An 89,734-nucleotide genomic window follows, 5' to 3' on the forward strand; every position below is an offset into this window, starting at 1 on the left:
ATCGGCACCTATTAAAATATCAGCACGTTCTTCCCGTATTTTTTCGTTGGTGTCTTTATCTATAAAATGAGCAATTACTTCGCTATCGGTTTGTTCAAAATGACTTAAATGGTGATTTTTCAGAATGGCATCTTTGCCCAAAACCGCCACAACCTCATCAAAAAGCAACATTTGCAAAACCCCACGATGCACCGAAAATTGTGGCCATTTGTAACCAGCAAAACGTCCACGTGGTTCTGTCCAGAATTGCTGACCGAATTTATTAAAATAGACTAAATCACTCGTTTCGATGGCATTTTTAGCGATTTTTTCTTGTAAACCCAGATTTGTTAATACTCGAACACTATGCGGAAGTGTATTGATACCTACGCCCAAAGGCTTTATTTCTTTGACCGATTCAAAAACCTTAACCTCGAATCCAGCTTGATGAAGGCTCAATGCGGCGGTCAAACCACCAATCCCACCACCGATAATAATAATCTTCATTAAATATAATTATAATTTTCCAACAAAATTCTGCATTATACCGTGATTATACTATGCAAAATAAGAGAATAAATATGCAAAAACAATCAGAAAGCGATAGTTTAATTGTGTTTTCTACACTTTTACTTTAATCCGAGCATTCTGATAGCATTTTCTTTCAGAATCAATGGCTTTACTTCTTCTTTGAAACCTGCTTCTTCAAAATCTTTCATCCATCTTTCGGGAGTAATTAATGGAAAATCAGTGCCGAAAAGGACTCTATTTTTGAGCATTGTATTGGCATATTGAATGAGTTGTTTCGGAAAATATTTGGGTGACCAGCCACTCAAATCAATGTAAACATTGGGCTTGTGCATCGCTACGCTCAAGGCTTCATCTTGCCACGGCCAACTTGGGTGAGCAATAATAATTGGGCAGTCGGGGAAATCAATCGCCACATCATCAAGGTGCATCGGATTTGAATATTCTAAACGCAAACCACCTCCGCCACGCACACCCGAGCCAAAACCCGAATGCCCCGAATGAAACAACATCGGTAATTTGTATTCGGCTATAACTTCGTAAAGATGATAAGCCATTTTATCGTAAGGATAAAAACCTTGCACCGTTGGATGAAATTTAAAGCCTTTTACACCATAATTTTCTATCAAATCACGGGCTTCTCTTGCTCCCATTCGACCTTTGTGCGGGTCGATGCTAGCAAATGCAATCATCACATCATCGTTTTTGAGAGCTGCTTCAGCAACTTCAATATTCGGGATGCGACGTTTACCAACATTATGTTCCGAATCAACGGTAAACATTATAAATGCTAAATTATTATCACGATAGAAATCGGCCGTTTCTTGAATTGTCGGGCGTTTATCTGATTTGAAATATTTGGCAAATGCTTCGTCTAACTCTGGACGATAATCATCATGTGGTTGGCAACACGACACTTCGGCATGCGTGTGTACGTCTATGGCAATTACTTTATTTATATCTATCATATTTTTGATGTTTGATGTTGAATGATGAACGCTTGATTCAACATCAAACATTCATCATCTAACATTATTTAGCTCCCATTCTTATCGCTCCATCAAGACGGATTACTTCGCCGTTGAGCATGGTGTTTTCGATGATGTGTTTTACTAAATTGGCAAACTCTGCTGGTCGGCCTAAGCGTGGTGGAAATGGCACTTGTTTTCCCAGCGAATCTTGAGCTTCTTGTGGTAGTGATGCTAATAAAGGCGTTTCAAAAATACCTGGAGCAATAGCCATTACTCTGATGCCCATTCGAGCAAATTCACGAGCAATTGGCAAGGTCATGGCTACAATTCCACCTTTCGATGCCGAGTAAGCTGCTTGTCCGATTTGCCCATCAAAAGCTGCAACTGAGGCGGTGTTTATAATAATTCCTCTTTCGCCTTCGGTATTTGGTTCATTGTTTTGCATTTTATCGGCTACTAATCTAAGGGTATTGAAAGTGCCGATTAGGTTTATATTGATTACTTTCTGAAAGAAGTCCAGCGGATGTGGACCATCTTTACCAACTACTCTTTTCGCTGGGCCTACTCCTGCACAATTGATGATTCCTTCGACACTTCCATAAGCTTCAATCGACTGACTAACAGCACTTTGCACTTGCACTTCGTTGGTTACATCAGTTTTTATGAATTTCGATTTTGTACCTAAATTGCTTTGTGCGGTCGTTCCTGCTTCTTCGTTTACGTCGAGTAAAACAGCATTTCCGCCATTTTCTACAATCATTTTTGCAGTTGCGAAACCTAATCCCGAAGCTCCGCCCGTGATTAAGAATGTATTGTTTTCTATTTTCATTTCTCGTTAAATTTTGGCACGCTGATAACGCCGATACTACGTAACGCTGATTTATACTGATTTTTTGCTACACATTAATATTTTAATTTCTTTCGTGAATTTTCAAATATCTTACGTCTAAATTCAGGTTTTAAACCAAAATTTAAAAGTAAACCAACTTCTTTATCTGTTCCTCGAAGATAATTTATTAATTGATGTTCAAACTCAGGAACAATTGCTTCTGTTGCCTTTAATTCGAGAATAATTGTATTATTTACCAACAAATCAGCATAGTACTCTCCAACTTCAAAGCCCTTAAAATGAACCTTTATTTGTTTCTGAGCCTCAACATCAAACCCTCTTGCCTTTAACTCTAAATAAAGAGAGTTTTGATAAACTTTTTCTAAAAACCAAAGCCAAGTTCATTGTAAACATCGTAAAATGCCTTGATAATTGCCTCCGTTAATTCTTTATGCAATAATTCCATTTTTAAAATCAGTTTTTATCAGCGTTGGCACATCCGTCAAATCAGCGTGCCATTTAGGGATACATTTCATTTACCAAATCAAATCTATGTTTCAAAACTGCTCTTTGATTCAATGAACCTTTATCGGTTATTTCGCCTAAATCAATCGACGGTGGTTCGATAGCAATTACATATTTTTTGATGACAGTCGAGCTTCCTGTTGAGGTTTTATTGAACTCTGCCAGCCAATTATTGATAAATTTTTCTACTTCTACATTCAAATATGCTTCTTTATTTGAAATTTCGGGACTTAAATTAGCTAATTTTCGGCAAGCGTCAGCATTTAAAAATAAAATTGCCCCAATATACTCTTTGTCCAAACCAGCAAGCACCACATCTTGAATAATTGGTGAGCCAGTTGAAATCACTTTTGCTTTCAAAACACCCACATTTACCCAAGTTCCTGTTGAAAGTTTAAAATCTTCAGCAATTCTTCCATCAAAAACCAAACCTTTATCGGGGTTATTCTCATCTAAGAATTTTACGGCATCACCAGTTTTATAATAACCATCTTCATCAAAAGCCGCTGCCGTTGCTTCAGAGTTTCTCCAATAACCTTTTGTTACGTTGGGGGCTTTATAGCGAGCCTCCATTTTATCACCATCGGGTACGAGTTTCACATCCATCCCTGCCACTGGCACACCCAAAAGTCCAGAAAATGCTCCACCCCAATTGGCAAACATCGCCGAAGGTCCCGACTCAGTACAACCCAAACCCGTGATAATCGGAATTTTTACACCAATAGTTTCTACCGCCAATTCTTCCAAGCGATTCCAAACTGGTTGAGCCAAACTCGCCCCTGCATAAAACAAAATATTAAGATTTTTGAAGAAATTTTCACGCAAAGCAGGTTCTTTTTCAAGATATGGAATCAGCATTTCAAAACCTTTTGGCACATTAAAATAGGCCGTCGGAGAAATTTCTCGGAGATTCTGAACGGTTTCTTCGATACCTTTGGGTGTTGGCTTTCCATCATCAATCAAAATTGTTCCGCCATTATAAAGAGCCAATCCAAAGTTATGATTGCTACCAAAAGTATGATTCCACGGAAGCCAATCAATGAAAATGGGCGGTTGTTGCTGCATAAACGGAAAAACCTGCGTAATCTGCTGTAAATTAGCACACCACATGCCCTGATGATTCATTACGCCTTTGGGCAAGCCAGTCGAGCCAGAGGTAAACAACACCTTGGCTATCGTATCAGCGTTCACTTTTGTTGCGGCAGTTTCAACATCGGTCGTAGGTTTTGTAAGCAACATTTCTTGAAAATGCCCACCATTTTCTCCATCTGCGGTAATGACAATGGCTTCTGGGAAAATTGTTTTTGATAGTTCGAGAGCTTTTTGATAAACTTTTCCACTTTGAGCAAAAATGACTTTCGGAGTCATTAATTCAAGACAATGTTTGAGTTTGCCGAAATCATCAGAAACCAAAGAATACGGTGGAGAAATCGGCGTATAAGTAATGCCAATATGTACTGATGCTAAAACCAAAAGTGCGTGTTCAAGGCTATTCTCTGAGAGAATTACGACAGTTTCACCAGATGTAAATTCCAGATTTATCAAATACTGGGCGATATTTCTTACCTTTTCGAAGGTTTCGGCATAAGATAATTTCTCCCAATCCTTCGTGACGAGATTTCTTCTACTGATAAACGTATGCTCAGGTTTTATTTTTGCCCAATGTTCTAATTTATCAGTAATTTTTATAGGAAAATCGGCCAATGCTTGCTCATTTTTGAAATGAACAATGCCATTTTCAAACTGTCTTTTATGAGTTTTAGTTGGGCCGAATGGCGTGTTTTTATACATTCTTTCTAAATGTTGAATGTTTGATGCTTAATGTTTGATAGTCCATAGCTCTAAATCTGCTTATTCTCCCACTTTCTTGGCTCTTCCTTCCAGAAAATCAGTTAATCTTTTTTTAGCTTCTGGGGCATCTGCTGAAATTGCTGCAATTAAGCTTTCCATCATTAAACCTTCGTTTTGACCCGAATCAACAATTTTGGGCAATACGTGCATGAGTGCGTAATTGGTCATGCCTGCATTTGAAGCTATTTTTTGGGCCAATTCTATTCCTTTTTCGAGTCCTTGACCTTCCTCGACTAAATATTGGGCTAAACCGATACGTTCGCCCTCTTCGGCCTTATAGACTCTTCCAGTAAACATCATGTCCATCATGCGAGCCATACCGATTAATTTTGGCACACGAACCGATGCACCGCCACCCACAAAAATTCCTCTTTGACCTTCGGGAAGTGCAAAAAACGTGCTGGTTTCGGCAACTCTGATGTGGCACGCAGATGCCAATTCGAGTCCGCCACCTACAACTGCCCCGTGAAGCACCGCTACGACAGGCACAGCTCCAAATTGCACTTTATCTAATACTCGGTGCCACATTCGGGAATGATGAAGCCCCTGCACGGCGTCTCGTTCTTTCAGTTCTGAAAGGTCGAGGCCTGCCGAAAAATGCTTACCCAAACCATAGATAACCACACAGCGGATTTGCGGTGGAATATTCTCGAAGACTTTTTCGATACCCAGAACCAAATCATCGTTGAAAGCATTACGTTTTTCGGGGCGATTAATAGCCACCAACAAGATTTCGTCTCTGATTTCTAATTGGATTGACGCCGTAGAAGATTTTATTTCTTGCATTTTATTATCCAAAAACTGATTGACTTATTTCAATACAAAATTGAACAATAAACAGAAAGATTAGTAGGTAAAAGGAAAGATAAAATAAGCAAAAACAATCAATTTTGCAGATTCCGATACTCTTTTGGCGAAATTCCTGTCTTAGATTTAAAGAATCTCGAAAAATCGCTTGGCTCGAAGCCACCAATCTTGAATGCAATTTCGGCAATTCGCATGGGTGTTTGTTTGAGCAAAACTTTGGCCTCTAAAACCCGCATTTCTTCCAATAATTCGTGAGCCGATTTGCCCGTTGTAGTCTTTACGCATTTATGCAAATGATTGGGCGAAACCGCCAGAATTTCGGCAAATTCGGTAACAGTTTTTTTGTCGTAGATAAGCTCTGAAAGCAGATTTTTGTAGCGTTGTGTGAGATTAGAAGCTGCATTATTGCTGCTTTTGGGAGTTTGTATATAAAACTCTTTCATTTCCTTAAAAAAGGCTATTAGATACAGAGCAATTATCTCGGCACGATTGGCTTCGTTTCGTAGTTTTTCTGCCAATAAAATTTCTAATAAATCAACAATTCTCTGATTATCCAAAATTTGAATGAGCGGCTCGGAAGTGATTTGAAAAAAAGGGAAATCTTTTTCAAGGTCAACATTGAGTATCGCCTGATTAAAAAACTCAGGTTGAAAATGACAATAAAAACCTTCAACATCATCAGAAATAGCTTCAAGCGAAGTGATTTGGTCGGTCGAAAGGCAAAAAAATGTATTAGCCTTTACTTCATAATTGCTCAAACCTTTGCTTCTGATGGCAAAACCTTTGGTTACATACAAGAAAAAATACACCGAACGGCGGTGCGGTAAAACAGGAAATTTCAGAAAAGACTTATAATTTTCGATGCGTTCGATATGAAAATGCTCATACAAACTCGAAACTTTTGGTTTCCAATTTCCAAAAAGATAATCATCGAACTGCGAAGGATTTAGTTTGGGTATTTCTTTTGAGCTACTCATTTCTTGCCTAAAACCATTAATATCAATTCTTAAAAGATTTTCACAAAGTAAGTAGTTATTCACAATTCTCCGCAAGAATATTTTCAACCTCTTATACATTGCAAACCAAAAACAAAAAAAGCACCCAAAATGGATGCTTTTTTGCACGTTAATCTATGATGAAATGTAATTATCAAATTGCTGGGTCGGCTGGTATCGACTTATTGTTATCTCTTTCAGATAATGGATAAGGATACCAATTACGTGTGCGTTCGGCACCCGCTGTTCCTGCTGCTGGGCGATTAAAGCGACGGCTATCTTCTAAGCGGAAACCTTGCATAAATAATTCGATGCAACGTTGCTTATAGATTTCGGTTAATACTGCCGCAGCGGTTTTATCGCCTGCGTAAGCTGGCAAGTCAGCACCGATTCCCCAAACATCAGTTTTCTTGGTCAAAACCTTGTTTAGTTCAGTGATGGCCGCATCAATACTGCCTTTACGGGCATTAGCTTCAGCTATAATCAGGCTGATTTCACCTGGCAAATACACAGGAATCGCCGACGAATTGGCCGTAAAGAAACTCGCTCTACCTAAATTATTAGCAGCAACCGTTGTTTGAAAGAAAAACGCAATTCGTTTATCTTTTGAATCAGGTTTTAAGGCCGTTGGTAACCCAAAGTCAGCATTCAATGGCTCGGTTACGTTACGGTTGCTGAAAGTGGCATCAAAAATCGGATTACGAGAAGTATCATCAAAAGTAAAAGCCGACCTTTTGGTTAAATCTACTTTTGCTGCGGCAGCTAAAGCTTTGTCATAATCGCCAAGCATTAAGCTGTATCGAGCAATAAGGGCTTGTACAGTATTTGTTAGGTCAATCCCCGATACGATTCTACTCGTAAAGTTTGTCGAAGGTGCAGTAGCTAATGCCGTAGCGGCATTTTCTAAAATCGAAACGGCATTTTTCAAAACTTCCGTGCGAGCAACAAATGGAGCATTTTCGGCAGTTGTGATAGGCGATTGCTCCCAACCCATTGCCAAATTTCCGAGAGCAATTGCTTTGAAAATTGATGCGTAGGCAATCAGACCACTTTTTGTTCCTGCATCGCTTACTTTTGAAACATTATTTAAGATATTATCGGCATTTGCTCTTACTAAGTGGCTTTGATTCCAGAGGTTTGAAATCAACGAGTTATTGCCTTGAACTGCCGCACCACCTGCTTCGAGGTTTAGCTCATCGGTATTACCCGCATTCAAAACTTTTAACTCTTTTGTGGTTAGACCTATGGCACTTGGCAGAGCGTACATCGGACTCGCACGCCCAACCGTAAGGCGATATTGCAAACCATTTGCTAAAGCAATCAGACCGTTTACGTCATTGACTACTTGTTGCTCACTGGCAGCACTTGGGTTCAGATACTCTTTGTTACAAGAAGTAGCAACCAAAGTCGAAGCCGTGATGAGTGAATATATGAATGTTTTTTTCATTTTATTAGAAGACCACCCCTAACCCCTAAAGGGGATTTTTGATTAGAACTTTTTATATCTCGGGGTATTACGGATATAAAAGTTTAATAGAAAAAATACTCATGTAAAAGCTAAGATTTCAGCTTAGAACGTTGCCGTTAATTGTAATTGATAAGTTCTCGGAATCGGAACGTTACCAAAGTCAACACCACGGAATAGGTCATTGTTTCCACCAGCATTTGTTTCTGGGTCATAACCATTGTATTTATCCCACGAAATGAGGTTACGGCCAATCAACGAAAGGTTGAAATTGCTCATTCCCTTCACTAAATTTGGTAACTGATAACCCAAAGAAATCTCACGGAGTTTTACAAACGAGCCATTATCTACACGATATTCTTCGATTGGCACAAGGGCAAACACCGAACCACGTGGCATGGTACCTTTCATTTCGGCTTCAGCCACATCGCCAATACCAACGTTGTTTCGAGTACGCTTATCAGCATTGAATACTTGCAAGCCTTGTACTGCATCTAACAAAAAGCCTAATCTTGCTTTTTTGTAAGTTAAATTATTGACTATAGAACCAGTCCATTTTGGATTTGGATTTCCGATAATTGTACGGATAAATGCTCCCGAAGGTTGTCCGTCGGCACCACGCTGAGGTGTGAAAGTTGTTGGTGTATCCTGCACACCACGCTCACGTTGTGGCAAACCTTGTGGAGTAAGTAAATACGAACCATCTGGATTACGAGCATACGGATTACCCAAAAATACTGATGCTGGCTGGCCTTCAACTAAGAAAACTGGTGCACCTGCTGCATTGCTAATAGCAACCAATGGGCTACCCAGACTCACAATCTTATTACGGTTGCGGTTATAGAGTACCGTTACATCCCAAGAGAAATCTTTTTGTTTAATAGGCATGAAATTCAACGAAATCTCCATACCCTTGTTTTCCATCGAACCTACGTTATTGACGATACTCGTACCACCCGTAGTTGCTGCTAAAACACGGTTTACAACCAAATCAGAGATATTTTGCTTATAGATGGTAAAGCCTACGTTGATTTTGTTTTTCAATAAAGAAAGGTCTAACCCTGCTTCGGTTTCGGTCATACGCTCTGGTCGTACACTCGGATTAGCCAATGTAGCACTAGGAATAATGGTGTTTTTACCTAAGAATGGTACTGGAGAAAATTGCCAGAAACGGTCATAAGAGCCAATACCAGTCAAATTACCAGCTTCACCCCACGACATACGTAATTTCAAGCCGCTTACTAAATTATTCAAGGAACTGCTTTTCCAACCTGCTAAATCAGATGGCACAAAGCTGGCACTGAATTTAGGGTAAAGTTGCTTTGTTTCTGAAGGGGAAAATTTAGAAGAACGGTCTTGGCGAATAGCACCTGTAACGAAAGCTAAGTTTTTGTAACCAAAAGTCGCTTGTCCGAAAATACCACTCAAATTATATTGGTCAACACCAAAACCTGCCGTAACGGTCGTACTGGCTGCACCACTCACGGTTTCGATAAACGGTGCGAGGTTTTCGCCACTGGCACGAGCAAACTCAACTTTGCTTGATTGATAATTTCCACCAGCAATCAAATTCATTTTCAAATCCGAAGTCAATTCTCTTTCATAAGAAATATTCAAATCGGTGTTGAATAAAATTGAGTTATTATTGGCATTTGAAGCATATCCGTTTGGATAACGCTCTGCAGGCAAACCAGCCGCCGCTTGATATGGATACGCAGGAATAAAGTTTTTACCCAAAGCTGAATAAGCATCAACACCCACAACCCAGTCGATAGCAAAACCTTTAAATGGAGTGAGGTTTAATTGTAAATCATTTACCGTACGGTTTACAGCTTGCGTAAATTTCATTGCCTCAATCGTTGTCAATGGGTTTACACGAGTTGGCTCTACTGCTTGAAGATTCCCCGCCGCATCACGCACCGTAATATCATAAATATTATTCGTGATGTTTACAGAGTTGATTGGACTATAAAATACGTTACCGTTGGCTTTTTCGTTGGCAAAGCTATTAGTATAACTCAAACCTACCGATAATTTCGCCCAAGAAGCCAAACGTTGGTCAACTCTTGCACGCACACCATAACGATTAAAATCTGTGCCTTTGATGATACCTTCGTTTTTCATGTACGACATTGACGCAAAATATTGCGTTTTCTCGGTGCCACCACTAATCGAAAGGTTATTATCTGTTCCCATTCCAGTCTGGAAAATCTGGTCTTGGTAGTCGTAGCGTGTTACATCAACTAAATTGGTCGCTAATTGTGTTGTTACACCTTCACGTACAATTCCTACCGTTGTTATACCTGGATTGGCTGCAATATTTGCCGCAGAAATGGCACCAATCGGGTGTAAACGAAGTCCTGCAAAACCAAACTGTTTGCCATAAGTAGAAACGAATACCTTCTTGCGTAATTCGTTAGCGTTTATACTCGTCGTAAAAGTAAGTTTTGGTGTACCTGATTTACCACGTTTTGTAGTAATCAAAACAACCCCATTGGCTGCACGTGAGCCATATTGAGCAGCCGCAGCTGCACCATTGATTACGTTGATGCTTTCAATATCAGCAGGGTTAATATCTGCCATACGGTTGGTTCCGATTGTAGCAGAACCCACTTGATTGCCAAGGGCTATTTGTGAAACGTTGGCAGAAGAGTTACTCACCACAACTCCATCAATCACATAAAGTGGGTCAGAACTACCTTGAATCGACTTCACACCACGCAAACGCACCGTGATTCCACCCGCAGGGTCACCCGAGTTTTGCGTGATTTGAGCCCCTGGTACTTTACCTTGCAAGGCACTGATAAGGTTTGATGAACCCGTTTTCTCTAAACTTTCGGCATTTACTGAGCTAATGGCATTACCCAACTCACGGCGTGAAGTTTTAATAGTAGAACCTGTTACTACTACTTCATCAAGGTTCATTACATCATCTTTAATCGTGATGTCTTGTGTGATAGTTGTCTGATTACCCAAAACAAGATTTTGAATGGCAGTAGCATATCCAACCGAACTTGCAGATAATTTATAAGTACCTGCCGCCAGATTGGCATTCAATGAGTAATTTCCCTCAGCATCAGTAACCGAACCAAAGGAAGTACCTTCAATCTTAATAGTAGCTCCCGGAATGCCACCCGTAGCATCCGAAACTTTTCCTTTAATAGCATAAATGCTTCGTTGAGCCATCACATTCAGTGTGAATGTCAGCAAAGCTACTATGCTCATCAAGAATCGCAGCTTGTGTTTGTAGATTTTCATCATTAAATGATTTTTAAGGATATAAAGGATATTGATGAACTGCACCAAAAACACGCACAAAAACGCATTTTTGAAAAACTTAAATTTATTTGCATATTTACTACTAAAAAACTGATAATAAAAGGTTTATTTAATATTTTTCTTATCTTGTGGGTGGTTTACTATCAATATTAGTTGTAAATACCTAAGTAATCTTGCAAAAAAACGCAAAAAACTCATGCAAAAAGTAGCAATGTCGCCGATGTTGAAAAAAGAACGTCAAGAATTTATTATTAAGCAGCTCAATTTGCATAATAAAATTCTGTCAACCGACCTTTGTCAAGAGCTCAACGTATCAGAAGATACTATCAGGCGTGATTTGAATGAACTTTCTGAAAATGGAAAACTCGTGAAAGTACACGGTGGTGCTTTATCGAAGTCGTATTATGGCAACACCAATGAGGAAGACATTTATTCATTAGATAAAAAGCGAATTATTGCTCAAAAGGTAGTCAATCTTATCAAAGATGATATGCTTATCTTAACCAGCGGAGGCACTACACTCCGAGAGGTAATTAGGCTTTTACCAAAAAATCTTACTGCAACTTTCTGCACTGTAAGTCTGATGGCCGCCGAAGAACTGCTCAAGCACCCTAATATTGAAGTAATTTTTATGGGTGGAAAACTCTCAAAAGATGCCAAGATTTGTGTCGGAGGCGATGCGATTCTGAAATTGAGCGAAATGTCTTTCGATTTATGTTTCATCGGTACCAACGGAATTGATGCCAAACATGGCCTCACCGACTCTGACTTAGAAGTGGTTCAAGTGAAAAAAGCCATGCGAAAAGCATCAAAAAAATTCATTGTTCTTTCTATTTCCGAAAAACTAAATTCAGTCTGCCGAGCAAATATTTGTCGTCCCAACGAAATTGATTATCTAATCACGGAACTCGAACCTAACGATGAACAGTTATTACCCTATAAACAAGCTGGTTTCGGTTTACTTTAAATAGGAAAACAGCCTATTTATACCGAACTTTGCAAAAAATGTGGAACGATTCTCCAGAATCGTTTAAATAAGCAAGAATGAAAACAAAAGGAATAGTAAAAAATAAAATCAATATCGTTACGCTCGGTTGCTCGAAAAACCTTGTCGATTCGGAGGTACTTTATACTCAGCTCAAAGGAAATGGCATGAAAGTAGAACACGAGTCGAAAAAAGACGATGCCAATATTGTTATCATTAATACTTGTGGTTTTATTGATAATGCCAAGCAAGAATCTATCGACACGATTTTGCGTTATGTCGATGCAAAAGATGCAGGAATTGTTGACAAAGTTTATGTAACTGGCTGTTTATCACACCGTTATAAAGATGAGCTTTCGGTCGAAATACCGACGGTTGATGCGTGGTTTGGCACAAATGAGCTGCCAAGAATGCTGAAAACGCTAAAAGCTGATTATAAACACGAGTTAGTTGGCGAACGCCTCTTGACTACACCAGCTCACTACGCTTACCTAAAAATTGCAGAAGGTTGTGACCGCCCGTGTAGCTTCTGTGCGATTCCACTCATGCGTGGTGGACACGTAAGCCGACCAATGGACGAAATGGTTTTACAAGCACAAAACTTAGCAAAAAAAGGCACAAAAGAACTGATTCTGATTGCTCAAGACCTTACTTATTATGGACTTGATATTTATAAGAAAAGAAATTTGGCCGAATTACTTGATAAACTGTCAGATGTTGAAGGTATCGACTGGATTCGCTTGCAATATGCTTATCCTTCTGGCTTTCCGATGGATATTTTAGATGTGATGAAGAATCGCTCGAATGTTTGTAACTACCTCGATATGCCGCTTCAACATGGTTCTTCTGAAATGTTGAAAATCATGCGTCGTGGTATTGACCGCCCAAAAACTGAGGCTTTGATAAACACGATTCGTGAAAAAGTGCCAGATATTGCCATTCGTACGACACTCATTGCGGGCCACCCAGGCGAAACCGAAGAGCATTTTGAAGAAATGTATCATTTCGTAGAAAAAATGCGTTTTGATAGATTGGGTGTTTTCCAATACTCACACGAAGATGATACGCATTCGTTTACAATGCCCGATGATATTCCTGCCGAAGTAAAACAAGAACGCACCGATATTATCATGGAACTTCAACAAGGTATTTCGGCCGAATTGAACCAAGCTAAAATCGGCAATACGTATAAGGTTTTATTTGATAGAAAAGAAGGCGGTTATTTTATCGGAAGAACAGAATTCGACTCGCCAGAGGTTGATAATGAAGTTCTTGTACCAGCTTCTCAGTACGTAAGAATGGGAGATTTTGCCAATGTAAAAATCAATAATGCCGAAGAATTTGATTTGTATGGCGATTTGGTTTGATGAAATATTTGGTAGAGACGTTTCACACAATTCCATTGCGGAAACGTCTCTACAAATCAATCGTAGGAAAGAAAAACATCATTTCACCGCTGCCACAACCCCCTTCACCAATGCCGAATGATTGAAATTATCTTTTGGCGTACACCCCAAACGTACAATTACTAAATTCTTCGACGGCACAACGGTTACGTATTGCCCTTCAAAGCCTACGGCCATAAAAGCATCTTGCGGAAAAGTTTTATCTTGGTGGTCGAGCCAAAAATGAGCGGCATATTTTCCGTCAGAATGAGGCGTTTCAGTCGCCGAATATTTCACCCAACCTTCGGGAAGTAAACGCTCGCCATTCCAAACACCATCTTGCAAATATAATTGACCAAACTTCGCCCAATCACGAGCCGTAGCGTACATAAACGAAGAACCAACGAAAGTTCCCGAGGCATCAGGCTCCATTACGGCACTTTTCATACCTATTTTATGAAATAATCGCTGATATGGAAAAGCAAAATAATCTGCTTGGGTAGAAAATTGTCGGCGAATAATTTCCTGCAAAATATTACTCGTCCCACTCGAATACGACCAAACTTTATCGGGTTCGGTAGCTGCTTTACTCAGCAAAGCATACGCCCCTGCCCCTTTCTTGCGGAAAAGCATTTGAGTAGCATCACTCGGTGCAGCATAGTTTTCTTCAAAACCAAGTCCACTACTCATGCGAAGCAGGTGGTCAATGGTTATTTTCTTGCGTTTATCATTTTGCCATTCGGTGATAGGAGCCGATTTTTTGATGTCCAACTTCCCATCTTTTACTAATAGGCCAATCATGGCACTCGTTACGCTCTTAGTCATTGACCAACCCAAAAGGGGTGTTTCGGGTTTGATATTTGAAGCATATTTTTCGGCTAAAATTCTACCTTCATACAGCACAATAATCGCTCTTGTGCGAATCACATTCTGAGGGTCTTTTTCTTGAAAAGCCTCATTGATGCTTTTTTCTAAGGCAACTTTGTCAATTCCACCTAAATCATCTACCATCAAAAGATTTTCAGTTAATGTATCGGCAGATGGAACAGATGGTTGTTTTTTGATTTCTTCTTCTGATAATTCATTGACCAAAGTACAACCCAAACCTTTGCGATAAATGGCTTTGGTTTCGGCCAAACCATAAATATTGGCAGTTACGGATTTATTTACTTCATCAACTTTTACGGTTGAAAACGGCACCGCATAAAGTTCTTCGGCTTTGATATTTTCTAAATCTCGCCCCGAAACAAACATGCACGAACAAACAGTTTTTGCATTATACGATGAGCCAATATAGGCATATTGAATGGCAAAATTGCCTGCATAAACCAAGCCTACAAGCACAAAAAATAAGATAGCGTAGATAATTTTTCGTTTGTTCGACATTTTATTGATGAGTTAGAATGGGGTGAAATATTGCCAAGTTTTTACGAAGGATTTTCATGTTTAATCCCAAGTAGAATCAAGCCTCAATCTTCCAAAATATTTCCAATGAAAGTATTTTTAAAGAAAAAAGCAGCTAACAAAAACACAACCGCCCAATTGAGGTAGATATAGTAAAAATCTTCTACATCACGATAAACATTATCTTTGATTTTTACTTTTTCAAGGCGGTTGATTTGCTCGAAGATATTTCGGAGGGTTTGGTTATCGGTTGCTCTAAAAAACTGTCCGTTTCCTTCACGAGCAATTTCTCGGAGGGTATTTTCATCAACTTTTACTTCGCTGTCATTACCTCCGACGGCAATCGTATAAACTTTTATACCAAAAGATTTTGCTAAATCGGTAGCCGTGAGTGGGTCGAGCGAGCCTGCGGTATTATCACCATCACTCAAAATAATGGCTACTTTGCTTTTACTCGGAATCTCACGCAAGCGGTTGATACAAGTTGCCAACGCACTACCAATGGCCGTTCCTGTGGTTTTTATGAGGTTACTGTTTATTTCGTTGAGGTATTCGTTCAGCACTTCGTAATCGGTCGTAAGTGGACACATAGAAAATGCTTCTCCTGCAAAAACAACCAAACCGATACGGTCTTGAAAACGCCCTTTGATAAACTCATGCCCAACATTTTTGGCAGCTTCCAAACGGTTTGGACTCAAATCAGTTGCCAACATCGACTCCGAGATGTCCATGGCAAGCATAATATCAATACCTTCCGAAAACTGTTCTTTGCTTTCTCGCACTCGCTGCGGCCGTGCCAACGACAACAAAACGCAGATAACGCCCAAAATAAAAAATATCGGAGGAATAAAACGCAGGTAACTAATCCAATTGGTGCGAAGTTGATAGCTCGTGAGCGAAAGTCCCAATTTTTGCTGACCACGAGTATAAAAAAGCCAGCGGAATAGAAATAAAAAAGGGACTCCAATGATGGCGTATAGGTATAGTTTTTCAGCCCAAACGAACGAACGCAGGGTTTGCCAACTAAGCCAATCTATTGAAAACCAGTCCCACATTTTTAATTAAGAATTTAGAATGAAGAATGTAGAATTTTTCTTTTCTACTCATCTTCTTTTCTATGATACCAGAATCTATTTGTTAATTTCTGTAATTATCAACGGCGTTTCTTACGCTGCCGTATGTATGCAACAATTCGCTTGCTTCTTCGTGCGAAATGTTTAGTTCGTTCATGACCATTCTTACGCCTCTTTCTACTAATTTGAGGTTCGTAAGCTGCATATCAACCATTTTATTGCCTTTTACTCTACCAAGTTGAATCATTACTGAGGTAGAAATCATGTTTAGCACCAATTTTTGGGCGGTTCCTGACTTCATGCGAGTGCTACCTGTTACGAATTCTGGACCAACAACGGCTTCCACTGGATATTCGGCTTCGGCTGCTACGGCACTTCCTGCATTACAAACTATGCAACCTGTCAAGATTCCATTTTGGCGTGCAGTACGTAAGCCTCCGACCACGTAAGGCGTGCGACCCGATGCCGCAATACCTACCAAACAATCATTGGTATTTATCTCGTACTCTTCTAAGTCTTTCCACGCTTGCTCTATATCATCCTCGGCATTTTCAACGGCTTTTCTGATAGCTCTATCACCACCTGCCATGATTCCCACTACCATTCCGAAAGGTACACCAAACGTCGGCGGACACTCCGAAGCATCTACTACACCCAAACGGCCGCTTGTACCTGCACCGATATAAAACAAACGTCCGCCTGCTTTCATTCGTGGTACAATCTGACTCACCAATGCTTCAATCTGTGGAATACATTTTTCTACGGCGTAAGGCACGGTTTTATCTTCGTTATTGATGCCTTCGAGCAATTCTCGAACCGACATTTTTTCGAGATTATCGTAATGTGAAGAGGATTCGGTTGCTAATTTTTCTAAGCCAAGTGACATAGTATTACTGTCTTCAATTAAAATTTAAAATATTGATTAGTTGATGAATTCGTTCAAAAGTAAAAAAATATCGTCCTCACAAAAAATATTATTCCCAAAACTATGCTCTAAGGCAATAATTTCCCTGGATTCATGATATTATCGGGGTCGATGGCTCGTTTGATGGTTCGCATCATATTGAGTGCATCACCGTGTTCGGGCTGCATAAAATGAAGTTTTCCAATACCAATTCCATGCTCACCTGTACAAGTTCCACCAAAATCTAAGGCTCGTTTTACTAATCTTTCGTTGAGAGCTTTTGCCCGTTCAATTTCGTTGGCATCATTAGGGTCAACCACAATAGTTAAGTGAAAATTCCCATCGCCTACGTGACCCAAAATTGGTGCTAAAATATTTGTTTCGGCGATATCTACTTGAGTATCAACAATGCACTTAGCCAGCTTTGAAATTGGCACACACACATCTGTTGACATCAATTTACCTCCCTCTCGTAAAGCCACCGCAGCTGGTGCAGCATCGGTTCTGGCACGCCATAATTTTTTGCGATTTTCTTCGCCTTTTTCCCACAAAAACTCAATTACCTTGTGTTCATGGGCAATTTCCTCTACCTTTCTTATCTGCTCTTCTAACTCAACCTTTGAACCACCAAACTCTAAAAAAAGCGTTGGTTTTTCGGCATAATTGAGGGCAGAGTATAGGTTAATGGCACGCATCATTTGGTCGTCGAGTAGCTCAATTTTAGCCATCTGAATACCCTTTTGGATAGTTTTGATGACAGTGTTTACCGCCAACTCAACACTCGGAAACGAACACACGGCCGCAAAAATAGCCTCTGGATAACTATGAAGTTTGAGCGTAAGCTCAGTTATGATTCCGAGTGTACCTTCTGCCCCAACCAATAATCGAGTGAGGTCATAGCCAGCAGATGATTTCTTGGCTTTGCTTCCTGTGTGAATCACGTCGCCATTCGGTAAAACTGCTGTGAGTGTCAGCACGTTATCTTTCATTGTGCCATAACGCACCGCATTTGTTCCCGATGCTCTGGTGCTGGCCATACCACCTAAAGTTGCGTTTACTCCAGGCCCAATCGGAAAGAAAAAGCCACTTCCTTCTAAAGCTTCATCAATTTGGTTGCGAGTTACACCCGATTCTACGGTTACGTACATATCATCAGTATTGATTTCGATGATATGATTCATCTTGCTTAAATCAACACAAACACCTCCTTCGAGAGCTAAAACATGTCCTTCGACCGAAGTGCCTGCTCCAAAAGGAATAATCGGAGTTTTGTGATTGGCACAAATCTTTACGATTTCGGCAATTTCTTGGGTATTTTTAGGAAAAACTACACAATCAGGCGGTGTACAGGCATGGTAGCTGTAACCAACACCGTGTTCGTTTCGGATGTTTGTTTCGCTCGTTACACGGTCTTGCAATAGGCTTTTTAGTTCTTCAAAAACCGACTGATTGAATCGTTTTTCCATATTGTGTTAATATAATTATATAGAACCAAGAGACTTTATAAGATACTTTATAAGAGTCTTTGCAAACATTTCTATCTTTGAGCGAAAAGCTTGTGTCTATGTCTGTCTCTTCTTTAAAACATCTAATATTTTTCCTTATGATGAAAGAAAAAAAGCACCAATATAACCATTCCAAGCTAATTAAAATCTGTTTTAATAGTTACTTTTAATTATACTAAAAACGGGTTTGTCATTTATGAATTTAGAGTCGATGTTTATCACTAAAACTATCTCCTTTTTTACATTTTCTTTCTAAATTCAAAAACAATAAAATCTTCTTTTTTAAGATATGGCTGGTATTTTTTAAAAAGTATAAGGTTATGTTTGGTAAATAAATTTATTAACTCTGACTCTAAAAACATTGGTTTTCCGCACCCTTTATGCCTTTTGTTAGGTTTGCTCGAAATATACTCAGAAACAAATAGGCTCCCGTTATTTGAAAGTTTTTGTTCAATATCACACAACATTTCATAGGAGTTCGAGAATTCATGTAAAGAGTTTTCAATCAAAATTTTATCAAATAATATTTTAGGTAGTTTGGTTGAAATGCTATCTCCTATATAAATCCTAAACTCTGATTTTGTTTGCTTTCCGTATCTATTCTGAAGCAAGAAAATTTCTTTTTCTAATAAGCTGACGTTTAAAAACTGAGCATTGATATCTTCAAGGTAAAAGTAAAGTTTGGGAGACTCTAATGAATATATAATTTCATTTATACCCCAACCAGCCCCAATGCTTGCAACTTTTTCGTTTTCTTTAAATTTATAAATTGGTTGATAACATTCATTTTCAAAAGCAATATGCTTTTTTTTAGTCACACTACTGGGAATATTAAAATTTTGACCATCTATCTTAAATTCATATTGTCCAAACATTTGAGCAGGAATCAATAAGATTAAAAGTAATTGGATTTTAAACATACTTGTCTCCTTTTTACTTCATCAATTCAGCATAATGCTTGAAAAATAAAGGAATGGTTTCGATTCCCTTAAAGAAATTAAACAAACCATAATGCTCATTGGGTGAATGTAGGGCATCCGAATCTAAACCAAAGCCCAAAAGGATTGATTTCAGACCTAATTCTTGCTCAAATAAAGCCACAATCGGAATACTTCCACCACCTCTTGTTGGAACTGGCTTCTTGCCAAAAGCTTCTTCCAAAGCCAGAACTGCGGCCTTATAACCAGCCGAATCTGTCGGCGTTACGTAAGGTTGTCCACCGTGGTGGCGAGTCACTTCAACCTTCACCGTTGGTGGAGCAATAGCTTTGAAGTGTGCTTCAAACAAATCTGCAATTTCTTCCCAATCTTGGTCAGGTACGAGTCGCATCGAAATCTTAGCAAATGCCTTTGATGGCAATACTGTTTTTGAACCTTCGCCTGTATAGCCACCCCAAATACCATTGACATCAAGCGTCGGGCGGATGCTTGCACGCTCACGAGTAGTATAGCCTTTTTCGCCCGCAACTTCGGCAATATCAAGGTCTTTTTTATATTCTTCTAAATCGAACGGTGCTGACTCTAAATCATCACGCTCCGCTTGCGATAGTTCGGCAACTTTATCGTAAAAACCTTTGATTGTTACTTTTCCATCAGCATCGTGCATCGAGGCAATCATTTGACAAAGTACATTTACAGGGTTTGCTACTGCTCCACCGTAAACGCCTGAGTGTAAATCACGGTTCGGGCCGGTAACGGCAACTTCCATGTAAGTCAGTCCACGCAAGCCAGTTTCTACCGAAGGAATATCGTTAGCTATGATTGAAGTATCAGAAATCAAAATCAAATCGGCGGCGAGTTTTTCTTTGTTTGCTTTTACAAACACACCTAAGTTTTCAGAACCTACTTCTTCTTCGCCCTCAAACATTATTTTTACATTACACGGCAAACCTCCTTGTGCCAACATCATTTCTATTGCTTTTACGTGCATATAGATTTGTCCTTTATCGTCGCACGAGCCACGGGCAAAAATTGCTCCGTCGGGGTGATTTTTCGTTACTTTAATGGTTGGTTCAAAAGGTGGAGAGTCCCACAATTCGTAAGGGTCGGCAGGTTGCACATCATAGTGTCCATAAACCAAAATCGTTGGTAATGATGCATCTACAATCTTCTCGGCATATACAATTGGGTGGCCTGCGGTTGGGCAAATCTCCGCTTTATCGAGGCCAGCAGCCAATAATTTTTCTTTTACGAATTCAGCCGCACGAAGCATATCTGGCTGAAACTTTGAGTCGGCACTCACTGACGGAATTCTAAGAAAATCAAAAAGTTCGTCTAAAAAACGGTCTTTATTTTGTTCGATGTAAGTGTTCATTATATCCAAGAAATGCTAAAATATTCGATTATTTATAAATCTACCCCAAAAGTAAATCTTATTTCATTTCAAAATTCAGATTATAGGAAGTCTTTTTATATTTCAACAATCAACGTTTTATTTAATACCCCTTTTCCACCTGCCATAATTTTCTCTACCTGCCCATTTTTTATAATCAAATCTACTATAATTAAAGATGGTGAGGGTTTTTCCATAAACCGCCCTTGTTGAATTAAAATTCGTTCTTTCTTCAATTCAAATTTATCATAAAGATAAAATGCCAGTGGGCCTGCCGCCATTCCAGTACCAGCTTCTTCTTCTATTCCGTATCTTGGACCAAACATTCTGGTTTCTGCTTCTCTTTCAACATTACCAGTTTGGGTGCAGAAAACATAGTAGCCTATTAAGTCTAATTCTTCACTTATTTTATTGATATTATCAAAGTCTGGCTTGATATTTTTTAATATTTCTGGGTTTGCTACTGGTATGATGGCAAAAGAGTTTCCAGTATTAACAATAGAAATAGGAGCATTCTCCAACAAATCATTTTTAGTCAAATATAATGACTTTAATATAGCATCTTGTTTCTCCCGAATATCAATATATTTGGGAGTTCGCTGCTCCATAAAAGCCCAATCATTTTGTATTAAAATCTCCCTTACCCCATCAATGGTTTCTTTTGAAGAATATTGACTTTTTATCTTTCCTAACTTTGATAGATATGAAAAAGTTGCGATTGTTGCATGACCACAATGGGCAATTTGTCGAGTAGGCGTAAAGAAATCAAGCTTAAAATCTGCTACTTGTGATTTTGAAACAAAAGCAGTCTCAGATAAACCGACTTTGGCGGCAATTTTTAGTTTTTGGTCATTTGTTAGATTATCAGCATCTAATACCACTCCCGCTGGATTCCCTCCATCTTCACCATCAATAAAAGCACTCAGAATTTGAACTTCTATTTTTTGAAAATTATTCATCTTGAAATCTAATTTGATTGTTAAAAAATATTTACAATCAATAGACGATTATAGTATATAAAAGACGCAAAATACTATATAAATTCTGAAGGAGATTTATAGCCGATGATATTGTCATTGGTATCAGTTTCAACGTTCTTGCAGTCCAAAATAAGGCTCTTTAATTGATTTTTTGCTCTTTGTACTCTTGATTTTGCACCAGAATGAGAAATATTCAAGTTTTCTGCTAACTCTATTTGTGAAAAGTTTTGAAAAGAAGTCAATAAAATAGATTTTTTATATTTTTCGGGCAAAAGACTAATTTTAAGATTGATACAACTACTTAATGCCTGATATAGGGGTTCTTCGTAAGCTTGCTCAGGAAAATCCAAATCTTCAATTTGAAAACTTGGTTTGTTTTCACGAAAATGGTCAGCAATAGCATTTCTTGTTATTTGATATACCCAAGAAGTAAGCTTAGTATAATCGTTAAGCCGATGGATATTCAAATGAATTTTCAGAAAAACTTCTTGAAGAATATCATTACTGTCATCAATATTTTTTACTTTATTCCTAATAAAGTTTTTCAACTCTTGGTGTAAATCTATCCATATTTCTTCAACAACCTTGTTCATACTACTTAGACTATTTATTGTAATTCAACAAAATTTTGTAAGATTTTTATTGTCAAATTTTATTTCTTCGCACCAAACTTACTTTCAGTTCCTTTGAGTAGGCGTTGAATATTCTGGCGGTGCATAACCGCTAAAATAATGAATATCAGCCAAGCAAAACCAATGGCATATTTATCGGCATAATCATTCCACAGATTGAAAGTCAACTGAATCGGAAAAGCCAATGCTCCGAGAATCGACCCCAACGACACATATTTGGTAGCAAATACAATAATCATAAAAACTACCATACAACCCAAAGCCGCCCAAGGAAAAGTGGCCACCAAAACGCCCATTGCAGTAGCCACGCCTTTACCGCCTCTAAATTGTGCAAAAATCGGAAAAATATGTCCAGCAATCACGGCTAAACCCATGATTAGAGGCAAAATGCTATCTGTTTCGGTTGAAAAAAGACATGCGGCTTTTACGGCTAAAAAACCCTTCAAAAAATCGACGATAAGAACAATGATACCGGCTTTTTTGCCAAGCGTACGAAGTGAATTGGTTGCCCCTGCATTTCCGCTTCCGTGCTGACGAACATCTACTCCATGAAAAATTTTACCGTACCAAACTGCTGTGGGAATTGAACCTGCTAAATAGGCGAAAATAGTGCTAAAAATCATTAAGGTCATTTGTTGATGTTGATAGGATGGCAAAATTACACAAAATTGTGATATTTCGTGTTAGTCCCACAACAAAAAACACATAAGATACTGACAAACAGCAACTTATGTGTTTTATATTTTATTTAAAATTGTATATTTTCAAACATTTCTATACTAAAATAGCAGTAAATTCAGAAATTAATACCACTATTTTATAGACATTACATACGTGTTACGCCCTTGCGTTTGAGAGCTAAATCATGGGCAGTATCGTAGTATGAACGTAGGTTTGTCCAGTCGAAAATTTCGGAGATATTTTCAACACGATTACGCTGCATGATACGGTCACGACGATTCATAGTTACGAATTTATACAAAATCTCGGCCAGTTGGTCGGCGGCTTTATCGAAGTTTTTAGTCTTACGATTGACCACATAAACTCCTACATTATCGTAGTCTTTCATTAATTGCATGATGAAATCTCCGAAACCTGATAAATCACTCGTCACGGTCGGGATTCCTCGTACTACGCACTCAAGTGGCGTATAACCCCAAGGCTCATAATAACTCGGAAATACGCCCAAATGACAACCACGCACAAACTGACTATATTCCATACCAAAAAGTGGATTGGTTGGCGAAATAAAATCTGGGTGATACACAAATTTTACTCGGTCTTGCTCGTGGTTGAGTAAATTGGTTTCTTTCAAATAATCGGTAATATCATCAGGTTGTTTGAGCAAGTGCGTTACGGTATGAGGTAGTTTTTTGGTTTTCCAAGTCTGAATCGTGCGACGCAAACGAAGTCTCCAATATTCATCCACAAATTCATTCAAATCAGGTAGATTCGGGTCATCGTTTGATGCCGAAGCGTGGAAAAGATGCTCACCAATTTGCTTTTCGATTGATTCGCAAGTCTGACGAATCTCCTCCATTACGGCTCTCGACTGCAAAACCTCGGGGTCAATCGAATGTACTGGATTTTTGGTGATGATAAACATCACAACTGTTGTATCAATACCCGCCTGTACGAGTTTGAAGTTGAGACGTTTGAGGGCTTCGAGCGTGAGGTCATAACCTTTGTTGCGGAATTCATAACGCCCCGAAGTAAAGAAATAAAGTGTATTATCCAAATCCCACGAATAACTTTGGAAGAAATGCCCCATCACAAACTGATGGATTTTTTCTTTGTATTTCATGTGTAAATTTTGGAATTCGTGCGTAGCCGCAAAACGAGTTACATTCAGACCATTTGGTAAAATCAAATCGCACGTTCTTCCAAAAAACACCTCACATTCTTTGGCCGTTACATCACTCACGGTCGTAAGTACATGAGATTTTTGAGCAGCCAAACGTTCAATTTTCGCTTGGGCTTCGATTCCATAATTTTTGGCTTCAATATCCCAATCGTATCCCGATAGTTTTTCGTAGAAATCAGCCTCGTTTCCTGCGATATAACGCCCCAACATGGTTGCGTGAGTTGTGAAAACGGTTGAAATCGGCACGTTATCAGTGCGAATATCTATCAAGGCTGTTGCGGCCATCCACTCGTGGAAGTGAGCCACAATATCATTTTTATAGCCATAAGTTTCACCAAATTCTGTTAAAAATACACGAATCATTTCGCCGAGAGCAATTACTTGGTCAACGAGCGGCTCGGCATTAAGTGTAGAAATCTGATGTCTTTCCCACAGTTTAAATTTATAATCGTTAGTATTTTTTAGAAGAGCTTTAAAATCAAGTAATACAATTTTTGGCTTACCCGTCACAAGCCAACGACCATAATGAGCATCAAAGCCCATTTCTTGCATTTTCTTAACAGTCTTGCCAAACGGAGATTCGTCGAGGTCAGCGATAGGTTCAAACTCAATCATTGCCGTATTCGGGAAATATGGCCCAACGAGGCAATAATTTTCGCCCCACTCTTCTACCATCGAAGGTACTTTTGAGCGAATAACGGTGTAAATCCCCCCTACTTGGTTGCATACCTCCCAAGCTATTTCCATCAACATTGGCTTCTTTTGTTCGCGTGGCTTAATACTAATGGTTTCTTCTGATTCTTTCTTTAATTTTGCTTTGGTTGCCATGTTGCTTAAAAAAATGGTAAAACATAGGGTTGAATTAGCTTAAAAAATTTAACAATAGCAATAAAAAATTTAACTTTTCAAACAATACTGATTCAAAAAGTGGATTTTTAGAGTTTCTGCTATTTTTTGCATAAATTTCTCATAGCAAATCTATCATATTCGTCGGTTCATTCTATTAATATTAGGTTATTTTTTATGCCCAAACGCTCAAATTATTGGTTAGGAGCAGGATTAGTCTTTGGGGCAGCGTTTGGTTTTGCTTTAAAAGGAATCTTCATCAAATCGGCCTACGAGTACGGCATTGACACTATTTCGTTGCTTTCGCTTCGATTTTTGTTTTCGGTGCCGTTCTATATTTTCATTTTATCTCGGAAAAGAATCCAAGAAGAATCTCACCCACAAGTACCAACGATTACGTGGCTAAAACTCTTTGCGGTTGGGTTTGTGGGCTATTATGTTTCGGCGTATTTCAACCTCTTGGGTCTAAATTATATCACGGCCAGTTTAGAACGGATTTTACTCTTTGTCTATCCAACTTTTGTCCTGATTCTGCGAGCGATTTTGCTAAAAAAACGAATCACTCACCTACAATGGTTAGCTCTTGGTATTACGTATCTCGGAATCGTGTTGGCATTCTTGAAAAACTTTGACGCTCATCAGCAGAAAAACATCGGTTTAGGAGCTTTTTGGGTGATTCTAAGCGGATTTACTTATGCTTTTTATCTCATTAGTAGCGATGGTCTCATTGCCAAACTCGGCACAACCCGTTTTACTTCGTGGGTCATTATTTCGGCACTTTTCCCCACGCTCATTCATTGTTATATCGAAAATAGACTTGATATTTTTAATTTTCCGATACCTGTTTATATCATTTCGATGTCGATGGCCGTTTTCTCAACAGTTTTGCCAACATTTATGTTATCAGAGGGAATAAAACACGTGGGCTCGGGCAATGCTTCGATAATTGCGAGTATTGGACCGATTTTCACGATTTTTCTGGCAACGGCATTTTTGGGCGAAAACATCTGGCTCGAACAAATCATCGGAACGGTTTTCGTCTTAATCGGCGTATTTTTGATTAGTTGGAAAGGTAAAAAGTAAACATTGAGAGGTCAATACATATAAGAACTTATCATGAATCCACTTAATAACTAATCATTAACATTCAATCATTATATAATTACCACACAATTTGATTAATTTTGAAAGATTATTAGCAATATAACCCCAAAGAATGAAGTATTACATTATAATTTTTAGCCTATTATTTACGATAACTGCTTGTAGTAACGAAAACGAAAAAAAAACAATACAATTATCTGATACACAGGAGTTTAGAAAATACTGGTTTTCGAATAAAGCCGAAATCAGTAGCTATGGTTTACAGCAAGCCCAATACGGCAAGTTGAATCAAGGTGAAGCCATCATGGTATTTGTAAGTGAAGATTTTCGTCTGGATAAACAAGTAAAATTAGAGTCAGATTCTAAAGAGAATGCCACGCCTGTGCTGAAACTCAATTTTATTAAAAAGTTTATCACGGGTATTTACGATTATTCGATGTACACATCAGTTTTTACGCCCGTACAGACCAATACATTCCCTGCAACGCTCAAAGTAACGAACACCAACCAAGAGTGGTGTGGACAGAGTTTTTTACAACTCAATTATCATCAGAACGGCTATCAAGTGCTGGGTAAATCGTATTTTGAAGATGAGGTTTCGGAAGAATGTCACATTGATTATGCCATGCTCGAAGACGAGCTTTGGACAAAAATCAGATTATTACCCATCGAACAACTGCCCAAAGGTAATGTTTTGTTGGTTCCGAGCATGACATCGTTGCGTTTGCGTCATAAAAAAGTATTAGCCGAAATGACACAAATTAATCTCGAACCCTATAAAGGCGACTCGACATTTAAAGGCAAAGATTTGATGGATTATCAAATCAGATTCCCTGAAAGTAAACGAGATTTAAGAATCATTTTCGAGAAAGGATTTCCACACCAAATTATAGGCTGGGAAGATACCTATGAAGTAAGAAAAAAGAGACTAACGTCGAGAGCAATCCTGAAAGCAACCATTCAAAATGCTTATTGGGAGAAAAATACGCCCGCTGATACCAATTATAGAAAACTTTTAAAGTTGAAATATTGAACGTGTAATTTTGTATAAGGTCTGCACCGAAGGTCTGACCGAAAACGCAGATAAAAGCATTTTTTATTTAGGCTCACAGCCCATTAACAGTAATTTGATGAAAAAGCCCAATGTCTTTTACTTTCTTATCTCTTTATCATTAATAGCACTTCTTGCTTCATGCGGAGAAAAAAAAGCCCAGAAAACCGAAAACAAAGCTGATAGTCCAGCCATTCATACGCTTATTTTCATTGATAAAACTGCCAGTGTTGATGTATCAAAGCCTTTTGTGGCTCAAAAATACCAACAGGCACTCAATAGCATTATCGAAGAGAACGTAAGGAAATCGGGCGATAAATTTGAGATTTATTACATTCACGAAAATACTGCCAAAGGGCGTTGTTTGTCGCTCACCTGCCGCACCGAAATGGAAGACACCGAAGGCATGAATGCAACCGACTTAGAGGCTATCAAGACTTCGTACGACTTATCTATCAGAAAAGAACGCACCTTCGTAATCAAACAAGCGTTGGCACGCCTCAATGCTCAAAACGATAATGCTTCTAATCGAGAAACAAATATCTTGGCAAGTATTCCAGTAATTGCCAAAGCCTCAGAATCGGGAGCGGTTGTAAAGGTATATTATTTAAGTGATATGGTTGAAAGTGTAAAAAATGGCCGAGATTTTCAGATAAAACCACCAAAAGACGATTCGGAAGCCGAAGCATGGGCAAAAGCAGATGCCGAAAAATATAAAGATTTAGCCTTAAATGGCCCCGATGTTTCGATGATTTTACCATTCGAACCAACAAGTTCAATCAAAGAAAATAATCCAACAATTACATTTTATTGGTCGAAATTATTTGAGAATTTGGGCGTAATGAGTGTGCAAGAGTTGTAAAGCAAAGATTTTATTTAGCCCAACTCATGAGGATTGATGTATTCAAGATTGGTTATGTTTTGGAAATCTTTTGTATTTCTTGTTAATATGACCAAATCGTACACTAATGCGGTTGCAGCAATTAGGGCATCTCCTAACTTCAGTTTTTTATAGGTTTTGCGGAGATGAATTGCTTTATCGGCAACAATATCATCTACATATAGAATATTAGCATACATCAAGAAGTCGGCAATCTTTTGCATTTCAAGAGGGTCTCCATTAAAACCTAACACCTCTATCTTTACGATAATAGAGATATTCAGCTCAATATCAATTATTTTATCCATCTCAAAAGCTGCCGCTTGTGGAAGTTTATCTCCCACAAAGTCGATTATTGCATTTGTGTCTAAGATATATTTCTTTCCCATTCTGTTCTTGCTTTCTCAGAGTATAGAAGTAAATCATCGGCGGTTTTTTGAGAAATTGCCCCTCTAAAACTTGATGGCTTTAACTTCTTACTTGGCTTCTTAGGATTTTCTAAAGACTTTAAATCCTGATGCTTTGCGACAATCATATTCCATTCTTCAATAGGTATAACCACAGCTGTGTGATTACCTTCGGTATCAGAAAGATATTGTAAGTCCATAATTATAAAACGTTTACTTTTACGAAGAATTATACAAATATAGAAAATCCAAACCACTTATTGATATTTTACTTGGGTAAACAAAAAACGGCGATACATCTTTCGATATATCGCCGCCTTTGTATATAAGAAACTAATAATCTTACTGTGCTTTCAAAGCTTCTGCACCACCAACAATCTCCAAGATTTCGTTAGTAATGGCTGCCTGACGACTACGGTTGTACTCAATTTTCAAAGTACGTAGTAATTCGTTAGCGTTGTCAGTTGCTTTGTCCATTGCAGTCATTCTGGCTCCGTGTTCCGACGCATTCGAGTCAAGAACTGCCTTAAATACTTGCATTTTGATAGCTTTTGGCATCAATTCTAATACAATTTCTTCTTCCGATGGTTCAAAGATATAATCTGTTTTACCAGCATTTGAATTATCATTTTTCTTTTCAACCAAAGGCAACATTTGCTCTGCACGAATAATCTGTGTAGCAGCATTTTTGAATTCGTTGAAAATAATCTCAACTACATCGTATTTACCTTCTGTAAATGCTTCCATTACTTGTTCGGCAGCCTGACGAGCAGTTGCGAAATTCAAGCGTTGGAAAATATCCATGTATTCAGCATTTACTTTAAAGCCACGTTTTTGTAGAGACTCTCCACCTTTTTTACCTAAAGGCATGATTTCTACTTTTCCTTTAGCAGCCTGAGAAGCATATTTTTCTTGAATAAGAGCCAATGTAGCTTTCACAACGTTTGAGTTGAAAGCACCACAAAGACCTCTATCCGAAGTCACAACAATGATTAATACATTCTCAACTGGGCGTACCTTAGTGTACGGACTTGTTGCTCCAACCTCCGTATTAGCCGAAACCGTCGAAATCAATTCATTCAACTTAGTAGCATACGGACGCATCTGAGTAATGGCATCTTGAGCACGACGAAGTTTCGCCGCCGATACCATTTTCATTGCTTTGGTAATCTGTGTTGTAGAGTTTACCGAAACAATTCTATTTCTTACTTCTTTTAATGAAGCCATCTTTTTAATTAATTAAGAATTAAAAATTGAGAATTAAAAATGAAGGTAGAATATTTCCTTATTCTCAATTCTCAATTCTCAATTCTACATTCTTAATTGTATTAAGCGTATTTCTCTGCTAATTCTTTACCAACTTTCTTGATGATAGCCGTGATGTCATCATCTAATTTACCAGCCGCAAGCTTCGTGATAACTTCTGGATTTTGAGCTTTCAATAATAAAATAAATTCGTTTTCAAACGCTTTTACTTTGCTTACATCAACTTTATCCATTACACCATTGATTGAAGCATAGATGATTGCAACTTGCTCACCAACTGGAGTTGGAGAGAATTGAGCTTGCTTCAAAATCTCTTGGTTTTTACGACCACGGTCGATAGTCAATTTTGTAGAAGCATCAAGGTCAGAACCGAACTTCGCAAACGCTTCCAATTCACGGAATTGTGCTTGGTCAAGTTTCAATGTACCTGCTACTTTCTTCATTGACTTGATTTGAGCATTACCACCCACACGTGATACCGAGATACCTACGTTAATCGCTGGACGAATACCTGCGTTGAACAAGTTAGACTCCAAGAAGATTTGACCGTCAGTAATTGAGATTACGTTAGTCGGGATATATGCAGAAACGTCACCCGCTTGAGTTTCGATAATCGGAAGGGCTGTTAATGAACCACCACCTTTTACTTTACCTTTCAATGAAGGTGGTAAGTCGTTCATGTTGCTTGCAATCGAATCATCAGAACTGATTTTCGCAGCACGCTCCAACAAACGACTATGTAAGTAGAATACGTCACCTGGGTAAGCCTCACGACCTGGCGGACGACGAAGCAACAATGATACCTCACGGTAAGCAACTGCTTGTTTCGATAAGTCATCGTAGATAACCAATGCAGGACGACCAGTATCACGGAAATACTCACCGATGGCTGCACCCGTAAACGGAGCAAAGAATTGCATCGGAGACGGGTCAGAAGCACCCGCATTTACGATAACTGTGTAATCCATTGCACCATACTTGCGAAGTGTTTGCTCAACAGCTTTTACAGTAGAAGCTTTTTGTCCACAAGCTACATAGATACAATATACAGGCTCGCCTTTGTCGTAAAACTCTTTTTGGTTGATGATGGCATCAATACAAACCGCTGTTTTACCAGTTTGACGGTCACCGATAACCAACTCACGTTGTCCACGACCGATTGGAATCATGGCGTCAATTGATTTGATACCTGTTTGCAAAGGCTCAGTTACAGGCTGACGATAGATAACACCCGGTGCTTTACGCTCCAAAGGCATTTCAAAAGTTTCACCTTCAATTGGGCCATTACCGTCGATAGGTTCTGCCAAAGTATTTACAACACGACCTACGATACCTTCACCTACTTTTACAGAGGCGATTTCTCCCGTACGTTTTACTGTTGCTCCTTCTTTGATACCCGTCGAGTCGCCTAATAATACCGCACCTACGTTGTCTTCTTCGAGGTTAAGTGCTAAGGCTTTTAAGCCGTTTTCAAATGCCAGCAATTCACCGGCTTGAACTTTTGATAAACCGTATATACGTGCTACACCGTCGCCGATTTGTAGCACTGTACCAACTTCTTCGAGTTCGGCTTCGGTTCTTGCACCTGCCAATTGCTCACGCAGGATTGCCGAAACTTCGTCTGGTCTAACTGATGCCATATAATTTTTTTGATGAGTTTTGAATGTAATTTTGAAAAAACGTGTGCTGTACTCTTGCTTTTTCGGGTGCAAAATTACGATACGATTTTCACAATTCCGATATTTTGCTTAAAAAAAGATTAAAAATGTAGGATTATTTTTAGAATTTGGCAGCCTAAGAGCAAGCTTTTGGATAAAAAATTGACAACTTTGCAAAAGTTGTCAATTTTAAGAGCTTTTTTTGGCATCTTTGCCGAAAATTAACTTATTCAAAACCGAAGCGGTTTTTGCTATTTTAAAGATGAAAAATATTGATGTTTGCCTAACTCCCGATTTACTACACCTTCATAATATTGACAACACGATTGTGATTGTCACCGATATTTTCAGAGCTACATCTTGTATGGTTACGGGCTTTGCCTATGGTGTAAAAGCCATCATTCCTGTCGAAACCGTAGAAGAATGCCAAGCTCTACAAGCCAAAGGTTTTATTGCAGCGGCCGAACGTAATGCTCAAAAAGTTGATGGATTTGAACTTGATAACTCGCCGTTTAGCTATATGGATGAAAAACTCATCGGCGAAAAAATAGCAATGACGACTACTAACGGTACTTACTCAATTTCAAAAGCTAAAAGTTCGGCCGTAAAAGTTTTGGTGGGTGCATTCTTAAATCTAAATGCGATTGTTGAATACCTAAAAACTCAACCCTACGATGTATTGGTGCTTTGTGCTGGTTGGAAAGGTCGCACGAATTTGGAAGATACACTCTTTGCAGGTGCTTTGGTAGATGCGGTGCAAAACGAATATTTTGTGGCTGAAGATAGTGCAATTATGTCTATGAGACTATATCAACAAGCCAAAGATGATATGTTGGGTTATTTAGCAAATTCATCGCACATTCGTCGTTTGCAACGCTTGGGCATCAACAAAGATATTAGCTATTGCTTACAACGTGATTTGTATGATGTGGTGCCTGTGCTACGTGGGAATGAGTTGGTGAATATGTAGGATTTTGTCTTTGAGAATAATGAGAGATAAATAGAAAAGTAAAAAATGCGAGAACAAGATTTCCCCTCCTTTGAAAGGAGGGGAAACTTTATTACTCGGCATAAACAAACGACCTTCATCAAAATGAAACTAAAATTCCATATCCTTACGCTGCAAATGCGGCACACATTTACGATTGCACATGGCTCGCGAGACGATATTGATGCCTTCATCGTAGAACTTCAAGATGGCGACCTCAGTGGTTACGGAGAAGCGACTCCGATTCCTTATTATGGTGTTACTGCCGAAGGCATGAGAGACAAACTCGCTGAATATCAGAGCATTATCGAAAATTACGATTTGCAAAGTCCCGAAGATTTTTGGGCATTTATGTATCCGTATTTGAAAGATGATTCGTTTGCTCATTGTGCGTTAGACATGGCTGCGTGGGATTTATGGGGCAAAAAACAAGGCAAACCTCTTTACGAAATTTGGGGACTCGACACCAAGAAAGCACCCTATTCCAACTATACGATTGGCATTGATACCATTGAGAAAATGGTTGAAAAAATGCAAGAATTTGATTTCCCGATATACAAAATCAAGCTTGGTACCGACCACGATGTAGAGATTGTCCGTGAACTCCGCAAACACACTGATGCACTTTTTAGAGTTGATGCCAACTGTGCTTGGGGAGTAGAAGAAACGATTGAAAACTCAAAGGCTTTTGCCGAATTGGGCGTTGAGTTTATCGAACAACCCATGCAAAAAGACGATTACGAGCCAATGCTGGAAGTAATGGCAGGTTCGGTATTGCCTCTCATCGCCGACGAAAGTTGTATAGTAGAAGCAGATGTAAAAAAATGCGTTGGAAAATTTGACGGTGTGAATGTAAAATTGGCAAAGTGCGGCGGAATCACGCCAGCCTTACGCATGATTGCCGAAGCCCGCAGTCTTGGCTTACAAGTAATGTGTGGCTGCATGACCGAAACAAGCATTGGTATTTCGGCAATTGGGCAACTTGCACCTTTGCTTGATTATGTAGATATGGATGGCTCGATTCTGATTTCAAACGACCCTGCAACGGGGGTTTACCTTGACAAAGGAAAGCCAGTTTATCCGAAAGTAAATGGAACAGGGGCCGTTTTACTCAACACGCCAAACGCATCATAAAGCACTAATAATTAACAACTTGTATTCTAACTTTTGCAAAACTCTTTAAAAACCTATTAATTCGATGAGAGTCGTTATCAAATCATTGATGCTATTTGTGATTATACAAATAAGTACACAGTTAGTTTTTTCACAAAACTTTATAAAGTATGACCTCAAATGGGGCGAAAAAATACCTATGCGTGATGGAGTAAAGCTAAATGCAACGCTTTATTTACCAAAAGATTTGAAAGAAAAACAACCTGTTATCATTTGTTTAACTCCTTACATAAGTGACGGCTACCATGCAAGGGGCAAGTATTTTGCTGAAAATGGTTTTGTCTATGCCATTGTTGATTGCAGGGGGAGGGGCAACTCAGAGGGCAACTTTAATCCTTTTATTCAAGAAGCAAAAGACGGATATGATTTAGTAGAATACTTTGCCAAGCAACCGTATTGCAACGAGAAAGTTGCGATGTGGGGCGGGTCATACTCAGGCTATAATCAATGGGCTACTGCAAAAGAATTTCCTCCGCATCTCTCCACCATAGTACCTGGGGCGTCTGTATTTCCAGGAATTGACTATCCAAACCCGAATAACATTTTCATGTCGTACATGATTGCATGGCTAACTTATACCAGTGGAAAAACAGGAAACAACACTATTTTTGGAGATGATAGTTTTTGGTCGAATAAGTACGCTGATATGTACCAAAAACACTTACCATTCGAGCAGCTGGATAAAATTGTAGGCAATGAAACCACTGTATTTCAGACTTGGCTCGCTCATCCAACCTATGATGATTACTGGAAAAGTATGAATCCTAAAATAGAGGATTATCAGAAAATGAATATTCCGATATTAACCATCACAGGACATTATGATGCAGACCAACAGGGTGCATTAACATTTTATGAAAACTTTATGAAATATGCTTCAACCGAAGCAAAAAATAAGCATTTCTTAATCATTGGGCCTTATGACCACCCTGGTACTCGTACTCCGAAAGAAGCATTTGGAGGGCTAAAGTTTGGTAAAGAAAGCATGTTGGATATGAATAAGCTACACAAAGAATGGTATGAATATACTATGAAAAATGGCCCAAAACCAAGTTTCTTAAAAGACAAAGTAGCTTATTATGTGATGGGAGATGAAAAATGGAAGTATGTAGAAAGTCTTGAAAAAATAGCAACCCATCAAAAAAGCCTTTTCTTAGATTCGGACGGTAACGCAAATGATGTTTTATCGGGTGCTAAGCTTTCAGAAAATATTGCCAATAAATCTTCAATGGATAAAATTGTTTATAATCCACTTGATATAAGCAAAGGTTTAGAAAGCTGGAAAAATGATGAACCAAATTATATGAAAGACCAATTTACGGCCTATAGATTAGGGAATGAAGCCGTAATTTATCATTCTGCACCTTTTGAAGATTCGACTGAAATATCGGGAGGTGTTGAAGTAAAACTATACATTTCAGCCGATGTTCCAGACACCGATTTGATGATTTCGTTATATGAACTTACCACTAAAGGAGAAGCGATATACCTGACTTCTGACCAATTAAGGCTTCGATACCGTGAATCTCTCGAACAAGAAACGTTGATGCAAGCAGGCAAGGTCTATGAATGTGTGTTTGACGATTTTCGCTTTTTTTCAAAAAAGATAGCAAAATCGAGTCGCTTACGACTTATCATCGAAACCAATAACCTGCCTGAAAATCAGAAAAACTATAATAGTGGTGGAAATGTGAGTGCAGAAACGGCAAAAGACTCAAAGATTGCCCACATCAATATTCATCATGATGCAAAGTTTCAAAGTAGAATCATTTTACCGATTGTAAAAAAGTAGCTTTAAAACTCATTTAATACAATCACACTTGACTCGGCGGTATTACTAATGTTTCCTGCTCGGTCTTTGATAGTTACTTGAAACTTCAACGAATCTTTTACGGGCGTAAAAGGCTGAGGGAAATCTATCGAATAGTCAATCGTACCTTCGATTGGACCAACTTTTCCATCGGTTTTGAGACGAGGAAAATAACCTGAATAAGGCACAGAAGGTATAAATTCCGTAAAAACACCTTTCTTTTTACGGAATATTCTGATAATATAGTTGTAATCATTTTTTACCTCAGCAGCGGCTTTTTCTTTTTCGTTTAAGCCTAAATCTCCGTCACCATCCTGAAACTTAATGGTCAGGATAACAGAATCTTTCTTTGAACCGGCAAATTGGTCGATTCTGATTTCTTTTTTCAAAGTTTTAAACTCAATGTTGGGTTTTACATCAAATGTTGTTTCTTTATAACAACCTATTAATGAGCCTATTGCAATCAATATGAGAAATCCTGAAACCTTTTTCATCGTAATTATGTAATTTTGATTAGTCCACGGTCAATAGACAAAAGTCCACAATTAGTTTTTATGGACTATCAACCGAGGTCTGTCGACTATTTTCTGCTAATTTAGTAAAAATTATAAAATTTTCAATGAGTATTCGTGACGAACTAAAATCGGCGGTTTTACAATTGGGCGACACCTCTATAAGACCTCATGATTTTGAAGAATTAGCTTTAGAAATCTTTCGCTTTCAAGCTACCACCAATTACACTTACAAAGAATACTTGAGTTTTCTGAATGTAAATCCTACGCAAGTTAGTCGTCTGGAGAAAATACCGTTCTTACCGATTCAGTTTTTCAAACACCATAAAATTGTATCTGATGCCGCTCCTACTCAGGTGATTTTTGAAAGTAGCGGCACAACTGGCGACACCACAAGCAAACACTTAGTGAGCGATTTGCCTTTCTACGAATATGTTAGTCAGCGAATCTTCGAGCAGTTCTATGGCCCCTTAAGCGACTTCCATATTTTGGCTTTGCTTCCCTCTTACCTTGAACGAAATAATTCGTCTTTGGTGTATATGGTGCAGAGTTTTATTTATCGTACTTATTCGAGAGAATCAGGTTTTTATCTGAAAAATACTTCTGAACTCATTCAACAACTCCGACAGCTATCTAACCAAAATTCAAAGCGAAAGGTTTTGTTGATTGGGGTGACTTTTGCTTTACTCGATTTGGCCGAATCGGGCGAAGATTTATCTTTTATGGAAAAACTGAAAGATAGATTGATTGTGATGGAAACGGGTGGAATGAAAGGCCGACGCAAGGAGCTTATGCGTGAAGAAGTACATGAGATTCTGACCTCAGCTTTTGGAATTGAGAAAATTCACTCGGAATACGGAATGACCGAACTCCTCTCGCAAGGATACTCGAAAGGTGATGGCATTTTTGAATTGCCTCAGACCATGAAAATTTTATTACGAGAAATCAACGACCCATTTAAAATCATTTCGACCGTAAACTACACCAATCAGCACGAACGAACACTCATTCGGGGCGGTATCAACGTAGTTGACTTGGCAAATATTGACTCTTGTTGTTTTATAGAAACCCAAGATTTAGGGGCTTATAACACTGAAAATCAATCATTTAGTATTATTGGGCGTTTTGATAATTCGGATATTCGGGGCTGTAATCTGATGGTGGTTTAAGATATAAATAATATAATCAACAGAATCTTACTCTACCATCTTGGCATCTACAAAAAGGCTTGTATATTTAGGAATTAAACTCCCTAAATCTATTCTTAACTATGAAAATTCGCCTTATTTGTGTCTTTTCTTTGCTTATTCTTTTACTATCTTTCATTAAAAAAAACGAAATTCGTCAACCTAATTTTATTGTTTTTTTTATTGACGATATGGGCTCAGCCGACTTGGCTTGTTATGGAAATACGTTCAATCAAACACCTAATATTGACCAATTGGCTCAAAAAGGGGTAAAATTCACGAATGCTTATTCTGCCTGTACGGTTTGTTCGCCTTCAAGAGCGGCTCTGATGACAGGTAAATATCCAGCAAAACTTCATATTACCGACTGGATTGCAGGTCATGAAAAAACTAATCCAAAACTTCTGATTCCAGACTGGCAGAAGTTTCTTCCACAATCAGAAAAAACAGTTGCCGAGTACCTCAAAGAAAACGGATATGTCAATTGGCACGTAGGAAAATGGCATTTGGGCGAAGGAGAAGAGTTTTATCCTTTGAATCAAGGTTTTGATATAAATATTGGTGGTTCGAATTGGGGACACCCAAAAAAAGGCTTTTTTGCTCCCTATCAAATGCCACTCTTGACAGAAGGTGTAAAAGGTGAATACCTAACAGATAGACTAACAAATGAAGCTATCAAACTCATTGAAAATCATAATGAGAATGTGCCGTTTTTCTTGAATTTGGCACATTATGCAGTGCATAGCCCAGTTCAAGCAAAAGCCGAAAAGATTGAAAAGTACAAAAAACTACTTGTTTATCTTGATAAACAAAAAAATCCAGCTTATGCCGCAATGATTGAAAGTTTAGATGAGGGAATTGGACGTGTAATGAGTGCCTTAGAAAAAAAGAATTTATTAGAAAACACTGTCATTATTTTTGCTTCCGATAATGGCACTTTGATGCAATCTGCCAGTAGTTTACCATTCAGAAAAGGAAAGGGTTGGTGCTATGAAGGAGGCACTCGAACACCTTTAATTGTTTATTGGAAAAATAAAATTGAGGGTGGCAAAGTGATTGATGAGCCTACAATCACGATGGACCTAACATCGACTATCTTAGATTTAGCAGCAATCAAACCCAGCGAAAAACTTGACGGCAAATCACTAAAACCAGTTATTTTGACTAATAAAAAGTATGAAAGGCCTTTATTTTGGCATTATCCGCATTATCACGAAGGCGATGCTCCATACAGTGCCGTACGCTTGGGAGATTGGAAATTAATTGAGTTTTTTGAGAACAACTCTCTTGAGCTTTATAATTTAAAAGACGACATTTCTGAAAGCAATAATTTGGCATTAATCAATCCTCAAAAAGCAAAAGAGCTAAAGAAACTACTCGATAAATGGCGAAAAGCCAACAATGCACAAATACCAACCCCAAACCCTAACTACATCGAAAAAAAGAGTAAGTAGCATACTTATAAATACTTATTCAAAGTCCGAATTATGGGTGGTAGATAACTCGTTCCGAATAAATTTACATGAACCAATAGCGGATAAATATTATAAATCGGCACTCGCATATCGAAGCGAGGTTGTAGTGGATATGCCTCATTATAAGTATCATAAAAACGCTTATCGAAGCCCCCAAAAAGCGTAGTGAAGGCAATTTCCATTTCACGATTTCCGTAATAAACTGCGGGGTCGATGAGCGTTGGCTCGCCATTTTCATTCGTTATTACATTTCCCGTCCACAAATCTCCGTGCAGGAGCGAAGCAGGTTCGTTTGGCAGCAATTCAGGCAATACTTTATAAAATTGCTGAAATTTTTCGTATAAATCCCTACTAATCAATTCGTTATAATAAGCCAAACCAGCTTGAAGATTCAAGCGTTTTTCGATAAAAAAACTCAACCAATCTTCTTTTTGTTCATTGCTTTGGCGAAGCGAACCTATGTAATTATCGAAGTTTAGGCCAAACTTTTCATCAGTATTTCGGTGTAGAGCAGCTATTTTTTCGCCCAACATTTCCCAATAATCAAAATTAGGCTTGGTATATTCTATGTTTTCCAGCACCAAATAATCTTGTCCGTCACGTCGGCCCCAGTTGATAACCTCAGGCACACGAATCACGTTGGCTTCCCGCAACAAATCAAGACCACGAGCTTCGGTTTCAAACATTCCTTCGTGATTTCGAGTATTATATTTCACAAAGTATTTGCCTTCGTTGGTAACTACCTGTACGGTCACGTTGATACTGCCGCCTTGCAATAGTCGATACTCGGTTACTTGAAAGTCACGCCCGAAGCTCTCAAAAAGTACACCTTCAAAAAATTGGAATTGGTCTTCAGCCGTTTGCATAACACCCCTAACCCCTAAAGGGGGACAAAAAAGATTTTAATAATATACTTTTAGCTACTGATTTTTTCAACTAATAATAAATTAAATAATTGATAATGAACTATTTATGAAACAAAACTCACCATTCACCATTCATCATTCACCATTCACTCTTGAATAGAAACGTTAAAATAAAAACTTTATCATTAAATTTTCCGAACTTTGTAAAAAATTTCAGTAGATTTATTTATTTCATCCTTTTTCATGCAAAAACGTCATCTTGCCATTCTTGGTTCAACGGGTTCGATAGGAACACAAGCTCTGGAGGTAGTAGAAGCCAATCCTGATATTTTTGAAGTAGAAGTGCTTACCGCACAAAATAACGCCGACTTGTTAATTGAACAAGCAGCTAAGTTTCGTCCGAATGTAGTTGTGATTTCAAACGAAGACCTTTACGATAAAGTTTTTGCGGCTCTCGACCCACTCGATATTAAAGTTTACACTGGAGATAAATCACTGGCCTCGGTCGTGACGATGGACTCCGTAAATATAGTTCTGACAGCTTTGGTTGGTTATGCAGGTTTAATTCCAACTGTAGCGGCAATCAAGGCGGGCAAGCATATTGCGTTGGCTAATAAAGAAACTTTAGTTGTGGCTGGCGAACTGGTAACCGAATTAGCCCAAAAACATAAAGTTGATATTTTGCCAGTTGATTCGGAGCATTCGGCGATATTTCAGTGTTTGGTTGGTGAATTCCATAATCCAATCGAAAAGATTATTCTAACAGCTTCTGGGGGGCCATTCAGAGGAAAAGACCGTGAGTTTTTGAAAACCGTTACGAAAGCACAAGCTCTGAAGCACCCAAATTGGAGCATGGGGGCAAAAATTACGATTGATTCGGCTTCGTTGATGAATAAAGGCTTGGAAGTGATTGAAGCAAAATGGCTTTTTGGACTCACGCCCGACCAAATCGAAGTGGTGGTGCATCCGCAAAGCATTATTCACTCGATGGTGCAATTTGAAGATGGCAGTATGAAAGCCCAAATGGGTCTGCCCGATATGCGTGTGCCAATTCAGTTTGCCATTGGTTATCCGAATCGTCTGAAATCGAATTTCCCGAGAATGGATTTTGCTCAATTTCCTTCGCTGACTTTTGAAAAGCCTGATTATCAGACTTTCCGAAACTTAGGATTTGCATTTGAGGCACTCCAAACTGGCGGAAATATGGCGTGTATCGTGAATGCCGCCAACGAAATTGCCGTTGCATCTTTCTTGCGTGATGAAATCGGTTTCTTGGAAATGTCGGATTTGATTGAAGATTGCATGAAAAAAGTGAGCTTCGTACGTACACCAACGCTCGAAGATTATATTGAAACCGACAAAGAAACCAGACGTCTGGCTTTGGAGTTTGTTTAACAGTCGATGGACGACAGTCCACTGACAATAGTTTTTGAGATTTCTAATAAAAAATCTATTAGTTTTTTTTAAAAGAATTAGAATTCTTAATTCTTAATCGCACGGGCGACCCCGTCTTAATTTATAAGTAAAATGGCAAAGCAACCATTTCAAGTAGTTTACGAAGACAATCATATTATTATTGTCAATAAAGCCCAAGGCATTTTGGTGCAGGGCGATAGCACTGGCGATAAAACACTTTCGGACTACGTAAAGCATTATATCAAAGATAAGTACAATAAACCTGGTGATGTTTTCCTCGGAACAGTACATCGGCTTGACCGCCCTGTGAGTGGTTTGGTGGTTTTTGCACGCACCTCAAAGGCCCTCGAACGTATGAACGAGCTTTTCAGAAAGCGTGACATCCAAAAAACCTATTGGGCGGTTGTTGGCAAAAAACCTGAAAAGAAAACTGCCAAGCTAACCAACTGGTTGGTTAAAGATGAAAACAAAAATATTGTTAAGGCTTTTGATGAAGAAGTACCAGGTTCGCAAAAAGCTGAACTTACGTACCGTTATTTAGGCGAAATCAATCACTATCATTTGCTCGAAGTAAATCCAATTACGGGTCGTCCACACCAAATCCGTGTGCAGTTAGCCAAAATGGGTTGTCCGATTCGAGGAGATGTGAAGTATGGATACCCTCGTCCAAATCTCGAAGGCAATATCAATCTTCACGCTCGACGCCTCTATTTTGTGCATCCAGTAAAAAAAGAACCCATTATTTGTAAAGCGGCATTGCCCGAAAACTCATTCTGGGAGGAATTCTTAGAACTCGAACCCGAAGATGTAAAAACCGAAAATTTGGACTTTTTGTATTGAGAAAACTATTAGCGTTTGGTTTAGACCAAACGCTTTTTTTATGATATATTTGAAAGATATTTATTCGCTCTTTTAAAAATCAACCTTCAATTCTATAAAACTAATGAATCGCAGAAACTTTCTTTCAAAAAGTGTCTTAGCCGCAGGTGCAACCACACTTGGCACAACAACCGCAGCTTTAGCAAATCCTGTTTTTGAGGCATCGCCCAATCCTGCTCCCTACAAATACAAACTTTTATATGCTCCGCATTTCGGAATGTTTGAAAATTCGGCCGGTAAAGACCTTTTCGACCAACTAAAATTCATGGCCGATAACGGTTTCATGGCTCTCGAAGATAACGGAATGCTGAAACGTCCAGTTGAAACACAAACAAAAATCGGCGAAACACTCGCAAAACTCGGCATGAAAATGGGCGTTTTTGTAGTTGATGGTGGCGATAACTGGAAGGTGTCTTTAGCAACTGGCAAGAAAGAGTTTCTCGAAAACTTCTTGAAAACCTGTCGAGAGTCAGTAGAAACGGCTAAGCGTTGCAATGCAAAATACATGACGGTCGTACCAGGATATTTCGAGCGAAATCTTCCATTAGGTATCCAAACTGCTAATGTGATTGATGCATTGCGTCGTGCTTGCGATATTTTTGAGCCGCACAACCTCACGATGGTGCTTGAGCCATTGAGCGACAACCCTGACCTCTTTTTGCGTCATTCTGACCAAAGTTATATGATTTGTAAGGCAGTAAATAGTCCGTCATGCAAGATTTTGTTTGATATGTGGCACATGCAGCGAAACGAAGGCCGCATGACTCAACACATGGATTGGGCTTGGGAAGAAATTGCGTATTTCCAAATTGGCGATGAACCAGGCCGCAAAGAGCCAACAACGGGAGAAATCAACTACAAGAGCCTTTTCAAGCACATTTACGATAAAGCAAAAGCCAACAACCAAGAGTTTATCATGGGTATGGAACACGGCAATTTTGCGAAAGGCAAAGAAGGCGAAATGAAACTCATTGAGGCTTATCAATGGAGTGATAATTTTTAAGGTAATAAAAAAGGGAAGCGACGCTTCCCTTTTTTATTACTTCAAGTCTTCTAATTTGCCTAAATCAATATCATCAAGAGTATCTTTCACTTTATCCATTTCAACGTTATTGCCTCTGACCGTCACCACAAAACGCTTTCCTATAATCACGGCCATTTCGCCATCTTTGTTTTTTGAGTTGTATTTCTCGTAAGCCTTATTTCCTTTGTAAGTCGTAGTTTTCTCATACCCGTTTTCGGTTTCTTTATCCATATCCACCATCGACCACGCAGCCATTCCCATTAAAGCCCCTGTTCCTGCTACGTCAATGATATTCACTTCTATTGAGCTATCATCATTTTTATATCTTGCCTCCGCCTTCGATACCATAAAGCCCATTGCCCCTACTTTTTCACTTTCGGCACTTTTGCGAGCTAATCCTGCGGCTTCTTCGGGCAGTAATTCTTTCAAAAGTTTCGCATCGACCACTTCTTTTGGTTCTTCGTTCGACATATTTTCGGCTTCTTTCGTAATCTTATCGACCAATTCCATAGCTTTTTCTTGCTCAGTTTGCTCCTCTTTTTTCTTTCCACAGCTACTTAAAAACATACTAATCGCAAACAGCGATACCAAAAGTCTCATTGTTTTCATATTTTTTGACTGTTAAAGGGTTAATTTTAAAGTAAGATATGAGTTTTATAAAAAACTTAAAATTGTTTTACTATTTATTTACTAAGCGGTTGACTAAATTTGAATTTTGAAATCAGACTCAATGCTTACATTTCCAAACGCCAAAATCAATATTGGCTTAAATATTACCGAAAAACGTTCAGATGGTTTTCATAACATCGAATCGGTGTTTTATCCTGTCGAGTGGTGCGATGCCCTCGAAATTATTCCCAACCAAAATCCCGATGCCACAAACGCAGTTTTTCAGAGTTCGGGTTTGGCCATTCCTGGCAATGAAAGTTCGAATCTATGCCTAAAAGCATGGAATTTATTGCAAGACCTCATCAGCGTTCCGCCAATGATTCATTTGCACAAAGTTATTCCGATGGGTGCTGGCTTGGGCGGTGGCTCAGCCGATGGAGCTTTTACCTTAAAAATGCTCAACGAAGTCTATGAACTAAACCTCAGCAATGATGCATTGAAAGATTTTGCCCGAAAACTGGGTTCGGATTGTGCATTTTTCATCGAAAATCGACCCGTTTTTTGTTTTAATAAAGGCGATGAATTTGAAGATTTTGCACTCGATTTAAAAGGAAAGTTTGTGGTTTTAGTAAACCCCGATATTCATATTTCTACGGCCGAAGCGTATTCGGGCGTATCGCCAAAAAGGGCCCAAATAGCTCTAAAAACGGCACTTTCACAACCAATTTCGACTTGGAAAGAAATAGTTAAAAACGATTTTGAAGAAAAGTTGTTATTAAAGTATCCGACCATTGCCGAGGTGAAAGAAACACTCTATCAGGCAGGAGCAGTGTATGCTTCCATGACGGGTTCGGGCTCAACTGTCTATGGGGTTTTTGATAATACAATTGACCTAAAAGACCGTTTCCCAAACTTCGCAATGTGGCAAGGATTCTTTAAAGCTTAAACTTCTTCAAGAACAAGAAAGCATGAATCAACTTACAAAACGCCGTGAACCATTTGCTTTCATGCTATATTTAGCTATTATTGGCAGTGGCTTGTTGTTTTTCTTTTTACTTTTGGTTTTTATTACCAAAGAGGCACGTAATCAGGATATTCCGCTGAAAATCCCTGGCGTATTTTGGGTGAGTACATTTGTGATTATTGGCAGTAGTCTGACTCTTCAAGGGGCAAACAAAGCCTTTAAAGAAGAGCGTTTTCGGAGTTATCGCCTCAATATTAGTGTGACATTGCTGGCGGGAGTTTTGTTTATTATTTTACAGGGACTTGGGTGGCAAAAAATGCTTTCGGCAGGTATTACGATGGCCAATAATACAGGCGGAATGTTTATTTATGTGCTTTCGGGACTGCACATTTTGCATACACTTGGGGGACTAATTGCATTGGCATCGGCCAATAAAGATGCTTTCCAGCGAATGCAATATGTCGATTCCTTCGTTTATAGTGTAAATCCACCTAACCAATTGAAAATAAAGCTAATAAGTATTTATTGGCACTTTATAGATATTCTCTGGATTATCCTTTTTCTCTTTTTACTTTACCATGCTTCATAAAACTCGTGGAATAGTTATTAGCTATATTCGTTATCGAGAAACATCAATTATTGTAAAAATTTATACCGAAAAATTCGGTATTCAATCTTTTATTGAAAATGGTGTAAGAAGCAGCAAAGGCAAAAACAGAATCGCACTTTTTCAACCACTTTCGTTGCTCGACATGGTGGTTTATCACGATGAAAAGAAAGACCTTCACCGAATTTCGGAGATAAAATCAAGTTTTCCATTTCGCACCCTTCCTTACGAAATCCATAAATCAAGCATCGGAATGTTTTTGGATGAAATTCTGAATAAAACGCTGAAAGAGCACACCGAAAATGAGCTTTTATTCGATTTTCTTTATCATTCGCTCATTTTTTTGGATGAAACCGACGAGCATTACGAAAACTTTCATCTGATTTTTCTGCTTAAATATGCTTTTTTCTTGGGTTTTTCGCCACAAGATTCGAGCGAAATCGTATCACAATTCAAGGAATTTAATGCTATGATTCCGTTTGATGCCGACTATCAAAAACTCATGAATCAGCTAATTTTGGCCGATTATCAAACGCCCCTACTCATGAGCAGAGGCGTAAGAAATCATTTACTCGAAGTTATTATTGTCTTCTACCAAATTCATTTTGAAGAGTTTGGCGAAATAAAGTCATTGCAGGTTTTGCGAGAAGTACTTAGTTAATGGATAATGAATAATTGAAAATGGAGAATTAAAAAAGAATAAAACATTATCAATTCTCCATTTTCAATTGTCAATTAATTCCTCTCATCCACGTAGTCAATAAATTCACGCCATAAGCAGTTGCCGATTTCATTTTGGCAAATTCTGAATCGCCAAAGGCCAAGCCAGCAATATCGAGGTGAGCCCAATTGGTATGTCCATCAATAAAAAATTCTAAAAATTTGGCGGCAGTAATTGCCCCCGCAACTGGTGCTGACGAAAGATTTTTGATGTCGGCCACATCAGAATTCATCATATCTTTGTAGTCGTCCCAGAGTGGCAAACGCCACAGTTTTTCGCCAGTGTCTTGTCCGATTTCGAGTAATTCATTGGCCAATTCATCATTATTCGAGAGCAATCCTGCGGCAGCATAACCCAAAGCAGCAATACAATTACCCGTAAGTGTTGCTAAATCTATGATTACATCTGGCTCAAAATTTTTCTTGATGTAAGAAAGTCCATCAGCTAAAATCAATCTTCCTTCGGCATCTGTATCAATTACTTCAATGGTTTTGCCCGAATAGCTTGAAATTACCTCACTTGGTTTCAAGGCATTTCCATCGACACAGTTTTCGGTCGAAGGAATTACACCAATCAAATGCACTGGAAGTTGTAGCTTTGCTGCCAATTCCATTGCTCCTAAAACAGCTCCTGCCCCACCCATATCCGACTTCATATAACTCATACTTGCCGAACCTTTGATTGAAATTCCGCCAGTATCGAAAGTTACACCTTTGCCTACTAAGCCTACCCTTCGACTTCGCTCAGGGAGCGGTGAATCTGAAGAACGTTCCCCGAGCGTAGCCGAGGGGGAAAGGTATTCCATCACAATAAATCGAGCAGGGTTTTCGGTACTTCCTCGACCAACAGCCAAAAGTGCGTGCAGACCAAGTTCGAGGCATTGCTTTTCATCATAAACCTTTACATCAAAACCATATTGTTTGCCAGATTCGATGGCAAATTCAGCGAGTTTTTGTGGATATTTATAATTGGCAGGTGCATCAACCAAAGCCATGATTCGGGCCTGTGTTTCGGCAGTTGCTTGCCCGATTTCAGCTGATTTTCCGGCACTTCCTAAGTGATTTTCAGCTACTTGAATTTCTAAAACTGCATCTTCTGTAAAAAACTCAGCTACTTTCTTTGCATCGGTTTTATAAGCTCCTACTTCATATTCGGCCAAACAGATTCCGTTAACAATTTGCTCGGTATGAGCTTCTAAACCAGCCAATTTTAACTTCAAACCAACATTTTTAGGTAATTTCTTCTTTGAATTATAGAAAAATGAACGAAAAACCTTCACGAAATCAATCGCTTTTGGAGCTTTTCCTAAACCCAAAAGATATACTTTTTCGAGTCCTTCTACTGCTCCGTACAAAGCCAACGTTTCTTTTGCTCCTGCCTTAAAATCTTGTTGTAGTATTTCGGCACTAAGACCAACGTGTTTGGCAATTTTTGAAAGATTTTCGGCCAATTTTTCATTCTCTACCAACGGAAAGATAATGGTTTTTGCGGCCGTATTATGGGTTGTTATGTTGATTTTCATGTTTACGAAATTTCTTATTTAAAAGTATAAAATTAGAACGCTGATTTTCACAGATTATAAAATCCATCAAAATCAGCGTTGCTTGAATGAGCCTTCTATTAAACTCTTAGAAAAACAGCCACTCAATTGCTTTCGGAAATTCTTGTCCCCAGCGTTTTTCGTTGTGTTCGCCTTTGGGGTCGGTTGAAAGTTTAATTTGAATTTTTTCGGCGTCCCAACCTTGGCTTTCAATGGTTTCTTTCATTTTCTTTACATTCGGAATCATCGCTGCACTTTCTTTTCCACCTCCATATAAGTAAATTTTGGTATCCAAAGGATTGAAAAACTCAATGGCATCGAAGTAAATCTTGGGCGAAACCCACAAAGCTGGCGAAAGTACCATCAGACGACCGATAGATTCGGGGTACATCAGCCCCGCATAAATACTAATCAAACCACCCATCGAACTACCGCCAATTCCAGTAAATTGTCGCTCGGTTTTGGTGCGATAATTGGCATCAATGTAAGGTTTTAGATTACGGACAATAAAATTGGCGTATTTCATGCCCAAACCTTTCCCTTTTTTCTCGACCGTGTAAGGAGAATATTCATTGAAACGCTCTTCTTCGCCGTGTTCGATGGCCACGATAATCACATCGCCCAATTCTTTTTTGGCCAGAAGCGAAAGACGTTTGTCAATTTCCCAGTTACCATAACTTGAACCTTTGCCAAAAAGATTTTGGGCATCTTGCATATACAATACAGGATAATGTTTATCAAGGTTTTGGTCATAATCGTGCGGGAGAAGAATATAAATTTTCCGTGTTTTCCCCAGTTGCGGAATCTCGAATTTCTCAGAAACAACCTGCACTTTTGGCATGAGTTTCTTGATGAATGCCGTAGAGCCATCTTGTCGCCAATAAGGTACAAAATCAGCGTAGTGTCCCGATAAACTTTCAATTACTCGATTACTCGGGGCATTTCCGTAAGTATCTAACTCAACAAAATCCCAGCCGCCACGTGTATATTTATACTCTATTTTTTCGGGAAGTGTTACTTCGGGGGCGAATGTAAATTTGTACTTTCCCTTGCTCACACGCTTCATTTCAAAATCTGACACATCGGGATTCCATTCGCAAAAATTACCTGATAGATACACAGGTCGTTCGTCGTCGACAGGGGTTGTCAACTCTAAACTCAACAAATTTCGGTTACTCATTTTTACTTTTTTTGTGGTACGTAAGTGTAAGTAAGAATTAAAACACTTTACACTTATATAATGTTCCAGCAATCTACCTACTGAATGTACCATTATAACTCAGATTCACTTTATCAATGCCTTTTGAGGCAAAATGACTCGACAATTTTAAACAAAAACTCTAATATTCAAGCAAGAAAACTATATTTACTTAGCAAAAACACGAAAAATTTATACTTACTATCACAAAAAAACAAAATTGGCGGCGTCTTTTTCTCAAAAAACACCGCCAAATAAGTATTCAGCGTAGCTTATTTATCTGTTAGACTAATGCTTGCCATAAAATTTCGACTGGATGTAAGGCTTTTCGGCCAGTACCATCGTGAATTTGGTGGCGACAGCTCGTCCCTGGAGCCGCAATAATCACTTCTTCGGGTTGTTTTCTAACCGTTGGGAAAAGCACCAGTTCGCCGATTTTCATCGAAAGTTCATAATGTTCTTTTTCGTAACCAAACGAACCCGCCATTCCGCAGCAGCCCGATGGAATGAGATGCACTTCGTAGTTTCTAGGCAACGAAAGAATTTTTTTGGTTGGTGTAAGCGAAGCAACCGACTTTTGTTGGCAATGTCCGTGTAGTTTAATCAAAAGTTTTTCGCTAGTAAAGTTTTCAGCCGTAATGCGTTTAGCGTCAATCTCACGAGCAATGAACTCATCAATCATCAAGGCGTTTTTGGCAAGTTTTTTGGCAGCTTCTATCAAATTTTCATCAACTAAATCGGGATATTCGTCTCTGAAAGTCAAAATTGCCGAAGGTTCGATACCGATGATTGGCATTTCTTCGGTCACAACATCTTTCAGCAATGCCACATTCTGATTGGCCAATTTCTGAGCATCTTTCAACATTCCTTTCGATAAATACGCCCGCCCAGAATCAACGTGATTAGGAATAATCACTTCATAGCCAAGTTTATTGAGCAAATCGAGTGCTTTTTTACCAATTTCAACATCATTGAAATTCGTGAATTCATCACAGAATAAATATACTTTTTTAGCTGATTTAGCTGCCGATTTCTCTGATTTATTATACCACTGCTTGAGTGTATTATTACTCAAAAGCGGCATTGTTCGCTCAGGGTGGAAACCAATTACACGATTGGCAATCTTACGCAAAGGAGCGTTACCTAAAACCAAATTATAAGCCCACGGCACATAAGATGCGATATTGCTCATTTTTGAATAATTGCCAATCAACCACGAACGCATCGGTAAGCCATTTTGCTCATGATAATGTTGCAAAAACTCCATTTTCAGCTTCGCCACATCAACATTCGACGGACATTCTGATTTACAGCCTTTACATAAAAGGCACAAATCCATTACTTCTTTAACCTCTTTGCTATCAAAACGGTCGAGTTTTTCGGAGTTTGTCAGCATTTCACGCAAAATATTGGCTCTGGCACGAGTGGTATCTTTTTCGTTGCGAGTGGCCATATAACTCGGACACATCGTTCCGCCGCTCAATTCGGTTTTGCGGCAATCGCCTGAGCCATTGCACTGTTCGGCATGTTGTAAAATATTCTGATTATTGAATCGGAATACAGTTTTAAATTCTGGCACTTTGTGGTCGGCCTCGTAGCGAAGGAATTTATCCATCGGAGGCGTATCGACAATCTTATTTGGGTTGAAGATATTCTGTTCGTCCCAAACCTTTTTCAATCCTTTAATTAAAGCGTAGTTCTTCTCGCCAATTTGCTGACGAATAAATTCACCACGCAAACGGCCATCGCCGTGTTCGCCTGAAAGCGAACCTTTATATTTTTTTACTAAAGTCGAAATCTCCTCGGCAATCAATCTAAACTGGCGGTGTCCTTCGGCAGTTTTAAGGTTAATGATTGGTCGGAGATGAATCTCGCCCGAGCCTGCGTGAGCATAATGCACCGACGACATGCCATTTTTAGTCAGAATCTCATTAAATTCTCTGATAAAATCGGGCAAATCGTTTACATCAACTGCCGTATCTTCGATAACAGCAACAGCTTTTTCATCACCTGGAAGGTTCGAAAGTAGTCCTAAACCAGCCTTGCGGAGTGTCCAAATCTTTTTGGTGTCTTCGCCAAAAAGAATCGGGAAATGATAGCCCAAGCCAGCGGCACGCATTTCGGCTTCCATTTCGGTAGCACGAGCCTTTACTTCTTCAATATCATCGTTTGAAAGTTCTACTACCAAAATCGCTCCAGGGTCTCCTTGTACAAAGAAACGATTTTGACTTTGCTCTTTGTTTTCTTTCGTACACTCTAATATATAATGGTCGATTAACTCTACGGCCGTAGGCTTATATTTTAAGGCAATAAGGTTTGCTCGAAGCGACTCATCAACCGAATTAACATGCACGCAAACCAAACCTTGTACTTTTGGAGGAAGCGGATTTACGTGAAGTTTGATTTCGGTGATAAACATCAAAGTTCCTTCCGAACCAGCAATCAGTTTACAAAAGTTAAATGCTCCACCCGAGGCCACACCTGCCAATGGTGGAGTTTTGATACTTGCCTGCCCTTGAGTAGTAAAAACCTCGGTTTCCAAAAGCTCATCAATGGCATAACCCGTATTCCGACGCTCGATACTCATTTTCGGAAATTCCTTACGAATTTCGTTTTGATTATCGACATCACTCAAAATACTATTAATATGATTATAGATACGTCCTTCGAGCGAGGTGGTATCGTTTAGTTTTTGTTTAAATTCATCAATACTTAAATTCTTGAACACTACAAAAGAGCCATCGCTCAAGAATCCCTTCACTTCCATCAAGTGGTTGCGGGTACTTCCATAGACGACTGAGTTAGAGCCACATGAATTATTTCCGACCATTCCTCCAATCATAGCACGATTTGCCGTTGAGGTTTCTGGGCCAAAGAATAAGCCGTTTTGTTTCAAGAAAAAATTCAATTCATCACGCACAACTCCTGGTTGTACTTTTACCCAACGCTCTTCTTTGTTTAATTCGAGTATTTTTGTAAGAGTGCGAGATACATCAACAATAATACCGTTACCTACTACCTGCCCAGCCAAGGATGTACCAGCCGTACGAGGAATCAAAGAAGTATTATTTTTACGAGCAAAAGCTATCAATTTCTGAATGTCGGACTCATCTTTCGGAATAGCTACCGCCAAAGGCATTTCTCGATAAGCCGAGGCATCAGTCGCATACAAAGTACGCATGACATCATCCAGATAAAGTTCTCCAGCCAATTCTTTGGCCAGTTGCTGTAATTGTTGATTAATCATTGAATCTCAAAGTTTTTGAATTTTTCAAAGATATTCGATTTTCGGGTTTACCTCCAAAAAACAATATCTGTAAATATTTTATCTTAAAAAAATACAAATTGAGCCTATTGTGGTCAATTTATTAATAATTAATTTAGTTGTTGACTTTGAAGCAATAATTGATGAGTAAAATTGAACCACAAAATTACGACTAAAAACCTAAAGCTATATTGTTTTTGTACAATTTTTAAAAATTGAATTATTTAAAGAAAATTTATTTTTTAATATAATATTTTGGACTTTATATATTTCTTTTTGTAATTTTGAGAGTTAATTAGAAAAATAATTCAACGATTTCTAAACAAATTTCTATATCACAGGGTTGGATTCGTCAAACTAATGATATATTGATTATGGTGAAACAAGAAAAAAACGAATTATCTTTTAAGTTAAATTAATCATTTATTAATCTTTCTTTAATTACAACCTATGATGAAGTCCTACCAAGTGGGTCGCTATATTGGGCGACTATCAGCTGGTGTGAAAAAATCTGTTTTCACAATTGCTGCAATGCTGTTAACATCACTCACTTTCACTGTGATGGCACAAGAAGTAACTGTTTCGGGTACGGTAAAGGGTGCTGATGGCAGCGGCTTACCAGGAGTTACAGTTCAAGCTAAAGGTACTACAAAAGGTACTCAAACTGGCTTAGATGGTACTTACAAATTAGCTGGTGTTGCTAAAAATGGCACATTGGTATTTAGTTTTGTAGGTATGGAAACAAAAGAAGTTGCAATTGGCAACAAAACCGTTGTTGATGTGACTTTAGTTGATGACACAAAAGCCCTCGAAGAAGTTGTTGTTGTTGGTTATGGTACTGTTAAGAAAAAAGATGCAACTGGTGCAGTAAATGCAATCGGTGCAAAAGATTTCCAAAAAGGTATCGTAACATCTCCTGAGCAATTAATGCAAGGACGTGTAGCAGGTGTGCAAATTACACAGTCAAGCGGTGAGCCTGGTGGTGGAATTAACGTTCGTATTCGTGGTACATCCTCAGTTTTTGGTGGAAACAACCCATTATTCGTAATTGATGGTGTGCCTTTGAGTGGTGACAATGTTTCTGGTGGTGGAGATGCAAGTGGTGTTGGTCGTCAACCAGCGAAAAACCCTTTGAACTTCATGAATCCAGATGATATCGCTTCTATTGACATTTTGAAAGATGCTTCTGCAACTGCAATCTACGGTTCTCGTGGTGCAAATGGTGTTGTTTTAATTACAACTAAGAAAGGTAAAGGAAAAGGGTCGCTTGAGTATGGTTACTCGCACGGTTTTAGCTCAATCACTAAAAAATATGATTTATTATCAGCGGCTGAGTATGTTGCAGCTGGTGGTCAAAACAAAGGTGGTTCAACTGACTGGCAAGATGAGTTATTCAGAACTGGTCAAACAAGCCAACACAATCTTGCCTTCGGTGGTGGAGATGCAAGCGGTAGCTACCGTTTCTCTTTGGGTTATTTAAACCAACAAGGTATTGTTTTAAAATCAGGTATAAAACGTTATAGCGTTGGATTTAGTGGTACTAAGAAATTTATCAATGATAAATTAACTCTCGGAAGTAGCTTAAACTTCGCTAATACACAAGATACTGGTGTGCCGATTTCAGAAAACTCTGGTTTTGAAGGTGATTTATTGGGTGGTATTTTAAAATCAAATCCTACTCAACCAGTCTATACTACAGATGCTAAAGGTAATAAAGTATTCAACCAACCAGGTAATACAGAGCCAAATCCATTAGCTTTTGCTATGTTATCACAAGATAACACTAACACACTTCGTGCATTAGGAAATATCAATGCTGAGTTACAAATCATTGAAGGCTTGAAATTCAAAACTGTATTAGGTTTTGATAAATCTCTTTCTTCAAGAAAATCAGCTTATTCAAGTGACTTAGTTGCAACAGGTATTGGTGGTATTGGTCGTGCGTATGTTAATGATATTGAAGTAAACAACCAATTATGGGAAAACTACTTCACTTATGACAAAGAAATTGGTAAAACTTCTTTCAATGCTTTATTAGGTTACTCTTACCAAAGCTTTGACCGTTATACAAAAAGTATTGCTGCTGCAAACTTCCGTACTACAGATTTGAACTTGATGATTAATAACTTAGCATCAGCAAACGCAGGTAAATTTGGAAGTAACGTTGTAAATAACTCAAGTTCAGAAAAAGACGAGTTACAATCATACTTTGGACGTGTTAATGTAAATCTTTCAAGCAAATATTTAGTAACAGGAACACTTCGTATTGATGGTTCTTCTAAATTTGGTGGTAACAACAAATATGGTGTATTCCCATCAGGTGCATTCAAATGGAAATTGATGGAAGAATCATTCGTTCCTAAAAACATCTTCTCTGATTTAGCTCTTCGTTTAGGTTATGGTGTTACTGGTAACCAGTCAATCCCTCATAACCTGTATGACCGTCGTGATAGATACTCAGGATGGGGTATCAACCAAGGTGCCGATAACATCGAAGGTGGTGGTTTGAATGCTGTTGCATTTAACAACCCTAACTTGAAATGGGAAACAACTGCGGCCTTAAACGTAGGTTTAGACTTTGCAGTATTGAACAATAGATTATCAGGTAATATCGAATTCTATCAGAAAAATACTAAAGATTTATTATTCTTAGTTGTTTCGGCTCAACCAGCTCCAACACCATTCTCATGGAAAAACTTAGATACTGATATTCAAAACCGTGGTGTTGAATTAGGCTTAAACTTCTCAGCTATTGATAGCAAAAGCTTTGGATGGGAAATCTTAGCAAATACAGCGTTCAATAAAAACTTGGTTAAAAACTTATCAGGGGTTTATGATACAGGTGAAATCAACGGACAAGGTTTAACTGGTGCTTTTGCTCAACGTATTGCTCAAGGACAACCATTGTTTGCTTATTTCTTACGTGAATTTGGTGGTTATGACGAAGCTGGTAACTCTATTTACCCTGCTGGTGACTTCCAACAATTCTTGAACGGAAAAAGCCCACTTCCAACTGTAACAGCTGGTTTAACTAACAACTTCCGTTACAAAAACTTTGATTTGAGCTTGTTCTTCAATGGAGTATTTGGTAACTACATCTACTCAAACACTGCAAATGCTTTCTTTACAAAAGGTTCATTTGCAAATGGTCGTAACGTAACTAAAGATGTAGTTGGCTCTAAAGAAGGACCTCTAAACGCTCCTGACGTATCTACTCGTTTCTTACAAAAAGGTGATTTCGTTCGTTTACAAAACTTGAACTTAGGTTATAGAGTACCAATGAAGAGTAAAGTATTCTCTAACTTGAAGTTTTATGTTACTGGCCAAAACTTGTTGACATTTACAAAATACACAGGTCAAGACCCAGAGGTTAGTACAAACAAATCGATTAATGGTATTCCATCATTCGGTATTGATTACACTGCTTACCCAAGAGCTAAAACTTGGACAATCGGTGCAAACATTTCATTCTAATTTGTGTTAACAATTCAAAACAATTGAAAAAATGAAAAAAAATAATATTTATAAAATTCTCCTTGCAAGTACAGGATTAGCCTTTATGTCGGCTTGTACTGACCTTGTTAATGACGAAAAAGACTCAATCGTACGTACATCAGCTGGTGGTACATTCACCCCAGGTGACCCAGCAGCTCTTTTAGAATCAGCTTATAAAGATTTAGGTGCATACACTGACCAAGCAAACATTTATGCTTTAGGTGTACATACAACTGCTGAAATGATTCCACCAACACGTGGTGTTGACTGGGGTGATAACGGTGTATGGCGTACACTTGATGCTCACACTTGGGATGCAACTCACTCAGGTATCACAAACGCATGGAACCAATTGAACCAACGTGTGTTTAAAGCAACTGAGATTATCGCATCTAATCCGAGTGCTTCACAAAAAGCACAAGCTCAGTTTTTACGTGCATTTAACATGTTCCATGTAATGGATTTCTGGGGACAAGTTCCTTTCAGAGAAGTTACACAAGGTGTTGACGAATTGCCAAAAACATTGAGCCGTTCAGAAGCATTCGATTTCATCGTGAAAGACTTGGAAGAAGCACTTCCAAACCTTGCGAAAGTTGCTCCTTCTGCAACAAATGGTATTGCAAACAAAGCTGCTGCAAACTTCTTGTTAGCTAAATTATACTTAAACAAAGGTGTGTACAAAGCTGCTGCTGCAGAAGGCCCATATACTTTTGACAAAGCTGATATGGACAAAGTAATTGCTTACGTTGATGCTATCACAGCTGATGGTTATTCATTAGATAAGAGCTACTTTAACGCATTTACAACAGCTTCTAAAAATGAAACAATCCTTGTTTCGTTAGAAGGTTCTGCTCAAAACCGTTGGTTCATGACTTTGCACTACAACCAAAACCCATCTGGTTGGAATGGTTTCACTACGTTGGCTGACTTCTATGATAAATTCGAGAAAGATGACCCACGTATCGGTATTCCAGCAAAAGGTGATGGCAAAGAGTTCTCAGGAATTGGCCGTGGTTTCTTGATTGGAAAACAAATTATGGATAATGGTAAAGATTTGATTGACACTCGTACTCAAAAAGTTTTATCTTTCACTCGTGATGTGCCTTTAGCTGGTGCAGCTACTGACAAAGGTATCCGTGTTATCAAGTATCACCCTGCTGATGCAAGTAAATATATCTTGATGCGTTATGCTGAAGCTGTATTAATGAAAGCAGAAGCTCAATTCAGAGGTGGAAACACTGCTGGTGCTTTAACAACAGTTAACTCATTAAGAACAACTCGTGGTGGTAAAGCTCTTGCTTCTTTGACAGCAGATACAATGTTCGACGAAATCGGTCGTGAATTGTATTGGGAAGGTGGCAAACGTACTGTAGAGGTTCGTTATGGTAAATTTACAACTGGTACAGGTGTGGAAATTAAAGACGCTTATACTGTATTGTATCCAATCCCATCTTCGGCTATCGTTTCTAACCCGAACTTGAAGCAAAACAAAGGTTACTAAGAGATATTCTTAGATATAATTTAACAAAAATGCTCGAAAAATCGAGCATTTTTGTTTTCTAAGCAAAACTAATTCGGTGGTTTAGCCCAAGCCATTTGTATCAAAGATTAATTATGAAATCGTATATTTACATTATTGTTATTATTTTTTCGATTTTCTACTCTTGCTCTTCTCCACAAAAAACAGATAAAACCAATATTGATAAGATTTATAATAGTTTGAAAGACGGCCAAACTAAAGCGATTATCAAGATTGATAGAAAGGAGTTTTATCCGAAAGAAAGTATTTTTAGCTGTGATATTATTGCAGATAATGGTTTTCTGAGAGCTAATTTGTTTGACCAGTTTGAGAGTAATATTGTCTTGAATTTTGGTACTGAAAGATGGCACGCCACAAAACCTTATGTGTTGCGATTACAAAAAGACCAGCAAATTGAAGGCGGAATAATGATTGGTCGAATTGCCGACAAAGAAAAACGCACTGGCGAAGGTTATCTAATGACCGAAGGAGAAATTACACTTGAGTCATTTTCTAAAGACAAGTGCGTAGTAATAGTAAACGGAAAAGTAGGTAAATTTGAAGCACAACTAACGCCCGAAAAATGGCATGACGTTGAGGCAATTATTATTTCAAAGAAACCAAAGACTACTTTAGTCAACCTAAAAGAAGAAGGTTTGTATTTCTAACTTTCGACTTAATACTTTAAAAACCTGTGATGAAACTTACAAAAAACTTACTTTTTTTATTCGTTACTTCATTTTACCTAATTTCTTGCTCGAAAAAAAATGAAGATGCTCTATTTGAGCTAAAGGAAGAAAACGAGACAGGGATTTCGTTTGAAAATACCGTAACGAATAAAGAAGACTTTAATATTTTTAGCTACCGAAATTTCTACAATGGTGGTGGCGTAGCCGTTGGCGATATTAACAACGATGGCTTTCAAGATATTTTCTTTACCTCAAACATGGGTTCAAACAAACTCTATTTGAATAAAGGGAATGAAAACGGTGTGACGTTTCGCTTTGAAGATATTTCTGAAAAAGCAGGAATCGCTAATCAGAAAAAATGGAGTACGGGCGTGGTGATGGTAGATATCAATAACGATAATTTACTGGATATTTATGTCTGTAATGCAGGCTACCAGTCAGGTATCGGGCAAGAAAATGCTTTGTATATCAATAACGGAAACTTGACTTTTACGGAATCGGCTAAAAAATACGGCCTTGACGAAAACGGTTATACAACACACGCCGCATTTTTCGATTATGACCTCGATGGCGATTTAGATTGCTATATTTTGAATAATAGTTTTATTCCTGTCAATACCCTCAACTATGATAATAACCGTGACCTCCGTGCCGAAGATTGGCCTGTGAAAGATTTCTTGAAAGGTGGTGGCGATAAATTGATGAGAAATGATAATGGTTTTTTTCACGATGTGAGCAAAGAGTCAGGCATTTACAGTAGCTTAATTGGCTTCGGTTTGGGCGTTACGATTGGCGATGTAAACAAAGATGGCTACCCAGACATTTATGTTTCAAACGACTTTTTTGAGAAAGACTATTTATATATCAATCAAAAAGACGGAAAATTTAAGGAGGAAATCGAGCAACGAATGCAACACCTAAGCACAGCTTCGATGGGTGCTGATATGGCCGATATTAATAATGACGGTTATCAAGAAATCTTCACTACCGAAATGCTCCCGAGAGATGAAGTTCGTTTAAAAACAAACGCTTCGTTTGATAATCACTACATCAATAATCTCAAAAAACAGAAGGGTTTCTACAACCAATTCATGCAAAATTGCTTGCAACTCAATAACCAAGATGGCACTTACAGCGAAATTGCGTGCCTAAGCGGTGTAGCAGCCAGTGATTGGAGTTGGGGAGCCTTGATGTTCGATGCCGATAATGATGGTTTCAATGACATATATGTGTGTAATGGCATTTATCACGATGTAATCGACCAAGATTTTATTGATTTTTTTGCCAATGATTTATCAAAAAATGCCATCAATCAAGGCGAAAGAAAACGTTTCGATGAAATCATTAAAAACATGCCTTCTCGCCCAATTATCAACAATTTCTTTCATAATAGAGGCAAAACCGATTTAAGATTTGATGAAGAAGCCGAAAAATTTGGTTTTACGCAGCCTTCATTTTCAAATGGTGCGGCGTATGCCGATTTAGACAATGATGGCGATTTGGATTTGATTGTCAATAATGTCAACCAAAAGGCTTTTGTATATCAGAATAAGTCTGAAAAATTAAAAAATCATTTCCTTAAAATAAATCTCAAAGGCGAAAACCAAAATACATTTGCTATTGGCTCAGAGGTAACAGTCTTTAGTCAAAATCAAATAATTACTCGCTATTTGATGCCTTCAAGAGGCTTTCAGTCAAGTTGCGAATACCCACTTACTGTTGGTTTAGGAGCGAATAATAAAGTAGATTCGGTACGCATCAAATGGTACGATGGACGAGTTTCAGTACTGAAAAATCCGATGATTGATAAAAGCCTTGTGGCTTCGATTAAAGATTCAAAAGTTATTAAATCATTGTCAGAGCCGTCAGTACCAAAGCCTTTCTTTCAAGCAGTGAGTATTGCTTTAGATTCGCACAAAGAAAATACCTACGAAGATTTTTATGACGAGCGAAATATTCCAGTAAAATTATCGGCCGAAGGCCCGAAAGCTGCCATTGGTGATGTAAACGGCGATGGCAAAGACGATATATATATTTGTGGTGCTACCCTCCAAGCAGGGCAACTTTACATTCAGCAAGGTGTGGGTTTCAAGAAATCCGTTCAAGAAGTTTTTGAGCAGTTTAAGTATCATGAAGATACCGCAGCGGAGTTTTTTGATGCCGATAAAGATGGCGATTTAGACCTATATGTAGGCTCAGGCGGAAACGAAGTTCCTGCGGGCGATAGAGGTCTCGACGACCGACTTTACTTGAACGACGGAAAAGGAAACTTCACACACAAAGTGAATGCCCTACCCCGTGATGGAATGAATACGGCAGTTGTTGTACCTTTCGATTACGACAAAGATGGAGATTTAGATATTTTTGTAGGGAGCCGAAGCCAATCGAAACAATATGGGTTGAGTCCGAAAAGTTTTGTGTTTCAAAACGATGGTAAGGGTAATTTTAAAAATGCAACACCTAAAGAATTGGAGGAAGTCGGAATGGTGCGTGATGCCACGTGGCAAGACCTCAACGGCGATGGACAAAACGAACTCGTGGTTGTAGGAGATTGGATGTCGCCCGTGATTGTTACCTATAAAAATAAGCGTTTTGAACAACTCACTTCTGGACTGGAAAACTTAAACGGTTTTTGGGGAAGAGTGGAAGCCGTTGATATTGACAATGACAAAGATTTAGATTTAATACTCGGCAATTCGGGCGATAACGTCATGTTTAAAGCCAATGCCGAAAACCCGCTGAAAGTTTGGGTAAGCGATTTCGATAATAACGGAATTATGGATAAAATCCTTACAAAAACCGTGGATGGAGAAGATAAAACAATCTTTTTGAAGCGTGAGACGATGGAACAGTTTCCTTTCTTGAAAACCAAAAATCTCAAACATTCGGAATTTGCGACTAAATCAATCTCCGATTTGTTCGATAAAAATATTCTGAGTAAAGGTGTAGTAAAGAAAGTAGATTTTCAGCAGTCGTGCGTGGCTATTAATGATGGCAAAGGTGGTTTCTCGGTAAAAGAACTGCCAGTGGAAGCACAGTTTTCGTGCATCAATGCAACTTATTGCGTTGATTTGAATAATGATGGCTTGAAGGATATTATCTTAGGCGGAAACAATCATAATTTCACGCCACAATTTTCTACACTCGATGCTTTCAAAGGTAAAATTTTATTAAATACAGGGAAGGGCAATTTTAAGGCAGTTTCGGACAGAAACAGTGGTTTTAGGGTAGATGGAGAAATGAAACAAATTGCCCCGATTAGTATTAATGGCAAGCGAAGTTTCATCATTTTAGTAAACAATTCGACGCCAAAGGTTTTTAGCTTACAATAGCACAAAACCTCGCATGGCTCGCCATTAATCATTAATCGACATGCAACAAATAGAAACATTCGTAGCAAAATTTCAGTATTGTTCAGTCATTGTTTTTTTACTGATTGTCAATCAGGTATTTTCGCAGAGTGCGGGTAGTTACGTAAGTGTTTCCGAAACCACAAAAGGGTTAAGGATAAAAGGAACAACGGGTGATTTGTTTATCCAACAATTTTCGCCCGATATTTTTAAAGTTCAGTTGTTGAAAAGTGGTCAGGCATCTTATGATAGCTCGGCTTGTGTGGTCTTAAAACCGCAGGGTTTTACGCAAAAAATCAATGAAAGTGCTACAAAATTTGAAATAATTAGCAGTAAATCAATACTCGAAATCAATAAAAATCCTTTGAGAGTAAGCCTAAAATCGGGGAATCTGACAAAGATTTCTGAAGAACGAGGCATTGGTTTTGGCAAAGATTCGGTTTACTTTTCTTTCAAGATAAACCCCGAAGATGTATTTCACGGTACGGGCGGAAGATTCTCCGAAATTAACCTCAATCGAAAAGTCCTTGATTTTACTAATACCTATCGAGGCGGTTACTACGATGATGGTTTCGGCCTAACTACGGGGTTATCGCAGAGTATTAATCTTCCTTTCATTGTTTCATCACAAAAGTATGGTTTATTGCTTGATGGAAGCCTGCCAGGCGATATGCGAATGTACGTAGGAGCTCAAGACTCAACACAGTTGCGAGTGGAAGTAGCAAGTACAGGAAATTGGGCGTACTACTTCATCAACGGTGCTTCAAACGACGAAATCCTGCAAAATTATACACTTCTCACGGGCCGACAGCCTTTGCCACCGAGATGGGCTTTGGGGTATTTACAGTCGAAATTTGGCTATAAAAACGAAAATGATGCCAAAGACGTACTAAAAAAACTCCAAAACGAAGGTTTTCCTGTCGATGCGATGATTTTGGATTTATATTGGTACGGTGATGGAACAACGATGGGGAATTTTGACTGGGATAAAACCAAATGGCCAAATTCGACCCAAATGATTAAAGATTTTGCAGCATCAGGCGTGCAGACAGTGCTTATCAACGACCCGTATGTCACCACAAAATCTTTCAATTATAAACTGGCCGACTCTTTAAATTATTTCGCCAAAAATGCCAACACTAATCGTACAGGACAAATAACGATGTGGAACGGAACAGTTGGCTTGCTGGATATTTTTAATCCGAATACTCAAAAATGGGTTTGGCAAAAAATGAAAGCGTTGACCAGTCAAGGCGTAAGTGGTTTTTGGAGCGATAAAAACGAACCCGAAAATCACCCATCAAATTTTCTACATGCCAACGGTTCGGCCAACGATGTACATAATCTCTATGGTCTAGCTTGGGCCAAGAATATTTATGACAATTATGCCGTTGACTTTCCCGAAAAGCGAGTTTTTAATCTTAGTCGGTCGGGGTATATTGGCTCGCAACGCTACGGAGTTTTGCCGTGGAGTGGCGATGTGCTGCGAGTTTGGTCGGGTTTGAGATACCAAATTCCGATGATGTTACATTCCGGTTTTTCGGGTTTGGCCTATATGCACTCCGATACGGGTGGTTTTGCTACCAGCTCTGACCAATCAGAAAAAAATGAAGAATTAGACGTTCGTTGGTTACAATTCTCTACTTTTTCGCCGATTCTACGCTCACACGGGTTGCGTTTCAGTACCGAACCATACAACCTCACACAGCCTTTTTACAGCATTTCAAAGCGTTATATCAAGCTGCGTTATGAGTTACTGCCTTATCTGTATTCTTTGGCTTATAAAAATAGTACAACTGGTCGACCAATCTGCTTGACGATGGATTATTTCGATTTGAGCAAAGCCAACGGGAATATCGAAGACCAGTATTTCTTTGGTGAAAATTTAGTCGTTGCTCCAATCTTGATTCACGGAATGCCGCTGCGGAAAGTGATTTTACCCAAAGGAAAATGGTTTAATTTCTGGACAAACAAACTCTACAACGGCGAAACCAATGTTTTTGAAAATGTCACGATTGATGATATTCCAGTTTACGCTCGGGCAGGAAGTATTATGCCGATGGCTAAATCGGCCAAGACTTCGACTAATTTATACAGCACCGATAGTTTGGTTGTGCGTTATTATCAAGATATTTCAGTACCAAGAAATACCTTCACGGTCTTTCATGATGACGGAAAAGACGCCAAAGTCTTACAAAATATGCGGTATGAATTACTGAGTTTTTCGGGCAAAACCGCCACCGACAGTGTTCAAATCGAAGCAACTCGCACGCAAAACTATGCAGGCACGCTGGCCAGTCGTTCGCTCACGTATGAAGTTATCAATCTGACTTCAATTCCAAAATCGGTCAGTATAAATAAGCAAAATATTTCGGTTGTTTTCAGAGAAACCGACTTCAACAAAGATAATTTGGCTTATTATGACACCGAACGAAAGATACTGAAAGTCAGAACCCAATGGGACTGCACCACTACCAATAGTCTTTTGGTTTTGAGAGATGGGCTTTCGGTAATTACGGCTTCCGAAGAGGAATTGAATGAAGATAATACGCTGAATGTATATCCGAATCCAAGTCAAGCTAATACTGAACTTACCTTCGAGACAATCATCAAGCAAACGGCCAATTATGAGCTGGAAATCTATAATACGGCAGGAAAAAGTATTTATAAGCAAGATTTGGGCAGAATTTCACAAAATGAGTCGCTGAAACACCATTGGAACAGTCAGAATATCCGAGGGATTTTGATTATCAAACTCACGAATAGCTTGGGGAAAGTAATGAATAAGAAGATAATTATCGAGTAAAAGCCTAAAACGACCTTAAAATCACCTTATTCAATGGAAATTTTCAAACGAAATATATTAATTTTCTTTACGTTCTGTGCTGCGTTTTTGGCTTGTGTTGACCCGTACAGCATCGACATCAGCAGCAGTAAAGGCTATATCATCATTGATGGCGTATTGACCGACCTCAATGAACCACAATTCTTGACAATATTCAGAACTTCTGAAAATGCACAATTCAAAAGTTCAGAATTTACTTCCATTATTTTAGCTCAAAAAAAGGAATCTATTCCTGTTTCTGATGCAAACGTAAAACTTATCGTCGATGGCACACAAAGCATAAATTTGGAAGAAACTTTGCCAGGATATTATTATCTGCCAGATAATTTTAAAGCAAAAGTTGGAAGCACTTATCAGCTTTGGTTTCAGACCTCCAACGGCAAAACTTACGAGTCGCCACTCGAAACGATGCTACCTGTTTCGTCCATCGGTAGTGTGCGTGAAGAATTTAATAAAACTGGCGTAAAAAAATACCCAACCAGCGATGAGCGGATTTCTACCAATGATTTTTATGTAGATTTTCAAGATAATCCTTCCGAAAAAAACTTTTACAGATGGCGTTGGACACAATGGGAAACCCAAAAATATTGCGAAACTTGTTCGCAGGGTAGGTATTATTTGTATGAAGACGAAAACGGCGAAAATGGCACTTGTTACCGTGACTTAACGCTCAACTACAATAATATTTTCGACTATACTTGCGGTACTTCTTGTTGGGATATTTTTTATAGTTCTGACATCAATATTTTTTCTGATGTTTTCACCGATGGCCAACTTCAAAAAAACAAATTGGTTGCTCAAATTCCGCTTTATCAATCAAATCAATGTTTGGTCAGTATCCAACAAATGTCGTTATCGCCCAATGCGTTTAGATATTTCAAACTAATTCAAGACCAATCAATCAATACTGGTACGCTTGCCGATACGCCACCCGCTCCTATCAAAAGTAATGTGTATAATAAAGATGATACTAGCGAATTAGTTTTGGGGTATTTTTCAGTTTCGTCGGTTAGTGAAGTGAAATATATGCTCACACGCAAAAATGCTACTGGTGCGGGCATCAATGCTTTGTTTTTTGCAAAAAACAACCGCTTGCCTCAACCCGAAGAATCTTCGGTTGAGCGTCTGGATATTCCGTTAGCAATCTGCAAGAAAAGCCTTAGTCGCACACCTATTAAACCCGCAGGATGGCAAATACAATGAAAAAACATTTTTACTTATATATCGCCCTCTTGCTGGTAGGTTTCAATACTCAGGCTCAATTTTATATCACGGGTATAGTGCGAGACTCCATCACGAACACTCCACTGGAAGGAGCCTCAATCGTGCTTGATTATAATAAGACCAAAAACGGCACAAAAACCGATGCCAATGGCAAGTTTGTACTTACGGTTTCGAGAGGAAATCACACACTCAATGTGCGATACGTTGGGTACGTTTCTTTTTCCAAATTTATTGCTTCGCAGCAAAGTAATTTAAATATTGATGTTTCGCTTACGAGAGTCGAAAACGAACTCGAACAAGTGGTTGTTACAACCAAAGGTTTCGACCAAAATGTTCGTCAACCATTGCTTGGGGTGAATCAAATCAATATCAAAACCTTCCAGAAATTGCCCTCGGCTTTTGGCGAATTGGATTTGCTGCGAGGAATGCAAATGCTACCGGGTGTAACGAGCGTTGGCGAAGCCTCCAACGGTGTAAACATCAGAGGCGGTACAACTGACCAAAACCTTATTTTGCTCGATGATACCCCGATTTTCAACCCAACGCACATGTTTGGTTTGTTTTCGGTTTTTCCGCCCGATGCTGTTACAAATTTAGACTTATATAAAGGAAACGTACCGGGTCGATACGGTGGACGTGCTGCTTCGGTGGTTGATATTACTCTGAAGAACCCCAGTCTCGAAAAATTCATGATAAAAGGAGGTATTAGTCTTGTGTCGAATCGCTTAATGGTAGAAGCACCAATCGTGAAAGACAAAGTAGGCATCTACTTCGCTGGTCGTGGGGCTTTCAATGATTTTCTTTTACCGATTGCTTCCGAAAGGCTAAATAACATTCGTACGAAGTTTGGTGAAGGTGTGTTTAAAGGCTTCTGGAAAATGAATCCTAAAAATACATTAACGACCACTTACTATAAAAGCTACGATAATTTTCAGACAAATTTACTGACAAACCTCCCGAACGTCATCGGCGTTTCGACATTCTATAAGCATTACACCAACAACGGAATGATGCGTTGGTTGCACGTTATTAACCCTAAACTTAATCTCCAAACAACGGCTTTGGTGGCCCAGTATTCACCAAAAATCATTAATGTCGAAAAAACTGATAATGAGGTAAGTTTAGAGTCAAGTCTTTTACAGAAACAGATAAAATCTAACATAAATTACCAACTAAGTAAGCACAAAATCGAGTCGGGATTGAGTTTTATTCAATATACAATCAAGCCAGGAACACTGAATCCGAACGCAAGTGTGAGTGTAAAATACATCACTACCCCAACCGAGTACGCCAACGAAGCGGGTTGGTATGCCGACGATGAGTATGAAATTTCTAAAAAACTGGCCGTTTCGATGGGCATTCGATACTCAAGATTTATGGCAATGGGGCCGAATAATTACAGGACTTATATCTCGGGCGAACCTCGTGATGATTATTCCGTGCTTGATACAGTTCAGATTGCCAGAGGAAAGGTTATGAAAGCTTACGGTGGTTTTGAGCCACGTTTTGGTCTTCGTTATAACCTTAGCGAAAACGCTTCGTTGAAGTTTGGTTATAATCTGATGCGTCAGTATTTGCAGATTGTGTCAAATACTACAACCCCGATTCCGACTTCTCGCTGGAAAACCTCTGACCAACACATCAAACCACAAATCAGTTCTTTGATTTCGATGGGTTATTACCAATCTTTCAATGATAATATCTATGATTTATCTATCGAAGGCTATTACCGATTTACTGAAAATATCGTAGATTATAAACCTGGAGCTGATTTTCTCTTGCAAAAATATCCCGAAACTCAAATCGTTCAAGGTATTAGTAAAGCATACGGCTTGGAACTGATGGTAACAAAAAAGAAAGGAAAAGTAAATGGCTGGGTAAATTATACGTATTCGAGGGCATTTAACCGTACTTTTGAAAACGTAAATCCAATCGACCGAGTAAATAATGGCAATTGGTATGCTTCAAACTATGACCGCCCACATAGCCTCAATAGTTCGCTTGATATTACGGTCGATAAACACAATTCGTTTAGCTTTACATTTATGTACAGCACGGGGCGACCATATACCGAACCCGTTGGTTTTGTGAATTACCTCAACAACGTCTATCCGTTTTTTGATGAACGAAACAACAAAAGAATTCCCGACTATCATCGTTTAGATTTTGCGTGGAATATCTATAATCCACGCATGAAAGACCGACGATACAAAACTCGTTGGGCTTTTACGGTCTATAATCTTTACGCCAAAAAGAATGTTTATTCAGTATTTTTCAAAACGGAAAATGGTGTAAACAAAGCCTATAAATTGCAGATTTTTGCCGCTCCAATTGTAAGTTTGGCTTATAATTTCGAGTTTCAGTAATTTTCTTGTTGTGTTTTATGAACGATATTGTTTATTGGTTCAACGCTGATTCATAAGGAAATAAACGTCGGCAGGGTTTTGAACCCTGCCGACGTTAGCCCAGATTATGGCTTACCGAAAAAACCACTTAGTCAAATCACAAAATTTTCACGCGTAATGCAAAAGTTTTTAATATTTATTCTGTCTTCAATAGTATTGTTTTCGTGCAAAAAAAACGAAGACTATAAGTTCCAATTACTAAGCACTGAGCGAACAGGCATCGACTTTTCGAATGATTTAGTGCCAAGTAAAGATTTGAATATCTTCAACTATATGTATTTCTACAACGGTGGCGGAGTTGGGGCTGGTGACTTAAACAACGATGGTTTAATCGATTTATGCTTCACTTCAAATCTCAAAGAAAATAAACTTTACCTCAATAAAGGCGGACTAAAATTTGAAGATATTACCACCAAAAGTAATTTTAAATCAAACAAAGGTTGGTCAACTGGCGTATCAATCGTTGATATTAACCAAGATGGAAAACTCGACATATACATTAGTCAAGTGGGCGATTATGAAGGTTTAAAAGGACAAAATCTGCTTTACGTTTGTCAGAAAATCACCCCCGAAGGCATTCCTGTTTATGAAGAATTATCAAAAGAATACGGCTTAGATTTAAGAGGGTTCGGCACGCAAGCGGCCTTTTTCGATTATGATTTAGATGGCGATTTGGATATGTTTATGCTCAATCATTCAGTGCATAGCAATGGTACTTTTGGAGCAAGAGCCAATTTCGATGGCACGTTTCACCCTACAGCTGGCGATAAATTGTTTATGGCCACAAAAGATGGTGCTTCGACGCACCCACGCTACGTGGATGTAACTCAAAATTCGGGCATTATAGGTACGGTTTTGGGCTATGGCTTGGGCGTGTGCGTGGGAGATGTCAATTTAGATGGCTACCCTGATATGTACATCGGCAATGATTTTCATGAAAACGATTACCTCTACATCAATCAAAAAGGTGCTGGATTCAAGGACGAAATCAACAGCCAAATGATGCACACGAGCCAGTTTTCGATGGGAGTTGATATTGCCGATATTAATAATGATGCCTTCCCAGAAATTGTCTCGCTGGATATGCTTCCCAACGACCCCGAAATTTTGAAACGCTCGGAAGGCGATGATGCCTATAATATCTTTAATTATAAACTAAAACAAGGCTATAACCATCAGTTTTCGAGAAATAACCTCCAATTAAATAACAAAAACGGTACTTTCAGCGAAATTGGTATGTTTGCAGGCATTCATGCCACCGATTGGTCGTGGGCATCGCTCTTTGTCGATTTTGATAATGATGGCTACAAAGATTTGTTCGTATCGAACGGCATCGGCAAACGCATGAACGACATCGACTACATTAAGTTTGCCTCCGATGAAGTCATTCAAGAAAAAATCAGAGAAAAGAAATTTGATGAAACGGATGTTTCACTGGTTGATAAATTGCCCGAAATCAAGCTTTTCAATAAGTTCTTTTCTAATCAAGCCAATCTGGCTTTCAAAGATGCTGAGGCTGAAATTCTTAACGATAAACTATCTTTTTCAAACGGCTCGGTTTATGCCGATTTAGACAACGATGGTGATTTAGACATTATCACCAACAACATCAACGAAAAAGCATTTATCTACGAAAATTTTGCCAATAAAAATAACCCTCAAAATAAATCACTGACAATTTCGCTCAAAGGTGACGCTCAAAACCTCAACGCTATTGGCACAAAATGTTTGGTTTTCATGAAAGATAAAACCATTACCTATGAAAAATTTCCGGTGCGAGGTTTTCAGTCGAGCATGGAAATTCCGCTTACCGTTGGGCTTGGCAATGCCGTCGAAATTGACTCAATTCTAATCGTTTGGCCGAATAATACTTACCAGAAACTCGATAAATCAAGTTTCGCTAAAAACAAAATTCAAGTAAATTTTACGGTAGGTTTACCTGTTTTTGATTATAAAACCTTAGTTCCGAAGTCAAAGACAGTAGAGTTTCAGAATATTGCTCAGCAAATTGGCTTAGAAATTAAGCACGAAGAAAACAATTTCGTGGAGTTTGACCGTGAAATTCTGATTCCTAACATGATGTCAACTGAAGGTCCAGCTTTGGCCGTGGCCGATGTCAATCATGATGGTTTGGAAGATGTCTTTGTGGGTTCGGCAAGAGATTTTAAAAGTCAAATTTTATTGCAAAAATCCGATGGTAAGTTCGCCCGAACCAAGCAGCCTGCCATTGAAAAAGACAGTCTCTACGAAGATATTGATGCCGTTTTTGTTGATGTAAACGCCGATACTCACCTCGATTTAGTGCTCGCTACGGGCGGAAATGAGTTTTTTGGTAAAGCACAAAGCCTTACCCAGCGACTTTATCTCAACGATGGAAAAGGCAATTTCACACTAAAACCCGATGCCTTCAATGGTATTTACATGACCGCATCTTCGGTCAAACCGATTGATTTTGATGCTGATGGTAAAATGGATTTATTCATTTCGGGTAGAGCCGTACCGTGGGATTATGGTGCAATTCCTCGTTCGTATCTGCTCAAAAATGATGGGATGGGTAAATTTACAGATATTACGGCCGCCATTGCTCCCGAACTTGCCCAAGCAGGTTTAGTAAAAAACGCTACTTTTGCTGACATGGACAAAGACGGCGACCAAGATTTACTTTTGGCTTTGGAGTGGGATTCGATAACAATGTTTGAAAATAACAAAGGAAAATTCACGAAAAAAGTCCTAAGTCAGGAAAAAGGTTGGTGGAATTTCACGCTACCATTCGATTTCGATGGTGATGGCGACATAGATATTTTGGCAGGAAATTTGGGGCAAAATAGCCGATTACAAGCATCGACTTCGCAACCTATACGCATGTACGTGAATGATTATGACGGAAATGGCAAAAGAGAACAAATCCTGACTTATTACTTAAATGGCAAAGAAATTCCGTTTGCCAATAAGCTGGAGATTGACAAGCAACTGCCAGTTACGAAGAAAAAGTATTTATTGGCCAAAGATTTTGCCAAAGCCAGCATTGCCGATATTGTGGGCAAAGATTTATTAAATTCTGCCACATTATTTGAAGCTGATTATTTTAGCAATGCAATTTTGATAAATGACGGCAAAGGAAATTTCACGACCAAACCACTGCCAGCCAATGCCCAATTTACGCCATTTAACGATGCTCAAATCATTGATGCCAATGGCGATTCTCTGCCCGATGTATTACTGATGGGCAACTTCTATGAGTGTAATATTCAAATGGGCCGATACGATGCCGACTACGGTACGGTATTGATAAATCGAGGAAAAGGCAACTTTGAAGCTACTCAAATGCAAGGATTACCAGTAAAAGGACAAGTAAGAAGGCTGAAAAAGATAAAAATTGGCAAAGAAGATATTATCTTAGCGGCCAGAAATAACGATTACTTGATGGCAATCAAGCTCGCCCTCAGAAAAAATCAGTAGCTAAGGGCATCGTGACTAACAAAATTAAAATATGAGTGTAGTAAAAAAACTGGCGAGTGACACCGCCCTTTATGGTTTAAGTAGTATTGTTGGGCGTTTTCTCAACTGGCTTTTGGTGGCGGTTCATACCCGTGTTTTCGACCAACCAAAACTCCTTGCCGATAACAATCAACTTTACGTTTGGGTCATTCTATTGAACATACTCTATACCTACGGTATGGAAACAGCTTTCTTCCGCTATGCCAAGAAAGAAAATCGCCAAGAATATTTCAATCTGATACTCTCTTACATCATTCTGACGAGTGTAGTTTTTTCGATTATTATTTTCTTTTTTGCTACACCTATCATCAACTGGATGGGTTTTCCTGGTAAAGAACGCCTCATCGTTTGGTTTGCAATCATCTTGGCGACTGATGCCATCGCAGCCATTGCTTTCGTAAAATTAAGAGCTGAAAACCGAGCAAAACGCTTCGTGTTTATTCGTATGACCAATATTTTTATCAATATTGGGCTAAATGCTTTTTATTTGATGTTTTGTAAATACATCCACGAAGGCCTTTTCCTTGAATCATGGAAACCCTTTGCCGATTATTTCTACAATCCAGCTATTGGGCCTGACTATATCGTTTGGGCTAATTTTATTGCCAGTTTGATTACCATTTTGCTTTTGTGGCGAGAATTTATCGACTTCCGCTTTAGCTTCGATTTTCAAAAATTCAAGCCTGTGCTAATCTACGCTTATCCACTACTTATCATGGGTTTGGCAGGTGCAGTCAATCAAACCGCCGACCGTCTGATGTTTATCAAAATATTACCTGAAGGATTTTACAATGGTCTTACGAGCGACGATGCCTTCAGTATCTATGCCAATGTTTATAAACTTTCAATTTTCATGTTGCTCGTTGTGCAGGCGTATCGCTACGCAGCCGACCCATTCTTTTTCTCGAAAGCCGAAGATAAAAACTCTCCATCAATGCTCGCTCTCGCCACCAAATGGTTTACGATTGCTTGTGTACTGATTTGGGTAGGCGTAAGTATCAATATTGACTTAATTAGTTTGATTTTGGGTAAAAATTACCGCTCGGGCATAGTTGTAGTGCCAATTTTATTATTGGCCAATCTGTTTATTGGAGTTTACCAGAATATCTCAATGTGGTTTAAACTTAGTGATAAAACCTATTTCGGTACCTATTTTACTATCATCGGAATGGTCATTACAGTTATTCTGAATATCATTCTGATTCCGATTTGGGGCTATATTGGTTGTGCCATTACATTTGCTATTTCATCGTTTATCATGATGGTGTTGTGCTATTACTACGGGCAAAAACATTATCCAATTCCGTATGACATTGGTTCAGTAAGTACGTATCTAATTGTGGCGGCAATCTTTATTCTTATTTCTTGGCAAATAAAAATCGAGAATTTAATGTTTTCGATTCCGTTTCATATATTACTAACAATGCTTTTTGTACTTGGAATCGTCGTTTCAGAACGAACAAGTTTGGGCATTCGCTTCGGCAAATCGAAGAAAAACATAGACTAATGTTAAGGAAGACCTCGCAAGCGAGGTCTTCCTTCTAAATTTCCTCTCATGAATACCGAATTTTCTATTATCATATTATCTTTCAACGAAGAACAGCACCTTCCACGATTGCTTGAGTCTATCAAAGAACTCAATGCTGAGACTTTTATTCTGGATTCAGGAAGCACCGACCGAACACTCGAAATTGCGGCCAGTTATGGAGCAATCGTCAAATATAATAAGTTTGAAAACCACCCAAAACAATGGGATTTTGCTCTCAAAAATTTCCCAGTAAAAACCCCGTGGACAATCGGTCTCGACTCCGACCACATAGTGTTACCTGAGTTACTGGAAATGCTGAAAAACTTCAAGGATTCAAGCACACCAGCCGATGTCAACGGAATTTTCTTTAATCGAAAAAACTATTTCAAAGGTCGTTGGCTCAAGCACGGAGGATATTTTCCGAAATATTTGATGAAAATGTTCCGCACGGGCGTAGGCTTCTCTGACCTCAATGAAAACATGGACCACCGTTTTGTGGCCGAAGGCAAAAACATCGTTTGGGACAAAGGCTATTTGAAAGAAGAAAATCTCAAAGAAAACCGAATCAGTTTTTGGATTGAAAAACACAACCGATACAGCGACCAAGTTGCTCGTGAGGAAATTGAAAGAAAAAAACAATTACGCAATCAAACGATTCAACCAAAATTCTTCGGGAATCCTGACCAACGAGTGGCATTTTTGAAGAAAATCTGGTGGGATATGCCACTTTTTGTGCGTCCGTTTATTTATTTTTTTCATAGATATTTTATCCAATTGGGTATTCTTGATGGCAAAGAAGGGATGATTTTCCATTTCCTACAAGCCCTTTGGTTTAGGTTTGTGGTTGATGTAAAGATTTTTGAATTGGAAAGCGAAGAAAAGCAGAAAAACGAAACAAGCAAATGAGTAAATCAATAAGTATTTTAGGTTGTGGCTGGTTAGGTTTACCACTCGGAAAGTATTTTTCGGATAAAGGATATACAGTAAAAGGAAGTACTACGAACGAAGAAAAACTACCTATTCTGACCGAAAATAGCATTGAAGCCTTTCGCATTCAACTTAATCCACAAATTGTTGGCGAAAATGTGGATAACTTCTTAAATTCAGAGACCCTGTTAATAAACATTCCGCCACGAATCAGTCTTCAGAAAGTGGATGCCCACGTAGAGCAAATTTCTAATTTGCTTCCGTTCATCAAAGCATCTTCTATCAAAAATATTATCTACATAAGTTCAACTTCTGTTTACCCCGAATTGAATAGAGAAGTATTTGAAGAAGATGTCATCACACCCGAGCAATCGGCCAGCCCAACGATGGTAAAAGCCGAAAAATTATTACTCGCTCTTTGGAAAGAATCTTCAGTTAATCTAACAATTCTACGCTGTGGCGGGCTGATGGGCTACGACCGAATTCCTGCTAAATATTTTTCGGGTTGGAAAGGTCTTACCACGGGCGATATTCAAGTAAACTACGTCCATCGTGATGATGTAATCAAGGTTATTGAAACAATTATCGAAGATAAGATTTGGAACGAAACGTTTAATATTGTTTCGCCAATTCATCCGACAAGAAAAGAAATTTACGCTAAAAACTGCGAAGAATTGGGCTTTGAAATGCCCGAATTTGTAGCACCTGCAGAACCCCAACCTTTCAAGATTATTAGTCCTAAAAAGTGGCTTGCATTCTCGAAATATAATTTTATATACGAAAACCCCTTAGATTATTACTATAAATGGCCTAATTAATGTGAATGTGTATGACAAGCACGGCGGTGAGAATTCCAGTTGATGTAATAGGCCACTGCCATCACCAAAGCACCTGTCACATTGAAAAGGATTTCGTATGTGCCTTTAGCTAAAAATAAACCTGCAAAATTAAAGCAAAGAGCAATGACTAAAAGTCGAAGAGGTAACGGATTTTGGTGGTTTCGGTAATCTTTAATCAATAAGAAAATTGCCAAAATAGCACTCACACCAATTAAGTACATTTCTGATTTTTCACTCAAAAAACTTTCTCCCAAAAACGGCAAGGCAGTCATTAAAAAAGGCATAGCCAAACAATGAATCGTGCAAAGCACCGAAAGCCACAAGCCAACTTTATTAAGTGTATGGTAATGAGTGAATATTTTTCGCATAAAAAACTTGAAAATTTATTACGAGCAGTCCCTTGCCTGCAATAGTGTTGCAAATATAAGTATTAATGCAACACTATTGCAAATATTTTGGTTCAAGTTTGAGTAAATATTATCAGTAAGATTCTTTTTCGTTCGGAAAATCAGACGATTTCACATCTTTTGTATAGTTCATTACGGCTTCGGTCATAATCGTGTGTAAATCTGCATAACGGCGAAGAAAACGTGGTGAGAAATCTTTATTGATACCCAACATATCGTGTACGACCAAAATTTGACCATCACAGCCATTTCCCGCACCAATTCCGATGGTAGGAATCGCTACTGATTCTGTTACTTTTTTAGCCAAAGCAGCTGGAATTTTCTCCAAGACCATTCCGAAACAACCCACATCATTGAGCATTTTAGCATTGGCCATGAGCTGTTCGGCTTCTTCTTCTTCTTTAGCACGCACGACATACGTACCGAATTTGTAAATAGATTGTGGCGTAAGTCCTAAGTGTCCCATTACTGGAATTCCAGCACTTAAAATACGCTCAATAGATTCTTTTATTTCGATTCCGCCCTCCAGTTTCACAGCGTGTCCACCCGATTCTTTCATAATTCTGATGGCCGAACGCAATGCCTCTTCCGAATTTCCTTGATACGAACCAAAAGGTAAATCAACCACTACTAAGGCTCTTTTTACACCCTTCACAACTGCCTGTGCGTGATAAATCATATTATCGAGCGTAATCGGTAGCGTAGTTTCGTGGCCAGCCATTACATTGGAGGCAGAATCTCCCACCAAAATCAGTTCAACGCCAGCCGAATCAACGATTTTTGCCATCGAATAATCATACGAAGTCAAGCAGGCAATTTTCTCGCCTTTGCGTTTCATTTCTTGGAGCGTATGCGTGGTAATACGCTTAATTTCATTGTGTACAGACATACTGTTTCTGTTATTGGTTATTGGGAAATTAGTTATTAGGAAATTGGGGCTTGGAAAATGAGAATATTTATCGAATTACCAGTTCTCCAGTAACCAATTTCCCCGTTTTCCAATAACCAATTTATCTCGGAACAAGCCACCCTTCGGGGTTTAAATGCTGACTATTATGCCAAATCTGAAAGTTTATTTCGGTTGCTCCGCCTGACTCGCCCGCAGTTCCGATGGTTTCTTTTGCCCCAACTTTTTGCCCTACCGACAAGAAAATTTGTCGTAAATTGGCATAAACCGTAAAATATTCGCCGTGTTGAATCAAAACTACATTTCCCAAACCTGGTATTTCGGTAATATCTTTTACTTCGCCCGCATAAACTGAACGAACAGTTGCGTTGTTCGAAGTCTGAATATCAATACCATTATTATTTATCAAAACACCATTCAAAACGGGGTGTTCTTTGATACCAAATCTATCGGAAATGAAACCTCGTTGCACAGGCCACGGCAAACGAGCTTTTGAGGCAGCAAAAGATTTTCCGAGAGCAGTTTCTTCATCGTCTAAGTCTTTGGTAACTTTCTTCGTAACAGGCTTCTTAACTTTATTTTTAGCTAATTTTGCTTCTCGGTCTTGCTTGAGTTCTCGTTCACGATTCTTACGAGCAATCTCTCGTGCCACCACAGCCGCAATCGAGGATTCGAGTTTGCTTACCGATTTTTTTGTTGCCTCAATCTCTTTTCTCAAATCTTTTTCCTTTTTCGATAACTCGCCCACCATTTCGGTTTGGCGGTTTTTGAGTTGTTCGAGATACTGAGCCTCGGTGAGTTTTGCCGAAATAATTCGTTTTTTATCTGACTTTTTACCTTCTAAGTTTGCTTGTCGCTCACGCAATAAGGCCACTACTTTCATCATCTGAGCTACTTGCGACTTTCGATTATCAGTGTATTGTTGAAGATATTTATACCTCATGATGAGGTCATTGAACGATGATGAGGAGAATAAAAAACTAAGTTGATTGATTTTTCCGCTAATTTTTGATGCTCCATAAAGCATTGCGGCATATTCTCGTTGGAGGGTATCAAGTTTTTGTTCGAGTCCACGCTTGGCATCAATAATATCTTGCATTTCCATGTCAATTAGCTCCATGTCTTGCTCCATGAGGCCAATTTGCTCTTCTTGCGACGAAATCTGTTCTTTGATTGCTTTTATCTTCCCAACGGTTACTTCTTTCTTTTCTTTAGTATTTTCTAAGGCACGTTTTGTTTCTGCAATTTTTTCGAGGTTTCTTCGCTTTTCGTTTTCGAGTTGAGCTCTACTTTTTTTTCGGCGTTGAGCAAAAACATCAGTACTCGAAAATGTACTTATCACAAAAACGCCAATAAAAAAATATATAAAGGTTCTAAGAGCCATTGCAATTAAGGAGGGAATTTATTTCGTCAGACCTTCGGTACAGAAGACGCATTTATTTAGGCACATAAGATTTTGGAATACTAAACGCAAAACCTGGACTTTGGTCGAGTGCTTCAATCTTATTATGCTGCAAATTTATTGAAGTTTGAAGAACCTTGCCATCTTTTTTGGCGTCAATCTTGGCTTTAATGTCTTGTGGGAATATCAAATCGGTGATAGTCAAGAAATTAGAATAATCTATTTCCATTTTGCTATCGCCAGTTTCATCGCTGGCATTTACTTTCTGAAGTTTCAGATTGGCTTCGGCAATACTATTTTCGATTCTCACAAAACCTTCTTTTTGTTTTATCACAAAACTACCTTCTTGCTTCTCCACCACATCGGTTTCACGCTTTTTGATTGGCATATTTCCAATCAAAATCGACTGAACAAGGTCATAATTTAGATTAAAATTGAACTGTTTACTCAAACTCGCAAAATCGTATTTATAATAAGTACGGTGCAGTCGGTCTAAGAAAATAACCGAATCTTTGGTGATGATACCTCGGCCACCTTCAAGCCCCACCACAATCGATAGCCAAATAATGCTATCTTTTTTGATGTGAATATTTACAGGAAAACTCTGCTCTTCACCACCTGCCGAAAAATTTACTTTTGATTTGATATTGAGGTACTTAAAATCAATTTCGGCAGGTTTTACATCAATTTTGATTGCTACTGGAGCCTCAACTTTAGTAGTTTCATCAGTAACTAAAACTGGTTTTTCGGCTCTCATCGGTTGAGAAGCCAGCGTATCAACGGCAACAATCTCTTTTTTGTGCATCTTATGTCGCTTGCAAGATGAAGCCGAAAGAATCACAAAAAAACTAATTATCAGAAAAGAATATTTTGACATTTTATGGTTAGTTTATTTCTCCACCCAAATTCTGTGGACAATCGACAACGGGCTGTTGACTTATTCAATCAAAGCCCCAGATTGAATCTTTTTATCAATATTTGTACTATTTTCGCCCATTGAGCGAGCTTTTTTCCATTGTTCAATGGCTTTATCTTTTTCGCCAAGCTGAAACAAAACATCGCCATAATGCTCAACGATTGTGCCACTTACGCCTTTCTCTTGCTTCAAGGCACGCTCCAAAAACTCACGTGCTTTTTGGTATTCTTTCATGGTGTAAAGTACCCAAGCGTGTGTATCGAGGTACGTTGCGTTATCACCAAATTTATCGGTCAAACGAGTTGATAATTGCACCGCTCGGCTGAGTTTATCTTTACGCATCGACAAATAATAACTGTAATTATTCAATACGTGTTCGTAGTCTGGGTCGGTTTTCAAAACTGCTTCGTATGCTTCGTCCGACTTGGCGTATTTCTTCAATTCGTTGTAAGTATCGCCCAAAAGTGCATTTACGTGCTTGCCCAATTCGGCATTATCAACCGATAAATTTCTTGCTTCTTCGAGCGAAGAAACAGCTTTTTGATAATCTTTTTTGGCAAAATTGGCAAAACCATTATGATACCAAAAGAAAGATTGATTCGGAAAATATTCGATGGCTTCTTCCGAATGTTTTGCCAAACTATCAATATGATTTAATTTAGCATCTAACTCAACAATGGCCAACCAAACTTCAAAAACCGATTTATCGAACTGCGTTGACTTCACGTAATTATCACGAGCGGTCGCCATTTCACCCTTTTTCATCAATAAATCGCCCAAAACCACATAGCCTTTTGCTTCATTTGGCGACTGTTTGATTAATTCTTGTGTCAGTGTCAGAAGATTATCGAGTGTTTTATCGCTGTTATCTTCTTTCATCATGAGCATATAACTGCTCAGAATCTTGAATTTAACTTCAACAGGAAGATTTTTGTTGGCAAAAGCTACTTGAAGTTCTTCGTTGCATTTTTCAAGCTCATTTTGTTTGCGATAAATCTCGGCCAATAAAACGTGGGCTTCGGCAAAATCTGGATTTTTCTTCAACGAGTTTTTCAACATCGTAATGGCTTGGTCGTAGCGTTCGTTTGAGATAAGAATCTGAGCTTGTTGCACCACGTATTCGGGTTCGGTTGGCTCAGAGGCAATCAGACGGTCGCCTTCTTCGATGGCTTTTTCGAGCTTGTTTTGTTTCAGATAAATCAATTGTTTTTGGCGAGTGATTTCTTCACTTACGCCAATCGTACGCTCAATTTTGTTGTAGATATCAACTGCATCCGAAAATTTTTCTTGCAAAATATAGACATTCGATAAGTCGAGATAATTGTCAACATCTTGCGGAAATTTATCAGCCAACTTCTCGTACATTTCGGCTGCATCTTTGTATCGCTTTTGTTTGGTGTAGATTTCGCCCAAAAATTTTCTATAAAACTTATTCGAGTCATCGAGTTTGAGGGCTTTTTCGCTGTAAACCGTCGCATTGGCGAGGTCGCTGTTGGCGTAGTATGCCTTCGCAACCATGTAGTTTACGCCCGCACTCGTAGGATTACCTTCGGCAGCTTTTTTGAACAATGGAATAGCTTTATCGTAGGTTTCGGCAATGTAATATTTCATGCCTTCTACGAAATACGCTTCTGATTTTAAATCTTTCTCCGAAATGCCTTCACTCTCAGGTTTTTTGTTTTTCTGAGCTTCCGAAAACATCGGTAAAGCAACCAAAGCTAAATATATGATTTGTTTGAATCTCATTGTTAAATTTTGTAGTAGCTTTTCAACGCTAAAAAACACTAAATATTGCAAGTGTCAATGACGCAAGATTCTTGCCAAAGAACAGTCAAAGTTCTTAATTTTTCTTGATAAAACAGCTATATTCGCCCCATTCTTTTGATAGTTAGACCGAAACTTCTGCTCCCTCCCTATCGGGGAGGGCTGGGGAGGGGCTTGTTTTGGCAAGATAATTGAAATATTTTTGTGTAACCTAATATAACCCATTGAAATGGCAAAGCAAAAACCACAAGCAAAACCCATTGCTAAGAAAGAAAGCACGCAGTCAGTGGCCGTAGAGCAATCGGCCAATAATCAACAAACCAGCACATCTCTCGAACAAAACCTTGTTCGCTGGACTCCAGCCATCTTTGCGGCACTTATTTTTGTGAGTTATTCTCCAGTATGGCAAAATACCTTCGTTTGGGACGATAAACCGTATATCATTCTCAACGAATTCGTAAAAAACTTTGACCTTAAAGGGCTTTTAACCGAATACCACGTGGGTAACTACCACCCACTCACGATGCTCTCGCTCGCCATTGAGTACGCACTCGTGAAAGAACAAACGTGGCTCTATCACCTCGACAATCTTATCTTACATACGCTCAATAGTTGGTTGGTTTTCAAGCTCATTCAGAAACTCAACGGTAGCTTTTGGGTAGCGTTTTTTACGGGTGCTTTGTTTGCTATTCACCCGCTTCACGTTGAGTCGGTGGCGTGGGCAGCCGAGCGTAAAGACGTACTCTATACCATATTTTTATTGCTTTCTCTTTGGTACTACATCAAGTTCGATGAAACCCAAGATAAAAAATGGTACGCAGTTTCTATCCTACTATTTTTGGCCTCGTGTTTGTCGAAAGGTATGGCGGTGGTTTTACCCGCTTTATTGATTATTACTGATTATTGTTTCTTGAAAAAACCAATCAATGCGAAGCTTTTCATCAATAAAGTACCTTATTTTGTTCTGACGTTCTTTTTTGCCTACATGGCTACTCACGCCCAAAAAGATGCGGGTGCTGATGCTACTTCAGTGATTTCGCAAGCCTATACTTTAGGCGAACGTATCTTGATGTCGTGCTATGCATTTTGTTTTTATTGGGTCAAAACCCTCATTCCGTTCAAACTTTATGCTTTTTATCCGTATCCAGGAAAACCAAACGGAAGCCTTCCTGCTATCTATTCAGGAGCTTTTCTTGGTGTGATTCTGTTGGTGGGAGCAATCTTGTGGTTTGGCCGAAAAGACAAACGTATTTGGTGGGCAGGTGCATTTTTCTTAATTGCAGTTTCTACTGTTTTGCAGTTTCCATTTCCTGTGGGTAGTGCCATCGTAGCCGACCGTTACTACTATCTTTCATCCATCGGGCCATTATTTTTATTGGGGCTTGCTTTTAATCGTTTCTACCAAAAAAGCAAGGCAGCTTTGCCAGTTTTTGCAATCGTTGCTTTGGGTTTGTGTGCCTTGAGTTTCAAACAAACAGGTACTTGGAAGAATGGCTTGACACTCTTTACACCAGCCGATAAAGAATTCCCTAACGATGCCATGATTTTGAGTAATTTGGGCTGGTATTATTTAGAAAACAAAGAGTTTCCGACCTCGAAAAGCTATTTGATGCGTGCCGATGATGGTGGTTTTAAGAATGGTGATGTTTGCCGAACAATCGGTTCAATGTTTTTGGATGAAGGCGATAGCAAAACTGCCCTTAAATATTTTGAAAGAGCAACGCAGTATTTACCTAAAACCAACCGAACAAACTGGTTGCTGGGAACGGCACATTATCGCTTAGGAAATATGGCAGAAGCCGAAAAGTATTACCGTGAAGCCGTAGCCAATGAACCCAAAAATGCCGAATATCTGAATGTTTGGGGCTTATCGCTCACGGGTTTGAATAGGTTTGAGGAATCTCGCAAAGTTTTTGATGATGCTATTAAACTGAATCCGCAGCTTTGGGATGCTTACCTAAATCATTCTTACACATACAGACTCGAAAAGAAATTCGACCAAGAAATAAAGGAATTAGACGCTTTATTGACCAAAAATCCCGATTATTTGACGGCTTACCGCAATATTGGTGTTACATACGTTGACCTAAAGCAAGATGATAAAGCCGTTAGTTACTGGAAAAAAGGAGCAGAAAGAGATAAAACTGGCGAATACGAATATAATATCGGAATCAACTACGTGGCTCGTGGAGATATAAAAACCGCTACCGAATGGTACATTAAATCAGCCAAAGAGGGCAACGCCAATGCGAAAGGAATTTTGGAGAAGAATGGGGTGAAGTATTAATTGAGAATTGAAAATTATGTGCGGTCGAAACTTTAGATAATTTTCAATTCTCAATTTTTAATTCTCAATTGAATTAAATGTACTGATTGATAATCATTTCAAATAATTCTTGTTTGCCGCTGATTTGTTGAGGCTCGCCAGTTGCCAATGCGATACGGTGTAAGTCAGCTAAACCTAATTTACCTGCATCAAACAAAGCACCATCTCCGCTATCAAAAGATGCGTAACGATTAGCACGAAGTTTTTTGTATTCAGATTTTTCAAGAATATTGTTTGCAATCAACAATGCACGAGCAAACGCATCCATTCCTGAGATATGAGCAATGAAAATATCATCTAAATCAGTTGAATTACGGCGAGTCTTCGCATCAAAGTTGATACCACCAGTTTTGAATCCACCAGCTTCAACGATAATCAACATCGATTCAGTTAATTCATATAAATCAATCGGGAATTGGTCTGTATCCCAACCATTTTGGTAGTCACCACGGTTAGCATCGATACTTCCCAACATACCTGCATCAACCGCCATTTGAAGCTCATGAGCAAAAGTATGACCAGCCAAAGTAGCGTGGTTTACCTCTAAGTTCAATTGGAAATCTTTATCTAAACCATACTGACGTAAGAAACCAATTACAGTCTGAGCATCATAATCGTATTGGTGTTTCGATGGCTCGCAAGGTTTTGGCTCGATGTAGAATTTACCAGTAAATCCTTGTGAACGTGCATAATCACGTGAGATTGTAAGGAACTGACCCAAGTGGTCGATTTCTTTCTTAGTATTTGTGTTCAATAAAGACATATAGCCTTCACGACCTCCCCAGAATACATAACCTTCACCACCCAATGCGATAGTAGCATCAATAGCGTTTTTCACTTGGAAACCTCCGTGAGCAACTACCGAGAAGTCTGGGTTTGTTGAAGCACCATTCATATAACGCTTGTGCGAAAACAAGTTGGCAGTTCCCCAAAGCAATTTCATGCCACTTTCTGCTTGCTTTTGTTTTGCTAAAGCAACGATTTCCTCTAAATTTTTCTGAAATTCAGCTTGAGAATTACCTTCTGGAGCAATATCAGTATCGTGGAAGCAATAGTAAGGCGTTCCAAGTTTTGTCATAAACTCAAATGCTGCATCGAGTTTTTGTTTCGCTGCATCCATTGGGCTTGAAGCTACATCCCAAGGGAAAACTTTTGTTCCTGGACCAAATGGGTCGCCGCCATTACCGCAGAATGTATGCCAGTAAGCAGTTGCGAAACGTAGGTGTTCGGCCATTGTTTTGCCAGCTACCACACGGTTTGCATCGTAATATTTAAACGCTAAATAGTTATTTGATTCTCTTCCTTCGTATGCAATAGCATCTTTGATAAACGGAAAATACTCTTTCTGACCAAGAGTAACCTTAAGATTTGACATGATGGTAGTATTTTTATTGGTTTTGTTCGCAATTATGATGCGAAGTAAATTATTAAGTGTCAATTATACAATTAATTTTAAATAATTATTTTTAGCACGATTATAAAGATTACAAGATGGGTGGCAATATGGGGGCTTGGTTTGATGAATAAAATGCTTCAACTAACGATTATGAATAGATTTTTTCTTTAAATTTGGATATAAATATTAATGCTATGGTCAGAGATAAAGAAATAGTTACCTTGCCACGTACATTGGAAGAATTTCGAGTTTGGGAAGCAAACGATGGCTTCAAATATGAATGGAATGATGGCGAATTGATTAAATTTACGGGAATGAACAAACTACAAGTTAAAATTTATGATATCCTTCTTGATTTATTTATTGATAAAGGATACAAAAAAAGAGGGACATTTGTTTCTGAATACGATGTGCAACTTACAGGAATTCAAATGAGAAGACCTGATGTTGCCTATTTGACAAAAGAACAGATTGAAGCTGCCAATAAAGGGACAGATGTAATTCCAGAATTTGTCATCGAAATTATTTCTGGAAACGATAATATCAATAAAGTTGAAGAAAAAATTGGGGAGTATTATAAAGCGGGAATTAAGGTCGTTTGGTTGATTTTTCCAGAGAATAAATCAGTTCATGTTTATACTTCTCGCCGTGATGTAAAAATCTGCATCGAAAATGATATTTGCTCGGCAGCACCTGTTTTGCCCGAATTTGAGATTGGAGTGGATGTTTTGTTGGGGTAAAAAGATTATTCCTTCTTTTTAAACAAAAGAGTACTAATTGTTTGACAAATATGAAATAACTATTAAACCCTATACCGTCTTTTTACTTATTTTAATGAAAAACAGACATACTTTTACAAATAAATGGGTATTTATATTAGCAATAGTTGTCATTATTATACCTATTATCCCTTACTACTGCACTTTCTCCATAAAAAGTAATCAAACATCCAATTGGCCAAACTTTAGTAATCAAACATCCGATTGGTCAAATTTTGCTACTTTCTTTGCTGCATTTATATCACTTGCTAACTTATTTGTTTTCATATACTTTTCTGAATTGATTTATAAGTATAATTTAAAGAGAGATGAACTAATAGAAGAAAAAGAGAAACAGATTGAAGCTTTAGAAAAGCCCATTTTAGCGTTTAATCAAACCCAAGAGTCAATTTATGAAGTTACGAATATTGGAAGAGGAGCTGCTTTAAATGTTAAAGTATTTGTAAATCAAAAAGTAGAAAATGATAACGGTGAATACCAATGTTGGGGCTACCGCTGCTACTCGATGTATGTTCATCAAACATTATTGCTAAAAAACACATCAAATTGTATAGAAATTGGGGCTAAATATACTGATATTTTTGGAAATGAGTTTAACTCCTATATGAAGGATTATTCTTTAAAGATATTTGATTTACGCCTTGGCTTACCATCAATCTCTTTACTTGCCGACCCAGAACCAACACTTCATCCTTTGTAACTATTCTATAAAAGTAGAGACAGGGCAATGCCCTGTCTCTACCAAAACATAATATATTTTCTCTCCTCAAAATATCGTATCAAACAACAAATAACTATTCAAAGCAATAATGATAATCGTTACGACCCAAGCGGTATATTTTACGTAGGCTGGGTTTACAAATTCGCCCATTTTTAGTTTATCTGATGTAAACATTACCAAAGGTACAACCGCAAAACTCAACTGTAAGGATAATATCACTTGGCTTAAAACCAATAAATCTGAAGTTCCTTTTTCTCCATAAATAATTGCCACAATCAAAGCTGGCACAATTGCTAAAAGCCTTGTTATCAATCTTCTGAGCCACGGTTTTAGTTGAATATTCAAGAAACCTTCCATCACGATTTGTCCTGCCAGTGTTCCTGTAAGTGTAGAGTTCTGCCCCGCCGCCAATAGTGCAACGGCAAAGAAAAGTCCAGCCAATTTTACGCCCAAAATTGGGTCGAGCAACATATAAGCATCGGTTATATCGGCAACTTCTTTGTTTCCTGTAAAATGAAAAGTTGCAGCAGCCATAATCAAAATGGCGGCATTGATAAAGAACGCAATAAACAACGAAGCCGTAGAGTCAATAGTGGCATATTTAATGGCACTTTTCTTGGCGGCGTGCGTATCTTCTATCTTGCGGGTTTGAATAATGCTCGAATGCAAATACAAATTATGAGGCATTACGGTAGCTCCCAAAATCCCGATGGCAATGTAGAGCATTTCGGGGCTAGTCACAATCTGGCTACTCGGAATCAAGCCTTTTGAAACCGCCACAATATCGGGTTGAGATGCTAAAATTTCGTAGCCAAAGCAGAGTAAAATTATCAGAATTAAGCCCCCAACAATTACTTCAATGATGCGGAAACCTTTGTTTTGGAGGAATAATATAAAAATGACATCGATGGCAGTTATCAGAATTCCGTAAGTTAATGGAATATTAAAGAGCAAATTAAGTGCAACCGCCGCTCCGATAACCTCGGCCAAATCGCAGGCGGCAATGGCAACTTCGGCCAAAATCCACAAAATAAATGATACAGGTTTTGAGTAAGAATCTCGACAAGCCTGTGCCAAATCTCTGCCCGTAGCAATGCCCAATTTGAGCGATAAATGCTGCAAAAGCATCGCAAAAAGATTAGAAATCAGAATTACAGAGAGTAGCGTATAACCAAATTTTGCCCCGCCCGCAATATCAGTTGCCCAGTTGCCAGGGTCCATGTAGCCAACGGCAACCATCAAACCTGGCCCGACGAAAGCCGACATTTTTTTCCAAAAACTACCTTTTGTATGAACTGTAATACTTCCGTGAACTTCAGGTAGTGACAGACTACTCGTTGTCGAACGCCAAGCTTTATTTTTTATGTCGATGTTTTTTTCCATTTGTTGTAAATCCACAATTTTCAATACAAACATAAAACAAAAAATTTGCCAATCAAAATATATTTTTAGATTAGTCTAAAATTTTGTTTGATTAGACTAAAAATGTACTTTTGTATTAGTAGTTGCTATATGCTTTTAGCTATTGGCTATTTTTCATACTATCGTCTATCGACTGTGGACAATCAACTAATTACCTCTTTCACCGAAGAAAATTACTTAAAAATCATTTATCTACTTACCGAACGGCACAACGGTAATGAGGTGAGTACCAATCAGTTGGCTGAACACACGCAGACCAAAGCTGCTTCGGTGTCGGATATGTTACGCAAACTGGCCGAGAAAAATTACATCAATTATCGTAAGTATCAAGGCGTTACGCTGACCGAGGCGGGCGAGCAAATTGCCTTGGGTGTGATTAGAAAACACCGACTTTGGGAAGTTTTTTTGGTAGAAAAACTGGGGTTTGGCTGGGACGAAATCCATGATATTGCCGAACAACTCGAACACATCGACTCGAAAGAATTGACCAAACGTTTAGATGATTTCTTGGAAAATCCAAAATTTGACCCTCACGGCGACCCGATTCCTGACGCCAAAGGTAAAATGCCTTCGGTGAGCTATCAGAAACTTTCAGAAATTCCACTCAATCAATCAGTAGTGATGATGGGCGTTTCGGTGCATTCGCCTGCGTTTTTACAACACCTTGATAAACAACAGATTACACTCGGATGCGACCTAAAAGTTTTGGAAATAAGTGATTTTGATAAATCTTATGGATTACTTCTAAACAATAAAATAAGGCTTTTTGTGAGCAATGAAGTAGCGAGAAATTTATTGGTGCAAGTTTCAAATGCTTGATTCTCTGCAAAAAAACCTGCAAGGATAAAAGAATCCTTACAGGTTTTAAGTGTTAATACTTCTTAATAAAGCCATTCGCAAACCTACAATGAGTATCTTTGCATAAAATTTTTATTTTGAAATGTAGCTAATGCACAACAAATCCATTTTGCATTATTCATCGCACGGGCGACCCCGTTTGCATTTACTCCATGAATATTCTCGATAAATATTTAATCAAACGTTTTCTGAAGACCTATTTTTTTGCAGTTTTGGTCATCGTGCTTATCATCATGGTGATTGACTTCGTAGAAAAAAACGATGACTTTATTCAGAAAAATGCTCCAATGCGAGCAATTTTGCTTTCGTATTATGCGAACCTTGCTCCTTATTGGGCCAATTATATAAGTCCGTTGATGATTTTTATCTCGACGGTTTTCTTCACGGCTCAAATGGCGGCTCACACCGAAATCGTAGCGATTTTGAGTAGCGGTACGAGTTTTCGTAGGTTGATGCTTCCTTATTTTATTGCTTCTTCGATGGTGGCTGTGTTATCGTTTGTAATGGTTGGTTGGATTCTACCCAAAGCCAATAAAGTTCGGTTGGGCTTTGAGGCTACGTACATCAACGATAAGTTTTATTTTTCAGACCGAGATTTTCATACGGCCGTGGCACCCAATACCTACGCCTACATGTCGAGCTATAATAACGAAACCAAAACTGGGTATGATTTTACGCTCGAAAAAATCGCTGATAATAAACTCATTGAAAAACTTTCGGCCAAAAGAATCGAATGGAATGATAGCACCAAACGCTGGAAGATTTCTGACTATAAGATTCGAACCTTGGGCATCATGAAAGATAAACTTATCTATAATACGGCCACAAAAGATACGGTCATTAATCTTTCACCGAGTGATTTTGAGAGCGACCGTAACGTTTATGAAACCTTTACAATTCCCGAATTACGCAAACGCATTGATTTGATTAAAAGCCGAGGAGCAGAAGGAATTGAATCTTTTCAGATTGAACTTTATCAACGAATCGTGACACCTTTTGCCGTAATTATTTTGTCATTGATGGGCTTGATTGTATCGGCTCGAAAATCTCGTGGAGGAGTTGGCTTTCAGATTGCCATCGGGTTTGTGTTGGCATTTGTTTATATTTTGTTCTTCATTATGTCGAAAGGCATTGCCGAATCAGGCAATATGCCACCAATTTTAGCAGTTTGGCTACCAAATATCGTCTTTTCTTGCATAGGTACGTTTATGTATTTTACCGTTCCACGATAATTTTGAATGAGTGCATGAATGACAGAATAGATATTACTTAAAATCAAAACATTCTATCACTCAAAATTAGTTTTATTTGAATAGTACAATAATTTTAAATATTATTCGAGATTTCACATTAATAAATCCTATTTTTGCGTGAAATTTTGTTGAACTCTAAAAAATACGCTCATTTTAGGGCGGGTTTGGGCTTATGAAAGTTGTTTTGGCATACAGTGGAGGTTTGGATACCTCTTTTTGTGTAAAATATTTGACCGAAGAATTAGGTCATGAAGTTCACTCAGTATTAGTTGATACTGGTGGATTTACAGAAGCAGAAATGAAGGATATTGAAACCAAAGCTTACGAATTGGGAGTAAAAAACCACTACACGGCTCGTATGGTAGATGAATATTACCAAAAATGTATTCGTTATTTGGTTTACGGTAATATTCTAAAAAATAATACTTATCCGCTTTCGGTGAGTGCCGAGCGTATGTTTCAGGCAGTTGCGGTTGCCGAATATGCCAAGCAAATCGGAGCAGAAGCCGTAGCTCACGGAAGTACGGGTGCAGGAAACGACCAAGTGCGTTTCGATATGGTTTTCAGAATCGTATTGCCAAATGCTCAAATTATTACTCCAATCAGAGATTTGAAATTATCTCGTGAGGCCGAAATCGAATTCTTGAAGTCGAAAGGTGTGGTACGTGAGTGGCACAAAGCAGCTTACTCTATTAATAAAGGTTTGTGGGGAACTTCGGTTGGTGGTCGTGAAACATTGAATTCGTATGAATTTTTACCAGAAAGTGCCTTCCCAACTCAAGTAAGCAAAACTGGTACAGAAGAAATCGCCCTACAATTTGTAAATGGAGAATTGAAAGGTGTAGCAGGCGAAAGTTTTGAAAACCCAGTTGATGCCATTCGTAAATTATCAGAATTAGCTTCGCCTTATGGCATCGGTCGTGATATTCACGTGGGCGATACCATTATTGGTATAAAAGGCCGTGTTGGTTTCGAGGCTGCCGCTCCGTTGATTATCATTAAAGCTCACCATTTACTCGAAAAACACGTTCTGTCGAAATGGCAACAATATTGGAAGCAAAACTTAGCCGAATGGTACGGAATGATGCTTCATGAAGGGCAATTTTTAGAACCTTTGATGCGTGATATTGAGAAATTCTTAGAAAGTATGCAGTCGCACGTAACTGGTGAAGTTCGTGTACATTTAGCACCATATAACTTCCAATTATTGGGTATTAAATCTGATTACGATTTGATGTCGCCAGTATTTGGTAGCTACGGCGAAATGAATAATGCTTGGAGTGGCGATGATGTAAGAGGTTTCTCGAAAATCATGTCGAACCAAGTGATGATTCACCAAAAAATCGCAGAATTGGCTGAGAAGAAATAAGTAGTCCATTGTCCGCAAGTCCACGATAAGCGGTCAACTATTTGTTAGCTAAAAGTTGTTTATAGCTAAATAAATATACGAAATTTTCATGTCACGTCCTAAAAAAGCGATACAAGATTTAAAAGGTTAAAATTACTTTTTTCTAAATAGTAGTAGC

At 38.6% G+C, this 89,734-nt stretch carries 68 protein-coding genes and 1 pseudogene (1 of these 69 running past the window's edge); 33 read left to right on the top strand and 36 right to left on the bottom strand.

Going from position 1 to position 89,734, the window contains the following annotated elements:
* The 9 genes and pseudogenes from IEX65_RS23055 to IEX65_RS23095 form a co-directional block, all read right to left on the bottom strand.
* Positions 1–486, bottom strand: the beginning of a protein-coding gene (locus tag IEX65_RS23055) for a flavin-dependent oxidoreductase (RefSeq protein ID WP_188769800.1). It extends 747 nt beyond the left edge of the window; only the first 486 of its 1,233 coding nucleotides appear in the window; it begins with the start codon at positions 484–486; its stop codon lies beyond the left edge, outside the window.
* A 122-nt stretch (positions 487–608) separates the two neighbouring features.
* Positions 609–1,475, bottom strand: a complete 867-nt coding sequence (locus tag IEX65_RS23060; protein WP_188769803.1) for an amidohydrolase family protein — start codon at positions 1,473–1,475, stop codon at positions 609–611.
* A gap of 64 nt (positions 1,476–1,539) precedes the next feature.
* The gene (locus IEX65_RS23065; RefSeq protein WP_188769804.1) at positions 1,540–2,307 is read right to left on the bottom strand and encodes a 3-hydroxyacyl-CoA dehydrogenase; all 768 of its coding nucleotides are present in this window, start codon (positions 2,305–2,307) and stop codon (positions 1,540–1,542) included.
* A 74-nt stretch (positions 2,308–2,381) separates the two neighbouring features.
* A pseudogene (locus tag IEX65_RS23070) lies at positions 2,382–2,636 on the bottom strand (GxxExxY protein); the annotation flags it as partial.
* Between the two features lie 190 nt (positions 2,637–2,826).
* Entirely contained in the window at positions 2,827–4,623 is a 1,797-nt protein-coding gene (locus tag IEX65_RS23075; RefSeq protein ID WP_188769806.1) for a feruloyl-CoA synthase, read from the bottom strand.
* A 60-nt stretch (positions 4,624–4,683) separates the two neighbouring features.
* A complete protein-coding gene (locus IEX65_RS23080) occupies positions 4,684–5,469 on the bottom strand; it encodes a crotonase/enoyl-CoA hydratase family protein (protein WP_188769808.1) in 786 nt (261 codons plus the stop codon).
* Between the two features lie 98 nt (positions 5,470–5,567).
* Positions 5,568–6,530 carry a helix-turn-helix domain-containing protein gene (locus IEX65_RS23085; protein WP_229250844.1) on the bottom strand — a complete coding sequence of 321 codons (963 nt, stop codon included), beginning with the start codon at positions 6,528–6,530 and terminating at the stop codon, positions 5,568–5,570.
* A gap of 109 nt (positions 6,531–6,639) precedes the next feature.
* Positions 6,640–7,932, bottom strand: coding sequence for a RagB/SusD family nutrient uptake outer membrane protein (locus IEX65_RS23090; protein WP_188769811.1), 1,293 nt, complete (start codon positions 7,930–7,932; stop codon positions 6,640–6,642).
* A gap of 123 nt (positions 7,933–8,055) precedes the next feature.
* Positions 8,056–11,208, bottom strand: coding sequence for a SusC/RagA family TonB-linked outer membrane protein (locus tag IEX65_RS23095; protein WP_229250846.1), 3,153 nt, complete (start codon positions 11,206–11,208; stop codon positions 8,056–8,058).
* A gap of 217 nt (positions 11,209–11,425) precedes the next feature.
* On the opposite strand from IEX65_RS23095, the gene IEX65_RS23100 reads away from it, so the two are divergent.
* Together IEX65_RS23100 and rimO are read left to right on the top strand one after the other, a co-directional pair.
* Positions 11,426–12,196, top strand: a complete 771-nt coding sequence (locus IEX65_RS23100; RefSeq protein WP_229250848.1) for a DeoR/GlpR family DNA-binding transcription regulator — start codon at positions 11,426–11,428, stop codon at positions 12,194–12,196.
* Positions 12,197–12,273: 77 nt separating this feature from the next.
* The gene (gene rimO, locus IEX65_RS23105; RefSeq protein WP_188769814.1) at positions 12,274–13,581 is read left to right on the top strand and encodes a 30S ribosomal protein S12 methylthiotransferase RimO; all 1,308 of its coding nucleotides are present in this window, start codon (positions 12,274–12,276) and stop codon (positions 13,579–13,581) included.
* Between the two features lie 78 nt (positions 13,582–13,659).
* On the opposite strand, the gene IEX65_RS23110 is transcribed toward rimO, so the two are convergent.
* The 10 genes from IEX65_RS23110 to IEX65_RS23155 form a co-directional block, all read right to left on the bottom strand.
* On the bottom strand, positions 13,660–14,985 hold the full coding sequence (locus IEX65_RS23110; RefSeq protein WP_188769816.1) for a serine hydrolase domain-containing protein: 1,326 nt from the start codon (positions 14,983–14,985) through the stop codon (positions 13,660–13,662).
* Between the two features lie 83 nt (positions 14,986–15,068).
* Complete coding sequence (locus IEX65_RS23115; protein WP_188769819.1) at positions 15,069–16,058, bottom strand: vWA domain-containing protein; 990 nt, start codon at positions 16,056–16,058, stop codon at positions 15,069–15,071.
* Positions 16,059–16,140: 82 nt separating this feature from the next.
* Positions 16,141–16,962 (bottom strand): N-acetylmuramic acid 6-phosphate etherase, encoded by an 822-nt coding sequence (murQ, locus tag IEX65_RS23120; protein WP_188769821.1) that lies wholly within the window; start codon positions 16,960–16,962, stop codon positions 16,141–16,143.
* A gap of 107 nt (positions 16,963–17,069) precedes the next feature.
* The gene (locus tag IEX65_RS23125; protein ID WP_188769823.1) at positions 17,070–18,446 is read right to left on the bottom strand and encodes an FAD-binding oxidoreductase; all 1,377 of its coding nucleotides are present in this window, start codon (positions 18,444–18,446) and stop codon (positions 17,070–17,072) included.
* A 278-nt stretch (positions 18,447–18,724) separates the two neighbouring features.
* Positions 18,725–19,405 carry a hypothetical protein gene (locus IEX65_RS23130; RefSeq protein WP_188769825.1) on the bottom strand — a complete coding sequence of 227 codons (681 nt, stop codon included), beginning with the start codon at positions 19,403–19,405 and terminating at the stop codon, positions 18,725–18,727.
* A gap of 13 nt (positions 19,406–19,418) precedes the next feature.
* Entirely contained in the window at positions 19,419–20,798 is a 1,380-nt protein-coding gene (locus IEX65_RS23135; RefSeq protein ID WP_188769826.1) for a dipeptidase, read from the bottom strand.
* Between the two features lie 95 nt (positions 20,799–20,893).
* Positions 20,894–21,775, bottom strand: a complete 882-nt coding sequence (locus IEX65_RS23140) for a PhzF family protein (RefSeq protein ID WP_188769829.1) — start codon at positions 21,773–21,775, stop codon at positions 20,894–20,896.
* A gap of 74 nt (positions 21,776–21,849) precedes the next feature.
* Positions 21,850–22,389: a sigma-70 family RNA polymerase sigma factor gene (locus tag IEX65_RS23145; protein ID WP_188769831.1), complete on the bottom strand. Its 540-nt coding sequence runs from the start codon at positions 22,387–22,389 to the stop codon at positions 21,850–21,852.
* Positions 22,390–22,448: 59 nt separating this feature from the next.
* The gene (gene plsY, locus IEX65_RS23150; RefSeq protein ID WP_229250850.1) at positions 22,449–23,060 is read right to left on the bottom strand and encodes a glycerol-3-phosphate 1-O-acyltransferase PlsY; all 612 of its coding nucleotides are present in this window, start codon (positions 23,058–23,060) and stop codon (positions 22,449–22,451) included.
* Between the two features lie 194 nt (positions 23,061–23,254).
* Positions 23,255–25,045 (bottom strand): glycosyltransferase family protein, encoded by a 1,791-nt coding sequence (locus IEX65_RS23155; RefSeq protein ID WP_374757863.1) that lies wholly within the window; start codon positions 25,043–25,045, stop codon positions 23,255–23,257.
* A gap of 270 nt (positions 25,046–25,315) precedes the next feature.
* Between IEX65_RS23155 and IEX65_RS23160 the strand changes: the two genes are divergently transcribed.
* The 3 genes from IEX65_RS23160 to IEX65_RS23170 all read left to right on the top strand — a co-directional run bounded on the left by IEX65_RS23160 (position 25,316) and on the right by IEX65_RS23170 (position 28,155).
* Positions 25,316–26,221: a DMT family transporter gene (locus IEX65_RS23160; RefSeq protein WP_188769836.1), complete on the top strand. Its 906-nt coding sequence runs from the start codon at positions 25,316–25,318 to the stop codon at positions 26,219–26,221.
* 133 nt (positions 26,222–26,354) lie between these two features.
* Entirely contained in the window at positions 26,355–27,275 is a 921-nt protein-coding gene (locus tag IEX65_RS23165; protein WP_188769838.1) for a hypothetical protein, read from the top strand.
* Positions 27,276–27,285: 10 nt separating this feature from the next.
* On the top strand, positions 27,286–28,155 hold the full coding sequence (locus IEX65_RS23170) for a hypothetical protein (protein ID WP_229250852.1): 870 nt from the start codon (positions 27,286–27,288) through the stop codon (positions 28,153–28,155).
* Positions 28,156–28,169: 14 nt separating this feature from the next.
* Here the strand turns inward: IEX65_RS23170 and IEX65_RS23175 are convergent, their stop codons facing one another.
* The 4 genes from IEX65_RS23175 to atpA form a co-directional block, all read right to left on the bottom strand.
* The gene (locus IEX65_RS23175; RefSeq protein ID WP_188769840.1) at positions 28,170–28,562 is read right to left on the bottom strand and encodes a type II toxin-antitoxin system VapC family toxin; all 393 of its coding nucleotides are present in this window, start codon (positions 28,560–28,562) and stop codon (positions 28,170–28,172) included.
* A complete protein-coding gene (locus IEX65_RS23180; RefSeq protein WP_188769843.1) occupies positions 28,541–28,780 on the bottom strand; it encodes a hypothetical protein in 240 nt (79 codons plus the stop codon). The genes IEX65_RS23175 and IEX65_RS23180 overlap by 22 nt, the downstream gene beginning before the upstream one ends.
* Positions 28,781–28,922: 142 nt before the next feature.
* On the bottom strand, positions 28,923–29,807 hold the full coding sequence (gene atpG / locus IEX65_RS23185; protein WP_188769845.1) for an ATP synthase F1 subunit gamma: 885 nt from the start codon (positions 29,805–29,807) through the stop codon (positions 28,923–28,925).
* A gap of 101 nt (positions 29,808–29,908) precedes the next feature.
* Entirely contained in the window at positions 29,909–31,486 is a 1,578-nt protein-coding gene (gene atpA, locus IEX65_RS23190) for a F0F1 ATP synthase subunit alpha (RefSeq protein ID WP_188769847.1), read from the bottom strand.
* A gap of 280 nt (positions 31,487–31,766) precedes the next feature.
* On the opposite strand from atpA, the gene IEX65_RS23195 reads away from it, so the two are divergent.
* The 3 genes from IEX65_RS23195 (at position 31,767) to IEX65_RS23205 (ending at position 35,457) form a co-directional block, all read left to right on the top strand.
* Positions 31,767–32,474 carry a 2-phosphosulfolactate phosphatase gene (locus IEX65_RS23195; protein WP_188769849.1) on the top strand — a complete coding sequence of 236 codons (708 nt, stop codon included), beginning with the start codon at positions 31,767–31,769 and terminating at the stop codon, positions 32,472–32,474.
* A 123-nt stretch (positions 32,475–32,597) separates the two neighbouring features.
* Complete coding sequence (locus tag IEX65_RS23200) at positions 32,598–33,626, top strand: dipeptide epimerase (RefSeq protein ID WP_188769853.1); 1,029 nt, start codon at positions 32,598–32,600, stop codon at positions 33,624–33,626.
* A 64-nt stretch (positions 33,627–33,690) separates the two neighbouring features.
* On the top strand, positions 33,691–35,457 hold the full coding sequence (locus tag IEX65_RS23205) for a CocE/NonD family hydrolase (RefSeq protein WP_188769854.1): 1,767 nt from the start codon (positions 33,691–33,693) through the stop codon (positions 35,455–35,457).
* A gap of 2 nt (positions 35,458–35,459) precedes the next feature.
* On the opposite strand, the gene IEX65_RS23210 is transcribed toward IEX65_RS23205, so the two are convergent.
* Complete coding sequence (locus IEX65_RS23210; RefSeq protein ID WP_188769857.1) at positions 35,460–35,969, bottom strand: hypothetical protein; 510 nt, start codon at positions 35,967–35,969, stop codon at positions 35,460–35,462.
* A 125-nt stretch (positions 35,970–36,094) separates the two neighbouring features.
* Here IEX65_RS23210 and IEX65_RS23215 point away from each other — a divergent pair, with 125 nt between their 5' ends.
* Both IEX65_RS23215 and IEX65_RS23220 read left to right on the top strand, forming a co-directional pair.
* A complete protein-coding gene (locus IEX65_RS23215; RefSeq protein WP_188769859.1) occupies positions 36,095–37,156 on the top strand; it encodes a LuxE/PaaK family acyltransferase in 1,062 nt (353 codons plus the stop codon).
* A gap of 101 nt (positions 37,157–37,257) precedes the next feature.
* Positions 37,258–38,628, top strand: a complete 1,371-nt coding sequence (locus tag IEX65_RS23220) for a sulfatase (protein WP_188769860.1) — start codon at positions 37,258–37,260, stop codon at positions 38,626–38,628.
* 5 nt (positions 38,629–38,633) lie between these two features.
* Here IEX65_RS23220 and IEX65_RS23225 read toward each other — a convergent pair whose 3' ends face one another.
* The gene (locus IEX65_RS23225) at positions 38,634–39,515 is read right to left on the bottom strand and encodes a fructosamine kinase family protein (protein ID WP_188769863.1); all 882 of its coding nucleotides are present in this window, start codon (positions 39,513–39,515) and stop codon (positions 38,634–38,636) included.
* Between the two features lie 243 nt (positions 39,516–39,758).
* On the opposite strand from IEX65_RS23225, the gene IEX65_RS23230 reads away from it, so the two are divergent.
* The 3 genes from IEX65_RS23230 to IEX65_RS23240 all read left to right on the top strand — a co-directional run bounded on the left by IEX65_RS23230 (position 39,759) and on the right by IEX65_RS23240 (position 42,813).
* Complete coding sequence (locus IEX65_RS23230; RefSeq protein WP_188769865.1) at positions 39,759–40,910, top strand: 1-deoxy-D-xylulose-5-phosphate reductoisomerase; 1,152 nt, start codon at positions 39,759–39,761, stop codon at positions 40,908–40,910.
* A 132-nt stretch (positions 40,911–41,042) separates the two neighbouring features.
* A complete protein-coding gene (locus IEX65_RS23235; RefSeq protein ID WP_188769866.1) occupies positions 41,043–41,771 on the top strand; it encodes an RluA family pseudouridine synthase in 729 nt (242 codons plus the stop codon).
* A gap of 103 nt (positions 41,772–41,874) precedes the next feature.
* Positions 41,875–42,813 (top strand): hydroxypyruvate isomerase family protein, encoded by a 939-nt coding sequence (locus IEX65_RS23240; protein ID WP_188769867.1) that lies wholly within the window; start codon positions 41,875–41,877, stop codon positions 42,811–42,813.
* 36 nt (positions 42,814–42,849) lie between these two features.
* Here IEX65_RS23240 and IEX65_RS23245 read toward each other — a convergent pair whose 3' ends face one another.
* A complete protein-coding gene (locus tag IEX65_RS23245; protein ID WP_188769869.1) occupies positions 42,850–43,443 on the bottom strand; it encodes a transposase in 594 nt (197 codons plus the stop codon).
* Between the two features lie 121 nt (positions 43,444–43,564).
* Here IEX65_RS23245 and ispE point away from each other — a divergent pair, with 121 nt between their 5' ends.
* From ispE to recO, 3 genes are read left to right on the top strand one after another with little or no spacing between them, the layout of a single operon-like run.
* Positions 43,565–44,389 (top strand): 4-(cytidine 5'-diphospho)-2-C-methyl-D-erythritol kinase, encoded by an 825-nt coding sequence (gene ispE, locus IEX65_RS23250; protein ID WP_188769871.1) that lies wholly within the window; start codon positions 43,565–43,567, stop codon positions 44,387–44,389.
* 22 nt (positions 44,390–44,411) lie between these two features.
* Complete coding sequence (locus tag IEX65_RS23255) at positions 44,412–44,996, top strand: cytochrome c oxidase subunit 3 (protein WP_188769873.1); 585 nt, start codon at positions 44,412–44,414, stop codon at positions 44,994–44,996.
* Positions 44,986–45,675, top strand: a complete 690-nt coding sequence (recO, locus tag IEX65_RS23260; RefSeq protein WP_188769875.1) for a DNA repair protein RecO — start codon at positions 44,986–44,988, stop codon at positions 45,673–45,675. The genes IEX65_RS23255 and recO overlap by 11 nt, the downstream gene beginning before the upstream one ends.
* A gap of 70 nt (positions 45,676–45,745) precedes the next feature.
* Here recO and IEX65_RS23265 read toward each other — a convergent pair whose 3' ends face one another.
* The 3 genes from IEX65_RS23265 to IEX65_RS23275 form a co-directional block, all read right to left on the bottom strand.
* Positions 45,746–47,257 (bottom strand): leucyl aminopeptidase family protein, encoded by a 1,512-nt coding sequence (locus IEX65_RS23265; RefSeq protein WP_188769876.1) that lies wholly within the window; start codon positions 47,255–47,257, stop codon positions 45,746–45,748.
* A gap of 106 nt (positions 47,258–47,363) precedes the next feature.
* On the bottom strand, positions 47,364–48,455 hold the full coding sequence (locus IEX65_RS23270) for an alpha/beta hydrolase (RefSeq protein WP_188769878.1): 1,092 nt from the start codon (positions 48,453–48,455) through the stop codon (positions 47,364–47,366).
* 301 nt (positions 48,456–48,756) lie between these two features.
* A complete protein-coding gene (locus IEX65_RS23275) occupies positions 48,757–51,720 on the bottom strand; it encodes an FAD-binding and (Fe-S)-binding domain-containing protein (protein ID WP_188769880.1) in 2,964 nt (987 codons plus the stop codon).
* Between the two features lie 468 nt (positions 51,721–52,188).
* On the opposite strand from IEX65_RS23275, the gene IEX65_RS23280 reads away from it, so the two are divergent.
* From IEX65_RS23280 to IEX65_RS23330, 11 genes are all read left to right on the top strand, one after another.
* On the top strand, positions 52,189–55,212 hold the full coding sequence (locus IEX65_RS23280) for a SusC/RagA family TonB-linked outer membrane protein (RefSeq protein WP_188769882.1): 3,024 nt from the start codon (positions 52,189–52,191) through the stop codon (positions 55,210–55,212).
* A gap of 31 nt (positions 55,213–55,243) precedes the next feature.
* On the top strand, positions 55,244–56,734 hold the full coding sequence (locus tag IEX65_RS23285) for a RagB/SusD family nutrient uptake outer membrane protein (RefSeq protein ID WP_188769884.1): 1,491 nt from the start codon (positions 55,244–55,246) through the stop codon (positions 56,732–56,734).
* A 113-nt stretch (positions 56,735–56,847) separates the two neighbouring features.
* Positions 56,848–57,420: a hypothetical protein gene (locus IEX65_RS23290; RefSeq protein ID WP_188769886.1), complete on the top strand. Its 573-nt coding sequence runs from the start codon at positions 56,848–56,850 to the stop codon at positions 57,418–57,420.
* A gap of 29 nt (positions 57,421–57,449) precedes the next feature.
* Entirely contained in the window at positions 57,450–60,773 is a 3,324-nt protein-coding gene (locus IEX65_RS23295; protein WP_188769888.1) for a VCBS repeat-containing protein, read from the top strand.
* A 40-nt stretch (positions 60,774–60,813) separates the two neighbouring features.
* Complete coding sequence (locus tag IEX65_RS23300) at positions 60,814–63,597, top strand: TIM-barrel domain-containing protein (RefSeq protein WP_188769890.1); 2,784 nt, start codon at positions 60,814–60,816, stop codon at positions 63,595–63,597.
* A gap of 33 nt (positions 63,598–63,630) precedes the next feature.
* The gene (locus IEX65_RS23305) at positions 63,631–64,839 is read left to right on the top strand and encodes a DUF4249 domain-containing protein (protein WP_188769892.1); all 1,209 of its coding nucleotides are present in this window, start codon (positions 63,631–63,633) and stop codon (positions 64,837–64,839) included.
* Positions 64,836–67,226: a TonB-dependent receptor gene (locus IEX65_RS23310; protein WP_188769894.1), complete on the top strand. Its 2,391-nt coding sequence runs from the start codon at positions 64,836–64,838 to the stop codon at positions 67,224–67,226. The genes IEX65_RS23305 and IEX65_RS23310 overlap by 4 nt, the downstream gene beginning before the upstream one ends.
* Positions 67,227–67,382: 156 nt before the next feature.
* Positions 67,383–70,724 carry a VCBS repeat-containing protein gene (locus tag IEX65_RS23315; protein ID WP_188769897.1) on the top strand — a complete coding sequence of 1,114 codons (3,342 nt, stop codon included), beginning with the start codon at positions 67,383–67,385 and terminating at the stop codon, positions 70,722–70,724.
* A 31-nt stretch (positions 70,725–70,755) separates the two neighbouring features.
* Positions 70,756–72,270 (top strand): lipopolysaccharide biosynthesis protein, encoded by a 1,515-nt coding sequence (locus IEX65_RS23320; RefSeq protein ID WP_188769899.1) that lies wholly within the window; start codon positions 70,756–70,758, stop codon positions 72,268–72,270.
* 48 nt (positions 72,271–72,318) lie between these two features.
* The gene (locus IEX65_RS23325; protein WP_188769901.1) at positions 72,319–73,197 is read left to right on the top strand and encodes a glycosyltransferase family 2 protein; all 879 of its coding nucleotides are present in this window, start codon (positions 72,319–72,321) and stop codon (positions 73,195–73,197) included.
* On the top strand, positions 73,194–74,036 hold the full coding sequence (locus tag IEX65_RS23330) for an NAD-dependent epimerase/dehydratase family protein (protein ID WP_188769903.1): 843 nt from the start codon (positions 73,194–73,196) through the stop codon (positions 74,034–74,036). The genes IEX65_RS23325 and IEX65_RS23330 overlap by 4 nt, the downstream gene beginning before the upstream one ends.
* On the opposite strand, the gene IEX65_RS23335 is transcribed toward IEX65_RS23330, so the two are convergent.
* From IEX65_RS23335 to IEX65_RS23355, 5 genes are all read right to left on the bottom strand, one after another.
* Positions 74,033–74,425 (bottom strand): MerC domain-containing protein, encoded by a 393-nt coding sequence (locus tag IEX65_RS23335; protein WP_188769905.1) that lies wholly within the window; start codon positions 74,423–74,425, stop codon positions 74,033–74,035. The genes IEX65_RS23330 and IEX65_RS23335 overlap by 4 nt on opposite strands.
* Positions 74,426–74,537: 112 nt before the next feature.
* On the bottom strand, positions 74,538–75,353 hold the full coding sequence (panB, locus tag IEX65_RS23340; protein WP_188769907.1) for a 3-methyl-2-oxobutanoate hydroxymethyltransferase: 816 nt from the start codon (positions 75,351–75,353) through the stop codon (positions 74,538–74,540).
* A 121-nt stretch (positions 75,354–75,474) separates the two neighbouring features.
* Positions 75,475–76,755 carry a murein hydrolase activator EnvC family protein gene (locus tag IEX65_RS23345; protein WP_188769909.1) on the bottom strand — a complete coding sequence of 427 codons (1,281 nt, stop codon included), beginning with the start codon at positions 76,753–76,755 and terminating at the stop codon, positions 75,475–75,477.
* A gap of 52 nt (positions 76,756–76,807) precedes the next feature.
* Positions 76,808–77,650: a lipoprotein insertase outer membrane protein LolB1 gene (gene lolB1 / locus IEX65_RS23350; protein ID WP_188769911.1), complete on the bottom strand. Its 843-nt coding sequence runs from the start codon at positions 77,648–77,650 to the stop codon at positions 76,808–76,810.
* 60 nt (positions 77,651–77,710) lie between these two features.
* Positions 77,711–79,435: a tetratricopeptide repeat protein gene (locus IEX65_RS23355; protein ID WP_188769913.1), complete on the bottom strand. Its 1,725-nt coding sequence runs from the start codon at positions 79,433–79,435 to the stop codon at positions 77,711–77,713.
* Between the two features lie 247 nt (positions 79,436–79,682).
* On the opposite strand from IEX65_RS23355, the gene IEX65_RS23360 reads away from it, so the two are divergent.
* Positions 79,683–81,740, top strand: coding sequence for a tetratricopeptide repeat protein (locus IEX65_RS23360; RefSeq protein ID WP_188769915.1), 2,058 nt, complete (start codon positions 79,683–79,685; stop codon positions 81,738–81,740).
* 73 nt (positions 81,741–81,813) lie between these two features.
* On the opposite strand, the gene xylA is transcribed toward IEX65_RS23360, so the two are convergent.
* Complete coding sequence (xylA, locus tag IEX65_RS23365; RefSeq protein ID WP_188769917.1) at positions 81,814–83,154, bottom strand: xylose isomerase; 1,341 nt, start codon at positions 83,152–83,154, stop codon at positions 81,814–81,816.
* A 215-nt stretch (positions 83,155–83,369) separates the two neighbouring features.
* Here xylA and IEX65_RS23370 point away from each other — a divergent pair, with 215 nt between their 5' ends.
* Positions 83,370–83,915, top strand: coding sequence for a Uma2 family endonuclease (locus IEX65_RS23370; protein ID WP_188769919.1), 546 nt, complete (start codon positions 83,370–83,372; stop codon positions 83,913–83,915).
* Between the two features lie 94 nt (positions 83,916–84,009).
* Positions 84,010–84,654: a hypothetical protein gene (locus IEX65_RS23375; RefSeq protein ID WP_188769921.1), complete on the top strand. Its 645-nt coding sequence runs from the start codon at positions 84,010–84,012 to the stop codon at positions 84,652–84,654.
* A gap of 66 nt (positions 84,655–84,720) precedes the next feature.
* On the opposite strand, the gene IEX65_RS23380 is transcribed toward IEX65_RS23375, so the two are convergent.
* Complete coding sequence (locus IEX65_RS23380) at positions 84,721–86,058, bottom strand: Nramp family divalent metal transporter (RefSeq protein ID WP_188769923.1); 1,338 nt, start codon at positions 86,056–86,058, stop codon at positions 84,721–84,723.
* 189 nt (positions 86,059–86,247) lie between these two features.
* On the opposite strand from IEX65_RS23380, the gene IEX65_RS23385 reads away from it, so the two are divergent.
* From IEX65_RS23385 to IEX65_RS23395, 3 genes are all read left to right on the top strand, one after another.
* Positions 86,248–86,916 (top strand): metal-dependent transcriptional regulator, encoded by a 669-nt coding sequence (locus IEX65_RS23385; RefSeq protein ID WP_188769942.1) that lies wholly within the window; start codon positions 86,248–86,250, stop codon positions 86,914–86,916.
* Between the two features lie 191 nt (positions 86,917–87,107).
* A complete protein-coding gene (locus tag IEX65_RS23390; RefSeq protein WP_188769925.1) occupies positions 87,108–88,187 on the top strand; it encodes an LptF/LptG family permease in 1,080 nt (359 codons plus the stop codon).
* Positions 88,188–88,380: 193 nt separating this feature from the next.
* Positions 88,381–89,577 (top strand): argininosuccinate synthase, encoded by a 1,197-nt coding sequence (locus IEX65_RS23395; protein WP_188769927.1) that lies wholly within the window; start codon positions 88,381–88,383, stop codon positions 89,575–89,577.
* Positions 89,578–89,734 lie beyond the last annotated feature (157 nt).

The sequence above is a fragment of the Emticicia aquatilis genome (assembly GCF_014644295.1).
GTDB classification, from domain to species: domain Bacteria; phylum Bacteroidota; class Bacteroidia; order Cytophagales; family Spirosomataceae; genus Emticicia; species Emticicia aquatilis.

What these genes read in the sequence shown, in the direction of transcription:
- IEX65_RS23240 (WP_188769867.1), top strand. Translation starts at nt 41,875, where the DNA reads ATGAATCGCAGAAACTTTCTTTCAAAAAGTGTCTTAGCCGCAGGTGCA.
- IEX65_RS23205 (WP_188769854.1), top strand. Translation starts at nt 33,691, where the DNA reads ATGAGAGTCGTTATCAAATCATTGATGCTATTTGTGATTATACAAATA.
- IEX65_RS23345 (WP_188769909.1), bottom strand. Translation starts at nt 76,755, where the DNA reads ATGGCTCTTAGAACCTTTATATATTTTTTTATTGGCGTTTTTGTGATA.
- IEX65_RS23370 (WP_188769919.1), top strand. Translation starts at nt 83,370, where the DNA reads ATGGTCAGAGATAAAGAAATAGTTACCTTGCCACGTACATTGGAAGAA.
- ispE (WP_188769871.1), top strand. Translation starts at nt 43,565, where the DNA reads ATGCTTACATTTCCAAACGCCAAAATCAATATTGGCTTAAATATTACC.
- IEX65_RS23140 (WP_188769829.1), bottom strand. Translation starts at nt 21,775, where the DNA reads ATGAATAATTTTCAAAAAATAGAAGTTCAAATTCTGAGTGCTTTTATT.
- IEX65_RS23270 (WP_188769878.1), bottom strand. Translation starts at nt 48,455, where the DNA reads ATGAGTAACCGAAATTTGTTGAGTTTAGAGTTGACAACCCCTGTCGAC.
- panB (WP_188769907.1), bottom strand. Translation starts at nt 75,353, where the DNA reads ATGTCTGTACACAATGAAATTAAGCGTATTACCACGCATACGCTCCAA.
- IEX65_RS23235 (WP_188769866.1), top strand. Translation starts at nt 41,043, where the DNA reads ATGGCAAAGCAACCATTTCAAGTAGTTTACGAAGACAATCATATTATT.
- rimO (WP_188769814.1), top strand. Translation starts at nt 12,274, where the DNA reads ATGAAAACAAAAGGAATAGTAAAAAATAAAATCAATATCGTTACGCTC.
- IEX65_RS23275 (WP_188769880.1), bottom strand. Translation starts at nt 51,720, where the DNA reads ATGATTAATCAACAATTACAGCAACTGGCCAAAGAATTGGCTGGAGAA.
- plsY (WP_229250850.1), bottom strand. Translation starts at nt 23,060, where the DNA reads ATGACCTTAATGATTTTTAGCACTATTTTCGCCTATTTAGCAGGTTCA.
- IEX65_RS23325 (WP_188769901.1), top strand. Translation starts at nt 72,319, where the DNA reads ATGAATACCGAATTTTCTATTATCATATTATCTTTCAACGAAGAACAG.
- IEX65_RS23315 (WP_188769897.1), top strand. Translation starts at nt 67,383, where the DNA reads ATGCAAAAGTTTTTAATATTTATTCTGTCTTCAATAGTATTGTTTTCG.
- IEX65_RS23180 (WP_188769843.1), bottom strand. Translation starts at nt 28,780, where the DNA reads ATGGACTTACAATATCTTTCTGATACCGAAGGTAATCACACAGCTGTG.
- IEX65_RS23160 (WP_188769836.1), top strand. Translation starts at nt 25,316, where the DNA reads ATGCCCAAACGCTCAAATTATTGGTTAGGAGCAGGATTAGTCTTTGGG.
- IEX65_RS23355 (WP_188769913.1), bottom strand. Translation starts at nt 79,435, where the DNA reads ATGAGATTCAAACAAATCATATATTTAGCTTTGGTTGCTTTACCGATG.
- IEX65_RS23210 (WP_188769857.1), bottom strand. Translation starts at nt 35,969, where the DNA reads ATGAAAAAGGTTTCAGGATTTCTCATATTGATTGCAATAGGCTCATTA.
- IEX65_RS23060 (WP_188769803.1), bottom strand. Translation starts at nt 1,475, where the DNA reads ATGATAGATATAAATAAAGTAATTGCCATAGACGTACACACGCATGCC.
- IEX65_RS23245 (WP_188769869.1), bottom strand. Translation starts at nt 43,443, where the DNA reads ATGAAAACAATGAGACTTTTGGTATCGCTGTTTGCGATTAGTATGTTT.
- IEX65_RS23075 (WP_188769806.1), bottom strand. Translation starts at nt 4,623, where the DNA reads ATGTATAAAAACACGCCATTCGGCCCAACTAAAACTCATAAAAGACAG.
- IEX65_RS23090 (WP_188769811.1), bottom strand. Translation starts at nt 7,932, where the DNA reads ATGAAAAAAACATTCATATATTCACTCATCACGGCTTCGACTTTGGTT.
- IEX65_RS23230 (WP_188769865.1), top strand. Translation starts at nt 39,759, where the DNA reads ATGCAAAAACGTCATCTTGCCATTCTTGGTTCAACGGGTTCGATAGGA.
- IEX65_RS23255 (WP_188769873.1), top strand. Translation starts at nt 44,412, where the DNA reads ATGAATCAACTTACAAAACGCCGTGAACCATTTGCTTTCATGCTATAT.
- IEX65_RS23220 (WP_188769860.1), top strand. Translation starts at nt 37,258, where the DNA reads ATGAAAATTCGCCTTATTTGTGTCTTTTCTTTGCTTATTCTTTTACTA.
- IEX65_RS23360 (WP_188769915.1), top strand. Translation starts at nt 79,683, where the DNA reads ATGGCAAAGCAAAAACCACAAGCAAAACCCATTGCTAAGAAAGAAAGC.
- IEX65_RS23125 (WP_188769823.1), bottom strand. Translation starts at nt 18,446, where the DNA reads ATGGAAAAACGATTCAATCAGTCGGTTTTTGAAGAACTAAAAAGCCTA.
- IEX65_RS23225 (WP_188769863.1), bottom strand. Translation starts at nt 39,515, where the DNA reads ATGCAAACGGCTGAAGACCAATTCCAATTTTTTGAAGGTGTACTTTTT.
- atpA (WP_188769847.1), bottom strand. Translation starts at nt 31,486, where the DNA reads ATGGCATCAGTTAGACCAGACGAAGTTTCGGCAATCCTGCGTGAGCAA.
- IEX65_RS23110 (WP_188769816.1), bottom strand. Translation starts at nt 14,985, where the DNA reads ATGTCGAACAAACGAAAAATTATCTACGCTATCTTATTTTTTGTGCTT.
- recO (WP_188769875.1), top strand. Translation starts at nt 44,986, where the DNA reads ATGCTTCATAAAACTCGTGGAATAGTTATTAGCTATATTCGTTATCGA.
- IEX65_RS23295 (WP_188769888.1), top strand. Translation starts at nt 57,450, where the DNA reads ATGAAACTTACAAAAAACTTACTTTTTTTATTCGTTACTTCATTTTAC.
- IEX65_RS23375 (WP_188769921.1), top strand. Translation starts at nt 84,010, where the DNA reads ATGAAAAACAGACATACTTTTACAAATAAATGGGTATTTATATTAGCA.
- IEX65_RS23100 (WP_229250848.1), top strand. Translation starts at nt 11,426, where the DNA reads ATGCAAAAAGTAGCAATGTCGCCGATGTTGAAAAAAGAACGTCAAGAA.
- IEX65_RS23165 (WP_188769838.1), top strand. Translation starts at nt 26,355, where the DNA reads ATGAAGTATTACATTATAATTTTTAGCCTATTATTTACGATAACTGCT.
- IEX65_RS23095 (WP_229250846.1), bottom strand. Translation starts at nt 11,208, where the DNA reads ATGAAAATCTACAAACACAAGCTGCGATTCTTGATGAGCATAGTAGCT.
- IEX65_RS23330 (WP_188769903.1), top strand. Translation starts at nt 73,194, where the DNA reads ATGAGTAAATCAATAAGTATTTTAGGTTGTGGCTGGTTAGGTTTACCA.
- IEX65_RS23290 (WP_188769886.1), top strand. Translation starts at nt 56,848, where the DNA reads ATGAAATCGTATATTTACATTATTGTTATTATTTTTTCGATTTTCTAC.
- IEX65_RS23335 (WP_188769905.1), bottom strand. Translation starts at nt 74,425, where the DNA reads ATGCGAAAAATATTCACTCATTACCATACACTTAATAAAGTTGGCTTG.
- IEX65_RS23130 (WP_188769825.1), bottom strand. Translation starts at nt 19,405, where the DNA reads ATGTTTAAAATCCAATTACTTTTAATCTTATTGATTCCTGCTCAAATG.
- IEX65_RS23285 (WP_188769884.1), top strand. Translation starts at nt 55,244, where the DNA reads ATGAAAAAAAATAATATTTATAAAATTCTCCTTGCAAGTACAGGATTA.
- IEX65_RS23115 (WP_188769819.1), bottom strand. Translation starts at nt 16,058, where the DNA reads ATGTGGGACTGGTTTTCAATAGATTGGCTTAGTTGGCAAACCCTGCGT.
- IEX65_RS23200 (WP_188769853.1), top strand. Translation starts at nt 32,598, where the DNA reads ATGAAACTAAAATTCCATATCCTTACGCTGCAAATGCGGCACACATTT.
- IEX65_RS23195 (WP_188769849.1), top strand. Translation starts at nt 31,767, where the DNA reads ATGAAAAATATTGATGTTTGCCTAACTCCCGATTTACTACACCTTCAT.
- IEX65_RS23320 (WP_188769899.1), top strand. Translation starts at nt 70,756, where the DNA reads ATGAGTGTAGTAAAAAAACTGGCGAGTGACACCGCCCTTTATGGTTTA.
- IEX65_RS23175 (WP_188769840.1), bottom strand. Translation starts at nt 28,562, where the DNA reads ATGGGAAAGAAATATATCTTAGACACAAATGCAATAATCGACTTTGTG.
- IEX65_RS23155 (WP_374757863.1), bottom strand. Translation starts at nt 25,045, where the DNA reads ATGTTGATGGAAATAGCTTGGGAGGTATGCAACCAAGTAGGGGGGATT.
- IEX65_RS23300 (WP_188769890.1), top strand. Translation starts at nt 60,814, where the DNA reads ATGCAACAAATAGAAACATTCGTAGCAAAATTTCAGTATTGTTCAGTC.
- IEX65_RS23390 (WP_188769925.1), top strand. Translation starts at nt 87,108, where the DNA reads ATGAATATTCTCGATAAATATTTAATCAAACGTTTTCTGAAGACCTAT.
- IEX65_RS23215 (WP_188769859.1), top strand. Translation starts at nt 36,095, where the DNA reads ATGAGTATTCGTGACGAACTAAAATCGGCGGTTTTACAATTGGGCGAC.
- IEX65_RS23310 (WP_188769894.1), top strand. Translation starts at nt 64,836, where the DNA reads ATGAAAAAACATTTTTACTTATATATCGCCCTCTTGCTGGTAGGTTTC.
- IEX65_RS23280 (WP_188769882.1), top strand. Translation starts at nt 52,189, where the DNA reads ATGATGAAGTCCTACCAAGTGGGTCGCTATATTGGGCGACTATCAGCT.
- atpG (WP_188769845.1), bottom strand. Translation starts at nt 29,807, where the DNA reads ATGGCTTCATTAAAAGAAGTAAGAAATAGAATTGTTTCGGTAAACTCT.
- IEX65_RS23380 (WP_188769923.1), bottom strand. Translation starts at nt 86,058, where the DNA reads ATGGAAAAAAACATCGACATAAAAAATAAAGCTTGGCGTTCGACAACG.
- IEX65_RS23265 (WP_188769876.1), bottom strand. Translation starts at nt 47,257, where the DNA reads ATGAAAATCAACATAACAACCCATAATACGGCCGCAAAAACCATTATC.
- IEX65_RS23145 (WP_188769831.1), bottom strand. Translation starts at nt 22,389, where the DNA reads ATGAACAAGGTTGTTGAAGAAATATGGATAGATTTACACCAAGAGTTG.
- IEX65_RS23065 (WP_188769804.1), bottom strand. Translation starts at nt 2,307, where the DNA reads ATGAAAATAGAAAACAATACATTCTTAATCACGGGCGGAGCTTCGGGA.
- IEX65_RS23135 (WP_188769826.1), bottom strand. Translation starts at nt 20,798, where the DNA reads ATGAACACTTACATCGAACAAAATAAAGACCGTTTTTTAGACGAACTT.
- IEX65_RS23080 (WP_188769808.1), bottom strand. Translation starts at nt 5,469, where the DNA reads ATGCAAGAAATAAAATCTTCTACGGCGTCAATCCAATTAGAAATCAGA.
- xylA (WP_188769917.1), bottom strand. Translation starts at nt 83,154, where the DNA reads ATGTCAAATCTTAAGGTTACTCTTGGTCAGAAAGAGTATTTTCCGTTT.
- murQ (WP_188769821.1), bottom strand. Translation starts at nt 16,962, where the DNA reads ATGTCACTTGGCTTAGAAAAATTAGCAACCGAATCCTCTTCACATTAC.
- lolB1 (WP_188769911.1), bottom strand. Translation starts at nt 77,650, where the DNA reads ATGTCAAAATATTCTTTTCTGATAATTAGTTTTTTTGTGATTCTTTCG.
- IEX65_RS23305 (WP_188769892.1), top strand. Translation starts at nt 63,631, where the DNA reads ATGGAAATTTTCAAACGAAATATATTAATTTTCTTTACGTTCTGTGCT.
- IEX65_RS23395 (WP_188769927.1), top strand. Translation starts at nt 88,381, where the DNA reads ATGAAAGTTGTTTTGGCATACAGTGGAGGTTTGGATACCTCTTTTTGT.